The organism is Actinomycetospora cinnamomea (assembly GCF_003096675.1).
GTDB lineage: Bacteria > Actinomycetota > Actinomycetes > Mycobacteriales > Pseudonocardiaceae > Actinomycetospora > Actinomycetospora cinnamomea.
Map to the genome: position 1 here is coordinate 55382 of NZ_QEKW01000014.1, position 89954 is coordinate 145335.

The window sequence follows — 89954 nt, forward strand, 5'->3', positions numbered from 1 at the left end:
ACGTACCGGACGCAGCGGTCCTCCGTAGCTCAATCGGCAGAGCATTCGGCTGTTAACCGAAGGGTTACTGGTTCGAGTCCAGTCGGAGGAGCCCTTCCTGCACGCGGACGGCCGCGGTGATCTCCCCGATCGCCGCGTGCCCCGCGTCGTCGCCCGGCGGTGGAGCCGTGCCGACGGTTCTCCGCGCGGTCCCCGGCGGGCGTCCAGCGTCGGCGCCGCGCCGTGCGGTCCCGACCGCGCCCGACGGGACCCGGGGGCGGGTCACCGCATCGAGTGGTGCCGTGCCCTCGTCGAGTGAACTGCACGGGAACCCCCTGGTGCGGAGGAGCGCACCGGGGGCACGCTCCTCCGCGAGCCGGACAGGGAGTCCCGGCCCGGGTGCCCGGGGGCACCGACCGCGTGGTGGTGGGCCGGATACGGCAGCTGGGGAGCGGGCCCCGGCCCACCATCATCGCGACGCCCGCGGCGCCGGCGGTCGAGCAGCTAGTCCGCTCGATCAGTGCCGGCGCCGTTGTTGCGTGGCCCGTTCGAGCGACGGTGCACCCGGTACAGCCGCTGCGCTCCGCGGACACCCTTGAACTTGCGCGGGGCCGCGGCACGGAAGCGGAACGGCGGATCGTCCGGCGCCGTGGCCAGCACCGCGTCGTGGACCGCGGCGGTGACCGTCACCTGACCGGGGCGGGCGGTCTCCGTGACGCGGCTGGCGAGGTTGACGGGCGGCCCGAACCAGTCACCGGCGTGCGGGACGCCGACGCCCTTGGCGACCCCGACCCGCAGCGCCGGCCGTCCGTCGTCGGCCCCCGACCACGTCTCGACGAGGTCCAGCGCGGCGCTCACCAGGGCGGTCGGGTCGGGCGAGACGAGCATGACCGCGTCGCCGATGACCTTCGCGAGGCGCACCGGCCACGACGACACCTCGGTGGCGCACGCCGAGAGCATCTCGGCGACCTCGCTGAGCTCCACCGCCGAGATCGACTCGCCGAGATCGGTGAAGCCGACGAGGTCGGCGAAGCAGACGGTGACGTCCTGCGCGCCGCGCAGGCGCCCCGCGTTCGACTCCTCGACGGCCAGCGCGTGCGAGCGGATGCGGTCGGCCAGCGCCGCGGCCACGAGGTGCACGAGGTGCAGGGAGTCGTCCTCGACGATCCGGCGCGCCTCGGTGGCGTAGCGCAGCGCCAGCTCGGGCTCCGGCTCGTCGTGCAGCAGGGCCTCGCCGAGCAGCCCGCCGAGGGCGTCGGCGATGTTCAGCACCCCGCGCCCGATGGCCCGCACGACCGGCATCATCTCCTGGTCGGAGAAACCGAGGCTGCGGTAGCGGTGGATGCGCTGGGCGATCTCGACGTCCTCGTCGGTGTAGATCGCCTCGTCCGGGTCGGGCGCCAGCGGACGTCCCAGGCCCTGGAACCAGCGCCGGACGACCTCGACGTCGAGCTCGGCCAGCCGGCACACGTCGTTGAGCGAGTGCCCGTCCTCGGGGCGCAGCGTCCGCTCGATCAGCAGCAGCCCCAGGCGATCGCGCGCGATCGCGTCGCGCATCGTCTCGATGTCGACGCCGTCGGCCGACAGCGACTCGAGCACCGACACCCGCGTGCGACGTTCGTCGCCCGACAGACCGTCGAGCAGGCCGGCGCGGTCGTAGTCGCCCTCGGCCATCACCGACCGGATCCGCGCCGGGATCGGCAGCGATGTGCGGTGACGCGGCGGCACGAGGGGCATGGTGCCAAAGCGGTCGGGAGGTCACACCCCGTGGGAGGCGGAGCGGAGCGGAGCACGACCGACGGGTGGGAGGCCGGTCACCGCCGGCCGCCCGGCACCCGCCGGGGTCCGTACGGTGGCGCCGGGAGACGAGGAGGACCCATGAGCAGCGGCCCGCGCCTGCTGGCCACGAGCGACCTGCACGCCAACCGCTCGGAGAACGAGGACCTGGTCCGGGAGCTGCACCCCACCCACCCCGGCGACTGGCTCATCGTGGCGGGCGACGTGGGCGATCGCGTCGCCACCACCACGTGGGCGCTGGAGATCCTGGCATCGCGCTTCGCGCAGGTGGTCTGGGTGCCCGGCAACCACGAGCTCTGGACGCCGCCGGGCGACGAGGTCGACCTCGTGGGCCCGGCGCGCTACGACCACCTCGTGGCGGCGGCCCGGGACCTCGGCGTGCTCACCCCTGAGGACCCGTGGCCGGTGTGGGACGGCGTGGGCGGGCCGGCCCTGGTGTGCCCGATGTTCCTGCTCTACGACTATTCGGTGCGCCCGCCCTCGATCCCGGCCGACTGGTCGAACTCCGCGGCGCTCGAGGTCGCCCGCGACGCCGGGGTCGTCGCCACCGACGAGATCCTCATGTCCTGCGACCCGTACCCCGACCCCGCCGCCTGGTGCGCCGACCGCCTCGCCCTCACCGAGGCCCGCCTCGCCGAGCGGCCGGCGGGGATGCCGACGGTGCTGGTCAACCACTGGCCGCTGACCCCCACGCCGACGCGGGTCCTGCGCCACCCCGAGTTCGCCCTCTGGTGCGGCACGACCGCCTCGAGCGACTGGCACATCCGCCACGAGGCGGCGGTCGTCGTCTACGGCCACCTCCACATCCCGCGTACGACGGTCGAGGACGGGGTGCGCTGCGAGGAGGTGTCGGTGGGCTACCCCCGCGAGTGGCAGCGTCACGGGCTCGTGCGCGGGGCGCTGCGCGACGTCCTGCCCGGCCCCGCCCACGACGGCCCCGACCCGTTCACCGCGTGGGCCGCCGAGCGGCGCGCCCGCTGGGCACGATCGTGACCAGCACCGACCCCGCCCTCGCCGCCGTCCTGCCCGCGCCGGTCGTCACGGTGGTGGCGACCGCGGACGACCCCGCCGCCGAGCTCGCGCCGGAGGAGAAGGCGGCGGTGGCCCGGGCGGTCGCGTCCCGCCGCGCGGAGTTCACCACCGCCCGGACCTGCGCCCGGGCGGCGCTGCGCCGGCTCGGGGCGACGCCCTCGGCGATCCCGGTAGGGGACAAGCGGGCACCGGTCTGGCCCGCGGGGGTGGTCGGCGCGATCACCCACTGCGCCGGGTTCCGGGCCGCGGCCGTGGCGTGGCGCGACCAGGTCCGCGCCGTCGGCCTCGACGCCGAGCCCCACGGGCCCCTGCCCGACGGCGTCCTCGACGCGGTCAGCGACGCGGGGGAGCGGGCCGAGCTCGACCGCCTCGCCGGTGACCGTCCCGACGTGCGGTGGGACAAGCTGCTGTTCAGCGCGAAGGAGAGCGTCTACAAGGCGTGGTTCCCGCTGACCGGGCGGTGGCTCGGGTTCGAGGACGCCGAGCTCGTCCCCGCCCTCGACGGGACCTTCCACGCCGCCCTGCGTGTGCCCGGTCCGCGGGTCGACGGCGAGGAGATCGCGGCGTTCGACGGCCGCTGGGTCGTGCGCGACGGGCTCGTGATCACCGCGATCGCGGTGCTGCCGAGCTCCCACTAGCGTCGTCCCCGATGCGGGACGAGGGCTACTGGGTGCGCTACGAGTCGGTGGTCGAGCAGCGCATCCGCGAGGCCCAGGAACAGGGCGCGTTCGACGGGCTGCGCGGCGCCGGCAAGCCCCTGCGGGGTCTGCACGGCCCGCAGGACGAGAACTGGTGGCTGCGCTCGTACCTCGAGCGCGAGGGACTGCCGAACGACGTGCTGCTGCCGACGCCGCTGCGCCTGCGCCGCGAGATCGACCGCCTGCCCGAGACCGTCCGGGACATGGAGACCGAGCGCGAGGTCCGCGACACCGTCGCCGCCCTCGCCGCGCGCGTGGCCCATTGGCTGCGCTTCCCCGACGGCCCGCAGATCGCGGTGCCGGTGCCCCGCGCCGACGAGATCGTCGCCGGCTGGCGGGCGGAGCGGGCCGCGCGGGCGGAGCGGGCCGCGCGGGCGGAGCGGGCCGCGCGGGCGGCGCGGGCGGCGGGAGCGCGTGACGCGGGCCCGGCCGTGGAGGCGCCGGCCCCGCGTGGTCGGTGGTCGCGCCTGCGAAGGGCCCTGGGGCTGCGCCGCCGGGACTGACGTCAGCCCGCGCGGGGCGCCCGGGGCAGGTCGAGGACCGTGCCCGGCGTCGCGGCCGGGACGTCGTCCGCGACGTGCACCGGCGCGGCGCGGTCCGACGCACCGCGCTCGCGGGGGCGGCGGGAGGGCGCGAGCGGGACGACCGTCGCCGCTCCGATGCCGTGGTAGCGCTCGGGGGTGCAGGTCAGGACGACGACCTGGGCGGCACCCGCGGCGGCGGTGGCCGCGGTGAACACGGCGCCGAGGCGGGCGAGCCGCTCGGGGTCGGTGTGGCCCAGTGCGTCGTCGATCACCACGGGCACGCCGTCCGCCGGGTCGACCAGCGCGGCGCACGCCAGGCGGGCGCACAGCCCCAGCTGCTCCTGCGCTCCGCTCGACAACGCGCCGAACGCGACCGTGGTGCCGTCGAGTGTGCGGTGGGTGATGCGGAGGTCCTCGTCGATCTCCAGCGACAGCGTCGGCCCGAACACGATGCGCGCGAGCCGCTCGACCTGGGCGCGGAACGGGGCGACGTAGGAGCGGCGCACGCGGTCGCGGTGGCGGGTCAGCGACTCGTGCAGCCGGCGCGCGGCGGACGACCGGCGCGTCACCGCCTCGTGCTCGCGGACCGCGGCGTCGAGCTCGGCCTCCGCCGCGGCCAGCTGGTCGTGCCAGCCCTGGTGCCCGGCGGCCTGCAGACGGCCGGTGGTCTCGGCGTGCTCGCGCTCGAGGCGCGCGACCTCGCCGGCGAGGCGCTCGGCGACCGCACGGGCGTTGACCACCCGGGCCTCCACCGTGTCCGGGTCGTCCCCGGCGAGCGCGGCCGCGAGCGCCTCGTGCTCCCGCTCCGCCTCGCGGGCCCGGGTGAGCCGCTCGTGCTCGGCCGTGGCGAGCGCGGCGTCGGGCTCCTCGGCCCGGGCGGCACGCAGCTCCTCGACCCGGCGGGTGTGGGCGTGGCGGGCGTCGGCGGCGCGTTCGGCGAGCACCGCGGCGCGGGTGTCGGCCTTGCGCACCGCGTCCTCGGCCGTCCGGCACGCGGCGTCCGCCTCCTCCGCCCGGTTCGCGGCCTCCTCCGCCGCGGCGAGGGCCTCGTCGGCGGCAGTGTGCAGGGCCGCGAGGTCGTCCTGGCCCGCGGGGGCGTCGTCGAGGCGCCGGCGGACCGCGTCGTGGGCGGCGCGCAGCGCCGCGGCGTGGTCGTGGCCGACCAGCTCGCGGGCGAGGGCCGCCCGGTGCTCCTCCACCCGGCGCGCGGCGTCGTCGGCGGCCCGGAGCGCGGCGCGTGCGGCCTCGAGGTCGGCGACCCCGCGTTCCTCGCATGCGTCCGCCAGCTCCCGGGCCCGCTCGCGCACCGCGTCGTCCCGGCCGGCCTCGTCGAGCCCGGGCCGCACCCGTACGTCGAGCACGCCCGGCACCGACAGCGCCCGCGCCCCGGCCACCGGCAGCGTGCGCGTCTCGCCCGGCCCGAGCGGGACCTCCTCGCCGTCGACGACGACCGTCAGCGGCGCCGGAGCGGTCAGCTCGACGCGCGCCGCCGCGGCGTCGCGGGCGGCCTCGGCACGCAGCAGGTCGCGCGCGAGGTGCTCGAGCTCGGCCAGCGCGTCCTCGTCCACCGTGGTGTCGGCGAGCACCCGCTCGGCGGCGTCCAGGCCGGCCTGGGCCTCGGCGACACGGCGTAGCCGCTCGGTCAGGTCGGCGAGCTCCGCGCGGTCCCGGGCGGCGGTCACCGCCCGGGCGGCGGCGTCGGCCGCCCGGCGCGCGGCGACGGCGTCGGCGCGGGCCGCGGTGTCGGCCCCCCGGCGGGCGTCGCGCTCGTCGTGGGCGGCGGCGTGCTCGGCCTCGTGGGCGGCCACGGCGGCGGCGGCCGTCTCGGCGGCGGCCGCGTCGGCCTCGGCGGCAGCGACCAGGGCGTCGCGGGCCTCGCGGCGCTCGCGGGCGGCCTCGGCGCGCTCCCGGGCCAGCACGGCCCGCCCGCGTGCGGCGTCGACCTCGCGCAGCCGGGACTGCAGCGCGGCCCACCGGTCCTCGAGCTCGGCGACCTCGTCGCCGTGCGCCCGCCGGCGCGCCCGCACGCCGGCCAGCTCGGCGTCCAGGCGGTCGCGGGCGGCGACGTCGCGTTCGACGGCCTCGAGCGCGGCGCGGCACCGCTCGTGCTCGGCCTCTGCGTCGGCGCGGCGCACCTCGGCCGCCCGCAGCTCGCCCGTGGCCCGCCCGCTGGGGGTTCGGTAGCGGCGCAGCTCGTCGGCGGCGCGGGCGACCAGCCCGTCGTCCACGCTCGGGTCCGGTCGGGCCGTCGAACCGGTGGCGCCGGTGGGCCCGGAGGCGGCGCGGTCGAGCGCACGGGTGAGCGCGTCCTGCCCGCCGAGGTCGGCCTGCCCCACGGCGGTGTGCTGCTCGACGCGCAGCGTCCGCCACAGCACCCGGTCCATGGTCTCGTCGAGCATCGCCGTGACCCGGGCATGCGCCTCCGCGCCGGTGAACTGCTGCCGTGCCGGCTCGAGGACGCTGAGCTCGGTGCTGGGCCGGCGCAACCAACGCTTGCGGTAGACGAAGCGGTACGGGCCGGTGGACACCTCCGCCTCGACCTCGGGACCCGCGTCGACCCCCGCCGGCTGGGCATGGCGGATCTCGGCGCGGCGCGAGGAGTCGGCGGCGTCGAACAGCAGGTCGAGCGCGGCGAGCGTCGACGTCTTGCCCACCTCGTTGTCGCCCTGCAGCACCGTGACCCCGTGCTCGGCGAGCGTGATCTCCCGGTCGTGCACGCCGCGGAAGTCGCGCAGCCGGATGCGGTGGAGCCTCATGGCACCCTCACGACCCCACCAGCCGGTGCAGCAGGCGCAGGGCGTCGCGGGCCTCGACGTCGCCGGCGCCCTCGCTCGCCCGCCCGGCCGCCGCGAACAGCTCGGCGGCCGCGTCGGCGGCGAAGCCGTGCAGGTCGAGCGCGTCGAGGTCGGCGTCGTCGGGCACCGTCGCGAGGTCGGAGTGCGGCTCGAGGATCTCGAGCGAGGCGAAGGCGTGGCCGTGCCCGCCGAGCAGCTCGTCGAGCCGGGTGCGCTGGCGCAGCGAGAGCGTCCCCCGCAGGACGAGCCGCACCGCCGTGCGCTCCTTGTCCGCGCGGGCGGCGAGCCAGGCGTCGAGGGCGTCGAGGTCGGCGTCGGTGTCGAGCGCGGCATAGTGGCGCACGAACCGCCAGCGCCCGACGGTCTCGGTGCGCACCCGCGCGGCGTGCTCGTCGAGGTCGACCACGAGGACGTGGCCGGGGTCGACCTCGTCGAAGTCGGTGACCTCGGGCGTCCCGGCGTGCCGGATGCGGTCGTCCGCGGCGTCGGCCCAGGCGGAGTGCCGGTCGCCGAGGGCCACGTAGTGCACCCGCCCGTCGGCCAGCGCGGCGAGCACCCCGTCGCGTCGGATGCGCGCGGGCTCGTCGTCGTCGGGGTCGAGCACGTCGAGCTCGCCGTGCCCGGCGACCACCCGCAGCGTGCCCGGCGGCGCCGGGTCGAGGGCGGCGAGCTGCTCGCCGACGAGGTCGGAGAGCGGGTGCTTCGAGCGCCACGGTGCGGCGACGACCTCGACGCCCGGCGCCACCGCGTGCACCCCGGGCGTGTCCAGCACCGTGACGTGCGGCGGGCGGCGACGCACGAAGTCGGGCCGGCGCAGGAGGCAGGACGCGTCCGCGGGATCGTGGTTGCCGGGCAGCAGCAGCACCGGGGTGCGGAACGACCCCAGCGCCTCACACGCGCGGGCCACCACCTCGGGACCGACGAGGTTGGACTCGAACACGTCGCCGCACACCAGCACGAACGCCGCGTCGGCCTCGTCGGCGATCCGCCCCAGCGCGCGTACCGCGTCGAGCCGGGCCTCGGCGAAGCGCGCCTGCGCCTCGCCCGTGGGCCCGCCGGCCTCCCTCGCGGGCCGGGCGCCCAGGTACCGCCGTGTCATGCCGAGCTGCCAGTCGGCCGTGTGCACGAACCGCACGCGTGCCTCCTCCCGCTGCTCGACCCTCGACCGTAGAACGACGCCGCCCCCCGCCCGGGGAACGACACGCACCGCACCGCGCTCGATCCGGCACTGGGTTCGACGCAGCGGCGCCGCGATCGGTTCCGGTCAGGTCAGCGGGATCTCCGCGACGGGCTCGAGGCCGCCGCGACTGCCCGACCGCTCGACGCGCACGCACGCCTGGCGGCCGGTGACCTCCAGGGTCGACACGGCGTTGCCGAACCACGGGCCGCCGATCGTCGACCACGTCAGCGGCGGGTCGCCGATGCCGGCCGCCCGCGCGACACGGCCGAGCACGTTCGTGAGCCCGCGCCACCAGCCCAGCGCGAACACGTACTCCATGAACCAGGGGACGCCGTTGCGCACCGGCGAGCAGGTCAGCTGGTAGACCCGCGAGCGCGTGGGGGACGGGTAGCGGGCCTCGGCGGCGTAGCTGTGGTGGACGTCCCCGGAGAGCACGCAGACCGTCGCCGGCGCGTTCGGCCCGGACGCGACGCCGCGGACGAGGTCGGCGAGCCGGTCGAACGACGCGCGGAAGGCCGGCCAGTGCTCGAGGTCGACGGCCTGGCGCACGGTCTCGGCGAGCCTGCTGCCCCGCGAGGCCGCCCACTCGTCGATCGACTGCACGTGGCTGACCGCCGGCGGCATGAGCCAGGGGATCGACGAGCCGAGCAGCAGGTGGTCGACGTCGTCCTCGCCCGGCGCGGCCGTCGCGTTCTCCTCGATCCACGCGAACGAGTGGTCGTTGATCATCAGTCGGTCCTGCTCGTTGAGAACCCGGGCGCAGCGCGAGTCGACCATGAGCAGGCGCGTGCGCCCGAGGTCCCAGCGGTAGCTCCAGCGCACGCCGGTCGGCTCGCCGACCTCGGCGTCGGCGCGGGCCGCGAAGTCGGCGAGCAGGTCGAAGACGTCGCCGTCGGCCTCGATCACCTTGCGGTAGAGCGGGTCGGCGTCGCGGGTCTCGGGATCGAGGTTGCCGAGGTGCTGGTAGACCCAGTACGACGCGAGGCCCGCGCGGATGCGCTGGGGCCACCACGGCTTGGCCGCCATCTGCTCGCGCCAGGTCTGCGAGGTGTTCCAGTCGTCGCGGACGTCATGGTCGTCGAAGATCATGGCGGTGGGCACCGTCGAGAGCAGCCAGCGCAGCTCGCGGTCGGTCCACGACTCGGCGTAGAGGTGCGCGTACTCGCCGTAGTCGGCGATCTCCAGCCCGGGGCCCGCCTCCGGGTCGCGGTTCTCGCGAATCCACCGCTCGGTACGAGGCGTGATCTCGTCGGCGTACACCTGGTCGCCGAGCAGGCACAACGCGTCGGGCAGGACCTCGGCGGCGTCGTCGGCCGCACCGACGAGGTCCATGAGCCGGGCGGCGTAGGCGTCGAGCGCGTCGATGCCCAGCGAGGCCTCGAGCTCGGGGTCGTCGGTCGGCGGGAAGCGGCACGACCCGTAGACGAAGCGCAGCCGACCGGTGTCGTCGGACTCCGCGCGCGTGCGCAGGTGGCTCGGTGGGGTCGCGAGACCGGGGATCGGCCACACGACCTCGCCGTCGAGACGCACCTCGTAGGGCACGCACGTGCCGGGCTCGAGGCCCTCGACCACGACCAGCGCGTAGTGCTGACCGCAGACCTGGAAGGTCGGTGCGGAGGCCCCGAGCACCTCCACGGTGCAGCGCTCGCTGGTCTCGACCCACACCGTGGCGGTGGTGGTGCCGACGTGGCGCAGGACCGGGCCGAGCTCCAGGGACGTCACCCGTCCTACCTACCGCAACCGACCCCCGTCGGGCCACGCGGGCGGGCCGTGCGCACCGCGTCGTCAGTCCGAGCGGCGGGTCAGCTGCTCCAAGCGGCTCTGGACCTGGTCGAGGCGGGCCTGCAGCAGGGCCACCTCCGCGGCGAGCAGCGGCACGAGCGCGGCGTCGTCGACGTCGTCCCCGGCGCCGGGCAGCGGGGCGAACGCGGTCGCCGCGGAGTCGTCGACGGCCTCGTCGTGATGCACCGGGACCCCGCCGCACCGCGCCCGGAACGCCTCGGGCGTCAGCACCGGGCGCGGCCCCGCGCAGAGCCCGCACACGGGGTGCAGCCGCCGCCAGCCCGTGAGACCGGGCCCGCCGTCGGCGAGCGCCGTCGCGGCGCGCCCGCAGCCGCAGCGTCCGAGGCGCACCGAGCGCACCGTCTGGCGCGCGTAGCGCAGGCCCAGCTCGTAGCGGATGTAGCGGCCCGACGCCGCGATCTCGAGCAGCACGCTGTGCTGGTACTGCGGATCGCACGCGAGGTCGCGGGCGTCGGCGAGCGCGTGGAAGCAGTAGAAGCCGCAGTCGCACCACGACGACGGGCAGCGGTGGCGCGGGCTCTGGATGCACACCGCGTCGGCGACCGGGCCGTAGACCTGCGAGCGGCCCAGGGCGACGCCGTTGAACCCGGCACGGCGGGAGTCCGCGGAGATCATCGGGAACGCGATCTTGTACCCGGTGAGCGGACCCCCCGGCCGCGGGCGGGCCCTACCGATCGGCCAGCTGCTCGGCCGGCTCACGGTGCTCCGCCGTGACCTCCTCGGCCGGGGCCGGGTTCGCCGGGGTCTCGTCCGGCGCCTCGCGCGTCGCGGGCGGGTCCTCGGCGATGCCGGCGGAGAGTCGACGTCCCAGGCGCATGGCGGCCTCCGAGCGATCGGGGTGACGTGCGTCCAGCGTCGTCCGCGAACCCGCCGATGTCCAGATCCGCCTTGGCGGCCGTGCACCCACGGACGAGGGCCCGGTCCGGACTCGTGGGCGGTCCGGACCGGGCGCTCGCGGAAGCGGCTGTGGGGAGCGGCTCTCCTCCGTGTCCTGCTCCGGCAGGTGCCGGTCGATCACTCCACTCACTCGGAGGCCGGGCCGCGCGGGCGGCCGGGGTGTCCGACCGCGTCCCATCCGGGAAGATCCGGAATCGTGGTGCGGAGGTTTCGGTGAGCGGAACGTTCGCTCCAGCAAATCAGATCTCGCCGTCGCGAGACGCACCTCGGCGCCCGGCTCCGCCGGGCCGGTGTCGTAGGCTCGCCCCGCCGCGGTCCGTGGCCGGCGCGCGGCGCCCCGGGGGCAGTAGCTCAGCTGGTCAGAGCAGCGGACTCATAATCCGTCAGGTCGTCGGTTCGAGCCCGACCTGCCCCACCACGACGGCGGATCAGACGCGGTGCGAACGCACACGCTGTGGCTCGCCACTTTGCGCGCCCCCCGCCTGTCTGGTCACGTCGTCGATCTCGACCTCATGGGAGGCCCCAGCACCTCCATTTGATAGCGCCGGGCGATCGTCTCGAGCTCCTCCGGTCGCAGCCCGTGCGAGGGCTCCTGGGTCGGGGGCGGCAGTGTCAATTCCTCAGCCGGACGAGAGAAGTGGAAGAACATTTGCTCGCCTCCTGCCGGGACGAACCATGTGAGCAACCGAGCGGTCGGGCTGTCTGCTCTGAACTGGTGCGGAACCCCGCGGGGCCCCCAAACGAACGTCCCGGCCGGCCCATCGACGAACTCGTCGCCGACACGGAACGTCATGGCTCCCTCGAGGACGTAGAACGCCTCGTCTTCGTGGTGGTGCACGTGGAGCACGGGTGAAGAGCCGCGAGGCATCAGCGACTCCCAGACGGCCAGGGCGCCTCCGGTGTCCTCGGCCGTGGCCTTGAAGAGATTCAACCCGTCGGTCCACGTCGCCCGACCGCCGTCCGGCGGCACGGCGAACGGCTCGGACATGTTCTCCTCCCGATTCCTCGAGAAGCGCTGGAGAGCGTCCTGGTTCTGGACGCTTGCCTGTCCCGATCGTCCGTTGACGCTGACCCCGAAGCCAGCACGGGCACGCAACGTCGAGCGCCGAACCGTCAGGTCGATCGAATCGACCTGCCCACGTCACTCCTGCCGCTCGGGAAAGCCGGTCCCTCGATGTGCTTGCGCTCCTGCTCCCGACCCGCTCCGATGGGTCGATGATCTGCCCGAGCTGTGGACTCGACCTGGAGTGGATCGTCTCCGAGAACGCCCCCGGCGGCGGGTGGTGGGAGTGCGAGGAGCACCACCGCTGGCGCCGGAGCTTCGGCGGGCTGGCGCCGGTGCAGGACTGACGGTCAGCGGGCGCCCAGCCAGCGCTGGGCGGCGTCGACCCTGTCGTCCGGGCCGGTGTTGAACGCGATCGCCGCCTGCGGCGCGTGCCGCCGGACGAGGTCGACGACACGTTCGAGGAGCTCGAGCAGCGATGACCCCGATCCTGGCGCCACGACGACGCGGGAGGTACCGGTGCCGGTGTCCGTGGCGTTGCCGATCGACGACCGCCGGGTCGCGCACCCGGGTCCGCTGATCTGGACCCGGGCGTCGACCTCGGGCACCGTGCCGGGCATGACCGACGAGGACCAGGCCCGCGCCCAGGGCGAGCAGGACGCCGCGCTCGCCCTCGCCGACGAGGACCGCTGGCGGATCGCCGGCGGCGGCATGCTCACCGTGCACCCCGTGGAGGAGTGGGTGCCGCGGGCGCACCGCCGGGCCTACCTCGACGGGGCCGCCTCGGTCCTCGGCTACCGGCCGTTGATCCTGGCGTAGGGCCTCGAGCCCGCGGGACGCTCAGCGCAGGCGGGGGAGGACCTCGCGCGCCAGGAGGGCGACGTCCCGCTCGGCGTCGTCGGTGGCCGGTGCGACGACGACCGACTCGGCGCCCGCGTCCCGGTACTCGGCGAGCCGCGCCGCGACCTGCTCGGGTGTGCCGTGGGGGACACAGGCGTCGACGATGCGCGTCATGTCCTGCCCGTAGGTCGCGCGCAGTACGTCGAGCGCCCGCTGCCGGGCGAGGGCCGGGTCGGGGTCGACCGCGGTCCACGCGAAGTAGGCCCCGGTGACCCCGGCGGGGTCGCGGCCGTGGCGCTCGGCCTCCTCGCGGGCGGTGCGCAGCCCGCGGGCGACGCGGTCGGGGCTGCCCAGGTACGGCATCCACACGTCGCCGGCCCGGCCCGCGCGGCGCATCGACGCCTCCGAGCGCCCGCCCACCCACAGCGGCGGGCGCGGGCGCTGCAGGGGCAGCGGGTCGAGCGTCGCGGGCGTGCCGTCCACGTCGATCGCCCCGCCGGCGAGGAGACGCACGAGCACGTCGAGCGCGGCGTCGGTGCGCCGGCCGCGCTCGCGCACCGGCACCCCGCACGCCGCGAACTCCACCGGGTTCTCCCCGCCGACCCCGACGCCGAGCTCGAAGCGTCCGCCCGAGACGCGGTCGAGCGTCGCCGCCATCTTCGCCGCGAGCGGCGCGGGGTAGAGCGGCAGCAGCGTCACGGCACTGAGCAGCCGCACCCGCGAGGTCACCGACGCCGCCGCCGCGAGGGCCACGAACGCGTTCGGCGTCGGGCTGCCGAACAGCACGTGCTCGCCGCTGGCGACGAGGTCGAAGCCCTGCTCCTCGGCCCGCCGCGCCGTCGCCGGTACGTCCGCCGGGTCGACCGTCGGGGGCAGGACGAGACCGAGCCTCACGCCGGCCTCACTCCGGGACCCCCGCCCGCGCCAGCACCGCCCGCGCCATCCTCAGGTGCACGTCGTCGACCATCTCGCCGTCGACCACGCCGACCCCCGACCGACCGGCCTCGATCACCCGCCGGGCGTGGCCGACCTCCCCGTCGGTGGGCGTGAACGCCTCGTGGGCCAGGGCCACCTGCGACGGGTGGATGCAGCACTTCCCGTCGTAGCCCAGGTCGCGGCCGGCCGCGGCGTCGGCGCGGAACGCCTCGGCGTCGCGGACGTCGACCACCACCTGGTCCAGGACGCCCACCCCCGCGATCGCCCCGGCGAGGACGACCTCGCTACGCGCGTAGAGCACCTCGCGACCCTCCGCGGTGCGGCGCCCGCCGACCGAGGCGATGTAGTCCTCCGCGCCGAAGTACGCCGCGAGCACCCCGCCCGCGAGCAGCTCCCGGCACCGCGCGACGCCCCGGGCCGTCTCGAGACCCCCCACGACGGGGAGGCCCACCCGGGCGCGCAGGTCCACGAGCTGGTCGACCGTCTCGAGCTTGGGCAGGACGACGCCGTCCGCCGCCGATCCCGCGACCGCGGCCACGTCGTCGGCGTACCAGGGTGAGGCCGGGGCGTTGACCCGGATCAGCACGAGCGTCCCGGTGTCGCGCGGCAGGTCGGCGACGGCCCGCACGGCGGCCGCGCGCGCGGTCTCCTTGTCCGCGGGGGCGACGGCGTCCTCGAGGTCGACCGCCACCGCGTCCGGCGACCAGCGCGGCACCTTGGCCACCATGTCCGGCCGGGACCCGGGCACGAACAGCAGGCTGCGCGGGACCCTCATGCCGGCTTCCGATGCATCAGCCCGGTCCGTCGGCAACGGCACACCAGCTCGTCACGCTGGTTGCGGGCGCGGTGCTCGAACACCACGATCCCCGCGTCGGGCCGCGACCCCGAGGGTCGGGCCGAGATCACCTCGGTCTCCACGCGCACCGTGTCACCGTGGAACACCGGCGCCGGGAACGCCACGTCGTCCAGCCCGAGCTGCGCGACGATCGTGCCCAGCGTCAGCTCCGGCACCGACAGCCCGACGACGAGCGCCAGGGTGAACATGCTGTTGACCAGCGGCCGGCCGAACTCGGTCCGCGACGCGTAGTCGTGGTCGAGGTGCAGCGGTGCCGGGTTCATCGTCATCGTCGTGAACAGCACGTTGTCGGTCTCGGTGATGGTGCGGCGGGTCGCGTGCTGCACGGTCAGGCCCTCGGTGAGGTCCTCGAACCACAGGCCGCTCATCCGCGCACCGCCGCCGCCAGCGCCTTCAGGCTGCCCGGGTCCTCGAGCGCGCTGGTGTCGCTCCGCGCCTCGCCGTGCAGGAGGATCTCGCGCATCAGCCGGCGCATGATCTTGCCGGTGCGGGTCTTGGGCATCGCCGGGGTGACGATCACGCGGTCGGGCCGTGCGAGTCCGCCGATGGTGTCGCCCACCAGCGTGCGCACCTCGTCGGCCACCCCCTCGGCGTCCCCGGCGACCGTCACGAACGCCACCGGCACCGTGCCCTTGGTGGCGTCCGGCACCCCGACCACCGCGGCCTCGACCACCTTCGGGTGGGTGCCGACGACGGCCTCGATCTCCATCGTCGACAGCCGGTGGGCCGCCACGTTGATGACGTCGTCCGCGCGGCCCAGCACCCACAGGTGCCCGTCGTCGTCGACCACGGCCTCGTCGTTGGTGGCGTACCGCCCGGGGAAGCGCCCGAAGTAGGTGGACAGGTAGCGCTCGTGGTCGTCCCACACCGTCCGCGCGAGCGTCGGGAACGGCCGCGTCAGGACGAGGTTGCCCTTGGTCCCGGCGGGGACCTCGGTGCCCTCGTCGTCGACGATGGCGAACGCGTGGCCGGGCACGGGGGTGCCCGTCGAGCCGGCCTTGAGGTCGTCGACACCGGTGACGGGGTAGGTCCAGGTCGAGCCCGTCTCGGTCTGCCCGTAGGCATTGACGACCGGCACCCCGAACGTCTCGGTGGTCCAGGTGAAGGTCTCGCCGTCGAGGGGCTCCCCCTGCACGGTGATCAGCTGCAGACGGGGCAACGGGTGCGACGCGGCGAGGTCGTCACCGAACTTGCGCAGCATCCGCAGCACCGTCGGCGCGCACAGCACCTGCGTGACGCCGTGGCGTTCGCACACGTCGTAGAACCGCGAGGGCGACGGCGTGTCCAGCGCGCCCTCGTAGCAGGCGATCGTCGCGCCGTCGGCGAGCCCGCCGATGACGGCCTGGATGGGGAAGGTCAGCCAGCCGACGTCGGCGGCCACCCAGTAGACGTCGCCCTCGACCGGGCCCGCCTGCCAGTGCACGTTGGCCCAGGTCCCGAGCAGGAAGCCGCCGACGGAGTGCACGACGCCCTTGGGGCGCGACTCGGTGCCGCTGGTGAAGATCAGGAAGGCGGCCTCGTTGGGGTCGAGGGCGACGATCGGCGCGCCCTCGGGGTGCTCCGCGAGCAGGGCGGCGTAGCCCACCTCGTCAGCGTGGAGCGGCACGCCGTTCCCGGTGCGGTCGACCACGACGACGTGCTCGACGGTCGGGGCGTCGGACCGCGCCGCGCGCAGGGTCTCGAGCAGCCGCACGGCCTTGCCGCGGCGGTGGATCGCGTCGGCGACGACGACCGCCTTCGCGCGCGCCGCGGCCAGCCGGGACGCGACGGCGTCGCGGCCGAATCCGGAGAAGAGCACGGTGTAGATCGCGCCGATGCGGTTGCAGGCGTGGATCGCGGTGAACGCCTCGACGAGGTTCGGCATGTAGACCGCGACCACGTCGCCCTGCCGGATCCCCAACGCGCGCAGGCCCCCGGCCAGCCGGTTCACCTCGTCGGCGAGCTGTGCATAGGTCAATGTGCGCGTGTCGCCCGGCTCGCCCTCCCACACGACGGCGGGGCGGTCGGCGGTGGCGGGATCCTCGGCCCAGCGGTCGACGCAGTTGTCGGCGACGTTGATGCGCCCGCCCTCGAAGTAGCGGAAGTCGCCGAGCTCACCGGAGCGCACGGTGTGCCAGGGCGTGAGCCATCGGTGCTGCTCGGCGACCCAGGCCCAGTAGTCGTCGGGGTCGGCGTCGTGGCGGGCGCGGGCGTCGGCCAGCTCGGCGGCCCGGGCGGGGGAGCGCCACCGCTCCTCGAGGGGCCGGCGCGGCGCGGAGATCAGGGTGGTGAGGGCGTCGCGATCGTCCATGATCGTCTCTCCTCCGGTCCGTCTAGACGGGGCTGACGAGGTGGTGACGGCGTCCGGGCGTGCGGGTCCAGCCGTCGGCGTGCCGCAGGCGCGCGACGAGCTCGCCGCGCAGGTCCTCGCCGGGCACGACGGCGTCGACGACGAGCTCGTCGCCCATGCGCAGCAGGTTGACCTCGGCGCGGTGCTCCTCGACCCGCGCGGCGACGAACGCGGCGCGCTCGTCCGGGTCCTCGATCGCGGCGATCTTGCCCGCGTACACGGCGTTGACCGACGCCTCGGGACCCATGGCGCCGATGAACGCGCTGGGCAGGGCGAGGGTGGCCCGCGGCTCGAAGCCCGGCGCGCACATCGCGTAGTAGCCCGCCGCGTACGCCTTGCGCAGCACGACCGTGAACTTCGGGACCTCGGCCGACGCCATCGCCGCGATCATCTTGGCGCCGTGGCGGATGATCCCCTGGCGCTCGACGGCGACGCCGACCATGAACCCGGGCACGTCCTGCAGGAACACCAGGGGGACGTCGAAGGCGTCGCAGAGCGAGATGAACCGCGTGGCCTTGTCGGCGGAGTCGACGTGGATGGCGCCGCTGCGCACCCGGGGCTGGTTGGCGACCAGGCCGACGACGCGGCCCTCGAGGCGGGCGAAGCCGACGACGATCTCCTGCGCCCAGTCGGGCTTGATCTCGAAGAACGAGCCGGCGTCGACGAGCCGGTCGATCACCGTGAGGACGTCGTAGCCGACGGTCGGGTCCTCGGGCACCACGCCGTCCCAGCCGTGGGCCTCGGCCTCGCGGGGCTCGGCGTCGGGCGGCCGTCGGCCGAAGTGGTCGGGGAGGTAGGACAGCAGCAGGCGGGCCGCGGCGAGGGCCTGCCAGTCCTCGTCGAACACCGCGTCGCCGCACCCGGAGACCTCGGCGTGCATCCGCGCCCCGCCCATCTCCTCGGCGGTCGTGCGCTCGCCGGTGACCTTCTCGGCCACCCGGGGCGACGCGAGGTACATCGAGGCGCGGCCGTCGACCATGCCGACCCAGTCGGTGAACGCCGGCATGTAGGCCCCGCCGGCGGCGCTCGGCCCGTGCAGGCAACAGATCTGGGGGACACGTCCGGACAGGGCGACCTGCAGGTGGAAGATCTTCGACGCCCCGCGGCGGCCGGGGAAGAAGCCCATCTGCTCGGTGAGCCGCCCGCCCGCGGAGTCGACGAGGTAGAACACCGGCAGCAGGTCGCGGTCCGCCCGCTCGAGGATGCGGATCTGCTTCTCGCAGGTCCGCTCGCCCCACGAGCCGGCCTTGACACCGAAGTCGTGCGCGATCACCGCCACCGGGCGGCCCTCGACGGTGCCGACCCCGGTGACGACGCCGTCGCCGGGCATCCCGGGCTCGGTCGCGGCGGCGAGCACGCCGTCCTCGACGAAGCTGCCGGGGTCGAGCAGGACGTCCAGCCGGTCGCGCACCGGGAGCTTGTCGGGCCAGCGGCCGGTGTCGCCGCCGCGGCGAGCCCGCTCGGCGGCCGCGAGCACGTCGTCCCCCGAGGGAGGTGCCGGCGTCCCGGGGGGACAGGACGCCGGCACCTCCCACGCGGGAGGAGTGCTGTTGGTCGTCACGGGACCAGCCGCTTCGCCAGGATCTCGAGCTGGATCTCGTCGGTGCCCCCGCCGATGCGCAGGATGCGCACGTCACGGTGGTGGCGCGCGATCGGCGTCTCCTCGAGGTAGCCCGCGCCCCCGAACAGCTGCACGGCCTCGTCGACGATCCACGCCGCCGCCTTCGCCGCGAAGTACTTGGCCGCCGCCACCGACCGGTCGGCCTCGGGGTGGCCGCGGTCGAGCCGGTCGGCCGCCTTGTACGTCATCACTCGCGCGGCCTCGAGCTCGATCTCCATCGCGGCGAGGCGGTGGCGGATCGCCTGGCGCCCGGTGAGGGGCTCGCCCGCGACCTCACGGCCCCGCACGTACTCGGTGACCGTGTCGAGCGCCTCGGCGGCGTGCCCGACGCCCATCGCCGCAAGCGCGACCCGCTCGAGCTGGAAGGCGTCCATGATCTGGTGGAACCCGCGGCCCTCGACACCGAGCACCGCGTCCTCGCCGAGCACGACCCCGTCGAGGACCACCTCGCGCGTGTCCGACGAGTGCCAGCCCATCTTCGCCAGCGGCCGGCCCATCGACAGCCCCGGCGTCCCGGCGGGGACCACGAACGTCGTGATGCCGCGGTGGCCCGCCCCGGGGTCGGTCTTGGCGCCGACGACCAGGACGTCGGCCAGGCCCGCGTTGGTGATGTACATCTTGCGGCCGTCGAGCACCCAGCTCCCCTCGGCGTGCTCCCCTGAGCCGGTGCGCCGCGCGCGGGTGCCGATCCCCGCGACGTCCGAGCCGGCGCCGGGCTCGGTGACCGCGATCGCGGCGATCGCCTCGCCGGCGGCCAGGGCCGCGACCCAGTGCTCCTGCTGGGCGGGCGTGCCGTGGCGGACGAGGTGCGGCGCGGCCATGTAGGCGCTGACGAGCGCGCTGACCGCGATGCCGCCGCAGGCCCGGGTCAGCTCCTCGGCGAGCACGGCGACGGCCGTCGCCTCGCCGCCCTCGCCCGCCGAGCCGCCGAAGTCCGGGGGCGTGAGCAGGCCGAGCAGGCCCGCGTCGCCCATCTCCTTCCACAGCCGCTCGGGCGGACGCCCGTCCCGCTCGGCCTCGAGGACGACGGGACGGACCCGCTGGTCGGTGAAGGCCCGGCAGGTGCGCCGGAAGTCCTCGTGGACCTCGGAGAGGTCGTAGGTCACCGTGCTCCCTTGTGTCGACCGACCGGTCGGACGAGAGTAAGCCACATCACAGTGATGGGGTCAAGGGAAGGGGCGGCCGTGGCGACGCGGGGGGCGGCGGGTTCGGCACGGGGGACGCGCGCCGACGAGCAGCGGCAGCGAATCCTCGCCGGCGCCGTGGCGGTGTTCAGTCGCCGCGGCTACCGCGCCGCCTCGATGAACGACGTCGCGGCCCAGGTCGGGCTCTCGAAGCCGGCGCTCTACCACTACGTCGCGAACAAGCAGGCCCTGCTGGTCGCCGTGTACGAGGAGGTGCTCGACGAGAGCACCGCCCGCGCGGAAGCGATCGTCGCGTCGGCGCCGTCGACGCGGGAGGCGGTGCGCCGGCTGCTCGTCGACCGCGTCGCGTACACCTGCGAGCACCGCGACCTGCTGACGATCTGCTTCGAGGAGGAGTCCGAGCTGCCGGCGGAGCTCGCCGAGCCGATCCTCGAGCGTCGGCGCGCGTTCGAGGACGTCGTACTGGGCGCGGTGCAGCGCCACCTCGACGAGAGCGGGCGCACGCTGCCGATGGCGGTGCGGACGTACGTCAACGCGTGCCTCGGTGCCGCGAACTGGACCTACAAGTGGTTCGACCCCGCGGGGCCCCGGTCGCCGCGGGAGCTGGGCGAGGACATCGCCGCGGCGTTGTTGCCGGTGCTGGACGGGTGATATGAGACGAACTTCGGGCCGACAGGCTCATGACGGGTCGGTGAACGCCGGGTCCCTCTTCTCGAAGCCGGCCGTCACCGCCTCGACCTGGTTCGGGCTGCCGATCAGCGCGCCGATCTCGGTCTGCTCGGCGGCGAAGCCGGTGCGCAGGTCCACCCGGCCGGCGGCGTCGAGCAGGCGCTTGGTCGCGCGGACGGCGTGGGGGCTGCGGGCGGCGATCTCCCGCGCCAGCGTGAGAGCGGCCTCGCGGGGGTCGGGTTCGACGCGGGTGCAGAGGCCCAGCGCGGCGGCCTCGGTCCCGCTGACGACCCGGGCCGTGAGCGCGAGCTCCTTGGCGACGTCGCGGCCGACGAGCTCGGGCAACACCTGGGTCCCGGTCATGTCGGGGACCAGGCCCCACTTGACCTCCATGACCGACAGCCGGGCGTCCGGGGCGACGAGGCGCATGTCGGCGCCGAGCGCGATCTGCAGTCCGCCGCCGAGGGCGTTGCCCTGGATCGCGGCGATCACCGGCACCGCGAGCTCGGCCCACACCCACGCCGCGCGCTGCCCGGTGGCCCGGGCGGGTCCGTCGGTGGGCGGGAGCTGCGCCGCCGCCGAGAGGCGTTCGCCGGAGGACATGGCGCGGAACGAGCCGAAGTCCAGCCCGGCGCAGAAGTCGGGGCCCTCACCGGAGAGGACGACGACCCGGACGCTCGGGTCGCCCTTGAGCTGTTCGCCGGTGGTGACGAGGCCCTCGAACATCGCGGGGTCGAGGGCGTTGCGCTTCTCCGGCCGCGCGAGCCGCACGTCGGCCACCCCGTCGGCGACCCTGACCCGCACCCGCTCCTCGGCCATCGCGCTCCTCCTCGACGAAGCGGCCACGCTATCCGAACGCTCGTTCAGCACGCACCTCGCCGCGATCGATGCGGACGGGAAGGGCGCGGCGCACACGGGGTGTGCGAGCAATGCGGCTTTGCTGGCGTTCAGCGCCAGGAACGCCACATCCTCGTCGGCGCGGCACGCCGGAGGCGGCGTACCACCGCGGGTCGAGCTCAGCGGCCGGTGGTCAGGGAGCACGTGTCGTCGATGACTCGTCGGTGTCGCACGGGCTCCCTGACACCGGCCTCGTAGGGCCGTCGGGAAGACCGGCACGGGCGGTACTGGCCTGCTCGTCGAGGGGCTCACGGCGAGGCCGCGAGAGGTGGCCTGCTGCGGGCTCGGCGTGTCGCCCTCGCGAGAATGTGGCGATCCTGGCGTTGGGTGCCAGCAACGCCGCATTGCTCGCACACCCCGTGTGCCTTGCTTGCGCAGCCCGTGTGGCGAGCGGTCGGTCTTCCGTGCGGGTGGGCGGCGCTGGCATGCTCGCTGAACGCGCGTTCAGGAGGGAGTCGGCGGTGGACTTCGAGCTCCCCGCGGAGCTGACGCAGCGGCTCGCCGACCTCGACGACTTCATCGAGCGGGAGATCCGGCCGCTGGAGCAGCAGGACGACAACGAGCGCTTCTTCGACCACCGGCGCGAGTACGCCCGCACCGACTTCGAGAACGGCGGGGTCCCGCGCCCCGAGTGGGAGGAGCTGCTCGCCGAGATGTTCCGGCGCGCCGACGCCGCGGGCTGGCTGCGCTACGGGCTGCCGAGCGCGGTCGGCGGGTCGGACGGCACGAACCTCGACATGGCGGTGATCCGCGAGCACCTCGCCCACCGCGGCCTGGGCCTGCACAACGACCTGCAGAACGAGTCGTCGGTGGTCGGCAACTTCCCGTTCGCGCACATGCTGATGGAGTTCGGCACCGATGCGCAGCGCGAGGAGTTCCTCGAGCCGATGCTCACCGGCTCGGCACGGATCGGGTTCGGGCTCACCGAGCCGGACCACGGCAGCGACGCCACCTGGATGGAGACCACCGCGGTCCGCGACGGCGGCGACTGGGTGATCGACGGGGCCAAGCGCTGGAACTCCGGGATGCACTCGGCCACCCACGACGTCGTCTTCGCCCGCACGTCCGGCGAGGACGGCGACGCCCGCGGCATCACCGCGTTCTTCGTCCCCACCGACACCCCGGGCTTCTCGGTCGACTTCCACTGGTGGACGTTCAACATGCCCACCGACCACGCCGAGGTGACCCTGCGCCGCGTCCGCGTCCCCGATGACGCGATCTTCGGCGAGGAGGGCGGCGGGCTGGCCGTCGCCCAGACCTTCGTGCACGAGAACCGTATCCGCCAGGCCGCCAGCGGCGTCGGCGCCGGCCAGTACTGCATCGACCGCAGCGTCACCTTCGCCCGCGAGCGCCACACGTTCGGCGCGCCCCTGGCCACCCGCCAGGCGATCCAGTGGCCGCTGGTGGAGCTGCAGACCGAGGCCGAGATGCTGCGCGGGCTGGTGCGCAAGACCGCCTGGGAGCTCGACCGCGTCCCGCACGCCGAGATCAGCGACCGCGTCTCGATGTGCAACTACCGCGCCAACCGCTTCGTCTGCGACGCCGCCGATCGCGCGATGCAGGTGCACGGCGGCCTGGGCTACTCGCGGCACACCCCGTTCGAGCACATCTACCGCCACCACCGTCGCTACCGCATCACCGAGGGCGCCGAGGAGATCCAGATGCGGAAGGTGGCGGCGTACCTGTTCGGCTTCGTGGGCCCCCGCAAGCGATGACCGACGACCTCGCCGCCCGGCTGGCGCGCCGGCTGTCGGCCGTCGCCGACGCCCCCGTCGCCGTCGACGGGCTCCGTCGCCTGACCGCGGGGGCCAGCCGCGAGACCTGGTCGTTCACCGCCGCCCACGCCGACGGGACGCGCCGGGACCTGGTGCTGCGCCGGGACCCCCCGGGCGCCGACCGCCCCGACGGCATGGCCCTGGAGGCCGCGTCGATCGCGGCCGCCGACGCCGCCGGCGTCCCGGTCCCGCCGCTGGTCGACAGCGGGACCGACGCCACCACCGTGGGCGCGCCCTACCTCGTGACCGCGCACGTCGAGGGCGAGACGCTCGGCCCGCGCCTGCTGCGCGAGGACCGATACGCGCAGGCCCGCGCCGGGCTCGCCGCCGAGCTGGGCCGCACGCTCGCGCGGATCCACGCGATCCCGCTCGACGACGTCCCGGGGCTCGCGGCCGCCGACCCGGTCGAGCACCTGCGCACCACGGTCGACGGGCTCGGCGAGCCGCTGCCGACGGTCGAGATCGCGCTGCGTTGGCTCGAGCGCCACCGGCCGGAGGTCGTGCCCGAGGCCGTGGTCCACGGCGACTTCCGCCTCGGCAACCTCATCGTCGACGAGACCGGGCTGCGCGCGGTCCTCGACTGGGAGCTCGTGCACCGCGGCGATCCCCGCGAGGATCTCGGCTGGCTCAGCGTGAAGTGCTGGCGCTTCGGCGCGCCCCTGCCGGTCGCGGGCCTGGGCACGCTCGACGAGCTGCTCGACGGCTACGCCGAGGTGGCGGGGGAACGTCCCGACGCCGAGGCGGTGCGCTGGTGGCAGGTCCACCGGACGACCTGGTGGGCCCTGCACTGCCGGGAGATGGCCGAGCGGCACCTGTCGGGGGCCACGCCGTCGGTCGAGCTCGCGGCCATCGGTAGGCGGGTGGCCGAGCAGGAGCACGACCTGCTGCTCGCGCTCGGCATCGGCGTCGACGAGCCGCCCGCCGTCGCAGCGAGGGACGCCTCCGCTGCGTCCCACGCAGCCAGGGACGCCCTCGCTCCCACGTCGGACCTGCTCGGCCGCCCTTCGGCCGCCGACCTCGTCGAGGCCGTCCGGACCTACCTGCGCGAGGACGTCGTCACCGCCGGCGACGAGCGCGTCGCCTACCTCGCGCGGGTGGCCGCCAACGCCCTCGCCGGCGTCGGTCGGGAGCTCGCGCTGGGCCCGGAGATGGAGCGGCGGCACCGCGAGCGTCTGGCCGCGCTCGGGTACCGCGACCAGGCGGAACTGGCGAGGGCGATCCGCCGCGGGGCCGTCGCCGCCGACGACCCCGCGCTTCTCGCCGCGGTGCGTGCCGCGGTCAGCGACCGGCTCGCGGTGGTCAACCCCCGCTACGCCACCCTGCCGAGCTGATCAGCCCCGGTGGTCGACGATCCGCAGCGCGATGTCGCCGTAGCGCTCGACGAGGTCGGCCAGGGTGATGTCCCCGCCCGGCTCGTACCACTGCGCGATCGCGTTGCACGCGGCGATCACCGACCGCCGGGCGTCCTCGGGGTGGGCGCACCGGAAGACCCCGCGCGCGACGCCCTCGGCGATCAGGTCGCTCCACAGCCGCGTGGCCGCCTGGCGCAGCCCGTCGAGGCGCTCGCGGTTCTCGAGCGAGAGGTTGCGCCACTCGGAGGCCGCGATGGCGCTCTCGACGCGGCGGCTCACCCGGTACTCGACGGTGGCGCGCACGAGCGCGCGCAGGCGGTCGGCGGGCTCGTCGCCCTCCTCGCGCAGGGCCGCGTCGCAGCGCTCGAAGTACTCCTGGGTGCTCTCCTCGACCAGGGCGGCGAGGAGGTGCTGCTTGCTGGGGTGCCAGTAGTAGAGCGCGGATAGCGACAGCCCCGCGTGGCGGGCGATGTCGCGCACCGAGGTCCCGTGGTAGCCACGCTCGGCGAAGATCTCGCGGGCGGCGTCGGTGATGGCGTCCCGGCCGGCGCCGCGCGGCACGGTCGGCAGGGAGGTCACGGGGTGGAGGATAGGTGGGACGGTTCCGGGGGTTCCACCGCTTGACGAACGCTCGGTAAGTTCCGGCGCGTGGCCGATCGCGAGGACGAGGTCCTGCTCACCCGGCTCGAGGGTGGGGTCCTGACCCTGACGCTCAACCGCCCGCACCGCCGCAACGCCCTCGACCTCGCGTTGTGGGACGCGCTGCGCGAGCAGCTGGTCCGCGCCCGCGACGACGCGGAGGTGCGCGCGGTGGTGGTCACCGGGGCGGGCGGGGCGTTCTGCGCCGGCGCCGACCTCTCCGCACCCCGTGAGGGTCACCCGCTGGAGCGCATGCGCGGCGTCAACGAGATCGCGATGCTGCTGCACGAGCTGCCGAAGCCCTCGGTCGCGCGGGTCGACGGCGTCGCGGTGGGCGCGGGCTGGAACCTGGCGCTGGGCTGCGACCTCGTCGTCGCGACGCCCTCCGCCCGGTTCTCGCAGATCTTCGCCAAGCGCGGGCTGTCGCTGGACTTCGGGGGCTCGTGGCTCCTGCCGCGGCTGGTCGGGATGCAGCAGGCCAAGCGGCTCGCGCTGCTCGCCGAGATGATCGACGCCGAGGAGGCGCACCGGCTCGGGCTGGTGACGTGGGTGGTGGCGCCCGAGGAGCTCGACACGTTCGTCGACGACCTCGGCGCGCGGCTGGCGTCGATGGCGCCCGTGGCGGTCGCCCAGTCCAAGGCGCTGCTCCACGAGAACGCCGACCGGCCGCTGCGCGAGGCGCTGGCCAGCGAGGCCCGCGCCCAGTCCGTCAACTTCGCCACCGCCGACGCGCCCGAGGCGTTCGCGGCCTTCAGCGAGAAGCGCGAGGCCACCTTCACAGGGCAGTGGGCGGTCCGGTGACCGACCTCTTCGATCTCACCGGGCACGTCGCGCTCGTGACCGGCGGCAACTCGGGGATCGGGCTGGGGATGGCGCACGGGCTCGCGCGGTGCGGCGCGGACGTCTGTGTCTGGGGGACCAACGCCGAGCGCAACGCCGCAGCGGCGGAGGAGCTCGCGCGGCACGGCACCCGGGTGCGGGCCCTGCGCTGCGACATCGGCGACGAGGACGCGGTGGAGGAGAGCTTCGCGGCGACGCTCGAGCACTTCGGACGCGTCGACTCCTGCTTCGCGAACGCCGGGGTCAGCGGGTCGGGCGCGCGGTTCGTCGACACCACGCTCGAGGAGTGGCGCCGGGTCACGCGGATCGACCTCGACGGCGCGTTCCTGACCCTGCGCGCGGCCGCCCGGCACATGGTCTCCCGGGGCGACGGGGGCGTGCTCGTCGGGACCTCGAGCGTCTCCACCGTTCACGGCGCGCCGCGCAACCAGGCCTACGCGGCGAGCAAGGCGGGACTCACCGCGATCATCAAGGGCTGCGCGGTCGAGCTCGCGCGCTACGGCATCAACGCCCACTCGCTGGTCGTCGGCTGGACCGAGACGCCGATGACCGAGCGCGGGCTGCACGACGAGCGCTTCGAGGGCGCGGTGATGCCGCGCATGCCCCAGCGACGGTGGGGGGCACCGGACGACTTCGCCCGCCTCGCGGTGTACCTGGCCGGCGGTATCGGCGGCTTCCACACCGGCGACGAGATCGTCGTCGACGGCGCCTACTCGATCTTCTGACGCCTACGTGCGTGATCTTCTCAGCTATAGCTGAGAAGATCACGCACGTAGGCGTCAGCGGAGGATCGCCAGCTCCTTCGCCTCGTGGCGCAGCGCGTCGCGGTGCTCGGGATGGGCGATCGCGACGAGCTCGCGGGCCCGGGCGGCGATCGAGCGCCCGCGCAGCGAGGCGACGCCGTACTCGGTGACGACATGGTCGACGGTGTTCTTCAGGGTCGTCACCACGCTGCCCGGCGTCAGCTGCGCGCGGATGCGGCTGAAGCCCGTGCTGGTCGCGGCGTGGGTGACGAGGAACGCGCGGCCGCCGGGGGAGTACATGGCGCCGCGCGCGAAGTCGGCCTGCCCGCCCGAGGACGACCAGTAGCGCCCGCCGATCGTCTCGCTCGCCGCCTGGCCCAGCAGGTCGACCTCGGTGGTGGCGTTGATCGAGACGAAGTTCGGCTCATGAGCGACGGTGCGCGGGTCGTTGGTCCACTCGACGGGCATGAACGCGACGTCGTCGCGGCCGTCGAGCCAGCGGTGCATCGCCTCGTCGCCGATGGAGAACGTCGTGACGTGGGTGCCCGGCATCTGTTGCTTGCGTGCCCCGGTGACGACGCCCGCGTCGACGAGCCGGGCGAGTCCGGCGGCGAGGCACTCGGTGTGGATGCCGAGGTCGCGGTGGCCGGTCAGGGCGGCGGTGACCGCGTCCGGGGTGCCGCCGACGCCGATCTGGAGGCACGCGCCGTCGGGCACGAGGTCGGCGACGAGCGCAGCGATGGTGTGGTCGGCGGGCGACGGAATGCGGTGGCGGACGGGGGTCAGGGCGCGGTCGGTGGCGATCCAGCCGGCGACCTGGTCGGCGTGCACGAGGTTCGCCCCGCGGGTGAAGGGCATCGCGGAGGTCACCTCGAGCAGGAACGGGACCTCGCCGATCATCGAGGCGACGTAGTCGGCGTTGGTGCCGAGGCTGAAGTACCCGTCGGCGTCGGGGCCGGCCGCGGCGGCCAGCACCACCGAGCGCTGGGTGGCCTGTCGCAGCAGCAGCGGCATCTCGGAGAAGTGGTTGGGCACGAGGTCGCAGGTGCCGTTCCAGTAGGCCTGGCGCGAGCCCGGACCGAGGTAGTAGTCGACGTGGCGCAGGCGGTCGCCGAACTCGCCGCGGATGTAGGGGCGCTCGACGAACGGGTCCATCCGGTGGACGCGCACGCCGTCGAGGCGGTCGGCGTTCTCCTCGAGCACGTCGAGCAGGGTCTGCGGCTCGCCCTGCCCGATCGGGACCACGACGTCGGCGCCCGGGGGCACGAGCTCGAGCAGCCGCTGCGTGGCGTGGGCCTGGTCGAGGGGTGCGGGCGTCACGGGGGCTGGGTGCCCCTGCGGGCCATGGTGATCACGTCGGTGTGACGGCACTAGCGTGCGACCGGTGTCCGGGCTGCTCGGCGAGGCGGGGCTGCTGCTCGTCGCGGTGGTCGGCATCTCGTTCTCGGCGCCGCTCGCCGCGGCGGCGGCCGTGCCCGCGCTGTCGATCGCGTTCTGGCGCACGGCGATGGCGTCGGCGGTGCTGGCGCCGCTGGCGGTCCGGTCCGGCCGCGTCACGGGCCGGGACGTGCGCACGTGCGCCCTCGCCGGGGTGCTGCTCGCGGTCCATTTCGGGACCTGGATCCCGAGCCTGCTGCTGACGTCGGTGGCGACCTCGACGGCCCTGGTCTGCACGACGCCGCTGTGGACCGCGGTGCTGACGCGGCTCGTCGGGGGCCGGGTGCCGGGGGTGGTGTGGGCGGGCGGGGCGCTGGCGCTGACCGGGGTGGTGCTCGTGGCCGGGGTCGATCTCGCCGGCTCGCCGCGCGCGCTGCTCGGGGACGCACTCGCCCTGCTCGGCGGCGTGGCGATGGCCGGCTACCTGCTGGTCGGCGCCGCCGCCCGCGCCCGTCTGCCCACCGTGACCTACACGCTGCTCTGCTACGCGACGGCGGCGCTGACGCTGCTGGTGGTGGTGCTCGTGGCCGGGCAGCCGCTGGTCGGGTGGCCGGCGCGCGGGTGGCTGGCGCTGGTCGGGATCACGGTGTGCGGGCAGTTCCTCGGGCACACGCTGCTCAACCGGGCGCTGCGCACCGTCGGCGCGCCGGTGGTGGCCGTCGTGTCGCTGCTGGAGGTGCCGGGCGCCGCGGTGATCGCTGCGCTGTGGCTGGGGGAGCGGCTGGCCCCCACGACCCTGGCGGGTCTGATGGTGCTGCTCGCCGGGGTCGCCCTGGTCGCGCACGGCGGGCGGGGCCCGTGACACTGCAACCTGCGTGCAACCCCTGCGTCGGCGCGCGTGATCGGCTTCACTGTGGGGAGCCACACGACCGCGGGCGGAGAGCGGGCGGACGCCCCGGTCGGCCGAGGTCGCCCGCGTGGAGGTAGCAGTGACCCAGACCGTCGAGGGTGCCCGCACCGATGCCGGCACGCGGGTGGACTCCTGGCTCGCCGAGTTCGCCGCCGCGCTCTCGGACGGCGACGCCGACCGTGCCGCGGCGCTCTTCGCCGACGAGTCCTACTGGCGTGACCTCGTGTCGTTCACCTGGAACCTGATCACCGTCGAGGGCCCGTCCGGGGTCGCCGACGTGGTGCGCTCGGAGGCCGCGCGGCAGATGGCGCCGGTGACCTTCGAGGTCAGTGGTGAGCCGACCGAGGCCGACGGGGTCACCGAGGCCTGGCTGAAGTTCGAGACCGCGATCGGACGCGGCACCGGCCACCTGCGGCTCGACGCCCAGGGCAAGGGCTGGATCCTGCTCACCACGCTCGACGAGCTGAAGGGGCACGAGGAGCCGCGCGGCGAGCGCCGGCCGTTCGGCACCGAGCACGGCGCCAACCCCGACCGCGTCACCTGGCGCGAGCAGCGCGAGGCCGAGGCGGCCGAGCTGGGCTACACCCGCCAGCCCGAGGTCGTCATCATCGGCGGCGGGCAGGGCGGCATCGCGCTCGGCGCGCGGCTGCGCCAGCTCGGGATCGAGACGATCATCGTCGAGACCAACGAGCGGCCGGGCGACTCCTGGCGCAAGCGCTACAAGAGCCTCGCCCTGCACGACCCGGTCTGGTACGACCACCTGCCCTACCTGAAGTTCCCGGACAACTGGCCGGTCTTCGCGCCGAAGGACAAGATCGGCGACTGGCTCGAGATGTACACGAAGATCATGGAGCTGAACTACTGGGGCTCCACGACGGCCAAGAGCGCGACGTACGACGAGTCCTCGGGCGAGTGGTCCGTGGTCGTCGACCGCGACGGCGAGGAGGTCACGCTCCGGCCCCAGCAGCTCGTGTTCGCCCTCGGCGTCTCGGGCAAGCCGAACGTCCCCGAGGTCCCGGGGCGGGAGAAGTTCCGCGGCGAGGTGCAGCACTCGTCGCAGCACCCGGGCCCGGACGCGTACAAGGGCAAGAAGTGCGTCGTCATCGGGTCGAACAACTCGGCGTTCGACATCTGCGGCGCGCTGTGGGAGGTCGGCGCCGACGTGACGATGGTGCAGCGCAGCTCGACGCACATCATCAAGTCGGACTCGCTGATGGAGTACGCCCTCGGGGATCTGTACTCCGAGCGCGCCGTGGCCTCGGGCATCGACACCTACACCGCCGACATGGTCTTCGCCTCGTTGCCGTACCGGATCATGGGCGGCTTCCTCAAGCCGGCGTACGACAAGGCCCGCGAGGTCGACGCCGACTTCTACCGCCGCCTGGAGGAGGCCGGCTTCGACCTGGACTTCGGCGACGACGACACCGGGCTGTTCATGAAGTACCTGCGCCGCGGCTCGGGCTACTACATCGACGTGGGCGCGGCGGACCTCGTGGCCGAGGGCAAGGTGAAGCTCGCGAAGGGTCAGATCACCGAGTTCACCGAGGACGCCGTCGTGCTCGACGACGGCACCCGCCTCGAGGCCGACCTCGTCGTCTTCGCCACCGGCTACGGCTCGATGAACCAGCGGGCCGCCGACATCATCGGCCAGGAGATGGCCGACAGGGTCGGCAAGGTCTGGGGCCTGGGCTCGGGCACCACCAAGGACCCGGGTCCCTGGGAGGGCGAGGAGCGCAACATGTGGAAGCCCACCCAGCAGGAGGCGCTGTGGTTCCACGGCGGCAACCTGCACCAGTCGCGCTTCTACTCGCTCTACCTCGCCCTGCAGCTCAAGGCCCGGTCGGTCGGCATCCCGACCCCGGTCCACGGGCGGCAGGAGGTGCACCACACGGCGTGACCCACCCGGTCCGGGTCCCTGTCACCGGGCGGGGGCGCCCCCGCGCCCCCGCCCGTCACGACACGCGCAGCCGACGCTGGTGGTCGCGGACCGCGGCCAGGAGCGCGCGGCGGGACAGGGTCCGGGGCCCGCACTCGCAACGGGCCGGGAGCTCGTCGTCGTCGAGCGCGTCCGGTCCCGTCTCGAGGACGTCGGCCCACGCCCGGGCGGCGTCGCCCTTGTGGGCGGTGTCGACGCGGTCACGCCGGCCGTGCCCGCGCGGCCCGGGCCACGACAGGTAGACGAGGGTCCCGTCGACGTCGTGGACCTCGGCGACGTGGTGGCTGCGTGCGCACTGCACGCGGAGCCTGACCCGGCCGGGATGGTCGCTGCTCGGGTCGAGGAGCCGGTGCGCGTGCGCCCGGCGCTGGGGCGGTGTGGGCGGCGTGGGGGTCGTCGAACTCATCGGGATGTCCTCACCCGGCCGGGGCGATCAGGCCGTAGTGCCCGTCGAACCGGCGGTAGATGACCGCGCCCCGCCCCCGCTCGAGGTCGAGGAAGAAGAGGAACGGCAGGCCCAGCAGGTTCATCCGCTCCACGGCCGCGGCGGGAGTCAGCTCGGGGGCCGGCTGCGAGCTGACGGTGACGGGCAGCTCGAACGGCGCGAGGTCGTGGGGGGCGGGCGGCGTCGTCTGGGCGAGCCGGAAACCGGTGTCCCCCGACCGGTAGATCACCGTGTCCCGCCCGCTGCCCTGCTCGGTGAACAGGTGGAAGTCGAGGTCGAGCAGGCCCATGTCCCGCGCCGCGTCGTCGACCGAGCAGACGTGCGGCGTGAACGACTTGCGGCGCACGATCTCCCGCTCCTCCTCCGGGCGCGGGAACCAGGCCTCCGGTCGGCGTGGCGGTGAGTCGTGACGCCACTCGTGGGGCTCCTCGGACGGCCGTCGACCCCGTCGCGCCTCCCATCCCTCCGCGACGCGTTCGAGGCGCCGGCGCAGGCGATCGGACAGTCGGTCGATCGCTTCGGCGGCGGTGGGCCCGTCGGCCTGCGCCCGGACCCGGCGGCCGCCGACCTCGAGGTTGCCCTGCGCGATCACCGGGCGGCGCACGGCCGGATCGCCGTGGCGGGTGAGCCGCACCCGCGCCGAGGTCACGGGCCTGCCGCCGAGGTGCAGCAGGCGGCCGATGACCTCTCGGGCGTGCTGCGGGGCGTCCTCGGCGATGCGCCCGTCGGTGCTGATCTGGATCGTGACCTCGTCGGGCGAGGACAAGGTGCCCACGGCGTGACCCCCTCGGCTGCGTCTGTTCACGCCGTGACCGTCGCCGGTCCCGCGGGAGCCGCGCACCGGGCATGGGGCCCGCCCGACCCGGGACGCAGGTCCCGGACGACCCTCGGGCACGCGAGCGCCGTCGCGGGGGAGCGAGGGTCACCTTCGCCGCGTGCCACGCAGCCGAGGTGACCCTCGCTGCTCGGGGAGGTGCATCGAGCGGCGGCCGGCGGGGCACGCTGCCGGCATGGAGTACACGAAGCTCGGCATGACCGGGCTGGACGTCTCGCGGATCTGCCTGGGTTGCATGAGCTACGGGGTGCCGGACGCGGGCGGGTGGCCGTGGTCGCTCGACGCCGACGAGGCTGAGCCGTTCTTCCGCCAGGCCCTCGACGCCGGGATCAACTTCTTCGACACCGCCGACGTCTACTCGGCCGGCACGTCGGAGGAGATCACCGGGCGCTGGCTGAACCAGATGGCCGACCGGGACGAGGTCGTCGTCGCCACCAAGGTCTTCAACCGGATGCGTCCCGGGCCCAACGGCGCCGGCCTGTCCCGTAAGGCGATCATGACCGGTATCGACGCGTCGCTGCGGCGGCTCGGCATGGACTACGTGGACCTCTACCAGATCCACCGCTGGGACGACGAGACGCCGATCGAGGAGACGCTCGAGGCGCTGCACGACGTGGTCAAGGCGGGCAAGGTCCGCTACATCGGCGCCTCGTCGATGTACGCGTGGCAGTTCGCGAAGGCGCTGCACCGCCAGGACGCGAACGGCTGGACCCGCTTCGTCACGATGCAGGACCACTACAACCTCCTCTACCGCGAGGAGGAGCGCGAGATGCTGCCGCTGTGCGCCGACGAGGGCATCGGCGCGATCCCCTGGAGCCCGCTCGCGCGCGGCAAGCTGACCCGCGACTGGGACGAGTCCACGACGCGCGGGGAGACCGACGAGTTCGGCAGGACGCTCTACCGCGACACCGACCGGCACATCGTCGAGCGCGTCGCCGAGGTCGCCGAGAAGCGCGGCGTCTCCCGGGCCCAGGTGGCGCTGGCGTGGGTGCTGAACAACCCGGTCGTCGACGCCCCGATCGTCGGCGCGACGAAGGCCCACCACCTCGCCGACGCGATCGCCGCCGTCGACCTGCGCCTCGACGACGACGAGATCGCCGCGCTCGAGGAGCGCTACGAGCCGCGCGGGATCGCCGGGCACCGCTGACCCGCGTCGGCGACGCAACGAACGCGCCGTTCGTGCGCATAGAAGCCGCGAACGGCGCGTTCGCTCCGGCCCCGGACCTCACCGGGTCGGCGTCGGCGGCGACGGCCCGCACGCACGGGTCGTCGAGGGCGCAACGAAGGCCAGGACGAGCACCGGCACCAGGCGACCACGCGCGACCGTCCGCACTCCGCCTCCTCCTCGTCACGTGGCGGAGGCGGACACCGGTGCGGAGGGCGGACGACCGGGCGACCACCGGATCAGCCGCGACGCGGCGTGGCCCCGGACGCGACGCGCTTGCGCAGCTCGCCGACCTCGGTGGCCGCGAACCCGTGCGCCGCGAGCCAGGTGCGCACGCCGTCGCCGTCCGGGTGCCGCGTCGGGACGACGTTGTAGACGTAGTTGAGCTGGCGGGCCGCGGCCTCACGCTCGAGGTGCTCGAGCACGAAGCGGCCGACGCCGGTCCCGCGCACCGCGGGTGCAGCGATGATGAGGATCTCCGCGTCGCCCCACGTGTCGTCGAGCCGGCCGTAGCCCACGGCCCGGCCGTCGTCGTCCTCCACGCGCCACCACGTGTCGCCGAGCGGCCGGCCGACCTCGGGGTGGCCGAGCCCGAACAGCGTCGGGGGCAGGTCGCCCAGCGCGGCGGCCTTGTCCTGGTCCCAGCGGGGCTCGTGCTCGGCGATCCAGTGCCACGTCATCGGGGCCTCCGAAAGTTCTACAGGTCTATGCACCGGCGTCTGATTCTCGTAGACTGTGGTCCGCACGACAAGGGAGGACCACCACCGTGACCGTTCTCGAGGACGCGCCGGCCACGTCACGAGCCCCCGGGTCGGAGCCCGTGCCGCAGGTCGACTTCGACACCGACCCCTCGCGTTACCGCCACTGGCGGCTGGAGATCGAGGGGGAGACGGCCTGGGTCTACCTCGACGTCGCCGAGGACGGCGGGCTGGTGCCGGGCTACGAGCTCAAGCTCAACTCGTACGACCTGGGCGTCGACATCGAGCTCTACGACATCACCCAGCGCCTGCGCTTCGAGCACCCCGAGGTGCGCAGCGTGGTGCTCACCAGCGGCAAGGACTCGAACTTCTGCGCGGGGGCCAACATCCGCATGCTCGCGCAGTCGAGCCACCCGTGGAAGGTGAACTTCTGCAAGTTCACCAACGAGACGCGCAACGGCATCGAGGACATGACCGCGCACTCGGGGCAGACCTGGGTGGCCGCGCTCAACGGCACCGCGGCCGGCGGCGGCTACGAGATGGCCCTGGCCTGCGAGACGATCCTGCTGGTCAACGACCGCTCGAGCGCCGTCGCGCTGCCCGAGGTGCCGCTGCTGGGCGTGCTGCCCGGCACCGGCGGGCTCACGCGCGTCACCGACAAGCGTCACGTCCGCAAGGACCGCGCCGACATCTTCGCCACCAAGTCCGAGGGCTTCCAGGGACCGAAGGCCGTCGAGTGGAAGCTCGTCGACGAGACCGTGTCGCGCAAGCAGTGGGACTCCACGGTCCGGGCCCGGGCCGCCGAGGCCGCGGCGGCGTCGCACCGCCCGACACCGTCCGGCGGGCTGGTTGCGCAGGGCATCACCCTGCCGCCCCTGCAGCGCGAGGTCACCGAGGACGCGATCACCTACCCGAACGTCCGCTGCGCGATCGACCGCGACGCCCGCACCGCCACGATCACCGTGCTCGGGCCCGAGGCCGGCACCGTCCCCGAGTCGCTCGAGCGCATCCACGCCCTCGGTGCCGACTTCTGGCCGCTGGCGATGACGCGCGAGCTCGACGACCTGATCCTGCGGCTGCGCACCAACGAGCTCGAGATCGGTACCTGGTTGATCAAGACCCAGGGCTCGATCGAGGGCGCTTTGGCCTTCGAGCGGGTCATCGCCGAGCACTCGGGCAGCGACTGGCTGGTCAACGAGATCCGCCACTACTTCAAGCGGACGCTCAAGCGCCTCGACGTCACCAGCCGCAGCCTCATCGCGCTGATCGAGCCGGGCAGCTGCTTCGCCGGCGCCCTGCTCGAGCTCGCCCTGGCCTGCGACCGGCAGTACATGCTCGAGGGCACGTTCGAGGACCAGGATGGTTCAGCCGAGGAGCAGGACCCGGCGCAGATCGTGCTCACCGAGTCCAACTTCGGCGCCTTCCCGATGGGCAACGGGCTCACCCGGCTGCAGTCGCGCTTCTACGGCGACGACGAGACGGTCGAGGAGCTGGCCGGGCGCACCGGTGAGCGCATGACCGGCGCCGACGCCGAGGAGGCCGGCCTGGTCACCGACGCCCCGGACGACATCGACTGGGAGGACGAGATCCGCATCCTGCTCGAGGAGCGGGCCTCGCTGTCCCCCGACGCCCTGACCGGCATGGAGGCGAACCACCGATTCGTCGGCCCGGAGACCATGGAGACACGGATCTTCGGGCGCCTCACGGCGTGGCAGAACTGGATCTTCAATCGGCCCAACGCCTCGGGCGACGAGGGTGCGCTGCGCCGCTACGGCACCGGACGCAAGGCCGACTTCGACCGGAAGCGTGTTTGACCTGCGGTCTTGTGAGCGCGTGTCCGTGCCGGGGCACGGACAAGCGCGCACAAGCGCGAAGCGCAAAGGAGTCCCGATGACCAGCGCACGCCCGAAGATCGACTTCGACGCGAAGATCCCGAACAACGTCGACCTCGCGTCCGACCGCAAGCTCCAGCGCGCTCTCGAGCGCTGGCAGCCCAACTTCCTCGACTGGTGGGGCGACATGGGCCCCGCCGTCGACACCAAGGACGTCTACCTGCGCACGGCGGTCGACGTCGGCCGCGAGGGCTGGGCGCACTTCGACCACGTGCCCATGAACGAGTACCGGTGGGGCGTCTTCCTCTCCGAGCACGACCCGGACCGCAAGATCGCGTTCGGCGAGCACAAGGGCGAGCCGGTGTGGCAGGAGGTGCCCGGCGAGTACCGCGCCGACCTGCAGCGCCTGATCGTCATCCAGGGCGACACCGAGCCCGCGTCGGTCGAGCAACAGCGCTTCCTCGGCGCCACGGCCCCGTCGCTCTACGACATGCGCAACCTGTTCCAGGTCAACGTCGAGGAGGGCCGTCACCTCTGGGCGATGGTCTACCTGCTGCACGCCTACTTCGGGCGTGCCGGGCGCGAGGAGGCCGACCAGCTCCTGCAGCGCAACTCCGGCTCCGACGACTCCCCGCGCATCCTCGGGGCGTTCAACGAGGAGACGCCCGACTGGCTGTCGTTCTACATGTTCACGTACTTCACCGACCGCGACGGGAAGTACCAGCTCGGGACGCTCAAGGAATCGGGCTTCGACCCGCTGTCGCGGACCTGCGAGTTCATGCTCAAGGAGGAGGCCCACCACATGTTCGTGGGCACCACCGGCATCGACCGCGTGGTCACCCGCACCGCCCAGCTGATGAACGAGCACGACTCCGAGGACGTCGCCGGGGCCGGCGGCATCCCGCTGGACACGATCCAGAAGTACATCAACTTCCACTACACGGTCTCGCTGGACCTGTTCGGCAACGAGTCGTCCACCAACGCCGCCAACTACTTCACCGCCGGGCTGAAGGGCCGCTGGCAGGAGGAGCGGCGCAAGGACGACCACGTGCTCACCGACGACGCCGGCGCCGTGGACGCCGTGCGCGACGGGCAGATCACCACCAGCGAGGTGCCGGCGCTGCTCGCGCTGAACCAGGACCTGCGCAGCGAGTACATCGGCGACTGCTCCAACGGTCTCAAGCGCTGGAACCGGATCCTCGAGAAGCACGGCATCGACCGGCGCCTGACGCTGCCGCACGTCGGCTTCAACCGGCACGTCGGCGCGTTCGCCGACCACCACATCACCCCGGAGGGCCGGATGGTCTCGACGGAGGAGTGGAAGGCGAACGAGGGGCGGTGGCTGCCCACCGAGGTGGACAAGACCCACGTCCGCGGGCTCATGCACCCGGTGCTCGAGCCCGGGAAGATCGCCGGCTGGATCGCCCCGCCGACCAACGGGATCAACGACAAGCCCGTGGACTACGAGTACGTCCACTTCAACTGAGGCGTCTTCCGCTCCGGCGTGGCGCGGTCCACGATCGGGTGTCCGTCCGTCCACCACCACCGAGGGGCAGCGCATGGCGGAGTCGAGCACTGCGGAGTCGTTCAACGCGGCGGACTACCTGGTCGGCCGTCGCCTCGCCGCGGGTGACGGCGACCGGGTGGCCGTGCGGGCGCCGTCCCGCACGCTGACCTACGCCGAGCTCGACACCGAGATCGGCCGGGTCGCGGCGGGCCTGGCGGCGCTCGGCGTGCAGCCCGAGCAGCGGGTCGTGCTGTGCATGGTCGACGAGGTGGAGCTGTTCGCCGGCATCCTCGCGACGATGCGCCTCGGCGCGGTGGCCGTGCCGGTGTCGACGATGCTGCGCGGCCCGGAGCTCGCGGTGCTCGTCGCCGACTCGCGCACCCGGCTCCTGCTGTGCTCCGCGACGTTCGCCGACACCGCACGGGTCGCGGTGCCCGAGGCGCTGGCCCGTGGTGGGGACGTCGCCGAGGTCGTCGTCACCGGCGACGACCCGACGGGCTTCGGCACCGGCGTCGGGGTGCGGACGTGGGACGAGATGCTCGCCGCGGGGGAGGCGCTCGGCGGCGCCCCGCCCGCGTACGACACCTGGGACGAGTCCCAGGCGCTGTGGCTCTATACGTCGGGCACGACGGGCAAGCCCAAGGCCGCGATGCACCGGCACGCCGACATCCGCACGGTGTGCGAGACCTACGGCCGGCAGGTGCTGGGCATCCGGCCCGACGACCTGTGCCTCTCGGTGGCCAAGCTCTTCTTCGCCTACGGCATCGGGAACTCGATGTTCTTCCCGCTGTCGGTGGGCGCCGCCGCGGTGCTCGAGCCGTCCCGGCCGAGCCCGGCGCTGCTGGCCGAGCTCGTCTCCCGCCACGGCGTGACGATGTTCTTCGGCACGCCGAGCTCCTACGGCCCGCTGCTCGCCGCCGGCGAGGCCGGGCAGATCGACCCGGGTGCGTTCGCGACGGTCCGCCGCGGGGTGTCGGCGGGCGAGGCGCTGCCCGCGCGGATGGTGAACGGGATGCGCGAGCGGTTCGGGGTGGAGGTGCTCGACGGCATCGGTTCCACCGAGGCGCTGCACATCTACCTGTCGAACCGGCCGGGCGAGGTCGCCCCGGGCACGTCCGGGGTGCCCGTACCGGGCTACGACGTGGAGATCCGTGGCAGTGACGGCCGGCCCGTGCCGGACGGCGAGACCGGCACGCTCTACGTGCGCGGCGACTCGATCTGCACCGGCTACTGGTGCCGCACCGCCACCAACCGGCTCGTCTTCGAGGGCGAGTGGCTGCGAACCGGCGACACCTACGTCCGCAACCCCGACGGCACCTACACGTGCCTGGGCCGCACCGACGACGTGCTCAAGGTCGGCGGCATCTGGGTGACGCCGGCCGAGGTGGAGGAGCGGCTCGTCGCGCACCCGTCGGTCGGCGAGGTGGTGGTGGTTGCGGTGCCGGACGCCGACGGCCTCGACCTGCCGGTGGCCTGCGTCGTGCCGCGCGAGGGGCACACGGTGGACGAGCCCGCGCTGGTGGCCTGGTGCCGCGAGGGCCTGGCCTCGTTCAAGCGTCCCCGTCACGTCCTCGCCATCGACGACGTGCCGCGTACCGCGACGGGCAAGGTGCAGCGGTTCCGCCTGCGGGAACTGGCCGCCGAGCGCCTGGCGGCGAGCGGCACCCCGGCGCCGGCCCAGGGCGGGGACGTCGAGCTCGAGGCCGTGCGCTGATGGCGGGGGAGCGCAGCGAGCACACCGACCCGCTCGCCACCGCCGACCAACCCCCGGCGCAGGGCGAGCCGCCCTACCGGCCGGAGGTCGAGCCCGGCGGCGACGTGCCCGGCGCGGTGCAGGGCTCCGACCACGAGGAGCCCATCGACGGCGTGGAGCCGGAGCCGGGATCCCCGGACGGGCGCTGATCAGCCCGTGAGCCGGCCCGCCCGTCAGCCCGCCCGTCAGCCCGCCCGTCAGCCCGCCCGTCAGCCCGCCAAGCGCTTCGCCGGGTCGGGCGGGGCGGCGTCGAGCGCGACGAGCGCGTCGGACCACTCGCCGAGCTGCTTGGTGAGCGCGGGCAGGTCGTCGCCGATCGCGTCGACCACCGACTGCTGCATGGCGTCCGTGCGCGCCTCGAGCTCCGCGCGGTGGCGGACACCGTCGGCGCTCAGGGCGTCGCCGTCGACCAGCCCGCGCCGGTGCAGGCCCGCCACGGCGGTGTCGATCTGCTCCGGGCTCCATCCGCGCGACGGTGTGTAGGCACCCAGGGGATAGCCGCACCAGAGCTCGGTGAGCACGTTCATCTGCACCGGGTCGAGGCCGTCGACGGCGCACACCGCGAGGTGGGAGTCGCCGCGGTGCTCGCGCAGGACGTGGCAGGCGTGGACGAGCGCGGCGAGCGTGTCGGCGGGCCACGGCTCGGTGGTGAGGCCGGTGAACAGCGGGCGGGCCGTGCGGTCCCCGGCCTCGATGCCCCGGCGCAGGGCGGTGACGGCCGCGGCGGCCTCCGCGTCGACGTCGCCGAGCAGGCGGCGCAGGGTCGCGCCGGGCGCGTCGAGGCGGATGCGGACGAGGTCGTCGTGGGCGATCGCCGCGACGCCCGCCTCGTACTGCGGCCCGACGAGGTCCGGGGCGAAGACGCCGAGCGCCATGACGGCGACCGCGGTCGGCGGCGTCCCGAGCGGGGCGGTGCGCTGGAAGACGTAGGCCGCGAAGTAGTCGTCCAGGCCGTGCGCGGCGTAGCCCTCCGCGGCCTCGGGCGACCAGATCGACAGGCAGGCCAGCGGCTCGATGGCGTCCCGCAGGGCGCGCGCGGGCGACGGGTCCCGGCCGGCGGGGGGATCGGTGGGCCGCGGGCGGTCGGGGGGCGCGAAGAACAGGCCGCGCATCGTCGGGTAGTCCACGCTGAGCTCCTTGTCGCTCCGGTCAGGTTCCGGCGGGGTCCGCGTCGTCCAGGGCGTGCCACACGACCCAGGACGAGACGGGGTCGGTCGCGGTCAGGACGCCGTGGACGCGCGCGATCTGCGCGACCAGCCACTCCGGCTCCCGGTCGTGCCCCCTGGCCTCGCGCTCGAGCACCGCGGTGAGGAGCTCGCCGGCACCGCGGGCCCGTCGGCGGCAGAGCCGGGTGCCCAGGACGCGGGCCGTCTCCTCGACCACGCGGTGGTCCTCGGGGCTGCCCGGCTTCGCGCCGCGGGCGAGCACCGGCCTTGTCGCGGCCGCCCACGCCCGCAGCGCCGCGCCCCGGGCCAGCGGCCAGGGCAGGACGGCGCCGTGGGCCTCGGCGTCGCGCAGGGCGAGCAGCAGCCCCGACACCTGGCCGAGGGCCGTGACCCACTGCCGGTACGTGCCGGGCACACCGGGGACCGCGTCCTGCGGCATCCGCGGGGTAGGCACGGCCGCGGGTGCGACGTGCGGCGCCTCGTCGTCCCTCATCGCCCGCACCCCCTCGTCCGCCCGTGTCGCGTACCGCGACGGTAGGGAGGGGCGGGGTGTCGGCGCGTCGGGGAACGACCCCGAGAGAAACGCCGCGGTCAGGGGGAGGGGTGGGCGTCAGGCCACGAGCTGCGGGTACCAGGCGCTGATCTCGAGGTCGAGCTCGACGAGATCGGGGTGGGCGAAGAGCGCGCTCTCGTCCGGGCTCAGGCGCTGGGGGCGCCGTCCACCGGTCGGGCAGCCCTCCTCGTGGCGCAGGGGGTGGAGCTTCCACACCCGCACGGACTCGCAGTAGTGGCACTCACCGGTGATCATCGTGGGACCTCGGGCACGTCGGCGGCGTCGGGGGAGCGGTCCCCGCGCGCCGACGCCCGGGGGCCACCCCCATTGTGGTGCCCCGAACGTGCCGTCCCGCCCCCGCTCCGTGACCGCGCCCACCGTGTGACGCGCGCCCACCCCTACGTGCGTGATCTTCTGAGCTATAGCGCAGAAGATCACGCACGTGGTCAGCCGCCCAGCTCCGCCAGCGCCGTCTCGGCCTGGAGGATGATCGCCTCGGGGCCGGTGACCTCGTCGGGGTCGGCGTCGGCGCCCATGTCGCCCGCGCGGTAGCGCGTCCACACCCCGGCGTGGATGCACGCGGCGCGCCAGCGGGCGAAGGCCAGGTAGTACGACACGTCGACGTCCCCGGTGCCGGTCGCCGCGGTGTAGCGGGCGACGAGCTCCGCACGGGTCGGGTAGCCGCCCGCCGGCGTCGGGCTGGGCAGCGCCTCGGGCACCGTGTCGCCCGGCTCGGTCCAGGACACGAGCAGGTGCCCCAGGTCGCAGAGCGGGTCGCCGATCGTCGCCAGCTCCCAGTCGAAGACCGCGACCGCCTGCCCGTCGGGCGCGTAGGCGATGTTCCCGGGCCGGAAGTCGCCGTGGACGATGCCGACCGCGCCCTCGGGGACCCGCGCGGCGAGCGCGTCGTGGGCGGCGTCGAGGGCCGAGAGGTCCTCCATCGCCGACGAGTGCGCCTGCCGGTGCCAGCGCTTGAGCTGGCGCGCGACGAAGTTGCCGGGCCGGGCGAGGTCGTCGAGGCCCACCTCGGCGGGCTCGACGTGGTGCAGCGCGGCCAGGACGTCGATCGTGGACGTGCCCACCACCGTGCGCGCGGCCTCGGGAACCTCGGCGCCCGACTCGGTGTCGTTGAGCACCCGCCCGGGCGCGAAGTCCATGACGTAGAGGTCGGCGCCCCACACGTCGTGGTCGTCGCAGAACGCCCGCGGCGTCGGGACCGGCACCTCGGTGGGGTTCAGCGCCGCGAGGAAGCGCCACTCGCGGCGCATGTCGTGGGCGGTCTCCAGCACGCCGCCCAGCGGCGGGCGGCGCAGCGCCCACGCGTGCCCGGCCTCGTCGGTGACGCGGTAGGTGAGGTTCGAGCGCCCGCCCGCGATGCGCGTGAACTCGATCGAGCCCTCGATCTCGTCGATGTGCGACCGGAACCAGCGGACGACCGCGTCCGGGACCTCCTCGGCTGCCATGGCGGCGAGCATGCCGGTCCATCGATCACCGTGCACCCCGCGGGCCCCTGGTGGACACCGCGAGCGAGGTCTACCGTGACCGTTGACCGGATTCATCATCTGGTCACGACAGCGCGAGGAGGTGCCCGTGAGCCGGGTGCAACGGATGCTCGACGCGGCGGGGGAGCTCCTGCTCGCGCACGGGTACCGGCGGGTGACCGTCGACGACGTGGCCCGCCGCGCCGGCGTGGGCAAGGGCACCGTGTACCTGCACTTCGCGAGCAAGCTCGACCTGTTCGCCGGGGTCCTGCTGCGGGACTCCGTCGGCATCACGCGGGACCTGCGCGACGCGCTGCGCGCCGACCCGCGCGACGCCGCGCTCGACGCGACGATGCGTCGGACGTTCCTGGCCGTGCAGCGCCGCCCGCTGACCCGGGCGCTGCACACCGGTGACGCCGACATGCTCGGCGCGATCGCCACGGACACGAAGGCGGGACTCGAGGTCGTCACCGACAAGACGGCATTCGCGGCGGCGCACTTCGCCCTGCTCTACCGCCACGGTCTCCTCGCCGAGGACCCCGCCGCCACCGCGGACCTGGCCTACCGGTTCGCGGCCGCGTGCACCGGCTTCTTCCTCGACCACCTCGTCCCGGCCGGCGCCGGGATGGACGCGACGGCCCGGGCCGACGCCCTCGCCGCCGTCGTCCGGGCGGGGTTCACCCCGCCCGGCGAGCCCGACCCGGCCGCCCTCGTCGCGGCGGCGGACGAGCTCGCCGCGCTCTACGAGCACACCATCGACCACCTCGCCGCGGCCCTCCCGGAGGAGCCATGACCACCCACCGCTCGACACTGCTCGACCGCGACCTCCCTCCCGACATCGCCGACCTGCCCGCCGTGCTCGAGTGGCTCGCCGCGCTGCGTGCGCAGGCGCCGGTCTGGCGCGACCGCTACGGCATGCACCACGTCACCCGGCACGACGACGTGCAGCTGGTGCTGCGCGACCACGCCACGTTCAGCTCGGACTTCTCGGCGGTGATGCCGGGCTCCGAGACGATGACCAAGGGGATGCTCACCCGCCTCGACCCCCCGGAGCACCGGGCGCTGCGACACCTGGTGAGCGCCTCGTTCACCCCGCGGCGCGTCGCCGGGCTCGAGCCACGGATCCGCGAGCTCACGAGGCGGATGCTCGACGAGGCCGGCGAGGCGTTCGACCTCGTCGACACGCTCGCCTTCCCGCTGCCGGTGACCGTCATCGCCGAGATGCTCGGGCTGCCGGCCGCCGATCACCCGCGGTTCCGCGCCTGGGCCGAGGGCCTGTTCTCGATGCAGGTCGACGACCCGAAGGAGGCCGTGAACGATCCGCGCGTGCGCGACGCGATGGGCGAGGTCACCACCTACCTCGGGGACTGGTGCCGTGCCCGCCGCGAGGACCCGACCGACGACCTGGTGTCGGCGCTCGTCACCACCGAGGTCGACGGCCGGCGCCTGGACGACGAGGAGGCCGCCAACTTCTCGATGCTGCTGCTGTTCGCCGGGCACATCACCACCACGCTGCTGCTCGGCAACGCGATCCGGGTGATCGACGGGAACCCCGGCGCCTGGGCGTCGCTGCGTGCCGACCCCTCGACGATCCCGGCGACGATCGAGGAGGTGCTGCGACTGCGCCCGCCGTTCCCTCTGACCGCGCGCGCCACCACCCGCGACGTCGACATCTCCGGGATCACGGTGCCGGAGCGGTCGATGGTCATGCCGTGGCTGCTCTCGGCCAACCACGACCCCGACGCCCACCCGGACCCGGAGCGCTTCGACCCGTCCCGCCCGGGGATCGGCGGCGGGTCCCAGCTGGCGTTCGGCCACGGCATCCACTTCTGCCTCGGCGCCCCGTTGGCCCGTCTCGAGGCGCGCGTGGCGCTGGAGGAGATGACCGCTCGCTACGCTGCGCTGTCCGTGGGCGAGGGGGAGCAACAGCCGTACACGAGTCGTGTGCTCGGCACCCGCCACCTCCCGGTGGTCACGACCTGATCGGGTGAGCGTCACCCCGGGTGACCGTGTGCTGATTACCCATCACGATCAGTCACGATGAGCGCGTGTCCCGCGCCGCGCTCGCCCGCCTCCTGCTCGGGGTCGCCGTCGCCGTCTGCGCGGCCGCCGCCGTGGTCACGCTGACGACGGCGCACGTGCCCACCGCCCCCGTCGCCGCCCCCGTCACCGCCCCCGCGCCCGATCCGGCGGCCGCCCTCACCGGCCTCGCGGCGGCACCGCCGGGGGAGCGGGCCGTCGTCGCGCGGGTCGTCGACGCGGTCACGTTCGACGCGCGCCTGCCCGACGGCGGGCCGGTGGTGCGGGTACGCGCGCTGGGCGTACAGCCGCCCGGCGCCTGCTACGGCGAGCAGGCGACGGCGTTCGCGTCGCGGGTGCTGGCCCGACGCGCGGTGACCCTCGTGGCCGGGCCGGGCCGGGCCGCCGACCGGTTCGACCGCCGCCTCGCCACCGTCACGCTGGACGGCGGCGGGGACTACGCCGTGCTCGCCGCCGAGGCGGGGATCGCCCGCGCCTACGCCGCCGACGCCGCGCCCGAGGCGATGCCCGCGGTACGCGCTGCCCAGGACCGCGCCCGCCTCGCGGAACGGGGCGTCTGGGGCGCGCCGTGCCGCGGCGCCGAGGCCGCGCGGGACACGCCGAGCGCGGGCAGCACGGCCAGGAGCAGCACGGCCACGAGCAGCACGGCCACGAGCAGGACGACCGCCTCCACCGCGGCCGGGAGCGGCGCGGCCCGGGGCGGCGCGGCCGGGGTCGACGGCTCCTGACCGTCAGTCGCCCGGGCGCGCCTCGTGGTGCCGCCGCCCGTGGGTGCGGCGGTCCTCCTTCATGGCCGCCTCGAACACGTGGCGCCGGCCGCCGGCGAGCCGTTCGCGGGCCCGGCGTTCGTGGTCGCGCACGACCGACCAGTACGTGTCGTCGTACTCCTCGACGATCTGGAAGCTCCAGCGGCCCTCGAGGAGGTTGCGCCCGACGAGGTCGGCCTCGATCTCGTCGGCGATCCCGTCGTGGCCGGCTCCGCGGAGGGCGTCGACGGCCTTGCCGATCGTGAGGTCGGCGGTGCCCGAGAGCTGGTGGAACGCGTAGAGGTGCCCGCGGGCGCGCTCGACGAACTCCATGCCCTCGGAGAGCTTGCCGAGCGCCTCGACGGTGGCCTGGTCGAGGTCGCCGCGACGGTCGGGGCCGAGGGCGTCCTCGCCGGTCTCGTGGCGGACCGAGCCGCCGTGGTCGTCGTACGCGTCGGGGGCCGGGACGTCGCTCACGCCGCGGACTTCCCGGGGGTGTCGGGTCGGAAACGGTGGTGTGCGTGCTTACCCGTGCCCTGGCACGGGAGAGCACGCACGAGAGCGGAGCTCAAAGCACCTTGCCGGGGTTGAGGATCGCGTGGGGGTCGAGGGCGGCCTTGACCGCGCGCTGCATGGCCAGGACCTCGGGCGCCTGCTCGCGCTGCAGGCCGTCGCGCTTGAGCAGCCCGACCCCGTGCTCGCCGGTGACCGTGCCGCCGAGGGCGAGGGCCTCGGCGAGGATCTCCTCGAACGCCGCCTGCGCGCGCTCGCGGGCCGGCTCGTCGCCGACCGGGGTGATCAGCAGCGGGTGGAGGTTGCCGTCGCCGGCGTGCGCGAGGTTGGCGATCGTCGTGTCGTGGCGGCGTCCGATCTCCTGGATGCGCGCGAGCATCTCGGGCACCGCGGCCCGCGGCACGCAGACGTCCTCGGTGAGCACCGGCCCGAGCCGCTCCAGGGCGGGGTAGGCGAGGCGCCGGGCGGCGAAGAGCGCGTCGGCCTCCTCGGCGTCGGCGGCCTGCGCGGCGAAGCTGGCACCGGCCTCGGAGAAGTGCCGCACCATCTCGCCCGCCTCGGTGTCCCCGGCGGCTCCCGGCGCGTCCGAGCGCCCCAGCAGCACGACGTCGGCCTCGCCCGCCAGGCCCATCTTCTTCCAGGCGTCGACGGCCTCGAGGCACGTGCGGTCCACCAGCTCCAGCGCCGACGGCGTCAGCCCCGCGGCGGTGATCGCGGCGACGGCGCGTCCGGCGTCGACGACGGAGCCGAAGTACCCGGCGACGGTGTGCTCCGGCGCGCGGGCCGGGCGCAGCTTCACGGTGACCTCGGTGATCACCCCGAGCGTGCCCTCGGACCCGACCATCAACCCGGCCAGGTCGAGCCCCGCGACGCCCTTGGCGGTGCGCCGGCCCAGCCGCACGAGCTCGCCGAGTCCGTTGACGACCTGCATCCCCAGCACATAGTCGCGGGTGACGCCGTACTTGACGCAGCAGACCCCGCCGGCGTTGGTGGCGACGTTGCCGCCGATGGTCGACCAGGGCGAGCTGGCCGGGTCCGGCGGGTACCAGAGCCCCAGCTCCGCGCACGCCGCGCGCAGGTCGTCGTTGACCACCCCGGGCTGGACGACCGCGAGCCGCTCGGCCGGGTCGATCTCGAGGACGCCGGTCATGTGCTCGGTGGACACGACGACCGCGCCCTCGGTCGCGTTGGCACCGCCCGAGAGCCCCGTGCCCGCGCCGCGGGGGACCACCGGCGCCCGGTGGGACAGGCACGCCTGCACGACGGCCTGCACCTCCTCGGCCGTGCGCGGGCGCACCACGGCCGCCGGCAGGGCGTGCGGCGCCCACTCGGCGTCGTCGTGGGCGTAGCTCGCGAGGACGTCGGGGTCGTCGAGCACCCGTCCCGCGGGCAGCGCCGCGACCAGGGCCCCGACGACCGCGGACGCCGCCACGGGTTCGGCGGTGGTGCTCATGGCGTCCCCCTCGTCGGCTCGCTCGGTCCACCGTAACCGGCAGCGGCTCCCGGGCGGGGGCGTCGCGCGACGGCTACCGTCCCCGCTCGATGAGCGCCGTACCGACCCTCACCGTCTGCCGCGGCTGCTGCTGCGGCACGTCCACCAAGCACCCCGGCGTCGACCACCGCGCCCAGCTCGAGCGCCTGCGCGCCGCCGCCGGACGTGTCCGGGTCAGTGACTGCCTCGACGCGTGCGCTTACTCGAACGTCGTGGTCGTGTCGCCGTCGCCCGCGGGCCGGCGTGCGGGGGCCCGCCCCGTGTGGCTGCTCGGCGTGCTCGACGCGGAGACCGAGGACGAGGTCGTCGCGTGGGTCCGCGCGGGCGGGCCGGGCGTGGCCGAGCCGCCGGGCATGCTCGACCTGCGGATCTTCACGCCGTCGCGCCGGGTCCGCGCCGCCGTCGACTGATCCCCGCCGGGGCGTGTAGGACGGTGCGGTGACCGATCAGCAGCGGGTGGCCGTGCTCCAGGAGCCGGAGCGCATGACCGTCGAGACCCGTCCGGTGCCCACGCCGGGCACGGGCGAGGTCCAGGTCGCGGTGCGGGCGGTGAGCGTGTGCGGCTCCGACGTCCACTACTACGACCACGGGCGCATCGGCGGCTTCGTCATGCACGCCCCGCTGGTGCTCGGGCACGAGACGTCGGGCGTGGTCAGCGCGGTGGGCGAGGGCGTCGAGGAACCGGCGGTGGGGACGCGCGTCGCGGTCGAGCCGCAGCGCAACTGCGGGCGCTGCGAGCAGTGCGCCCGCGGGCGCTACCACCTCTGCCCGTGGATCGCGTTCTTTGCCACGCCGCCGGTGGACGGCTCCTTCGCGCAGTACGTCGTCGTCCCCGCGGTGCGGGCGCACCCGGTGCCCGAGGCGCTCTCCGACGATGCCGCGGCGATGATCGAGCCGCTGGCGGTGGCCGTGCACGCGGCGGGCAAGGCCGACATCGGCCCGGGCGCGCGGGTGTTCGTCAGCGGCGCGGGCCCGGTGGGGCTGCTCTGCCTGCAGGTCGCGAAGGCCCGGGGCGCGGCGCACGTGAGCGTGTCCGACCCGGTGGCGCGGCGCCGTGACAAGGCGCGCGAGTTCGGCGCCGACACCGTCCTGGACCCCGCGGAGGCGGGCGAGGTCGGGCCGACGGACGTCGTGCTCGAGTGCACCGGGGTCCAGGCGGCGATCGACCTCGCGGTCGCCGCGACGACGCCGGCGGCGACGGTGGTCCTCGTCGGCACTGGGGCGGAGGTGACCCTGCCCCTGGACCTCGTCCAGTCCCGCGAGCTCGTGCTCAAGGGGACGTTCCGCTACGCCCACGTCTACCCGGCGGCGATCGCGCTGGCCGCGTCCGGCGCGGTGCGCCTCGACGCGATGGTCACCTCGCACCACGACCTGGACGGTGCCGAGGACGCGCTGCTGGCCGCGCGCCGCGATCCGGAGGCCATCAAGGCGGTCGTGCGGCCCTGAGACGACACCGGCCCTGAGCCACCACCGACCCGGGGACACCACCGGCCGGCGCCGCGGTCCGCGGTGCCGGCCGGTGGGGTGGCGCGCCGAGGATCAGGCGGCGACGGCGGAGCCGATGCTGCTGACCGCCGAGCCGGCGCGGCGGGCGATGCCGCGGAGCTGGTCACCCGGGCGCTGCTGCTCGTTGGCCTGGGCCGAGAGCACGACGATCGCGCCGGTGAGCACCGGGACCGCGTACTGCAGGGCGTGCAGCTGGCGGTTGGCGCGGGCGACGTCGACCGGCAGCTGCTCGGCGACGTTGCTGACGGTCTGGCCGGCGCGCTTGTCCGCCTCGCGGGCGGCCTCGCCGGCACCGCTCGAGGCGCCCTGCTTCGTGGTGGCGTCCGACAGCGGCGAGGTGGTCGACGACGAGGCGTCGCTCGCCTGATGGATCACCGCGTCCTCGACCTTCTTGCCCACGAGGCGGGTGTAGCCCGACGCGGCGATCGCAGCGACGGTCAGCGCGAGCTTGGCGTTGACCGTGCCGGTGTGGCCCTTCTGCGCGAGGGCACGCTTGCGGTTCTCGGCCAGCAGGCCGGCGCCGCCGATGGTGTGCGCGGCGATCGCCGCGAAGTTCACCGGGCTCCACTTGGCCCAGCCGATGCTGGAGACGCGGTCGGCGGTGCGCCGGTCGCCGGCCTCCTCGGCCGCGGCGTTGAGGCCCGCGAGGCCGAACAGCGAGCCGCCGAACCAGGCGGCGAGGCCGACGTCGTGGAGGGCGTGGAGGACGGTGTTGCGCGTGCTCATGGGACTCCCTGGCCGTTGCGGGCACGCGGATCCGCCGCGGCGATCACCGCGGGGGCGCGTGCGGGGCGGCGGAACGTGTCCGCCTCGGATGGGCTGTCCTGCTCAACCCGGTACACGGGGGTGACCGGTCGAGCCGCCGCGAAACCGCGACTCAGAGCCCACGACTCAGAGCCCGTAGCTCTCCAGGAGGCGCAGCCACACCTCGCTCATCGTCGGGAACGACGGGACCGCGTGCCACAGGCGCTCGAGGGGCACCTCGCCGACGACCATCACCGTGGCGGCGTGCAGCATGTCGGTGACGTCCTGGCCCACCAGCGTGGCGCCGACGACCACGCGGCGCTCGCGGTCGACGACGATCGTCGCCAGTCCCGAGTAGCCGTCGGCCTGCAGCGATCCGCCCGCCGTGCTGCCGATGTCGTAGCTGACCGACTCGACGTCCAGCCCGGCGTCGCGGGCCGCCCGCTCGGTGAGGCCGACGGCCGCGACCTGCGGGTCGGTGAACACCACCTGGGTCACCGCGGTGCGCTCGGCGGTGGTGGCGGTCTTGGCGTAGCGCCCCCCGAGCATCGCCGTCTCGCCCTTCGAGCGGGCGACGATGACGTCGGCGCACGCGCGGGCCTGGTACTTGCCCATGTGCGTGAGCTTGGCGCGGTCGGTGCAGTCGCCGACGGCGTAGAGCCACTCGCCGTCGACCCCGGTGACCAGCGTCGTGTCGTCCACGGGCAGGACGTCGCCGTCCCGCATCCCGACCGTGTCCAGACCGACCCCCCGGGTGCCGGGACGGCGTCCGGCAGCGACGACGAACTCGTCGGCGGTGACCTCACCGCCGTCGTCGAGCGTCGCGTGCACCGTGGAGCCGTCGCGGCGCACCGCGGAGACCGAGGTGCCAAGCCGGACGTCGACGCCGTCGTCGCGCAGCGAGGAGAGCACGCGCTCGCCGGCGGCGGGCTCCATGGTGGGCAGGAGGCGTTCGCCGTGCTGGACGAGCGTCACCGAGGAGCCGAGGCGCCGCCAGGCCGTCGCGAGCTCGCAGCCGACCGCCCCGCCGCCGAGGATGATCATCGAGCCGGGCACCCGTGGCGCGCCGGTGGCTTCGCGGTTGGTCCAGGCGCCCACGTCGTGGATCCCGTTCACCGGGGGCATGGTCGGCACGCTGCCGGTAGCCACGACGACCGCCCGGGTAGCCGCCAGCGAGGTGGTGGTGCCGTCGTCGTGGTCGACCTCGACCCGGCGCTCCCCGGACAGGCGCCCGCGACCGCGGACGAGCAGGGCGCCCGTGCTGCCGATCCAGTCCGCCTGGGAGGAGTCGTCGAAGTGGTGCACGAACTCGTCGCGACGCGCGAGGACGGCGTCGGCGTCGACGGACCCGTCCCCGGACCCGTCGAGGACCTCGCGCACACCCGGCATCCGGTCCGCCGCGGCCCGCAGCTCGACGGGGCGCAGCAGGGCCTTGCTGGGGATGCACGCCCAGTAGGAGCACTCGCCCCCGGCGCGTTCCGACTCCACGATGGCGACGCTCAGCCCGGCGCGGACGACACGGTCGGCGACGTTCTCGCCGGCGGGTCCGGCGCCGAGGACGACGACGTCGATCTCCTGGGTGCTCATGGGGCCCAGCCTGCCCCTGATTCCGCGAGCCGGAAACGCCCCGTGGCGATCGTGCTCGGGGCCAGCCGGGGTCTGGGCTTCCTCGTCGCGCAGGAGCTGGGGCGGCGGGGCCACGACCTCGCCGTGGTCGCGCGGTCCGCCGAGGGGCTCGAGGCGGCGCGCGGCGACCTGGAGGCGACCGGGGCGTCCGTGCTCGCGCTGCCGGCGGACCTGTCGTCCCGGCCTGCCGCCGAGTCGGTGGTCGAGGCCGCCGCCCGGCACTTCGGGCGGCTCGACGTGGTGGTCGCCAACGCCGGGATCATCCAGGTCGCCCCGGTGCGCGCCCTCGACCCGCAGGACGTCGCCGACGCCCACGACGCGATCTTCTGGAGCGCGGTGTACCCCGTGCTCGCGGCGGTCGGGGTGATGCGCCGCCGCGGCGTGGGCCGCGTCGTCGTGATCACCTCGATCGGGGGGAAGATCCCGACGCCGCGGCTGCTGCCCTACACGGCGGCGAAGTTCGCGACGGTCGGGTTCGCCGAGTCCCTGCGCACCGAGGCCGGGCGCGACGGGATCACCGTGACGACCGTGGTTCCGGGGCTGATGCGTACCGGCTCGACGCGCAACGCGTTGGTGGGCGGCGACCGGCAGGCGGAGCTGCGGTGGTTCACCGCGCTGGCGTCGCTGCCGCTGCTGTCGATGGACGCGGGCGCGGCCGCGCGGCGGATCGTGGCCGATGGGCTCGCCGGACGCCCGGAGGTGGTGCTGACGCCCGCGGCGAAGCTGGGCCTGCGGGTGCACGGGCTGGCGCCGGGGCTGACGCAGCGGGCGCTCGCCCTGGTCGACCGGATGCTGCCCGCACCGGGCGTGGACCCACCGCAGCCGGGGCACACGCTGCCCGAGCAGCCGTGGTGGCAGCGGGCGCTGACGGCGCTGGACCGCCGCGCCGCCGTGCGCCACCACGAGCTCGACGACGAGACGCCCCGCCGGTGACCCCTGTGTGAGCGATGTTCCCAGCTATAGCCGGGAACATCGCTCACATGGGATCGCTCAGCTGCCGCTCTTCGACGTGATCTGGGCGAGGAACTGGTGGCACTGGTGCGCGCGCTCCGAGTCCTCGCTCATCACCTTGCGGAAGAAGTCGGCGACCTCGTTCAGGCCCGCGTTCTCGGCGTCGCGGACGTACTGGCCGTAGTCGTGCCCGGCCTTCAGGGCGTGGTACTGCACCGAGACGAGGTCGAAGGTGACGTCGTCGAAACCGGTCTCTCCGGTGGCCATGACTGCCTCCACGGATGCGTGGGCGGACGTGTCCTCCGGGCTGCTCGCTCAACTCGGACCGCACCGGCCTACCCGACCCGCGCTGCGCCGCTAACGCGCGGCGACGTCAGGCCGCCTTCTCGGCCGAGGCGTCCGTGTCCTGCTCGGAGGCCATCTCCTTGCCGAGCTCGGGCAGCATGAGCCAGCTCCCGACGAGGAAGGCGATGCCGCCGACGAGGAAGCCGATCTTGACGATGGAGGCGCCCGGCTCGCCCTCGGCCTGGAGCGACCCCGTGATCGAGAAGCCGGGGACGGCGCCGACGGTGAACCCGACCGAGCCGAGCACGAACATCGCCCCGACCCACCACGACACGTTGCGCAACGTCTTCGGGAAGTACCCGTGACCGGCCTCGAAGGTCTGGAGCACCGAGGCCACGAGGAAGAACAGGGCGCCGACGAGGCTGGTCCACCACAGCCCCACCTCCTCGGGGATGAGGTGGGCGGTGGAGAGCAGGGCCGCGATCGTCTCGTAGTTGAAGATCACCGCGCCGATGAGGAACACGAAAGCCCACACGAAGCCGAGGTCCCTGATCTTGAAACCGACCCACCGCCACGACTCGGGAGGCCGGCTCGAGCCGTCGGAGGTGATCCGGTCGTCCTCGTTGAGGCTCTCGAGGATCTGCCCGTAGACGGCCGCGGTGTAGAGCAGGGCGCCGAGGGTGTACGCGACTTCGGCGAACAGCGACATCGCCGTCTTGTCGCCCCCGAAGGCGCTCGGCACCAGCGAGCCCGCGGCGCCCAGGATGAACAGTGCCGAGCCGACGACGAACGACACCGCCACCCACCACGCCAGCCGGTCGGGCGCCCAGTAGCCGCTGCGGGGACGGGCGCCGCCGCGCCGCGCGCCGTGGCCCTTGCGGTGGGGACGGTCCTGCCAGGTGTAGGCGAGGTCGTCCGGCCCGCGGTACTCCCGCCACGTCGTGAAGGGGCGCGGTCCGCCGCTGCGGACGAGTTGCCAGTCCGACGGTACCTGGGGGCCCACGGTCGCAGACATGACGCGGGCCTTACCCGATCCGTGCTACCCGCTACCCGCGCCGGGGAGGTGCACCTGCCCGGGCTGCCGGCTCCCGTTTGCGGCGCGGGCAGGGCGGTGACACCGTGCTCACACCGGTTCACCCCCCAGCCGGCGCCCGCCCGATCCGGACCGCCACCCGGAGGCGCCTGCCGTGAGCCTGTCCCGCCGTGCGGCCGACCTGGTGCGTTCCTGGCCCCTGGTCCGCCAGCTGACCGGCCCCGATCCGCTGGGTCGCGGCGCCGCTGTCGAGTCCAACGCGTCCGACGAGTGGCACGCGCGCACCGCCGACGCCGACACCGTCACCCGCTCGGTCTGCCCGTTCTGCGCGGTCGGCTGCGGACAGCGGATCTACAGCAAGGACGGTCGCGTCACCCAGATCGAGGGCGACCCCGACTCGCCGATCAGCCGCGGCCGGCTGTGCCCGCGCGGCTCGTCGAGCCTCTCGCTGGTCACCGCCCCGTCGCGGCTGACCCGCGTGCGCTACCGGCGTCCGGGCGGCACCGACTGGGAGGACCTCGACCTCGACACGGCGATGGACATGATCGCCGACCGCGTCGTCGACACCCGGGCGCGCACCTGGGAGGACACCGACGACGAGGGCCGCATCCTGCGGCGCACGCTCGGGCTCGCCCACCTCGGTGGGGCCACGCTGGACAACGAGGAGAACTACCTCCTCAAGAAGCTCTACACCGCGATCGGCGCGGTCCAGGTGGAGAACCAGGCGCGCATTTGACACAGCTCCACCGTCCCCGGTCTGGGGACCAGCTTCGGTCGCGGCGGCGCCACCAACACCCAGCAGGACATCGCGCAGGCCGACTGCGTGGTGCTCGAGGGCTCGAACATGGCCGAGGCGCACCCGGTCGGCTTCCAGTGGGTGATGGAGGCGAAGGCCCGCGGCGCGCAGATCATCCACGTCGACCCGCGGTTCACCCGCACCAGCGCGGTCGCCGACACGCACGTCCCGATCCGTCCCGGCACCGACATCGCCTTCCTCGGCGGGCTGATCCGCCATGTGCTGGAGAACGAGCGCGACTTCCGCGAGTACGTCGTCGCGTACACGAACGCGCCGATGCTGGTGCGCGAGGAGTTCGTCGACGCCGGTGACGACGACGGCCTGTTCTCCGGCTGGGACCCGGAGACGCGCTCGTACGACACGTCGACGTGGCAGTACGAGGGCGCGGACGTGGCCGCGGCGTCGGGTGACCGCGACCAGTGGGACGCCGACGAGCACCAGCCGGCGGCGCGCCGCGAGTCGCACCGGCTGACCCACCTGCTCGGCCAGTCCGAGGAGGCCGGCTCGGGCGGGGCGACGATCGTGGGCACGCCCGAGCGCGACGAGACCCTGCAGCACCCGCGCTGCGTCTACCAGGTCCTCAGGCGCCACTTCGCCCGCTACACCCCTGAGATGGTCTCGCGGGTGTGCGGGATGTCGGTCGCGCAGTTCCACCAGGTCGCCGAGGCGATCTGCGCGAACTCGGGCCGCGAGCGCACGACGATGTGGGTGTACTCGGTGGGCTGGACCCAGCACACCGTCGGCGTGCAGTACATCCGCTGCGCCTCGATCCTGCAGGGCCTGCTCGGCAACGTCGGACGCCCGGGCGGCGGGATCATGGCGCTGCGCGGGCACGCGACGATCCAGGGCTCCACCGACATCCCGACGCTCTACGACCTGCTGCCCGGCTACATCCCGATGCCGCACGCCCACAAGAAGATGGAGCTGTCGGACTTCCTCGAGGCCGACGCGGCGTCCAAGGGCTTCTGGGGCAACATGCCCGCCTACATGGTGAGCCTGCTCAAGGCCTGGTACGGGGACGCCGCCACGCCCGAGAACGACTTCTGCTTCGACCTCGTCCCGCGCATCACCGGCGACCACAGCACGTTCACCACGGTGCTGAACATGATCGACGGGAAGTGCGAGGGCTACTTCGTCCTCGGCGAGAACCCGGCCGTGGGCACGACGAACTCGAAGCAGCAGCGGCAGGGCCTCGCGGCCTTGAAGTGGCTCGTGGTGCGCGACCTGCAGGAGATCGAGACGGCGACGTTCTGGAAGAACGGCCCGGAGATCGAGACCGGCGAGATGCGCACCGAGGACATCGACACCGAGGTGTTCCTGCTCCCGGCGGCCACGCACATCGAGAAGGAGGGCTCGTTCACCAACACCCAGCGGCTGCTCCAGTGGCGGCACAAGGCCGTCGAGCCGCCGGGCGACGCGCGCAGCGACCTGTGGTTCGTCCACGAGCTGGGCAAACGGATCCGGGCGCGGCTGGCCGACTCGGAGCTCTCCCGCGACGACGCGCTCCGCGCGTTGACCTGGGACTACCCCACCGAGGGTCCGCACGGTGACCCGGACGCCCACGCGGTGCTCCGCGAGATCAGCGGCGTCGACGTGAACGGCGACCCGGTGTCGGGCTACACCGCGCTGAAGGACGACGGTTCCACGTCCTGCGGCTGCTGGATCTACTCCGGCGTCTTCGCCGACGGCGTGAACCAGGCGGCACGGCGGAAGCCGGCGGGCGGGGAGAGCCCGGCCGCGCTGGAGTGGGGCTGGGCGTGGCCGATGAACCGCCGCGTGCTCTACAACCGCGCGTCGGCGGACCCGGAGGGCCGGCCGTGGAGCGAGCGCAAGGCCTACGTCTGGTGGGACGAGGAGTCCGGGCGCTGGACCGGGCACGACGTGCCCGACTTCGAGGCGACCAAGCCGCCCTCGTACCGGCCGCCGGAGCACGCCGTGGCCCAGGACGCCATCGGCGGGGACGAGCCGTTCATCATGCAGGCCGACGGGCGCATCTGGCTCTACGCGCCGACGGGGCTCGCCGACGGGCCGATGCCGGTGCACTACGAGCCGGAGGAGGCCCCGACCCGCAACGCGCTGCACCCGCTGACGCGGTCGAACCCGGCGCGGGAGCGCTTCGAGCGCCCCGACAACCTCTACAACCCCTCGGACCACCAGCCCGGCTCCGAGGTGTTCCCGTACGCGTTCACCACGTTCCGCATCGCCGAGCACCACACGGCCGGTGGGATGAGCCGGTGGACCCCGTACCTCGCCGAGCTCGCGCCGGAGATGTTCGTCGAGGTCTCCCCGGCGCTGGCCGCCGAGCGCGGGCTGGAGCACACGGGGTGGGCCACGATCGTCACCGCGCGCAGCGCCATCGAGGCCCGGGTCGTGGTCACCGAGCGGATGAAGCCCCTGACCATCAACGGCGAGCTCATCCACCAGGTGGGCCTGCCGTGGCACTGGGGTCAGAACGGCCTCGTGACCGGTGACGCGGCCAACGAGATCATCGGGATCTCGCTGGACCCGAACGTCCACATCATGGACACGAAGACGGGCACGTGCGACGTGGTGGCCGGGCGCCGGCCGCGGGGCGAGGACCTGCTGCGCTTCGTCGACGGCTACCGGCAGCGGGCGGGGCTCACGACGGAGTGACGTCCAGCTCGACCCGGCGGCTCTCCTCCAGTGAGGCGAGCGGCCGGGCCGAGCCGACGCCGATCACCCGCAGACGAGCGGGGGGGACGCCGGCGGCCTCGAGCCGCCGGGCGATCTCCGCCGCGCGGTCCTCGGACAGCGCCACGGCTCGCTGCCCGCCCTCACCGACCGGGGCGGTGTGGCCCTCGACGGTGACCGTCGGCCCGGGGCTGGCGCGCAGGGCGGCCGCGAGACGGTCGACCGCGGCGGCGGCCTCGGGGGTCGGCGTGGCCGTGTCGGGGGCGAAGCGCAGGGGAGCTTCGGCCGTGACCTCGTCGAGGGTCTGCTGGAGGACGCGCGGGTCGGTGGTGCCGGTCTCGCCGGCGGCGCCCGGCGCGGCGTCGGGCCGCGGCGACGGGGGAGCGGCCGCGGTCGGGGGCGCCGGCTCCTCGCCGCCGAGGGCGAGCGCGGCGACGACCCCGCCGGCGGCGAGCACCGCGAGCAGGGTCACCAGCGCGAGCACGCCGCGGCGCCCGCCCGCCCGTGCGGCGTGGCTGCCGCCGCCCGCCGGCCCGGTGCCGCCCCACCAGCGCGCGCCGCCGGGCCGGCCCGTGACGCGCCCGCGATGCAGTCCGCCGCCTCCGCCCGTCACGGCCCGCGCCACCTCCTCACCCAGGTCGTGACGCACTGTGCCCGTTCCGATGCCCGACTCGCCCGGCTCCGGACGAGAAGGGGCCGGACGGCGCTGCGGGGGCTGCGTCGAACGGCCTACGTGCGTGATCTTCTGAGCCATAGCTCAGAAGATCACGCACGTAGGGGAGCATGGCGGCCCGTGGCGATCCCGAATGCCGAGCCGGCCCTGCGCGTGCTGCGCCGTGACGACGTCCTCGCCGCGGCGGCCGACGTCGACCCGGTGGCCAGCGTCGAGGCCACCCTGCTGGCGCACGCCCGCGGGGCGACGACGCTGCCCGACGAGGCGTACCTGCCGTGGCACACCGCGTCCGGGGCGTTCGCCCGCAGCCTGGCCCTGCCCGGGGCGGTGTGGGGGGACCGCCCGGCGGTGGGCCTGAAGATCATCAACTCGAGCCTCGACAACCCCGGCCGCGGGCTGCCTCGCGCCCAGGGCTGGACGTTCCTCTTCGACCCGGACACCGCCCGCCCGATCGCGATGCTGGAGGCCGCCTGGATCTCCGCGACCCGCACCGCGGCCTACACCGTGCTCTCGGCGCGCCTGCTCGCCGCGCCGGGCGTGGACCGGGTCGCGGTGCTCGGCTGCGGCGCGCTCGCCGAGGCGCACCTCGACCTGCTGGGCGCCGAGCTCCCGGAGGCGTCGGTGGTGGTGCACGACCTCGACCCCGCGCGCGCCCGCGCCCTGGCCGCCCGCCGGCGTGCCGAGGTCGCCGACGACCCGCGGACCGCCGTGGACGGCGCCGGGCTCGTCGTCTGCACGACCACGACGACCACCGGCTACCTGGCGCTGGACTGGCTCGCGCCGGGCGCGCTGGTCGCCCACGTCTCACTCGACGACGTGCTGCCCGAGGTGGTGACGGGCGCCGACCTCGTGGTGGTCGACGACTGGGCGCTGGTCGCCGCCGACGATCGCCGGCTGCTCGGGCGGATGCTGCGCGAGGGCACGCTCGCGGCACCCGGGGAGTCGCGGCCGGGGGCCCGGACGGTGGACGCGACGCTCGCCGACGTCGTCGCCGGCGCCCACCCCGGCCGGGCGCACGAGGGCGACGTCGTGCTGAGCAACCCCTTCGGCATGGGCGTCCTCGACGTCGCCCTCGCCGCCGCCGTGCACGACGCCGCCGTCGCCCGCGGCCTGGGCACGCTCCTGGACCCCTGACCCACGTGCGTGATCTTCTGACCTATAGCTCAGAAGATCACGCACATGGCTACTCGGCGCCCGTGCGGGGGGTGAGGCCGGCGGCGCGGATGCCGGCGACGACGGCCTCCTCGTCGGCGGTCGACGCGTCGCCGCTGGCCCCGGCCGCGCCGAGCAGGGTGCCGGCGTCGTCGTGGATGAACACCCCACCGGGCACCGAGAACACCTTGCCCCCGGTCAGCGCGGCGACCGAGGTGAAGAACTCCGCCGAGTCGGCCGCGCGGGCCGCGATCGCCCGGCTGTCCATCCCCAGCCCGAGCACCCCGTAGGCCTTCGACGTCGCGACGTCGGGGCGCAGGAAGCCCGAGCCGTCCTCGCGGCCCAGCGCCACCAGCGCGCCGCCCGGGTCGAGCACGGCGACGGTGAGCGGCTTGAAGTCCTGCGCGCGGGCGTGCGCGAGCGCGGCGGACACGATGCTCTGCGCCTGCTCCAGGGAGATGCTCATGGCGGGCCGGTACCCATCCGGTGGCCCGTCCTCACCCCGGGCACCGCACGTGATCGTGCGATCACCCGCCGATCACCGCGCCCGGCCGGTCGCCACCGACCGGCGACCCCGCGCCGCCACCGCTCGTCCGCCGGTCGTCGACGGCTCAGCGTGCCGGGCCTCGCAGGTCAGGACGGGGATGATCGCCGTCGACTAGGGTGGCCGCGACCGTCACGGAGGGAGGCGACGGCGATGGACGGCCGTCCCGGCGTCCCGACGCGTGACGCCACCACGGACACCGGCCCGCAGACCCCACCGCGGCTCACTCCCGAAGCGCCGCCGGCCCCGCCGGCGCCCCCGTCGCGCGGCCCCGGCCTGCTCGACGGGCTCGAGGAGGGCGTGGTCGTCTGCGACCGCGACGGTGTCGTGCGCGCCGCCAACCCCGCCGCGCGCCGCCTGCTACCAGGACTGCGCCTCGGCGAGGTCGTCGACGTCGCGCGGTGCGAGTCGCTCACCCGCGCCGTGCACGAGGGACGCCACGGGCCCGAGAGCGTCGAGGTCGTCATCGACCACCCGGAGGGCGAGCGCCACCTGCGGGCCCGGCGCGGGCCGGTCCTCGGCCCGATCCCGCCTCCGCCGCTGGAGACCGGCGACGGCGACACGTGCTGGTACCTGCGCGACGTCACCGGCGAGCAGCAGCGCACCGACACCCTGCTCGCCGCCCAGGAGCGAGCCGCGTTCCTCGCCGAGGCCGGGCGGGCGCTGCACGGCGTGCTGCACCTCGACCGCACCGCCCGCCGGGTGGTCGCGCTCGCCGTCCCGCGCCTGGCCGCCGGTGCGACGCTGGTGGTCCGCCACGACGACACGGTCACGTGGGCGACCGCCGAGCTCGGCGGCGGGCGCCCGCGCCTCGGTCACACCGGCACCGTCGACCTCGCCCGCGTGCCCCGCCTCGCCGCCGCCCTGGCCGGCGAGGGCGTGGGCGCGGGTTGCCCCTGGCTCGGCGAGGAGCTGCGCACGCTCACCGGACGCGACGCGGCCGGCGCCGGCAGGGCCCTGCGCGCCTGCCCCGTGCCCACCACCGGGATCGTCGAGGGTCTCGTGGTGCTCGCCGGTGCCCGTGCCGACCAGGCCGCCGACGAGCTCGGCACCGTCGAGGAGGACCTGCTCTCCTCCTACGTCGCGCGCGCCGGTGCCGCGCTGGCCGCCGCCGCGCTGCACGAGGAACAGGCCCACCTCGGCGCCGTGCTCCAGGAGAGCCTCGCCGCCCCGCGCCTGCCCGAGACCCCGGGCGTCGAGTGGGGCGCGGCCTACCGCCCGGCGCGCGAGACGCTGCGGGTCGGCGGCGACTTCTACGAGGTCGTGGCCACCGGGACGGGGCAGCGCTCGGCCTTCCTGCTCGGCGACGTCTGCGGCAAGGGCATCGAGGCCGCGGTGCTCTCCGGGCGGGTGCGGCAGTCGTGGCACGCGCTGCGCCTGCTCGAGGACCAGCCCGGGCGCCTGCTGTCCCTGCTCAACACCGCGCTGCTCGACGCCGTCGCCACCCGCGACGAGGACCCGCGCTTCGCGACGATGGTGCTCGGTGACGCGCTCCCGCGGGACGACGGCACGGTCCTCCTGCGCCTGGCCACCGGGGGCCACCCGCCGCCGCTGGTCCTGCGCGCCGACGGCACCGTCGAGCCGGTGCCCGTCGCCGGGATGCTGGTCGGCGGCCTGCGCGAGGCCCGCTTCGGCGAGGCGGAGGTGGTGCTCGCGCGCGGTGACACCTGCCTGCTCTACAGCGACGGCGTGGTCGAGGCCCGCGGGCCCGGCGACTTCTTCGGCGAGGAGCGCCTGGCCGAGACGCTGCCCCGCTGTGCGGGAGCGCCGGCGCCGGTGATCTGCGAGCACCTCGAGCAGACCGTCGTCTCCTGGCTCGACGGTCACGACCACGACGACGTGGCCCTGCTCGCGATCCGCGCCCCGAGGAGGGACACGTGACCACGGCGACCGCCACCGATCCTGCCACCGATCCCGCCACCGATCCCGCCACCGATCCCGCCACCCTGCGTGCCGACTACCTCGAGCGGCTCGCCGCCTCCGACGAGGCGGGCGCCGTCGCGGTGGCGATCGACGCGGTCGACGCGGGCGTCGACCCCGAGGTCGTGCTGCTCGACGTCGTCGCCGGCGCGCAGCGCGAGGTCGGCGAGCGCTGGGCCGCGGGGGAGTGGACCGTGGTCCAGGAGCACGTGGCCACCCACATCAGCGAGCGGGTCGTCGGCGCCGTCGCCCGGCGGGCGCCCGCGCCCGCCCCGACGGGCATCGGCCGGGTGGCCGTGGCGTGCCTCGACGGCGAGTGGCACGGGCTCCCGGCGCGCCTGCTCGCCGAGGTGCTCGCCCGCCACGGCTGGGCGGTGGAGTTCCTCGGCGCCTCGGTGCCCGCCGCCCACCTCGCCACCCACGTGCACCGCGCCGGCCCCGACGTCGTCGCCATCTCCAGCTCGCTGCCCTCGCGCCTGCCCGTGGCCCGCCGGATGGTCGAGGCGTGCCGCGCGACCGGCACCCCCGTGCTCGCCGGCGGCCCCGCCTTCGGCGCCGACGGCCGGTGGGCCCGCGCGGTCGGCGCCGACGGCTGGGCCCCCGACGCCCGCGCGGCCGCGGAGATGCTGGCCGCCGACCCCGACGGCCCCTGGTTCGCCGACGGCCCCGCCGGCGCGGGCGCCGACGACCGCAGCGCCCGCGAGGAGCAGACCGTGCTGCACGCCCGGCGCGCCGAGCTCGTGGGCGTCGCCGCCGGCGCCGCCCGACCGCGCACCACCGACACCGGCGACGTCCCCGACGTCCCCGACGTCCCCGACGAGCTCGCCGACGACCTCGGTCACCTCGTCGACTTCCTCGCCGCCGCGGTCTTCGTCGACGACCCCGCGCTCTTCGAGGGCTTCGTGGCCTGGGTCGGGTCGGTCGCGATCCCGAACGGGCTGCGGGCCGAGGAGGTCGGGCCCGCGCTCGCCGCGCTCGCCGCCGCGCTGGCCGACTCCCCGCGCACCGCCCGGCTCCTGCGCGACGCCCGCGGGCGCCTCCCCGTGGTGCCGGCGTAGGGACCCCGCCGTGGCCGACCTGACGATCAGCACCGAGCACGCGGGCGACGAGGTGGTCGTCGCCGTCGGCGGCGACCTCGACTACGACAGCCACACCCGGCTCGAGGCCGCGATCGACGCCGCCCTCCACTCCGCCGTCGGCGGCTCGCCGGGCGGGCTGGTGCTCGACCTCGCGGCGGTCACCTACTGCGACTCGTGCGGGCTGCGCGTCCTGCTCGGCGCGCACCGCCGGGCGACCGAGGTCGGCGCCACGTTCGCCCTGCGCGGCGCCCACGGCCAGCCCGCCCGGGCGCTGCGGCTCACGGGCCTGGACCAGGTGTTCGGCTAGATGGGTTGCGCCCACGTGAGCAGTTCGCAGCGCTCCAGCACTCCGAACTGCTCACGAGCGCGTCAGCGCACCGACTCCAGGAAGGCCCAGTACGTCGCCGCCCACTGCTCCGCGGCGTCGACGTGCGGGCCGTGGCCCGACTCCGGGTACTCCTCGATCTCCACGCGCCCGCCGGCGCCGCGGTAGGCCTCGAGCACGTCGCGGATCTGGCTGACCATCGGCTGGGGCGGGAAGACGTCCGCGCCCGGCCAGTCGGGCACCACGCCGCCGGCGCCGAGCGTCCCGAGCTCGAGCGCCGAGCCGTCGGCGACCACGACGTCCTGCCCGCCGTGGGTCCACAGCACCGGCGGCTTCTCGGCCAGCGTCGGCAGCCACGACCAGTCGCAGTACTTCGGCGAGAGGGCGTTGAGCAGCCCGCGCGTCCCCGGCGCGGCGCCCGGCCAGTTCTCCGACGGCGTGGCGTCCCCGGGATAGCCGTCGTCGGAGATCGTGGTCAGCAGGATCTCGTCGACGAGCACGTCCTCGCGCTCGGGCGGCTCGCGGTGCCCGGCCCGCCAGTACGTCGCGTTCATGACGTTGCGCGGGGAGAGGGGGCTGTCCTCCGACCGGTCGCCCTCGCGCAGGCGGCGCACGAACTCCGGGTTCGCGACGCCGGCCCCGGAGCCCGCGAAGTCCGGCCAGCACGGCTTCCCGTCGCGGAACACCCCGCCGAAGCCGTACGGCGAGACCGGGTCGAGGAAGGTCAGCGACGCCACCCGCCGCGCCCGGGCGACCAGCGCGATCGCCGCGCCCGCGGTGGACCAGCCGACGAGGTGCGCGGGTCGGTCGACGTCCAGCGCGTCGAGGAAGCCCCCGAGGTCGTCGGCCCAGTCGCCCAGCCCGCGCGTCGCGTCGATCGGGGCGGCCTCGCTGCGCCCGAAGCAGCGCATGTCCGGGGCGAGGATCCGGAAGCGCTCCGGCGCGCCGGGCATGAGGTGCTCGAAGAACCGGCTCGTCGAGAGGTTGCCGTGCACGAACACGACGGGCTCGCCGTCGGCCGGGCCGGACTCGAGGTAGTGGGTCCGGATGCGGCCGTCGACCTCGGCGGCGCGCACCCCCGGCATCAGGTCCACCGATCAGCTCCTGAGGGTCGGGGTCGGGGTCGGGGTCGTGTCGGGCAGGCGGTCGATCACCGCGTCCACGTCGGTCCCGCGGGGCAGCGTGCCGAACGCCTGGCCGTGGTCGCCGGCCACCCGCGACCCGACGTACGCGTCGGCCACCGCCGACGGGGCGTGGCGCACCAGCAGCGCGCCGGTCAGCAGCACCGCCATGCGCTCGGCGAGCCGGCGCGCGCCCCGCTCGTCCGGGGCGGCGAGCTCGGGCTCGAGGTCCTTGTAGCCGGCGTCCACGCGGTCGTCGACGCCGAGCACCTCGTCGCGGTAGGCCTCCAGCGCCGCGGGCTCGCGGGCGAGGACCCGCAGCAGGTCCAGGGCGTTGACGTTGCCCGAGCCCTCCCAGATCGAGTTGAGCGGCGACTCGCGGAACAGCCGCGGCATCCCCGACTCCTCGACGTAGCCGTTGCCGCCGAGGCACTCCAGCGCCTCGCCGACCACCGCCGTCTGGCGCTTGCAGATCCAGTACTTGCCCAGCGTGACGCCGATGCGCCGGAACGCGGCCTCGCGCTGGTCGTGCCCCGCCCGGTCCTGCGCCCCGGCCAGGCGCATCGCCAGCGTCACCGCGGCCTCGGACTCGCAGGCGAGGTCGGCGAGCACCTCGCGCATCAGCGGCTGGTCGACGAGCGTGCGCCCGAACGCGGCGCGGTGTCGGGTGTGGTGGGCTGCGCGCGACACCGCCGCCCGCATGCCCGCCGCCGAGCCCAGCGTGTTGTCCAGCCGGGTACAGGCGACCATCTCGATGATCGTGCGCACCCCGCGGCCCTCGTCGCCGACCCGCCAGGCGACGGTGTCGTCGAACTCCGGCTCCGACGAGGCGTTCGACCGGTTGCCGAGCTTGTCCTTGAGTCGCTGGATGCGGAACGTGTTGCGCGTGCCGTCCGGGAGGATCCGCGGCACGAGGAAGCACGTCAGCCCGGCTCCGCCGCCCGCACCCGTCGCCCCGCCGCCCGCACCCGTCGCTCCGCTCGCCCCGCCGCCCGCACCCGTTGCTCCGCTCGCCCCGTCGGCCTGCGCGAGCACCAGGAACAGGTCGCACATCGGCGCGCTGGTGAACCACTTGTGCCCGGTGAGGCGGTAGACCTCGCCGTCGGGGCGGGCGACCGTGGTGTTGGCGCGGACGTCCGACCCGCCCTGCTTCTCGGTCATGCCCATCCCCGCGAGCAGGCCGCGCTTCTCCGCGGGCGGACGGAGCCCGGGGTCGTGCACGCGGCTGGTCAGGCCGGGGCCGTAGGTGGCGAGCAGCTCGGGGGCGGCGCGCAGGGCGGGCAGAACCGCGTAGGTCATCGAGATCGGGCAGCCGTGGCCGGCCTCGAGCTGCGACCAGGTCAGGAAGCCCGCCGCCCGAGCCACGTGGGCGCCCGGCCGGTCGTCGGCCCACGGGGCGCCGGCGAAGCCGTGCTCGACGGCGACGCGGGTCAGCTCCTGGTAGGCCGGGTCGTAGTCGACCTCGTCGACGCGGTGCCCGACCCGGTCGTGGGTGCGCAGCCGGGGCTCGTGGCGGTGCGCGGCGTCGGCCCACTCCTGCGCGGTCGCCGAGCCCGCCAGCCGGCCCACGGCGTGCAGCTCGTCGCGGGCCCAGCCCGCACCCTCGCGCTCGAGCGCCTCGAGCAGCGGGGGGTCGGCGGCCACGTCGTGGCCGACGAGGTCGGGGACCTGGTTGATCACCTCATGGGTCGGGGGCACGCGCGGATCCGACCACGCCGCGCGCCCGGGAGCCAGGCCCGGGGGCCGGTCCGCCGCGCGCCAGCGCGACGAGGGCGGCGCGGTCGCGCACCTCGTACTCGCCTCGGCCGATGGGCGCGACGATGCCGCGCTGGGTCAGGGTGGCCAGGGCCTGGTTCACCGACTGGCGCGCCGCGCCGAGCCGGCTCGCGAGCTCCGCCTGCCGCGGCGTCACCACCACCAGGCCGGAGTCGTCGCGCTGCGCGGTGAGCAGGTACTTGGCCACGCGGCGCATCACCGGCAGCGAGCCCAGGTCGGTCATCTGCTCGGTGAAGGCCTGCAGGCGCTCCGGCGATGTGACGCGCGATCGCGATGCCCAGTCCGCGGTCGGTCTCGAGCATCCGGGGCAGCAGCGAGGCCGGGACGCGCAGCACCCTCGGTGCTCTCGGCGAGCCCGCGCATCGTCGCGAATTACGGGATGTCGGCCACGACGTTCTCGAGGCACAGGCTGTCGTGGCGGCGGTCGGTGACGAAGTAGAGCATCGACTCGGGGTCGGCCGGCTCGCCCCGCCAGGCCCCGACCCGGCCGCGCAGCAGCACGTAGAACGCGTCGGGAGCGTCCCCCGAGCGGTACAGCACGCCGTCGCGGGCGAGCGTCACGATCGAGCAGGCGCGGGCGACGGCGTCGCCGTGGGCGGGCGGCAGACGCCGGAACCACTCGATCTCGCCGAGCTGCTCGACGGTCGGCCGCCCGGATGCGGAGCCTAACGATCGTCGATCACCCCTGCCGGTCGGCCTTGTCCCTCGCGGGGATGGGCGTGCACCGTGGGCCGCGTCACGATGATCTCGAGGAGGAGCTCATGGCCGACGTGCCGTCGATGCGGGAACTGCTGGGCGACGACCCTCCCCAGAACTGGGGCAAGTGGGGCTCCGACGACGAGGTCGGCGCGTTGAACTACCTCGACGCGGCCCAGGTCCTGCGCGGGGTGGGCAGCGTGCGCGACGGTCAGGTCTTCACGCTGCAGTGCCCGATGGGCCACCCGCACGGCGACCCCGTCTTCCCGGGCCGGGAGGGCATCAAGCGCGAGATGGTGTGGGACCAGGAGCTCTTCGAGTCCGGGCAGGGCCCGAGCTTCCCCGGCGGCATCCGCGCCACCGACGACAAGGCCGAGATCTTTCTGCAGGGCTCGTCGCAGTACGACGCGCTCGGTCACGCCTGGTACGACGACACGCTCTGGAACGGGCGTTCCGCCGACACCACCAACGGTGGCGGCATGAGCTGGGCGTCGATCCTGCCGATCGCCGAGCGGGGCGTCGCCGGCCGCGGCGTCCTCATCGACATGGCGCGCCACCGCGGCAAGGACTGGCTGGACAAGGGCGAGACGTTCACCCACGCCGACCTCGAGGACGCCGCGGCGGCGCAGGGCGTGACCATCGAGGACCGGGACGTCATCTGCATCCGCACCGGCTTCCTGAAGTACTTCTACTCGGTCTCCCACGAGGAGTTCTACGACGGCTTCGTCGAGCCGGGCCTGACCTACTCGCGCGAGCTCGTCGAGTGGTTCCAGCGCAAGGAGATCCCCAACCTGGTCACGGACACCATCGCCAACGAGGTGACCGCCGACCCCGGGAGCGGGGTGCTGCTGCCGCTGCACGCCTCGCTGCTGCGCAACCTCGGGGTCAGCCTCGCGGAGATCATCTGGCTGGACGACCTCGCCGAGGCGTGCGCCGCCGACGGGCGCTGGGACTTCCTCTACACGGCCGCGCCGCTGAAGATCCACGAGGCGACGGGCTCGCCGGTCAACCCCGTGGTGATCCGCTGATGGGCGTGTACGACGAGCGCCCCTGGCTGGCGCGTTACCCCGAGGGCCAGGCCCACGACATCGAGCCCGAGTTCCCCAGCGGCCTGGCGATGTTCGCCGACGCGCTGCGGCGGGCCCCGGACACCGAGATCGTCCGGTACTTCGACGGGACGATCACGCTCGCCGAGCTCGACCGGCTCTCCGACCGCTTCGCCGTCGCGCTGGCCGACCGCGGCTTCGAGCGCGGTCACCGCCTCGCGACCTACCTGCAGAACATCCCGCAGGTGCTCATCGCGGTGATCGGCACGTGGAAGGCCGGCGGCATCGTCGTCTCGATCAACCCGATGAGCCGCACCCGGGAGCTGACGACGCTGCTCTCCGACTGCGAGGCCACCGCGCTGCTCGCCGAGGAGGACCTGTTCGGGCAGGTGGCGCGCGAGGTCGTGCCGACGATCCCGTCGCTGCGGATCGCGTGGACGACCTCGCCGCTGGAGTACCAGACACGCCACGACCCGCGCCTGTTCGCCGGCGTGGAGCGGGTGCGCCACGACGGCACCGAGGACCTGTCCGAGGTGCTGGACTCGGTCGGCGACCGCACGCCCGAGCCCGTCGAGCTGGGCGGAGACGACGTCGCGTTCCTCGGCTACACCTCGGGCACCACCGGCCCGCCCAAGGGCGCCATGAACACCCATCGCAACGTGGTGTTCAACGCGCAGACCTACCGCGACTGGGTGGGCCTGACGCCCGAGGACTCGGTGCTCGGCGTGGCGCCGCTGTTCCACATCACGGGCGTCGTCGCCCACACGGCGGTCTGCCTGCTCGTGCCCATGCCGCTGGTGCTGGCCTACCGCTTCGAGCCGAACGTGCTGCTCGACGCGATCCGCGAGCACCGCCCGACGTTCACCGCCGGGTCGATCACCGTGTTCATCGCGCTGATGAACACCGAGGGCGCGACGAAGGATGACCTGTCGTCACTGACGAAGATCTTCTCCGGCGGCGCGCCGATCCCGCCGTCGACGGTGAAGGCGTTCGCCGACCAGTTCGGGACCTACATCCACAACATCTACGGGCTCACCGAGACCACCTCGCCGTCGCACGGCGTGCCGCTCGGGGGCCGGGCGCCCGTGGACGAGGCGTCCGGAGCCCTGTCCGTGGGCGTGCCGATCTTCTCGACCGTCGTGCGGATCGCGCGCGACGACGGCAGCGACGCCGACGTCGGCGAGATCGGGGAGATCGTGACCCGCGGGCCGCAGGTGGTGCCGGGCTACTGGAACAAGCCCGAGGAGACCGAGAACGCGCTGCGCGCCCCGGACGGGTCGGTCGAGCTGAAGACCGGCGACGTCGGCTACATGGACGCCGAGGGCTGGTTCTACGTCGTCGACCGCAAGAAGGACCAGATCAACGCCGGCGGCTACAAGGTCTGGCCCCGCGAGGTCGAGGACGTGCTCTACGAGCACCCCGCGGTCCGCGAGGCGGCGGTGGTGGGCGTGCCCGACGAGTACCGCGGCGAGACGGTCAAGGCGTTCGTGTCCGTGCGTCCTGGACAGAGCGTCGACCCCGAGGAGCTCATCGCGTTCTGCCGGGACCGGATGTCGGCGTACAAGTACCCGCGCCAGGTCGAGCTGCTCGACGAGATCCCGAAGACCGTCACGGGGAAGCTGCTGCGGCGGGCCCTGCGGTCGTAGCACGCCGGTCCCCGGGCCCGCACCACGGCGAGGTCACTGCCCGTCGGCCACGATCTTGACGATGCTCCGCGCACTCGTGGTCGTGCTGCTCGTCGTCCTCGCGCCGGCGGGGTGCGCCGACGCGCCCGTGACCCCGCCGGCGCCCGACCCGGCCGCGGTCGACGCCGCGTTCCTGTCGGGGATGATCCCGCACCACGAGCAGGCGCTGGATCTCACCGCGATGGTCGACCATCGGGACGTGTCACCCGGTCTCGACGCGGTCGCGCTGCGGATCGACCGCGAGCAGGTCGAGGAGATCGGCCAGATGCAGGGGCTGGCCCGGGCGCGCGGGCTACCGGTGACCACCGCACCGCACGGCGGGCACGACATGCCCGGGATGGCCGACCGGGCGACCCTCGACCGGCTGCGGACCCTGCAGGGGCCCGCGTTCGAACGGTCGTGGCTCGACACGATGATCCGTCACCACGAGGGCGCGCTGGTGATGGCCCACGACTACCTCGCGGTCGGCACCGACGAGACGCTGCGGCGGTTCTCCCGGGTCCTGCTCACCTCCCAGTCCCGCGAGATCGCCGTGCTGCAGGAGTTGAGGACTAGCATCGCCAGGCCATGACCCCACCGTCGCGGCCCGCGGTGCCGATGCTGTTCGTCGAGGTCGAGGGCGTCCTGCGCAAGACGCCCGACGACCTCGGCCGCCCGTGGAGGGGTCCGTTCGACATCGAGGTCTTCCCGGACGCCGTCGAGCGCCTGCGGCTGTGGAAGGGCGCGGGCGGGCGGATCCTCGGGTTCAGCCAGCAGGGCGGGGTCGCGCTGGGGGAGACCGACGAGCAGACGGCCCTGCGCACGCTGTGGACGGTGCGCGAGCGCGTGGCCAACCTCCTCGACCACGTCGTGCTCTGCCCCCACCACCCCGACGCGCCGATGCCCGACCACGCGCGCTGCTGGTGCCGCCTGCCCAAGCCCGGGATGCTCATCGCCGGGCAGCACGAGGTCGCGCTGCGCCAGCAGGAGCACTACCCGATCTGGATGGCGCTGCTCGTGGCCCGCTCACCCGAGGCGCTGCAGGCGGCGCGGGACCTCGACCTCGACCACCTCGAGGGCGACCGCTGGCGCCGCGACGGGGGCGCGCCGGCGGGCGTGTGAGCGCGCAATCGTCGTGAACTGCGTATGGCGGGCGGCGGAAACCCGAGCGGACGATCCCCCCGACCGTCGTGGACGCGATCGCCCGGACCCGAAGTGCGGGTGGACGTCGGCCGCGGGGGCCCGGAGGTCACGACACCTGGAAGGACCGATCAACGATGGGCGAGCAGGGGAAGACCAACATCGTCGCCATGTGGACGGCCACGACTCCGGAGCAGGTGGACGAGGGCGACCGCATCTTCCGGAGTCATGCCAAGTGGATGGAGGGCCACTCCCGCTCCGGCGACACGGCCCTGCTCTCGTACCGCATCTCCAAGGGTCCGCGTCTGACGAACCCGCTCGATCCGTCGTCCGAGCGCACCGGTGACACCATCTTCGTCCTCAGCGAGATCTACGAGACCCCTGCCGGCGTGACCGAGCACTGGCGCCTCGCCACCGAGACATGGGAGGACTTCCCCGCGTTCCTGGACTGGAGCAGGGACTGCGGCATCTCGACCCTCCACAGCGGCACCGTCGAGCACGCCCTGTGGTGAGAGCCGCCGGCGCGGCGACGGGCCCGGGGGTGGTGACGCGGGCGCCCGGGCACGGGGTGACGCCGCAGCGAGGGGCGCCCCGGCTGCGTGGCACGCAGCAAGGGTGACCCTCGCTCCGCCCAGCCCTCAGGACGTGAAGCGCTGCTCCAGCTCGCGGATCTCCGCCAGCCCCTCGCGGTCGGCGAAGGCGTCGAGGCCCCCGATCTCGTCGAGCACCCCAGCCGGGGTGCCGTCGGCGCGCAGGCGGGCGAGCACCGAGCGCATGGCCGTGTCGGCGGCCAGCAACGTGGAGACCGGGAACAGGACGAGCGCGAAGCCCATCTCCGCGAGGCGGTCGAGCGAGAGCGGGGGCGTCCGGCCGCCCTCCGCCCAGTTGAAGAGCAGCGTGTGGCCGGAGAGCTCCTTCGCGACGGTCTCGATGGCCTCCTCCGAGGTCGGTGCCTCGACGAAGAGGACGTCGGCGCCGGCGTCGGCGAAGCGGCGCGCCCGCTCGATCGCGGCGTCGAGGCCCTCGACGGCGGCGACGTCGGTGCGGGCGATGATCACCATGTCGTCGGCGCGCGCCGCCACGGCCGCGCGGATCTTGGCGACCATGTCCTCGGCGGGCACGACGACCTTGCCCGCGAGGTGTCCGCAGCGCTTGGGCATGACCTGGTCCTCGAGGTGCAGCCCCGCGAGGCCGGCCTGCTCGTACTCGCGCACCGTGCGGATGACGTTGATCGGGTTGCCGTAGCCGGTGTCGGCGTCGGCGATCAGGGGGACGTCGACCGCGCCGGCCATCCGGCGCGCGTTGTCGACCATCTCGGCCTGCCCGAGCAGGCCGATGTCCGGGCGGCCGAGCAGGGAGGCCGTGGTGCCGAAGCCGGTCATGTAGACGACGTCGAAGCCCGCCTGCTCCACCAGCCGCGCCGAGTGGGCGTCGAACGCGCCCGGCGCGAGGACGGGCGAGCCGCTGTCGAGCAGGGCGCGCAGGCGGGCGCGGCGGTCGGTGGGTCGGCTGAGCAGGTCTCCCACGGCACGGCTCCTTGTGCACAACGGCGGGCGGTGGGACGGCGTCGTCCCTTGTCGTCGCCCCCATCCCACCCTAGATTGCGTACAACGTCGAGGAGGGGTGGCGGTGACGAGGACAGCGGAACGTCCGGCCGGCCGGGCCTCGGAGCGCGCGCTGGCCGACCTGCGGGAGGCCATCCTCTCCGGCGACCTGGCCGCCGGGGCGCACCTCGGGGAGGTCGAGCTGGCCGAGCGTCTCGGCCTGTCGCGCACGCCGGTGCGCGAGGCGCTCACCCGCCTGGCCGCCGAGGGCCTCGTCGCGCTCGAGGCCCACCGCGGCGCGCGCGTCACGTCGTTCACCCCCGAGGACCTGCATGGGATCTTCGACGTCCGGCTCGCCCTCGAGCCCCGCGCCACCGCGCGGGCCGCGGCGCACGCCACCGCCGACGACCTGGACGCCCTCCAGGACCTCGCCGACCGCATGCTCGCGGTCGGCGCGCCGGGCCCCGATCAGGATCTGGACGCGCTGGTCGGGCTCAACCGCGACTTCCACGCCCGCCTGCTCGACCTGGCCCGGGCACCCGCGCTCGCGGCGGCGCTGGCGAACGTCGTGCACACGCCGGTGGTGACGCGGACGTTCCACGCCTACGACCCGGCGTCGCTCGCGCGCAGCCTCGCCCACCACGCCGAGATCGTCGCCGCGTTGCGGGCCGGCGACGGCGACTGGGCCGGCGCGGTCATGCGCTGCCACCTCGGCAACGCCCGTGCGGTCATGGTGGGGTCGCGATGAGCAACCCGCACGGGGCGACGTTCGCCGCACGCGTCGGCTGGGGCGTGCGGCCCGCGGTCGTCGTCGTCGATCTCGTCCGCGCCTACACCGAGCCCGGCGGGCCGTTCTTCCTCGGCTCCCCGACGGTGGTCGACGCCGGCGCCCGCCTGGTCGACGGCGCGCGGGCCGGCGGGCACCCGGTGTTCTGGACGGTGGTGCGCTTCGCCCCCGGCATGGTCGACGCCGGGTTCTTCGCCGCCAAGGTGCCTGCGCTCGCGTGCTTCGCCGAGGGCGCCCCGGGCGGGTGGGGCGAGCTCGCCCTCCGGCCCGGCGCGGGGGAGCCCGTCGTGGCCAAGCAGCACGCGTCGTCGTTCGCCGGCACGTCGCTGGCCGCCACCCTGCGCGCCCGGGGCGTCGACACGGTGGTCGTCGCGGGGGTGTCGACGTCGGGCTGCGTGCGCGCCACCGCCACCGACGCGCTCGCCGCCGGCTTCCGCCCGATCGTCGTCGCCGACGCGTGCGCCGACCGCTCGACGGCCCTCCACGAGCAGAACCTCGCCGACCTCGACGCCAAGTACGCCGACGTCGTCGACCTCGGAACCGCGGTCGACCGGCTCTCCGGCGCGCGGGCCTGACGATCCGCTGACGGTCGCCGGTGCTCCGTCCCGGGGTGTGCCGATCCGTGCCCGTCGGGGCGTTTCGCCGTGCTCGACCCCGGCGGGCGGGAGGAGTAAGCCGGGCATCGACGACCTGGTCGCACCGGTACCGGGCCGCCTCCGCCGCCGAGAACCGTGCGAGGAGCGTGATCGTCGTGAGCGAGCGTCCGCTGTCCGACCGCCGTCCCCACGAGCCCACCGACCTGTGCTGGGAGGTGCGGGCCTGGGCGCCGCCGCCGGGTCGCCGCCCGGACGTCGAGGGGTGGCGCAGCCTCGGGTGGAGCGCCACGCACGACGACGCCGTCGCCCTGGCGCGCGGCGTCACCGCGTCGCGGGAGTACGAGTACGCCGAGGTGTGGGGCCCGGCCGAGATGCCGGCGCCGGGGCGCACGCGCCAGTGCGAGCGCTTCCCGGAGCCCGACGCCGACGAGCGCCGGGCGTTGTGGCTGCGCGCGGCCGCCGAGCACTACACCGACGGGATCGACCTGCCGCACCGGACCTTCGCCGACACGGTGTGAGTGCCCTGGCGGCGTGCTCCCCTGATTCCGTGCCCCGGCACGGGCGAGCGCTCACCAGCCGTCAGGCGAAGGTGCCCAGCTTTGCCAGGTCGACGCCGCCGGGGTAGGAGCGCACCTCGGGCAGCTCCTCGACGGTGACCATCGTGGTGCGCGGCGGCATCCGACGCTCGACGAGCGCGCGCAGGCGCATCCCGGCGTGGGCGGCCAGCCGTTCCGCGCGCGTGGGGACGGCGTAACCCAGGGCCCGTAGCAGGTGCGGGTCCATGAGGCAGGTGGTGCCCCGCCGGACCGCGGGCGCGGGGAGCCGGGAGAACGGCGGGAAGGTCGTCATCAGCGCGAGCGTCGCGTCGGCGACCCGCCGCCCGCCGTCGGTGCAGGAGAAGCGCTCGGCCTCGACGCGGTCCATCAGCGCGGCGAAGCCCGCCTCGTCGTCGGGCATGTCCCGGATACCCATGCGCCGGCCCAGGGCTCGGTAGTGGGCGACGGCGGCGAGGCGCTCGTGCGGGTGCAGCGGGCGCCAGCCGAAGGCGTCGAGCCAGCGCAGCGGCGTCACGACGAACGTGGCGAGGACGTAGACCATGTCGTCGTTCGCGATGCCGTAGCGGCGGTGCATCTGGTTCATCCGCCGGATCGCGGTGCGGGAGTCGGGGGCGTCGAGGCCTCGCTCGACGGTCGCCCCGAGCAGCAGGACGGTGTCGTCGTAGCGCTTCTGGGTGCGGGACGTGAACTCGCCGGTGCGCGCGAGCAGCTCGCCGATCGTGGGCACGGCATAGGTTCGGAAGAGGGCCAGCCCGAGGGCCTGGCGGACGTCCCACGGGAACTCGATGGCCGCGGTGATCCGGTGGATCTCCTCGGCCTCGTCGGGCACCGCGGGGTCGAGTGCGGCGATGCGGCGCACCCAGGCAGACCGGTCCACCGTCGTCTCCCGAACGTAAGAGTGGTTATCTTCGGCCACCACGGAACATAGGAGCTGCTACGTTCTGCGGCAAGGGGGTGTGCCGTGACCGTGACCAACCGCGAGGGGTTCTTCGCCGCGGCGATGGCGCTGCTGGCGCGCGACGGGCGGGCCGGGCTGCGGCTGGCGACGCTCTGCCGCGACGTGGGTGTGACCAGCGGGTCCTTCTACCACCACTTCGGCGGGTGGGACGGCTTCGTCGACGCCCTGCTCGCGCACTGGGAGGCCGTCGACACCCACCGCCTCGCCGAGCTCGCGGCCCGCGAGCCCGACCCCGAGGGCCGTCTCGACGTGCTCAAGCACCTGGCGCTGACGTTCCCGCACGAGGCCGAGACCGCGATCCGCGCGTGGGCGCACGGCGACGAGCGGGTCGCCGCCGTGCAGGCCCGCGTCGACGAGCACCGCCACCGTGTCGTGGCCGAGGCGCTCGTCGCGGCGGACGTGGAGCCCGAGCGCGCCGACCGCCTCGCCGACCTCGCCCTCGCCGTGCTCATCGGACGCCAGCAGCTCCTCGGGCCCACCGACGTCGGCGAGCTGCTCAGGGTCTTCGACCTCGTGAGTGACCTGGGTCGTCATGACGACCCCGATCACTCACGAGGAGCCGGTGGCTCCCTCGCTGCGTCGAACCGGACAGGGACGTCCTCGACGCGTGGCGAGCGCTGATCGTCGACCCCGATCACTCGCGGGGGGACCATCGCGGGTCGTGCAGCAGTTCGACGAAGTTCGGGTTGTTGAGCGCGCCGGTGCGGGCCTCGCGGACCAGGGCGATGGCCTCGCCGGGCTCGTGCCCGCCGCGGATGAGGGCCGCGGCCGAGAGCAGGCCCGAGCGGTTGATGCCCGCCGCGCAGTGGATGAGCACCCTCTTGCCGTCGGAGCGCAGGTCGTCGACGAGGTCGGCGAGGCTGCGCAGGGTCGTGAACGCCGGCGCGGGGCCGTCCTCGATCAGCCAGTGCACGTAGAACTCGACGTCCTCGAGCGGCGGCGCGCTGCCGTGCAGGTCGAACACCGCGTCCCAGTGCTCGCCCGGCTCCGGGCTGCCCGACTGCCACAGGCCCGGCACGATCTCGTGCGGGGGCCAGGGCGGGGGCTCCTCGTCGAGGTCGCTGCGCAGGTGCGCGGCGACGTAGCCGTCGCCCGTCACGTCACCGACCGTTCCGTCCACGGGTTCCTCCGCCTCGGTCCCACGCTCGCCGTGCCCCCAGAGCTTTACATCGGGCCGGGCGCGTCGCACGGTGGTCGCCGTGACCACCACCACGGCCCGGTCCTTCGACGTGGGCGCGAGCACCGACGTCCCCGAGCGCGGGCGGCTCGTGGTGGCGATCGACGCCGGCGCCCGCACGGTCACCGTCGGGGTGTTCCGCTTCCGCGGACGGCTCTTCGCCTACGAGAACGTCTGCGCGCACCAGGGCGGCCCGGCCTGCCAGGGACGGATCGTCTCGCGGGTGCGCGAGCGCCTCGATGCGGAGCAGGGCAGCCTGGGCACGGTGTTCGACGAGGACACGATGCACATCGTCTGCCCGTGGCACGGGTTCGAGTACGACGTGACCACGGGCCGCCATCCCGGACGTCCGGACTACGCGCTGCGCCCGGTGGCCGTCGCCGAGGAGGGCGGCCGTGTCCGCGTCACCCTCTGAGCCGCCCTCGGCGCGTGCCGCGCGCATCGCCGCCCTGGTCGACGAGCTGACCGCCGAGGTCGACGCGGGCCTCGGCGACGGGGCGATCGCGGCGCTGGACCCGGACGCCGCGCGGCGCGGCGTCGCGGTCGCGGGCCGCCTGTACGCCGTCGCCGCCGAGGAGGGCGCGCACCCGCCCACGGGCACCGACCTCACACCCACCGAGGCCGTCGTGCTCGCGACCGCGGCGCTGCGGGCCCACGACCTCAACCCCTTCGACCTCGCGCTGTGGTTCTCGAGGAGTGGTTCATGAGCATCGACGAGGGTGTGCGGCGCCTGCCGACGCAGGAGATCACCACCCACACCGACAGCAGGGAGATCCTCGCCAACGCGGCGGCGGACACCGAGCGCTACGGGCTCGACGACTACTTCATCGTCGACGTCGACTCCCACCACGTCGAGCTCGACTCGTGGCCGGAGATCCTGCAGTACCTCGACAACCCGGTGCTGCGCGACACCGCGAACCAGATGATGCGGAACTGGCCCAACGCCGGGCGGCTGGCCCTGCACAACCACTCGCCCGGCCTGACGATGCAGGACGTCTCCGGGCGCATCCCGCACCAGGCCGCCCTCGCCGAGGAGACCCCGGGGTCCGAGGGCGGGGCGCACCGCGACGTGACGCTGGTGCGGCGGGCGATGGAGGCGATGAGCATCGACCTGCAGGTCGTGTTCCCGCAGCCGATGCTCGAGACCGGCCTGCACCCGCAGCCCCAGGTCGCCACCGCCCTGCTGCAGGCCTACAACCGCTGGTTCACCGCCGAGGTGCTGCCGCGCGAGCCGCGGATCAAGACGATGCTCGGGCTGCCGTTCGAGGACCCCGAGGCGTGCCTGGCCACGGTCGAGGAGTTCGCCGACCACCCGGGCGTCATCGGCTTCCTCGTCACCAGCCAGCGCCACGCCGGCGTGCACCGCAACGCCTACATGCCGCTCTACCGGATGCTCGAGGAGCGTGGGCTGCCGATCGGCTTCCACGCCGGGCCGAACCAGGCCGACTCGATGACGTCGACGATGAACCGCTTCCTCTCGGCGCACTCGATGAGCTTCGTGACCTGCAACATGACCCACATGACCAACTGGGTCATCAACGGCATCCCCGAGCGGTTCCCCGGCCTCAAGACGATCTGGATCGAGAGCGGCCTGGCCTGGGTGCCGTTCATGATGCAGCGTCTCGACCACGAGTACTTCATGCGCCAGTCCGACGCGCCGCTGCTGACGAAGCCGCCGTCGCACTACATCCGCGAGATGTACTACACCTCGCAGCCGATGGAGTGGACCGACGACGCGCTGCTGGAGTCGACCCTGTGCGCGATCGACGCGCAGAACTCGCTGATGTACAGCTCGGACTGGCCGCACTGGGACTTCGACGTCCCCGGCAAGATCGCCGCCATCCCGTTCCTCGACGACCACGCCAAACGCAACATCCTCGGCGAGACCGCGCGCAAGGTCTTCGGCCTCTGAGGTCCGGGGATGGGGGGTGGCACGCTCCGCGTGCCAGCAATGCGGCGTTGCTGGCGTACAACGCCAGCAACGCCGCATCGATCACCGCGCGATCACGGGGCGCCCCCCCGCCCGACGCAGGACGCGCCGCGTTCGGCGCCACGACCGGGCCCCGGGTTCCCGTCGCTGTGTGGTGAGGCTAGCCTTCCTCGCATTCGGGTGAAGGAGGGCCGCGTGGCGCGGATGGCGGTGCTGCCGCTGCTCGAGGTGGTGGCGACCGAGCGCCTCACCCCGCGCATGCAGCGGGTGACGGTGGGCGGCGAGCCGCTGCGCGCGCTCGAGGACGTCGCGCCCGCCGCGCACGTCCGCCTGCTCTTCGCCGAGCCCGGCGCGCCGGTGGTCCTACCGACCCCGGGCTCGTCCGGCCTCACCTGGCGCCCCGGCGCCACGCGGCCGTACGCGCGCAGCATGACGGTGCGCGCCCTCGACCGGGCCGCCGGCGCGCTGACGATCGACATCGCCCTGCACGGCGACTCGGCCGCGGGCCGCTGGGCCACAGCGGCGCGTCCCGGCGACCCGGCCGGCGTCGTCGGCCCCGGCGGCGGCTGGACGCCACCCGAGGACACCCGCGAGGTGCTGCTCGCCGGCGACGAGACCGCGCTGCCGGCGATCGCCGGGCTGCTCGAGGCCCTGCCCCGCCACGCCCCGGTGCACGCCGTGGTCGAGGTGGAGGACGCGCGCGACGAGCAGGACCTCGCCCGCCCCGTGCAGTGGGTCCACCGCGCGCACGGCGGCGCGCTGGTCGACGCCGTCCGCGACCGGCCGGTGGTGCCCGGTACGGCCGCGTGGGTCGCGGGGGAGGGGCACGCGGTCAAGGCCATCCGCGAGCACCTGCGCGTGCACCGCGGCCTGGGTCGCAGCCACTGCCACGCCATCCGTTACTGGACCCGCGGCCGCTCCCACGAGGACTCCGACGCCACGTTCGGCGCCGCCCGCGCCGAAGCCGCGCGGCGGGGGATCACGCTCGTCACCACGCAGGACGTGCACGAGATGAGCTACGAGCTCATGACCGGTGGCTTCCCGATCCCGGTCGGTCCGCCGAGCACCTGAGCACGCCGCGGACATGATCGCCGCCCGTCTGGGGCAGACTCCCCGCACCGACGCAGGGTCGAGGGCGAGGAGTGGCGGGTGGCCGACGAGGGCGAGCTGATCGCCGAGCGCTACCGCGTCCGCACGCGTGTCGGCCAGGGCGCGATGGGCGTGGTGTGGCGGGCGGAGGACGAGCGGCTGCAGCGGGAGGTGGCGCTCAAGCAGGTGTGGCTGCCCGCCGGCGCCGACGAGCAGGCCCGTGACCAGGCGCATCGCCGGGTCTTCCGCGAGGCCCGGATGATCGCCCGACTGCACCACCCGCACGCCATCGGCGTCTATGACGTCGTCGAGCACGACGACCGGCCGTGGCTGGTGATGGAGTACCTGCCCTCGCGCAGCCTCGCCGAGGTGATCGTGACCGACGGGCCGCTGGACCCCGAGCGGGTCGCCCGCCTGGGGCGCCAGGTCGCCGACGCCCTCGCCGCCGCCCACGCGGCCGGGATCGTGCACCGCGACGTCAAGCCGGGCAACGTCCTCATGACCGAGGACGGGCTGGTGAAGGTCACCGACTTCGGCATCGCCCGCGCGGTCGACGACGTCACGATCACCTCGACCGGGATGATGGCGGGCACCCCCGCCTACCTGGCCCCCGAGGTCGCCCGCGGCGGCGAGGCCGACTTCCGCTCGGACGTCTACTCGCTCGGCTCGACGCTCTACGCCGCGCTGGAGGGGACGCCGCCGTTCGGCACCGGCGACAACCCGCTCGCGGTGCTGCACCGCGTCGCCTCCGGCGAGTACGCCCCGCCCGAGCACCGCGGCCCGGTCGCCGCTCTCGTCGAGCACCTGCTGCAGCCCGAGCCCGCGGGGCGGCCGGACATGGCCCGGGCCCGCGACGATCTCGCGCGCCTGGTGTCCGCCACGGCCGGAACGGAGGAGGGGCCGGTCACGCCGTTCTTCGTGCGGCCGGACGGGGGCCCGGACAGGGGTCTGGACGGGGACCTGGACGGGCGCCCGCACGGTGGTCCGGACGCGGGTCACGTCGACGGGGCGGCCGCCGGTCGAGCCGTGGGTCCCGCGGCCGCCGCCGCCCCGGGCCCCGCCGTGGCGGGCCCGCCGTCGGCGCCGCCGGGCGGGACGGCGTCCGGGCCGCCCTCGGCGCCCCCGCCCGCTCCGGCGCGCGCCCCGGCACCCGCCGCGCCCGCACGGGCGGCCGCGCCCGGGACCGCGCCCGCCGCGGCGTCGGTCGTCCCGGTCACGGCACGGGCGCCCGACGGCGACGGGCACGCAGGCGGTGCGGTCGCCGCCGCGCCCGGCACCGGCTCGCCCGCCACCCCCGCGGCGACCACCGCCCCGGTCGGTGCCCCCGACGAGGACGACGACGCGCAGGACACCGGCCGCGGGCGGCGCTGGCCGTGGGTCCTGGCCGCGGCGGCCGTCGTGGCCGTCGCCGCCGCGTTCGTGCTGGCGGCGGTCCTGAGCTCGACCGGCGACCGTCCGACGGCGTCGGTGCCGGGCAGCACGGCGGCGCCGGAGGAGAGCAGCAGCGCGTCCACCCCGAGCGCCGGGAGCGACAGCGGTGCGAGCGGCTCCACCGGCTCCACGGGCGCGAGCGGCTCGGGAACGTTGGCCGGCGGCCCGGAGGACCAGGCCCGCCAGCAGGCGATCATCGACTATTACGGCCTGATCCCGAACCAGCTGGACGAGGGGTGGCGACGGCTCACGCCGTCGTTCCAGCAGCAGACCGCGGGCGGCTTCGACAGCTACCGCGCCTTCTGGGGGCGGATGGAGCAGGTGACGGTCCGGGGCGTCTCGCCGGCCGGTGGGAACGAGGTCGACGCGACCGTGACCTACCGCTACACCGACGGGCGCGAGGTCGACGAGCGCACGGTGTTCCGGCTGGTCCGTCAGGACGGGATCTGGAAAATCGACGGGCAGCGCCAGGCCTAGGGGAGGTCAGGGTCCGAGGAACACGCGCTGCGGGTGCGGGTGGCGCAGGAAGTCGTGGTGGGAGATGTCCCAGCCGTAGGCCCCGGCGGCCTCGAACACGACGACGTCCCCGGCGCGCAGGCGTGCGACGGGGGCGCGGGCGAGGGTGTCCTTGGGGGTGCAGAGCTCGCCGCACACCGTCACCTCCTCGTCGACGACCTCCGGGCGCGGCCGGCCCTCGGGCCACGCCTCGACGGGCACGACGTGGAACGGGTGGCTGTGCTGCCACGACGCGGGCAGGCGGAAGTGGTGGGTGCCGCCGCGGAGCAGGGCGTAGGCGTGGCCGTGGGTGCGCTTCACGTCGAGCACTTCAGCGGCGTAGACGCCGCAGCGGGCGACGAGGAAGCGCCCGCACTCGAAGTCGATCTCACGCCAGTGGGGCGGGAAGGTCTCGACGAGGTCGGCCAGCCCGCGGCAGAACGCGGGCCAGTCGAACGGGGTGTCGAGCGCGGCGTAGTCGACGCCGATGCCGCCGCCGACGTTCACCACCTCGGCGCGCACCCCGAACCGCTCCTCCCAGCCGACGACGACGTCGCGGTAGTGCCCGAGCATCGCGAGGTGGGTGGTGGGGGAGAGGTTGTTCGACAGCGAGTGCAGGTGGAAGCCGGCGAGGCGCAGGCCGGGGAGGGCGGTGGCCGCGTGCACCGCGGCGGGCAGGTCGGCCTCGTCGAACCCGAACTGCGTGGGGCGCCCGGCCATCGCCAGCGTCGCCGCGGGGAACGGGCCGGCGAGGTTGACGCGCAGGAGGACGTCGGCGGTGGTGTCCTGCGCGGTGGCGGCGGCGCTGAGCCGGTGCAGCCCGAGCAGGCTCTCGATGTGGACGCGGGTCACGCCGGCGGCGACGCCCGCCGCGAGCTCGGCGTCGGTGGGCACCGGCCCGCCCAGGAGCACCGCGGCGTCCGGGGCGGCCTCGCCCACCACGGCGAGCTCGCCGCCCGACGCGACCTCGAAGCCGGCGACGATCCCGTCGAGGGCGGCGATCACCCGCTCGTCGGAGTTGGCCTTGACGGCGTAGAACATGCGGCACCGTTCCGGCAGCGCGCCGACGACGGCGCGCGCGTGGTCCTGCAGCGCCGCGAGGTCGTAGGAGAACAGGCACACCGGCTCCGGCGCGGCGACCGCGTGCTCGATCACCTCCCCGTGTGAGCGAAGTTCGCGGCTATGGCCGCGAACTTCGCTCACACGGGACCGGAAGGCCCGCACGGCCAGGGAACGCTCCTCGCCGAGGACGAGGTCGCGCACGCCGCGGGCGCGCCAGCGGTGGACGTCGGCGGGGACTCGGGGGAGGGCGCAGAAGCGGACGCCGTGACGCTCGCACGCGGCGTGCACGTCCTCGACCGCCCGACGCACCAGGGGGTGGCGCGTCCGCCACGGCACCCCGAGCGACTGGGACAGGTCCGCCGCGCCCTCGAGCACCATGTCCAGCCCGGGTGTGGTGACGATCTCGTCGATCACCGCGAGGGCCTCGGCGTCCTCGATCATGGCCACGATCGTCACCCGTGCGTTCGCCGTCACCACGTGCGTCGCGAGGTCGACGCGGCCGTGGCCGACCATCCGCCCCGAGTTCAGCGACCGCATCCCCTCCGGGGCGTAGCGCGCCGCCCGCACCACCGCCTCGACGTCGGCGCGGCAACGCACGTGCGGGACGACGATGCCCGTGGCGCCCCCGTCGAGCGCGCGCAGGACGAACCCCGGGTCGTGCTCGGGGACCCGCACCCACGGCGCGACGCCCGACACCTCGGCCGCGCGGATCATGTCCTGCAGCGTCTCCGGCGAGACCAGCGCGTGCTCGGCGTCGAGGATCACCACGTCGTACCCGGCCGCGCCGACCATCTCGACCAGCGCCGGCGACGGCGTGGCCACGAAGAGCCCCTCCACGGCGGGGCAGTGTGCCCTGCGGGCTCGTGAGCACTTCGGGGTGCTGGAGCACGCGAGAGCGCTCACGTGCGCGTGGCGCACCCCGCGAACCACCCCGACGGTGCGAGCGCCCCGCCCTCGACGAGGCGCGGGGCGTAGTGGTCGGAGTACACGCGGGCGATGAGCTCGCGGCGGCTGCGCACGCCGACCTTGTTGAAGATTTTCTTGAGGTGGTCCTGCACGGTGTAGGCCGACAGATGCAGGCGGCGGGCGACGTCGGCGGTGTCGACGCCGGCGAGCACGAGGCCGACGACCTCCCGCTCGCGGTCGGTCAGCCCGTACGAGGCGACGACCAGCGGGATCACCTCGGGCGGGCGGGCGTCCTCGAGGGTCACGACGACGTCGGAACGCCGGTCGCCCCGCCCGACCAGCGGCGAGGCGTGCGCGACCACCCAGCGCCCCGACCGCGACCGCAGCCGGGCGCGCGGCACCGCGGCCGTCGGGTCGGACGCGCGCCGTCGGGCGGCCCCGATCAGTGCGCACACCACCTGCGGCAGCCGCGCGTCGCCCAGCGGGCCGCCGCCGAGGTCGGCGATGCGCGCCTCTGCGCCCGGGTTGGCCTGCACGACCTCGTCGTCGGCGCCCATCACGAGCACCGCGGGCGCGTCGTCCCCCACGTCGGTCAGACCCACCGCCCCCGCGACCAGCCCGGCGCGCAACCCGCGCGCGAACCCGGCGGCCACCGAGCTCACGAACTCCTGCTCGGCGAGGGTGAACGTGCGTCCGCCCTGGTGGAACAGCGCGATGCCGCCCCAGGTCGCGCCGTCGGCGGACAGCCCGGCGCGCAGCTCGTCGGAGTAGTCCCAGATCGGCCGGAACATCTCCGCCCAGCGCCGCGAGCGTGCCGGGTCGCCCTGCGTCTCGGCACCGAGGGCGGCGACGCCGCCGGGCTTGCGGCACACGCGGCGGAAGTCGTAGACGTCGTCGACCTCGTACTCGTAGTACGCCCACTCGAGGTCGTGGTCGTCGTCGACGTCGCCCCACTTGACCGTGGCGGTGACGAGCTCGGTGGCCGGGTCGACCGTGGCGAGGCAGGCCGCGGAGAACGGCAGCGCCGTACGCAGCGTCTCGATGGCGGCGGCACCGAACGTCGGCCAGTCGAGGCCAGCGGTGGCGAGTCCGTCGATCTGCGTGCGCACCCGCTCGGCGCTCACCGTCATGTCACGCACTGTAGTAGCAGTTGCGGCAGTCGGGGTATCCCAGATTCCTGGGGTGGCAGGACACCAGCGCCCTGGGATGGGCGGGCGGTGATCCACGGTTCAGGCTCCCTGCCATGTCACCTCCCCAGCTCAGCGAGATGAAACGGATCAACCCGACGTCCTGGAACGCGCCTTTCCGCCACGACCAGGCTCAACTCCGCCCGGCGCCGAAGCAGCTACTCACCGTGGCTGGACAAGGTTCGGTCGGCGCCGACGGGGCGCTCCTGCACGCCGGCGACATGACCGCGCAGATGGCGCTGACGATGGCGAACGTCGAGGCGCTCCTCGCCGCCGGCGGGATGGACCTGCGCGACGTCACCCGCCTCGTGGTCCACGTGACCGACATGGACGCGGCCGTCGCGTCCTACGCCGCGATCACCGAGCGGCTCGACGCCGTCGGCGCCACCCCGCCCTGCACGCTCGTCGAGGTCGCGCGCCTCGCCCTGCCCGGTATGGCCGTCGAGATCGACGCCACCGCCGGCCGCTGACCCCCGCACGGACACCGAAGAGAGGACACGACCGTGACCACCTCCGTCACCGCCCCCGCCCTGCTGCGTCCCGAGGACGCAGAGTTCACCGCCGCCGTCGCGCCGTTCGTCACGACCCTGACGCCACGCCCCGATCTGGTCGTGGCGGCCCGCAGTCCCGGCGACGTCGTCGCCGCGGTGCGGTGGGCGGGCGCCGAGGGCCGGCCCGTGACGGTCCAGGCCACCGGCCACCAGCTGGTCAGCGACCTCGCCGGTTCGGTGCTGATCTCCACCCGCGACCTCGACGGCGTCCGGGTCGACCCGGTCGCCCGCACCGCGGTCGTCGGCGGCGGTGCGCGGTGGAAGCAGGTGATCGCCGCGAGCGCGCCCCACGGGCTGGCGCCGGTCAGCGGCTCGTCGTCGAACGTCGGTGTCGCCGGCTTCTGCCTCGGCGGCGGGCACGGCCCGCTGTCCCGCGCGTTCGGCACGGGCGCCGACCAGGTGCGCCGCATCCGTGTCGTGACCGCCGACGGAATCGAGCGTGACGTCGACGCCACCCGCGAGCCGGACCTGTTCGCGGTGATGTGCGGCGGGAAGGCCGGGTTCGGCGTCGTCACCGAGATCGAGATCGCGTTGCATCCCGTGTCCCGGCTCTACGGCGGCGGGATCTTCTTCCCCGGCGAGGCATCGCCGCAGGTGCTGCACGCGTGGCGGGAGTGGATCGCGACCCTGCCCGACGAGGCGTCGAGCTCGGTCGCGCTGCTGCGCCTGCCCCCGGACCCGTCGCTCCCGCCGCCGTTGCAGGGCGCGTTCGTCGCCCACCTGCGCTTCGCGTACCTCGGCACCGCCGAGGAGGGGGCGGCGCTGCTGGCCCCCATGCGGGCGGTCGCGGAGCCGGTCGCGGACATGGTCGACGAGATGCCGTTCGCCGCGATCGACGCCATCCACGCCGACCCGACCGAGCCGATGCCGGTGTGGGACGACTCGGCGACGCTGTCGGAGCTGCCCGCCGAGGCGGTCGACGCGCTGCTGGCCGCGGCCGGGCCGGGCGTGGACACCCCGCTGATCATCGCCGAGCTCCGCCAGCTCGGCGGGGCGATCGCCCGGCGTCCCGACCGGGCGCACGACGCGGTGGCCGGCCGCGACGCGGGGTTCACGCTCTATGCCCTGGCGCCGATGTTCCCGCCGGTCGCCGCGATCGCGCCGGCCGCGACGAGGGCCGTGGTCGACGCGCTGCGGCCCCGGGTCGACGGGGGGCTGCCGAACTTCCAGGGGCTCGCTTCCGGGGGCCGGCTCGGCGCGCTGTGGGACGCGGAGACCCTGGCGTGGCTGACGAGCGTGCGCGAGCAGTACGACCCCGCCGGGATGTTCCGGACGGTGGGGCTGCGCTGACCGGCCTACGTGCGTGATCTTCTGAGCTATAGCTCAGAAGATCACGCACGTAGGGGGTTCGGCAGGGCGTGGACGCGGAGCTCGGTGTCGGGCCAGAGGCGGCGGGTGGTGAGCCTCTCGACCTCGATCATCGGGGCGAAGACGTCGAACACCGCCAGCCGCTCGCGGAACCCCGGCACGCGCTCCGCGTGATCGCGCACCGCCCGCGCCACGACCGCCCAGAACTCCTCCTCGGCGAACCCGTACTCGCCCGCCAGGAGCCACGCGATCTCGGCGAGGTTGACGAAGCACAGGCAGTCGAGCAGGAACCCGGTCACCTGCGCCGGGTCGTCGGTCTCGAGGAACGAGTTGGCGTTGGGGTGACCCGCCGGCGGGGGCTCCACCACCGGAGCCGGAGCCGCCAGCAGCGGCCGCGAGAAGCGCACGCCGTCGTGGAAGTCCTTCAGCGCCACCCGCGTCGGCAGCCCGCCCGCGTGCACCAGCAGCATGTTCTGCGCGTGCGCCTCCAGCGCGACACCGTGCACGACGAGCAGGTGCACCAGCGGCAGGACCGACACCGTGACCAGCCGCTCGACCCACCCGCGCGCGCCCTGCGCCCGGATCCACGGGTCGATCAGCGGCACGCCCTCGGCCGACCGCGACACCAGCCCCGGGAACGGCACCGCCCGCTCGCCCGGGTGCAGGTGGACGTGCAGGCTCTCGCGCCAGATCGCGCCCAGCCCCGGGTCGACGGTGACGCCGAGGATCTCCCGCAGCACGATCATCCGTGCCTTCTCGGCGAGCACCGGGTCTCCGGCCACCATCCCCGCCAGCCAGTCCGAGATCGGCGCGGCGTTGCGCACCGTGTGCGGCGCCAGGCCGCGTGACGTCGAGGTGTTCGTGATCGCCAGCGGCAGCTTCACCGACGGTCGGTGCGGCACGCCGACGCAGGCCAGCGTGCGGATCGACGCCTGCGGGCGGTACGCGTCGGGGTCCGGCCCGCCCACCCGCAGCGCCCCGGACGCCAGCGCGTCGGCGTGGGCCGCGATCACGTGGTGCTCCCACTGCCAGGGGTGCACGGGGATCCCGACGCGGCCGGTCGGCGCGCTCCACACCACGGCCGGGTCCAGCCCCGCCGCCGCCGACACCGACGCCAGCCCCGGCACGGCGTCGACCAGGAGCGGTCGCACGACCGGCGCGAACTCCGGGGCGTAGGCCAGCAGGTCGCCGACCCCGAAGCCGATCCGCGACTTGTACGCCGGGTGGTAGCGGTGCCCGTCGGCGGTGAGCGCCTCGAGGACGTCATGCCCGGCGCCGGGGTCGAGCGGGACCCGCGGCCGCCGGTGGAGGGCCAGCGCGTCGCCCAGCACGGTCGCCGCCAGCTCGACGCCCAGCCGGGCCCGGCACGCGGGGTCGGCGTGGATCGGCGCCTCGGCCAGGAACTCGCCGGGGGTGACCGGGCGGCCGTCGCGGGTCACCGGAGCGGTCAACCGCACCCGCCCGAACGACGCCGTCCGCACGAAGCGCAGCGTGAACGGCCCGCAGGTCGTCCCCGGCCCGCCGCCGCCCGACACCGCCACCGCGTCCTCGAGCACGAGCGACTCGACCAGTTGGGCCAGCACCCGCTCGCGCACCGGACCGGCCGCCGCGAGCGCCGCGACGATCTCGGCCGGCGAGGCGGTCACGGCACCGCCCGCAACGGGTTGGCGACCCACGTCGTGCCGGCCGGCATGCTCGTGCCCCGCGAGGGCCCTTGCTTGAGCAGCGGGCCGAGCACCGCGCGGTACGGCCAGCTCTCGGCGTCGAGCAGCGCGGCGTGCAGGGTCTGGCGCACCACCGGGCTGCGCGTGCGCTCCACCGACGCCTCCACTGCGTGCCGGATCACCGACCACCACCGCGGCTCGAGTGTCCCGGTGTGGCGGACCAGCGCGTCGACCACCCCACCCAACCCCACCTGCAGCCCCAGCGTCGCGAAGAACCCGATCAGCGCGCCCGGCGTGTCCAGCACCAGCGACTGCGACCCGCCGGGCGCCAGTCGGTAACCGGGGTCGGGCACCGAGAGCCACCGGGGGTGCACGCGCACCGCGTCGTGGTCGCGCAGGACGAGCCGCACGCTCCGGCCGTCAGAGAGCTCCAGCAGCACGTTCTGCCCGTGCATCTCGGGGAGCACGCCGTGGCGCAGGAACCCGATCCCGACCTCGACGACGGCCTCGGCCACCGCCGCGAACACGGCCGCGGGGTCGCCGAGCTCCGCGAGGGACCCGTCCCAGGCCGGGGCGGCGAGGGCGGCCAGCGGCACCCGCACGGCACCGCCCCCGGCCGGCAGCCGACGGACGACGGCCGCCAGGTGCCCCGGGCGCTCGTGGAACTCGTCGCCGCCGCCGGGGCGGGCGAAGCCGACCCACGACGTCTCGTCGGCGACGGCCACGCGCGCGGCCAGGTCGGGGTCGGCGTCGAGCACGTCGCGCAGCACCCGCTGGCCGCGCTGCGCGTGGTCGAGCGAGCGCGCGGGCAGCAGGCGCGCCGAGCCCAGCGTCGTCACCCCCAGCGGCAGCTTGAGGTGCACGCCCCCGCCGAGGTCCAGCGTGCGCAGCGACGCCGTCGCCCGCCCCTGCCCGATGCCGCGGGCCAGGGCGACGACGGTGCCGTCGGCGAACTCGGGGGCGAACGCGACGGGCAGCACGTGCTCGCGGTCGAAGGGGTGCACGGGCACCGGGACGTGGGTGTCCGGGCACTCGACGTCCCAGCGCGGCGCCGGCCCCTCACCCCGGCGCACGTGGTCGCGCCGCACGCCCACCCAGTCGAGGTCGACGAGCCGCCCCGGGCCGAAGCGGGCCAGCTCGTCGGTGCCCCACCCGACGACGGCCCGCGCCGTCGGGTGGAACGGGCGTCCGCGGGCGACGGCGAGCTGCTCGCCGACCCCTTCGGACAGGGCGCCGGCCGGCGGGCCGGCGACCTCGGCGTGCGCCACGGCCGTCGCCAGGTCCCGGGCCACGACCTCGCGCGCCGGCGCCTCCGGGAAGAGCAGGTCCACGAGCTCGGCAGGGCCGGCGACCTCCCGCAGCGGCTCGCCGGGCACCCCGACCAGCACCGGGCCGTCGACGTACCGCGTGGCCTGCAGGACCCCGCCGGGACGCGCCGGCCAGCCCACGCACCGGCCGTCGGGCAGCGGCAGCCGCACGCACGGGCCCGGCCAACCGTCCGGTGCCGGGGTGAGGCGGGCGCCACCCAGGCCGGCGAGGTCCTCGGCGACCGCGGCATCGAGGAGGTCGCGCAGGACCAGGGTCGTGGCGGACGGCGTCACCGCGGCGTCGCGACCCGTCGCGCCCGCGCCCGGTCGAGCCAGGCGTCGTCGTAGACGCGGTCGAGGTAGCGGTCGCCCCGGTCGGGGAAGATCGCGACGATCCGGGCCGGCGGCACGACGTCGTCGAGCAGCCGCCGCACCGCAGTGACCACGGCGCCCGTCGACCCGCCCGCGAAGATGGCCTCGGCGGCCAGCAGCTCCCGGCACGCCTCGGCGGCGGTGGCGTCGTCGACGTGCTCGACGCGGTCGATCTCGTCGGGGGAGTGCAGCTCGGGCACCCGGCTGGAGCCCAGCCCCGGCAGCTCGCGCCGTGGTGCCGTCTCCCCGCCCACCCCGCCGAAGATCACCGAGCCGACGGCGTCGGCGGCGACGACCTGCAGCGGGTCGCACACCTCGCGCAGCCGCCGCGCGCACCCCAGCAGGCTCCCGGTGGTGGACACCGCACCGACGAGGTGGGTCGGCGGGGCTCCACCGGCGCCGAGCTGGTCGACCAGCTCCGCGCCGGTGCCGTGGTAGTGCGCGAGCCAGTTGCGGTCGTTGGCGTACTGGTTGATCCAGACGGTGTCGGGGGTGGTCGCGAGGACCTCGTGGACGCGGGCGAGGCGGGTGTGCAGGTAGCCGCCGGCGGCGTCGGGCTCGTCGACCACCTCGACGTCCGCGCCCAGCCCGCGCATGATCGTCACGTTGGCCGCGCTGGCGTGCGGGTCGACGACACAGGTGAACGCGAGCCCGTGCAGCCGCGCCGCCATCGCCACGGCGACCCCGAAGTTGCCCGAGCTCGACTCGACCAGCCTGCTCCCCGGTGGGATCGACCCGTCGGCGAGCCCGCTGGAGACGATGAACCGTGCCGAGCGGTCCTTCATGCTCCCGCCGGGGTTCATCAGCTCGAGCTTCGCCAGCACCTCGACGCCGGGCCGCGCGAACAGCCGGTCCAACGCCACCACCGGCGTGGTCCCGACCGCGCCGAGGACCGACGGGTGCACGGACCCCGCGGCCCGGGTGTCGAGGCCCGGCCGGGGCCCACGGGCGAGGGTCACTCCCACCTCCGTCGCGAGCGGATGCCCGGGAGAGGTGGAGATCCCCCGCCCCCGTGGAAGGGGAGCCTAACCACGCCCCCGCGACGGCTCGGCCACGGGCGGGCCGGTCCGGCTCAGACATCCCATGGGCTCTCGGGTCAAGCTGCGAATATCTGACGGTGTCCCCAGGCGGTGGTCTCGTCGTAGCGGGTTCGGGTCTTGAGGCAGCCGTGCAGGATGCCCACGAGGCGGTTGCCGAGCTGGCGGAGCGCGGCGTGGTGGCTGGTGCCGCGGGCGCGTAGTTGGTCGTAGTAGGCCCGCGCGCCGGGTGAGGCGCTCAGGGCGCAGAACGCCCATTGGTGGACCGCGTCGCCGAGGCGGCGGTTGCGGGCGTAGCGCGCGAGCACGACGGTCCTGCGTCCCGAGGCGCGGGTGATCGGGGAGGTGCCGGCGTAGTTGCGGCGGGCCTTGTGATCTTGGTAGCGGTGCGGGTCGTCGCCGAACTCGGCGAGCACCCGGGCGCCGAGCACGGTCCCGAGTCCCGGCTGGCTGAGGTAGATCTCAGCG

The 89954-nt window shown here is 74.7% G+C and carries 89 protein-coding genes and 2 tRNA genes; 46 read left to right on the forward strand and 45 right to left on the reverse strand.

The genetic code is table 11. The features are described from left to right. Positions 1-18 precede the first annotated feature (18 nt). Positions 19-91, forward strand: a tRNA-Asn gene (locus C8D89_RS21725). A 392-nt stretch (positions 92-483) separates the two neighbouring features. Here C8D89_RS21725 and C8D89_RS21735 read toward each other — a convergent pair. After that, the gene (locus tag C8D89_RS21735; RefSeq protein WP_165825857.1) at positions 484-1707 is read right to left on the reverse strand and encodes an adenylate/guanylate cyclase domain-containing protein; all 1224 of its coding nucleotides are present in this window, start codon (positions 1705-1707) and stop codon (positions 484-486) included. Positions 1708-1857: 150 nt separating this feature from the next. On the opposite strand from C8D89_RS21735, the gene C8D89_RS21740 reads away from it, so the two are divergent. Genes C8D89_RS21740 through C8D89_RS21750 form a run of 3 tightly spaced genes read left to right on the forward strand, consistent with a single transcriptional unit; the run spans position 1858 to position 4009 of the window. Continuing rightward, positions 1858-2769, forward strand: a complete 912-nt coding sequence (locus tag C8D89_RS21740) for a metallophosphoesterase family protein (protein ID WP_116710220.1) — start codon at positions 1858-1860, stop codon at positions 2767-2769. Beyond that, entirely contained in the window at positions 2766-3446 is a 681-nt protein-coding gene (locus C8D89_RS21745; protein ID WP_207787354.1) for a 4'-phosphopantetheinyl transferase family protein, read from the forward strand. Before C8D89_RS21740 ends, C8D89_RS21745 begins: the two co-directional genes overlap by 4 nt. A gap of 11 nt (positions 3447-3457) precedes the next feature. After that, positions 3458-4009: a DnaJ family domain-containing protein gene (locus tag C8D89_RS21750; RefSeq protein WP_116710221.1), complete on the forward strand. Its 552-nt coding sequence runs from the start codon at positions 3458-3460 to the stop codon at positions 4007-4009. 2 nt (positions 4010-4011) lie between these two features. Here C8D89_RS21750 and C8D89_RS21755 read toward each other — a convergent pair whose 3' ends face one another. From C8D89_RS21755 to C8D89_RS29440, 5 genes are all read right to left on the reverse strand, one after another. Then, positions 4012-6786, reverse strand: a complete 2775-nt coding sequence (locus tag C8D89_RS21755; protein ID WP_116710222.1) for an ATP-binding protein — start codon at positions 6784-6786, stop codon at positions 4012-4014. Between the two features lie 7 nt (positions 6787-6793). Next, on the reverse strand, positions 6794-7960 hold the full coding sequence (locus C8D89_RS21760; protein ID WP_116710223.1) for a metallophosphoesterase family protein: 1167 nt from the start codon (positions 7958-7960) through the stop codon (positions 6794-6796). 129 nt (positions 7961-8089) lie between these two features. Further along, positions 8090-9727, reverse strand: a complete 1638-nt coding sequence (locus C8D89_RS21765) for an alkaline phosphatase D family protein (RefSeq protein WP_116710224.1) — start codon at positions 9725-9727, stop codon at positions 8090-8092. A gap of 63 nt (positions 9728-9790) precedes the next feature. Beyond that, the gene (locus C8D89_RS21770; RefSeq protein ID WP_243418290.1) at positions 9791-10423 is read right to left on the reverse strand and encodes a hypothetical protein; all 633 of its coding nucleotides are present in this window, start codon (positions 10421-10423) and stop codon (positions 9791-9793) included. Positions 10424-10475: 52 nt separating this feature from the next. Further along, positions 10476-10625, reverse strand: a complete 150-nt coding sequence (locus tag C8D89_RS29440) for a hypothetical protein (protein WP_165825858.1) — start codon at positions 10623-10625, stop codon at positions 10476-10478. A gap of 420 nt (positions 10626-11045) precedes the next feature. Between C8D89_RS29440 and C8D89_RS21775 the strand changes: the two genes are divergently transcribed. Further along, positions 11046-11123 (forward strand) — tRNA-Ile (locus C8D89_RS21775). 72 nt (positions 11124-11195) lie between these two features. Here the strand turns inward: C8D89_RS21775 and C8D89_RS21780 are convergent. Continuing rightward, a complete protein-coding gene (locus C8D89_RS21780; RefSeq protein ID WP_116710225.1) occupies positions 11196-11693 on the reverse strand; it encodes a cupin domain-containing protein in 498 nt (165 codons plus the stop codon). A 227-nt stretch (positions 11694-11920) separates the two neighbouring features. Here C8D89_RS21780 and C8D89_RS30840 point away from each other — a divergent pair, with 227 nt between their 5' ends. Further along, positions 11921-12055 (forward strand): hypothetical protein, encoded by a 135-nt coding sequence (locus C8D89_RS30840; RefSeq protein WP_279323399.1) that lies wholly within the window; start codon positions 11921-11923, stop codon positions 12053-12055. Positions 12056-12058: 3 nt separating this feature from the next. Here the strand turns inward: C8D89_RS30840 and C8D89_RS21785 are convergent, their stop codons facing one another. Further along, positions 12059-12328 carry a hypothetical protein gene (locus tag C8D89_RS21785; protein ID WP_116710226.1) on the reverse strand — a complete coding sequence of 90 codons (270 nt, stop codon included), beginning with the start codon at positions 12326-12328 and terminating at the stop codon, positions 12059-12061. Between C8D89_RS21785 and C8D89_RS21790 the strand changes: the two genes are divergently transcribed. Next, complete coding sequence (locus C8D89_RS21790) at positions 12327-12527, forward strand: hypothetical protein (RefSeq protein WP_133252012.1); 201 nt, start codon at positions 12327-12329, stop codon at positions 12525-12527. The two genes, C8D89_RS21785 and C8D89_RS21790, sit on opposite strands and share 2 nt — an antisense overlap. Positions 12528-12548: 21 nt before the next feature. Here C8D89_RS21790 and C8D89_RS21795 read toward each other — a convergent pair whose 3' ends face one another. Genes C8D89_RS21795 through C8D89_RS21820 form a run of 6 tightly spaced genes read right to left on the reverse strand, consistent with a single transcriptional unit; the run spans position 12549 to position 19396 of the window. Next, positions 12549-13442 (reverse strand): LLM class flavin-dependent oxidoreductase, encoded by an 894-nt coding sequence (locus tag C8D89_RS21795; RefSeq protein ID WP_116710228.1) that lies wholly within the window; start codon positions 13440-13442, stop codon positions 12549-12551. Positions 13443-13449: 7 nt separating this feature from the next. Continuing rightward, on the reverse strand, positions 13450-14259 hold the full coding sequence (locus tag C8D89_RS21800; protein ID WP_116710229.1) for an HpcH/HpaI aldolase/citrate lyase family protein: 810 nt from the start codon (positions 14257-14259) through the stop codon (positions 13450-13452). Further along, the gene (locus C8D89_RS21805; protein ID WP_116710230.1) at positions 14256-14708 is read right to left on the reverse strand and encodes a MaoC family dehydratase; all 453 of its coding nucleotides are present in this window, start codon (positions 14706-14708) and stop codon (positions 14256-14258) included. The genes C8D89_RS21800 and C8D89_RS21805 overlap by 4 nt, the downstream gene beginning before the upstream one ends. Beyond that, on the reverse strand, positions 14705-16630 hold the full coding sequence (locus C8D89_RS21810; protein WP_116710231.1) for an AMP-binding protein: 1926 nt from the start codon (positions 16628-16630) through the stop codon (positions 14705-14707). The genes C8D89_RS21805 and C8D89_RS21810 overlap by 4 nt, the downstream gene beginning before the upstream one ends. A 22-nt stretch (positions 16631-16652) precedes the next feature. Next, the gene (locus tag C8D89_RS21815) at positions 16653-18230 is read right to left on the reverse strand and encodes an acyl-CoA carboxylase subunit beta (protein WP_243418291.1); all 1578 of its coding nucleotides are present in this window, start codon (positions 18228-18230) and stop codon (positions 16653-16655) included. After that, entirely contained in the window at positions 18227-19396 is a 1170-nt protein-coding gene (locus tag C8D89_RS21820) for an acyl-CoA dehydrogenase family protein (protein WP_116710233.1), read from the reverse strand. Before C8D89_RS21820 ends, C8D89_RS21815 begins: the two co-directional genes overlap by 4 nt. Positions 19397-19474: 78 nt before the next feature. Between C8D89_RS21820 and C8D89_RS21825 the strand changes: the two genes are divergently transcribed. Beyond that, positions 19475-20086, forward strand: a complete 612-nt coding sequence (locus tag C8D89_RS21825) for a TetR/AcrR family transcriptional regulator (protein ID WP_243418292.1) — start codon at positions 19475-19477, stop codon at positions 20084-20086. Between the two features lie 27 nt (positions 20087-20113). Here the strand turns inward: C8D89_RS21825 and C8D89_RS21830 are convergent, their stop codons facing one another. Further along, positions 20114-20923 (reverse strand): crotonase/enoyl-CoA hydratase family protein, encoded by an 810-nt coding sequence (locus C8D89_RS21830; protein ID WP_116710235.1) that lies wholly within the window; start codon positions 20921-20923, stop codon positions 20114-20116. Between the two features lie 539 nt (positions 20924-21462). On the opposite strand from C8D89_RS21830, the gene C8D89_RS21835 reads away from it, so the two are divergent. After that, entirely contained in the window at positions 21463-22716 is a 1254-nt protein-coding gene (locus tag C8D89_RS21835; RefSeq protein WP_116710236.1) for an acyl-CoA dehydrogenase family protein, read from the forward strand. Then, positions 22713-24107 (forward strand): phosphotransferase family protein, encoded by a 1395-nt coding sequence (locus C8D89_RS21840; protein WP_116710237.1) that lies wholly within the window; start codon positions 22713-22715, stop codon positions 24105-24107. The genes C8D89_RS21835 and C8D89_RS21840 overlap by 4 nt, the downstream gene beginning before the upstream one ends. On the opposite strand, the gene C8D89_RS21845 is transcribed toward C8D89_RS21840, so the two are convergent. Next, the gene (locus tag C8D89_RS21845; RefSeq protein ID WP_243418293.1) at positions 24108-24707 is read right to left on the reverse strand and encodes a TetR-type transcription factor C-terminal domain-containing protein; all 600 of its coding nucleotides are present in this window, start codon (positions 24705-24707) and stop codon (positions 24108-24110) included. It lies immediately after the preceding gene. A gap of 69 nt (positions 24708-24776) precedes the next feature. On the opposite strand from C8D89_RS21845, the gene C8D89_RS21850 reads away from it, so the two are divergent. Together C8D89_RS21850 and C8D89_RS21855 are read left to right on the forward strand one after the other, a co-directional pair. Beyond that, positions 24777-25568, forward strand: a complete 792-nt coding sequence (locus C8D89_RS21850; RefSeq protein ID WP_243418294.1) for an enoyl-CoA hydratase/isomerase family protein — start codon at positions 24777-24779, stop codon at positions 25566-25568. Then, positions 25565-26332 (forward strand): SDR family NAD(P)-dependent oxidoreductase, encoded by a 768-nt coding sequence (locus C8D89_RS21855; protein WP_116710305.1) that lies wholly within the window; start codon positions 25565-25567, stop codon positions 26330-26332. Before C8D89_RS21850 ends, C8D89_RS21855 begins: the two co-directional genes overlap by 4 nt. A gap of 54 nt (positions 26333-26386) precedes the next feature. On the opposite strand, the gene C8D89_RS21860 is transcribed toward C8D89_RS21855, so the two are convergent. Next, positions 26387-27670 carry an acetyl-CoA hydrolase/transferase family protein gene (locus tag C8D89_RS21860; RefSeq protein WP_243418295.1) on the reverse strand — a complete coding sequence of 428 codons (1284 nt, stop codon included), beginning with the start codon at positions 27668-27670 and terminating at the stop codon, positions 26387-26389. Positions 27671-27734: 64 nt separating this feature from the next. Between C8D89_RS21860 and C8D89_RS21865 the strand changes: the two genes are divergently transcribed. Together C8D89_RS21865 and C8D89_RS21870 are read left to right on the forward strand one after the other, a co-directional pair. Beyond that, the gene (locus C8D89_RS21865) at positions 27735-28589 is read left to right on the forward strand and encodes a DMT family transporter (RefSeq protein ID WP_207787355.1); all 855 of its coding nucleotides are present in this window, start codon (positions 27735-27737) and stop codon (positions 28587-28589) included. 127 nt (positions 28590-28716) lie between these two features. Continuing rightward, positions 28717-30534: a flavin-containing monooxygenase gene (locus C8D89_RS21870; RefSeq protein WP_116710239.1), complete on the forward strand. Its 1818-nt coding sequence runs from the start codon at positions 28717-28719 to the stop codon at positions 30532-30534. 55 nt (positions 30535-30589) lie between these two features. Here the strand turns inward: C8D89_RS21870 and C8D89_RS21875 are convergent, their stop codons facing one another. Together C8D89_RS21875 and C8D89_RS21880 are read right to left on the reverse strand one after the other, a co-directional pair. Further along, positions 30590-30979: a hypothetical protein gene (locus tag C8D89_RS21875; protein ID WP_116710240.1), complete on the reverse strand. Its 390-nt coding sequence runs from the start codon at positions 30977-30979 to the stop codon at positions 30590-30592. 10 nt (positions 30980-30989) lie between these two features. After that, positions 30990-31793: a sigma 54 modulation/S30EA ribosomal C-terminal domain-containing protein gene (locus C8D89_RS21880; protein WP_165825859.1), complete on the reverse strand. Its 804-nt coding sequence runs from the start codon at positions 31791-31793 to the stop codon at positions 30990-30992. A gap of 235 nt (positions 31794-32028) precedes the next feature. On the opposite strand from C8D89_RS21880, the gene C8D89_RS21885 reads away from it, so the two are divergent. Beyond that, on the forward strand, positions 32029-33000 hold the full coding sequence (locus C8D89_RS21885) for an aldo/keto reductase (protein WP_116710241.1): 972 nt from the start codon (positions 32029-32031) through the stop codon (positions 32998-33000). 257 nt (positions 33001-33257) lie between these two features. Here the strand turns inward: C8D89_RS21885 and C8D89_RS21890 are convergent, their stop codons facing one another. Next, positions 33258-33698 carry a GNAT family N-acetyltransferase gene (locus tag C8D89_RS21890; RefSeq protein WP_116710242.1) on the reverse strand — a complete coding sequence of 147 codons (441 nt, stop codon included), beginning with the start codon at positions 33696-33698 and terminating at the stop codon, positions 33258-33260. 140 nt (positions 33699-33838) lie between these two features. On the opposite strand from C8D89_RS21890, the gene boxC reads away from it, so the two are divergent. The 4 genes from boxC (at position 33839) to C8D89_RS21910 (ending at position 38957) form a co-directional block, all read left to right on the forward strand. Then, positions 33839-35530, forward strand: coding sequence for a 2,3-epoxybenzoyl-CoA dihydrolase (gene boxC, locus C8D89_RS21895; RefSeq protein WP_243418304.1), 1692 nt, complete (start codon positions 33839-33841; stop codon positions 35528-35530). A gap of 76 nt (positions 35531-35606) precedes the next feature. Then, complete coding sequence (gene boxB, locus C8D89_RS21900) at positions 35607-37034, forward strand: benzoyl-CoA 2,3-epoxidase subunit BoxB (protein WP_116710244.1); 1428 nt, start codon at positions 35607-35609, stop codon at positions 37032-37034. Positions 37035-37107: 73 nt separating this feature from the next. Then, complete coding sequence (locus C8D89_RS21905) at positions 37108-38769, forward strand: benzoate-CoA ligase family protein (RefSeq protein WP_116710245.1); 1662 nt, start codon at positions 37108-37110, stop codon at positions 38767-38769. Then, the gene (locus tag C8D89_RS21910; protein ID WP_116710246.1) at positions 38769-38957 is read left to right on the forward strand and encodes a hypothetical protein; all 189 of its coding nucleotides are present in this window, start codon (positions 38769-38771) and stop codon (positions 38955-38957) included. Before C8D89_RS21905 ends, C8D89_RS21910 begins: the two co-directional genes overlap by 1 nt. 60 nt (positions 38958-39017) lie before the next feature. Here the strand turns inward: C8D89_RS21910 and C8D89_RS21915 are convergent, their stop codons facing one another. The 4 genes from C8D89_RS21915 to C8D89_RS21930 form a co-directional block, all read right to left on the reverse strand. Continuing rightward, on the reverse strand, positions 39018-39935 hold the full coding sequence (locus tag C8D89_RS21915) for an SCO6745 family protein (RefSeq protein ID WP_116710247.1): 918 nt from the start codon (positions 39933-39935) through the stop codon (positions 39018-39020). A gap of 22 nt (positions 39936-39957) precedes the next feature. Next, positions 39958-40467 (reverse strand): hypothetical protein, encoded by a 510-nt coding sequence (locus tag C8D89_RS21920; protein WP_133252013.1) that lies wholly within the window; start codon positions 40465-40467, stop codon positions 39958-39960. A 117-nt stretch (positions 40468-40584) separates the two neighbouring features. After that, positions 40585-40782, reverse strand: coding sequence for a hypothetical protein (locus C8D89_RS21925; protein ID WP_116710249.1), 198 nt, complete (start codon positions 40780-40782; stop codon positions 40585-40587). A gap of 191 nt (positions 40783-40973) precedes the next feature. Further along, the gene (locus C8D89_RS21930) at positions 40974-41990 is read right to left on the reverse strand and encodes a phosphotransferase family protein (RefSeq protein WP_116710309.1); all 1017 of its coding nucleotides are present in this window, start codon (positions 41988-41990) and stop codon (positions 40974-40976) included. Between the two features lie 127 nt (positions 41991-42117). Here C8D89_RS21930 and C8D89_RS21935 point away from each other — a divergent pair, with 127 nt between their 5' ends. The 3 genes from C8D89_RS21935 (at position 42118) to C8D89_RS21945 (ending at position 44776) form a co-directional block, all read left to right on the forward strand. Further along, positions 42118-42801 (forward strand): TetR/AcrR family transcriptional regulator, encoded by a 684-nt coding sequence (locus tag C8D89_RS21935; protein ID WP_133252014.1) that lies wholly within the window; start codon positions 42118-42120, stop codon positions 42799-42801. Then, the gene (locus tag C8D89_RS21940) at positions 42798-43991 is read left to right on the forward strand and encodes a cytochrome P450 (protein ID WP_116710251.1); all 1194 of its coding nucleotides are present in this window, start codon (positions 42798-42800) and stop codon (positions 43989-43991) included. The genes C8D89_RS21935 and C8D89_RS21940 overlap by 4 nt, the downstream gene beginning before the upstream one ends. Positions 43992-44056: 65 nt before the next feature. After that, a complete protein-coding gene (locus C8D89_RS21945) occupies positions 44057-44776 on the forward strand; it encodes a thermonuclease family protein (protein WP_116710252.1) in 720 nt (239 codons plus the stop codon). Between the two features lie 3 nt (positions 44777-44779). On the opposite strand, the gene C8D89_RS21950 is transcribed toward C8D89_RS21945, so the two are convergent. Together C8D89_RS21950 and C8D89_RS21955 are read right to left on the reverse strand one after the other, a co-directional pair. Next, positions 44780-45271: a hypothetical protein gene (locus C8D89_RS21950; RefSeq protein WP_243418296.1), complete on the reverse strand. Its 492-nt coding sequence runs from the start codon at positions 45269-45271 to the stop codon at positions 44780-44782. Positions 45272-45362: 91 nt separating this feature from the next. After that, positions 45363-46760: an FAD-binding oxidoreductase gene (locus C8D89_RS21955; RefSeq protein WP_116710253.1), complete on the reverse strand. Its 1398-nt coding sequence runs from the start codon at positions 46758-46760 to the stop codon at positions 45363-45365. Between the two features lie 89 nt (positions 46761-46849). On the opposite strand from C8D89_RS21955, the gene C8D89_RS21960 reads away from it, so the two are divergent. Together C8D89_RS21960 and C8D89_RS21965 are read left to right on the forward strand one after the other, a co-directional pair. After that, a complete protein-coding gene (locus C8D89_RS21960; protein ID WP_116710254.1) occupies positions 46850-47209 on the forward strand; it encodes a hypothetical protein in 360 nt (119 codons plus the stop codon). Between the two features lie 28 nt (positions 47210-47237). After that, positions 47238-48245, forward strand: coding sequence for an alcohol dehydrogenase catalytic domain-containing protein (locus C8D89_RS21965; protein ID WP_243418297.1), 1008 nt, complete (start codon positions 47238-47240; stop codon positions 48243-48245). Between the two features lie 93 nt (positions 48246-48338). Here the strand turns inward: C8D89_RS21965 and C8D89_RS21970 are convergent, their stop codons facing one another. Beyond that, positions 48339-49031 (reverse strand): hypothetical protein, encoded by a 693-nt coding sequence (locus tag C8D89_RS21970; RefSeq protein WP_116710255.1) that lies wholly within the window; start codon positions 49029-49031, stop codon positions 48339-48341. 165 nt (positions 49032-49196) lie between these two features. Then, the gene (locus tag C8D89_RS21975; RefSeq protein WP_116710312.1) at positions 49197-50636 is read right to left on the reverse strand and encodes a dihydrolipoyl dehydrogenase family protein; all 1440 of its coding nucleotides are present in this window, start codon (positions 50634-50636) and stop codon (positions 49197-49199) included. 42 nt (positions 50637-50678) lie between these two features. On the opposite strand from C8D89_RS21975, the gene C8D89_RS28810 reads away from it, so the two are divergent. Further along, entirely contained in the window at positions 50679-51608 is a 930-nt protein-coding gene (locus C8D89_RS28810; protein ID WP_165825860.1) for an SDR family NAD(P)-dependent oxidoreductase, read from the forward strand. A 57-nt stretch (positions 51609-51665) separates the two neighbouring features. On the opposite strand, the gene C8D89_RS21985 is transcribed toward C8D89_RS28810, so the two are convergent. Both C8D89_RS21985 and C8D89_RS21990 read right to left on the reverse strand, forming a co-directional pair. Beyond that, on the reverse strand, positions 51666-51893 hold the full coding sequence (locus C8D89_RS21985; protein ID WP_116710256.1) for an acyl carrier protein: 228 nt from the start codon (positions 51891-51893) through the stop codon (positions 51666-51668). A gap of 106 nt (positions 51894-51999) precedes the next feature. After that, on the reverse strand, positions 52000-52926 hold the full coding sequence (locus C8D89_RS21990; RefSeq protein ID WP_133252016.1) for a hypothetical protein: 927 nt from the start codon (positions 52924-52926) through the stop codon (positions 52000-52002). Positions 52927-53104: 178 nt separating this feature from the next. Here C8D89_RS21990 and fdh point away from each other — a divergent pair, with 178 nt between their 5' ends. Next, positions 53105-56374 carry a formate dehydrogenase gene (gene fdh, locus C8D89_RS22000; protein WP_243418305.1) on the forward strand — a complete coding sequence of 1090 codons (3270 nt, stop codon included), beginning with the start codon at positions 53105-53107 and terminating at the stop codon, positions 56372-56374. Here fdh and C8D89_RS22005 read toward each other — a convergent pair. Beyond that, a complete protein-coding gene (locus C8D89_RS22005) occupies positions 56361-57005 on the reverse strand; it encodes an OmpA family protein (protein WP_165825861.1) in 645 nt (214 codons plus the stop codon). The two genes, fdh and C8D89_RS22005, sit on opposite strands and share 14 nt — an antisense overlap. Before the next feature lie 180 nt (positions 57006-57185). Between C8D89_RS22005 and C8D89_RS22010 the strand changes: the two genes are divergently transcribed. Then, on the forward strand, positions 57186-58199 hold the full coding sequence (locus tag C8D89_RS22010; RefSeq protein WP_207787356.1) for an ornithine cyclodeaminase family protein: 1014 nt from the start codon (positions 57186-57188) through the stop codon (positions 58197-58199). A 49-nt stretch (positions 58200-58248) separates the two neighbouring features. Here the strand turns inward: C8D89_RS22010 and C8D89_RS22015 are convergent, their stop codons facing one another. After that, positions 58249-58683 carry a GlcG/HbpS family heme-binding protein gene (locus C8D89_RS22015; RefSeq protein WP_116710259.1) on the reverse strand — a complete coding sequence of 145 codons (435 nt, stop codon included), beginning with the start codon at positions 58681-58683 and terminating at the stop codon, positions 58249-58251. A gap of 231 nt (positions 58684-58914) precedes the next feature. Here C8D89_RS22015 and C8D89_RS22020 point away from each other — a divergent pair, with 231 nt between their 5' ends. The 3 genes from C8D89_RS22020 to C8D89_RS22030 are packed head-to-tail and all read left to right on the forward strand — an operon-like array spanning position 58915 to position 62067. Then, a complete protein-coding gene (locus C8D89_RS22020) occupies positions 58915-60642 on the forward strand; it encodes a PP2C family protein-serine/threonine phosphatase (RefSeq protein WP_116710260.1) in 1728 nt (575 codons plus the stop codon). Further along, positions 60639-61739, forward strand: a complete 1101-nt coding sequence (locus C8D89_RS22025) for a cobalamin B12-binding domain-containing protein (protein WP_116710261.1) — start codon at positions 60639-60641, stop codon at positions 61737-61739. Before C8D89_RS22020 ends, C8D89_RS22025 begins: the two co-directional genes overlap by 4 nt. 10 nt (positions 61740-61749) lie before the next feature. After that, positions 61750-62067 carry an STAS domain-containing protein gene (locus C8D89_RS22030; protein ID WP_116710262.1) on the forward strand — a complete coding sequence of 106 codons (318 nt, stop codon included), beginning with the start codon at positions 61750-61752 and terminating at the stop codon, positions 62065-62067. 62 nt (positions 62068-62129) lie between these two features. On the opposite strand, the gene C8D89_RS22035 is transcribed toward C8D89_RS22030, so the two are convergent. From C8D89_RS22035 to C8D89_RS22050, 4 genes are all read right to left on the reverse strand, one after another. After that, entirely contained in the window at positions 62130-63170 is a 1041-nt protein-coding gene (locus C8D89_RS22035; RefSeq protein ID WP_116710316.1) for an alpha/beta hydrolase, read from the reverse strand. A gap of 12 nt (positions 63171-63182) precedes the next feature. Beyond that, positions 63183-64904, reverse strand: coding sequence for an acyl-CoA dehydrogenase family protein (locus C8D89_RS22040; RefSeq protein WP_116710263.1), 1722 nt, complete (start codon positions 64902-64904; stop codon positions 63183-63185). Continuing rightward, the gene (locus tag C8D89_RS22045; RefSeq protein WP_116710264.1) at positions 64888-65205 is read right to left on the reverse strand and encodes a Crp/Fnr family transcriptional regulator; all 318 of its coding nucleotides are present in this window, start codon (positions 65203-65205) and stop codon (positions 64888-64890) included. Before C8D89_RS22045 ends, C8D89_RS22040 begins: the two co-directional genes overlap by 17 nt. 149 nt (positions 65206-65354) lie before the next feature. Then, entirely contained in the window at positions 65355-65543 is a 189-nt protein-coding gene (locus C8D89_RS22050; protein ID WP_116710265.1) for a cyclic nucleotide-binding domain-containing protein, read from the reverse strand. Positions 65544-65743: 200 nt separating this feature from the next. Between C8D89_RS22050 and C8D89_RS22055 the strand changes: the two genes are divergently transcribed. The 5 genes from C8D89_RS22055 (at position 65744) to C8D89_RS22075 (ending at position 70040) form a co-directional block, all read left to right on the forward strand. Then, the gene (locus tag C8D89_RS22055; protein ID WP_116710317.1) at positions 65744-66706 is read left to right on the forward strand and encodes a cyclase family protein; all 963 of its coding nucleotides are present in this window, start codon (positions 65744-65746) and stop codon (positions 66704-66706) included. Continuing rightward, on the forward strand, positions 66706-68370 hold the full coding sequence (locus C8D89_RS22060; protein ID WP_116710266.1) for a class I adenylate-forming enzyme family protein: 1665 nt from the start codon (positions 66706-66708) through the stop codon (positions 68368-68370). Before C8D89_RS22055 ends, C8D89_RS22060 begins: the two co-directional genes overlap by 1 nt. A gap of 61 nt (positions 68371-68431) precedes the next feature. Next, positions 68432-68980 carry a DUF305 domain-containing protein gene (locus C8D89_RS22065; RefSeq protein WP_116710267.1) on the forward strand — a complete coding sequence of 183 codons (549 nt, stop codon included), beginning with the start codon at positions 68432-68434 and terminating at the stop codon, positions 68978-68980. Next, a complete protein-coding gene (locus tag C8D89_RS22070) occupies positions 68977-69510 on the forward strand; it encodes an HAD family hydrolase (RefSeq protein WP_116710268.1) in 534 nt (177 codons plus the stop codon). The genes C8D89_RS22065 and C8D89_RS22070 overlap by 4 nt, the downstream gene beginning before the upstream one ends. Positions 69511-69665: 155 nt before the next feature. Beyond that, a complete protein-coding gene (locus C8D89_RS22075; protein ID WP_116710269.1) occupies positions 69666-70040 on the forward strand; it encodes a hypothetical protein in 375 nt (124 codons plus the stop codon). A gap of 126 nt (positions 70041-70166) precedes the next feature. Here C8D89_RS22075 and C8D89_RS22080 read toward each other — a convergent pair whose 3' ends face one another. After that, on the reverse strand, positions 70167-71054 hold the full coding sequence (locus tag C8D89_RS22080) for an isocitrate lyase/PEP mutase family protein (protein ID WP_243418298.1): 888 nt from the start codon (positions 71052-71054) through the stop codon (positions 70167-70169). Positions 71055-71157: 103 nt separating this feature from the next. Between C8D89_RS22080 and C8D89_RS22085 the strand changes: the two genes are divergently transcribed. The 3 genes from C8D89_RS22085 to C8D89_RS22095 all read left to right on the forward strand — a co-directional run bounded on the left by C8D89_RS22085 (position 71158) and on the right by C8D89_RS22095 (position 72973). After that, positions 71158-71820 (forward strand): GntR family transcriptional regulator, encoded by a 663-nt coding sequence (locus C8D89_RS22085; protein ID WP_116710318.1) that lies wholly within the window; start codon positions 71158-71160, stop codon positions 71818-71820. Further along, on the forward strand, positions 71817-72434 hold the full coding sequence (locus tag C8D89_RS22090) for an isochorismatase family protein (RefSeq protein WP_116710271.1): 618 nt from the start codon (positions 71817-71819) through the stop codon (positions 72432-72434). The genes C8D89_RS22085 and C8D89_RS22090 overlap by 4 nt, the downstream gene beginning before the upstream one ends. A 176-nt stretch (positions 72435-72610) precedes the next feature. Continuing rightward, positions 72611-72973: a hypothetical protein gene (locus tag C8D89_RS22095; RefSeq protein WP_133252017.1), complete on the forward strand. Its 363-nt coding sequence runs from the start codon at positions 72611-72613 to the stop codon at positions 72971-72973. Positions 72974-73034: 61 nt separating this feature from the next. Here the strand turns inward: C8D89_RS22095 and C8D89_RS22100 are convergent, their stop codons facing one another. Then, complete coding sequence (locus C8D89_RS22100; protein ID WP_116710273.1) at positions 73035-73889, reverse strand: oxygenase MpaB family protein; 855 nt, start codon at positions 73887-73889, stop codon at positions 73035-73037. A gap of 84 nt (positions 73890-73973) precedes the next feature. Here C8D89_RS22100 and C8D89_RS22105 point away from each other — a divergent pair, with 84 nt between their 5' ends. Continuing rightward, complete coding sequence (locus tag C8D89_RS22105) at positions 73974-74591, forward strand: TetR/AcrR family transcriptional regulator (protein ID WP_116710274.1); 618 nt, start codon at positions 73974-73976, stop codon at positions 74589-74591. Positions 74592-74604: 13 nt separating this feature from the next. Here the strand turns inward: C8D89_RS22105 and C8D89_RS22110 are convergent, their stop codons facing one another. Next, the gene (locus tag C8D89_RS22110; protein WP_133252018.1) at positions 74605-75090 is read right to left on the reverse strand and encodes a protein-tyrosine phosphatase family protein; all 486 of its coding nucleotides are present in this window, start codon (positions 75088-75090) and stop codon (positions 74605-74607) included. A 79-nt stretch (positions 75091-75169) separates the two neighbouring features. On the opposite strand from C8D89_RS22110, the gene C8D89_RS22115 reads away from it, so the two are divergent. From C8D89_RS22115 to C8D89_RS29875, 5 genes are all read left to right on the forward strand, one after another. Next, positions 75170-75562, forward strand: coding sequence for a Rieske (2Fe-2S) protein (locus C8D89_RS22115; protein ID WP_243418299.1), 393 nt, complete (start codon positions 75170-75172; stop codon positions 75560-75562). Beyond that, positions 75543-75854, forward strand: a complete 312-nt coding sequence (locus C8D89_RS22120) for a hypothetical protein (protein WP_116710277.1) — start codon at positions 75543-75545, stop codon at positions 75852-75854. Before C8D89_RS22115 ends, C8D89_RS22120 begins: the two co-directional genes overlap by 20 nt. Continuing rightward, on the forward strand, positions 75851-77059 hold the full coding sequence (locus C8D89_RS22125; protein WP_243418300.1) for an amidohydrolase family protein: 1209 nt from the start codon (positions 75851-75853) through the stop codon (positions 77057-77059). The genes C8D89_RS22120 and C8D89_RS22125 overlap by 4 nt, the downstream gene beginning before the upstream one ends. Before the next feature lie 222 nt (positions 77060-77281). Next, positions 77282-78148, forward strand: coding sequence for a siderophore-interacting protein (locus tag C8D89_RS22130; protein WP_243418306.1), 867 nt, complete (start codon positions 77282-77284; stop codon positions 78146-78148). 78 nt (positions 78149-78226) lie between these two features. Beyond that, a complete protein-coding gene (locus tag C8D89_RS29875; protein ID WP_207787357.1) occupies positions 78227-80074 on the forward strand; it encodes a serine/threonine-protein kinase in 1848 nt (615 codons plus the stop codon). A 6-nt stretch (positions 80075-80080) separates the two neighbouring features. Here C8D89_RS29875 and C8D89_RS30470 read toward each other — a convergent pair whose 3' ends face one another. Then, a complete protein-coding gene (locus C8D89_RS30470) occupies positions 80081-81991 on the reverse strand; it encodes an aldolase/citrate lyase family protein (RefSeq protein WP_116710280.1) in 1911 nt (636 codons plus the stop codon). Between the two features lie 62 nt (positions 81992-82053). Continuing rightward, positions 82054-83190 (reverse strand): response regulator transcription factor, encoded by a 1137-nt coding sequence (locus C8D89_RS22145; protein ID WP_116710281.1) that lies wholly within the window; start codon positions 83188-83190, stop codon positions 82054-82056. A gap of 137 nt (positions 83191-83327) precedes the next feature. On the opposite strand from C8D89_RS22145, the gene C8D89_RS22150 reads away from it, so the two are divergent. Continuing rightward, a complete protein-coding gene (locus C8D89_RS22150) occupies positions 83328-83717 on the forward strand; it encodes a RidA family protein (protein ID WP_207787362.1) in 390 nt (129 codons plus the stop codon). A 33-nt stretch (positions 83718-83750) separates the two neighbouring features. Next, entirely contained in the window at positions 83751-85088 is a 1338-nt protein-coding gene (locus C8D89_RS22155) for an FAD-binding oxidoreductase (RefSeq protein WP_116710283.1), read from the forward strand. 41 nt (positions 85089-85129) lie between these two features. Here C8D89_RS22155 and C8D89_RS22160 read toward each other — a convergent pair whose 3' ends face one another. The 4 genes from C8D89_RS22160 to C8D89_RS22175 all read right to left on the reverse strand — a co-directional run. Continuing rightward, positions 85130-86752 (reverse strand): IucA/IucC family protein, encoded by a 1623-nt coding sequence (locus tag C8D89_RS22160; protein ID WP_116710284.1) that lies wholly within the window; start codon positions 86750-86752, stop codon positions 85130-85132. Continuing rightward, complete coding sequence (locus C8D89_RS22165; RefSeq protein WP_165825863.1) at positions 86749-88371, reverse strand: IucA/IucC family protein; 1623 nt, start codon at positions 88369-88371, stop codon at positions 86749-86751. The genes C8D89_RS22160 and C8D89_RS22165 overlap by 4 nt, the downstream gene beginning before the upstream one ends. After that, positions 88368-89408 carry a 2,3-diaminopropionate biosynthesis protein SbnA gene (sbnA, locus tag C8D89_RS22170; protein ID WP_116710286.1) on the reverse strand — a complete coding sequence of 347 codons (1041 nt, stop codon included), beginning with the start codon at positions 89406-89408 and terminating at the stop codon, positions 88368-88370. Before sbnA ends, C8D89_RS22165 begins: the two co-directional genes overlap by 4 nt. 137 nt (positions 89409-89545) lie before the next feature. Beyond that, on the reverse strand, positions 89546-89954 hold a 409-nt coding region (locus C8D89_RS22175), incomplete at its 5' end, for a transposase (protein WP_133252019.1).

Bases quoted from the DNA above. Each gene is read 5' to 3' on its own strand.
- C8D89_RS22065 (WP_116710267.1), top strand. From the start codon at position 68,432: ATGCTCCGCGCACTCGTGGTCGTGCTGCTCGTCGTCCTCGCGCCGGCG.
- C8D89_RS22045 (WP_116710264.1), bottom strand. From the start codon at position 65,205: ATGACCGACCTGGGCTCGCTGCCGGTGATGCGCCGCGTGGCCAAGTAC.
- C8D89_RS29440 (WP_165825858.1), bottom strand. From the start codon at position 10,625: ATGCGCCTGGGACGTCGACTCTCCGCCGGCATCGCCGAGGACCCGCCC.
- C8D89_RS21810 (WP_116710231.1), bottom strand. From the start codon at position 16,630: ATGGACGATCGCGACGCCCTCACCACCCTGATCTCCGCGCCGCGCCGG.
- C8D89_RS21960 (WP_116710254.1), top strand. From the start codon at position 46,850: ATGAGCGCCGTACCGACCCTCACCGTCTGCCGCGGCTGCTGCTGCGGC.
- C8D89_RS21990 (WP_133252016.1), bottom strand. From the start codon at position 52,926: ATGTCTGCGACCGTGGGCCCCCAGGTACCGTCGGACTGGCAACTCGTC.
- C8D89_RS22020 (WP_116710260.1), top strand. From the start codon at position 58,915: ATGGACGGCCGTCCCGGCGTCCCGACGCGTGACGCCACCACGGACACC.
- C8D89_RS21840 (WP_116710237.1), top strand. From the start codon at position 22,713: ATGACCGACGACCTCGCCGCCCGGCTGGCGCGCCGGCTGTCGGCCGTC.
- C8D89_RS22055 (WP_116710317.1), top strand. From the start codon at position 65,744: ATGGCCGACGTGCCGTCGATGCGGGAACTGCTGGGCGACGACCCTCCC.
- C8D89_RS21790 (WP_133252012.1), top strand. From the start codon at position 12,327: ATGACCGACGAGGACCAGGCCCGCGCCCAGGGCGAGCAGGACGCCGCG.
- C8D89_RS21750 (WP_116710221.1), top strand. From the start codon at position 3,458: ATGCGGGACGAGGGCTACTGGGTGCGCTACGAGTCGGTGGTCGAGCAG.
- C8D89_RS21800 (WP_116710229.1), bottom strand. From the start codon at position 14,259: ATGAGGGTCCCGCGCAGCCTGCTGTTCGTGCCCGGGTCCCGGCCGGAC.
- C8D89_RS22035 (WP_116710316.1), bottom strand. From the start codon at position 63,170: ATGCCGGGGGTGCGCGCCGCCGAGGTCGACGGCCGCATCCGGACCCAC.
- C8D89_RS21770 (WP_243418290.1), bottom strand. From the start codon at position 10,423: ATGATCTCCGCGGACTCCCGCCGTGCCGGGTTCAACGGCGTCGCCCTG.
- C8D89_RS21955 (WP_116710253.1), bottom strand. From the start codon at position 46,760: ATGAGCACCACCGCCGAACCCGTGGCGGCGTCCGCGGTCGTCGGGGCC.
- C8D89_RS22125 (WP_243418300.1), top strand. From the start codon at position 75,851: ATGAGCATCGACGAGGGTGTGCGGCGCCTGCCGACGCAGGAGATCACC.
- C8D89_RS21985 (WP_116710256.1), bottom strand. From the start codon at position 51,893: ATGGCCACCGGAGAGACCGGTTTCGACGACGTCACCTTCGACCTCGTC.
- C8D89_RS22150 (WP_207787362.1), top strand. From the start codon at position 83,328: ATGAAACGGATCAACCCGACGTCCTGGAACGCGCCTTTCCGCCACGAC.
- C8D89_RS21780 (WP_116710225.1), bottom strand. From the start codon at position 11,693: ATGTCCGAGCCGTTCGCCGTGCCGCCGGACGGCGGTCGGGCGACGTGG.
- C8D89_RS21890 (WP_116710242.1), bottom strand. From the start codon at position 33,698: ATGACGTGGCACTGGATCGCCGAGCACGAGCCCCGCTGGGACCAGGAC.
- C8D89_RS21830 (WP_116710235.1), bottom strand. From the start codon at position 20,923: ATGGCCGAGGAGCGGGTGCGGGTCAGGGTCGCCGACGGGGTGGCCGAC.
- C8D89_RS21805 (WP_116710230.1), bottom strand. From the start codon at position 14,708: ATGAGCGGCCTGTGGTTCGAGGACCTCACCGAGGGCCTGACCGTGCAG.
- C8D89_RS21940 (WP_116710251.1), top strand. From the start codon at position 42,798: ATGACCACCCACCGCTCGACACTGCTCGACCGCGACCTCCCTCCCGAC.
- C8D89_RS22060 (WP_116710266.1), top strand. From the start codon at position 66,706: ATGGGCGTGTACGACGAGCGCCCCTGGCTGGCGCGTTACCCCGAGGGC.
- C8D89_RS22130 (WP_243418306.1), top strand. From the start codon at position 77,282: ATGGCGGTGCTGCCGCTGCTCGAGGTGGTGGCGACCGAGCGCCTCACC.
- C8D89_RS30840 (WP_279323399.1), top strand. From the start codon at position 11,921: ATGATCTGCCCGAGCTGTGGACTCGACCTGGAGTGGATCGTCTCCGAG.
- C8D89_RS21905 (WP_116710245.1), top strand. From the start codon at position 37,108: ATGGCGGAGTCGAGCACTGCGGAGTCGTTCAACGCGGCGGACTACCTG.
- C8D89_RS21910 (WP_116710246.1), top strand. From the start codon at position 38,769: ATGGCGGGGGAGCGCAGCGAGCACACCGACCCGCTCGCCACCGCCGAC.
- C8D89_RS21920 (WP_133252013.1), bottom strand. From the start codon at position 40,467: ATGAGGGACGACGAGGCGCCGCACGTCGCACCCGCGGCCGTGCCTACC.
- C8D89_RS22015 (WP_116710259.1), bottom strand. From the start codon at position 58,683: ATGAGCATCTCCCTGGAGCAGGCGCAGAGCATCGTGTCCGCCGCGCTC.
- C8D89_RS21875 (WP_116710240.1), bottom strand. From the start codon at position 30,979: ATGAGTTCGACGACCCCCACGCCGCCCACACCGCCCCAGCGCCGGGCG.
- C8D89_RS21970 (WP_116710255.1), bottom strand. From the start codon at position 49,031: ATGAGCACGCGCAACACCGTCCTCCACGCCCTCCACGACGTCGGCCTC.
- boxB (WP_116710244.1), top strand. From the start codon at position 35,607: ATGACCAGCGCACGCCCGAAGATCGACTTCGACGCGAAGATCCCGAAC.
- C8D89_RS21925 (WP_116710249.1), bottom strand. From the start codon at position 40,782: ATGATCACCGGTGAGTGCCACTACTGCGAGTCCGTGCGGGTGTGGAAG.
- C8D89_RS21975 (WP_116710312.1), bottom strand. From the start codon at position 50,636: ATGAGCACCCAGGAGATCGACGTCGTCGTCCTCGGCGCCGGACCCGCC.
- C8D89_RS22090 (WP_116710271.1), top strand. From the start codon at position 71,817: ATGAGCAACCCGCACGGGGCGACGTTCGCCGCACGCGTCGGCTGGGGC.
- C8D89_RS22070 (WP_116710268.1), top strand. From the start codon at position 68,977: ATGACCCCACCGTCGCGGCCCGCGGTGCCGATGCTGTTCGTCGAGGTC.
- C8D89_RS21930 (WP_116710309.1), bottom strand. From the start codon at position 41,990: ATGGCAGCCGAGGAGGTCCCGGACGCGGTCGTCCGCTGGTTCCGGTCG.
- C8D89_RS21755 (WP_116710222.1), bottom strand. From the start codon at position 6,786: ATGAGGCTCCACCGCATCCGGCTGCGCGACTTCCGCGGCGTGCACGAC.
- C8D89_RS21785 (WP_116710226.1), bottom strand. From the start codon at position 12,328: ATGCCCGGCACGGTGCCCGAGGTCGACGCCCGGGTCCAGATCAGCGGA.
- C8D89_RS22075 (WP_116710269.1), top strand. From the start codon at position 69,666: ATGGGCGAGCAGGGGAAGACCAACATCGTCGCCATGTGGACGGCCACG.
- C8D89_RS21885 (WP_116710241.1), top strand. From the start codon at position 32,029: ATGGAGTACACGAAGCTCGGCATGACCGGGCTGGACGTCTCGCGGATC.
- C8D89_RS22145 (WP_116710281.1), bottom strand. From the start codon at position 83,190: ATGACGGTGAGCGCCGAGCGGGTGCGCACGCAGATCGACGGACTCGCC.
- C8D89_RS21740 (WP_116710220.1), top strand. From the start codon at position 1,858: ATGAGCAGCGGCCCGCGCCTGCTGGCCACGAGCGACCTGCACGCCAAC.